General features: G+C 30.8%; 110 protein-coding genes, 3 pseudogenes and 1 riboswitch (1 of these 114 running past the window's edge). Of the genes and pseudogenes, 70 read left to right on the top strand and 43 right to left on the bottom strand.

Annotated elements, in window-relative coordinates:
* The 12 genes from hflX to Q4528_RS06915 all read left to right on the top strand — a co-directional run.
* Positions 1-90, top strand: the 3' portion of a protein-coding gene (gene hflX, locus Q4528_RS06965) for a GTPase HflX (RefSeq protein ID WP_303521051.1). It extends 1,152 nt beyond the left edge of the window; only the last 90 of its 1,242 coding nucleotides appear in the window; its start codon lies beyond the left edge, outside the window; its stop codon occupies positions 88-90.
* Positions 91-104: 14 nt separating this feature from the next.
* Positions 105-1,343 (top strand): methionine gamma-lyase family protein, encoded by a 1,239-nt coding sequence (locus Q4528_RS06960; protein WP_096807802.1) that lies wholly within the window; start codon positions 105-107, stop codon positions 1,341-1,343.
* Between the two features lie 235 nt (positions 1,344-1,578).
* Positions 1,579-1,947, top strand: a complete 369-nt coding sequence (locus Q4528_RS06955) for a MerR family transcriptional regulator (protein WP_026083534.1) — start codon at positions 1,579-1,581, stop codon at positions 1,945-1,947.
* 19 nt (positions 1,948-1,966) lie between these two features.
* Positions 1,967-3,307 (top strand): type I glutamate--ammonia ligase, encoded by a 1,341-nt coding sequence (gene glnA / locus Q4528_RS06950; protein WP_017638327.1) that lies wholly within the window; start codon positions 1,967-1,969, stop codon positions 3,305-3,307.
* A gap of 293 nt (positions 3,308-3,600) precedes the next feature.
* Positions 3,601-3,723, top strand: a complete 123-nt coding sequence (locus tag Q4528_RS06945; protein ID WP_096807801.1) for a hypothetical protein — start codon at positions 3,601-3,603, stop codon at positions 3,721-3,723.
* Positions 3,724-3,797: 74 nt separating this feature from the next.
* Entirely contained in the window at positions 3,798-3,908 is a 111-nt protein-coding gene (locus Q4528_RS16845) for a hypothetical protein (RefSeq protein ID WP_096807800.1), read from the top strand.
* A gap of 429 nt (positions 3,909-4,337) precedes the next feature.
* Entirely contained in the window at positions 4,338-5,654 is a 1,317-nt protein-coding gene (locus Q4528_RS06940; protein ID WP_046466859.1) for a minor capsid protein, read from the top strand.
* Entirely contained in the window at positions 5,654-5,851 is a 198-nt protein-coding gene (locus Q4528_RS06935; protein WP_046466630.1) for a hypothetical protein, read from the top strand. Before Q4528_RS06940 ends, Q4528_RS06935 begins: the two co-directional genes overlap by 1 nt.
* Before the next feature lie 370 nt (positions 5,852-6,221).
* Entirely contained in the window at positions 6,222-6,380 is a 159-nt protein-coding gene (locus Q4528_RS06930) for a hypothetical protein (RefSeq protein WP_155979877.1), read from the top strand.
* Between the two features lie 69 nt (positions 6,381-6,449).
* Entirely contained in the window at positions 6,450-6,698 is a 249-nt protein-coding gene (locus Q4528_RS06925) for a hypothetical protein (protein WP_029055418.1), read from the top strand.
* 54 nt (positions 6,699-6,752) lie between these two features.
* Complete coding sequence (locus Q4528_RS06920) at positions 6,753-7,004, top strand: hypothetical protein (RefSeq protein WP_029055417.1); 252 nt, start codon at positions 6,753-6,755, stop codon at positions 7,002-7,004.
* Positions 7,005-7,180: 176 nt separating this feature from the next.
* The gene (locus Q4528_RS06915) at positions 7,181-7,378 is read left to right on the top strand and encodes a hypothetical protein (RefSeq protein WP_017637898.1); all 198 of its coding nucleotides are present in this window, start codon (positions 7,181-7,183) and stop codon (positions 7,376-7,378) included.
* A 367-nt stretch (positions 7,379-7,745) separates the two neighbouring features.
* Here the strand turns inward: Q4528_RS06915 and Q4528_RS06910 are convergent, their stop codons facing one another.
* A complete protein-coding gene (locus tag Q4528_RS06910) occupies positions 7,746-8,771 on the bottom strand; it encodes a threonine aldolase family protein (RefSeq protein WP_017637899.1) in 1,026 nt (341 codons plus the stop codon).
* 229 nt (positions 8,772-9,000) lie between these two features.
* Here Q4528_RS06910 and Q4528_RS06905 point away from each other — a divergent pair, with 229 nt between their 5' ends.
* Entirely contained in the window at positions 9,001-9,204 is a 204-nt protein-coding gene (locus Q4528_RS06905) for a hypothetical protein (RefSeq protein ID WP_017637900.1), read from the top strand.
* 30 nt (positions 9,205-9,234) lie between these two features.
* Positions 9,235-10,716: a cardiolipin synthase gene (gene cls / locus Q4528_RS06900; RefSeq protein ID WP_046466631.1), complete on the top strand. Its 1,482-nt coding sequence runs from the start codon at positions 9,235-9,237 to the stop codon at positions 10,714-10,716.
* A gap of 77 nt (positions 10,717-10,793) precedes the next feature.
* Here the strand turns inward: cls and Q4528_RS06895 are convergent, their stop codons facing one another.
* Both Q4528_RS06895 and Q4528_RS06890 read right to left on the bottom strand, forming a co-directional pair.
* A complete protein-coding gene (locus Q4528_RS06895; RefSeq protein ID WP_017636441.1) occupies positions 10,794-10,982 on the bottom strand; it encodes a hypothetical protein in 189 nt (62 codons plus the stop codon).
* A 203-nt stretch (positions 10,983-11,185) separates the two neighbouring features.
* Positions 11,186-11,368 carry a hypothetical protein gene (locus tag Q4528_RS06890; RefSeq protein ID WP_046466632.1) on the bottom strand — a complete coding sequence of 61 codons (183 nt, stop codon included), beginning with the start codon at positions 11,366-11,368 and terminating at the stop codon, positions 11,186-11,188.
* A 133-nt stretch (positions 11,369-11,501) separates the two neighbouring features.
* Between Q4528_RS06890 and nucI the strand changes: the two genes are divergently transcribed.
* Complete coding sequence (nucI, locus tag Q4528_RS06885) at positions 11,502-12,032, top strand: thermonuclease NucI (protein WP_017636439.1); 531 nt, start codon at positions 11,502-11,504, stop codon at positions 12,030-12,032.
* 74 nt (positions 12,033-12,106) lie between these two features.
* Here the strand turns inward: nucI and Q4528_RS06880 are convergent, their stop codons facing one another.
* A complete protein-coding gene (locus Q4528_RS06880) occupies positions 12,107-12,967 on the bottom strand; it encodes a hypothetical protein (protein WP_037555472.1) in 861 nt (286 codons plus the stop codon).
* 395 nt (positions 12,968-13,362) lie between these two features.
* On the opposite strand from Q4528_RS06880, the gene Q4528_RS06875 reads away from it, so the two are divergent.
* Positions 13,363-13,956 carry a hypothetical protein gene (locus Q4528_RS06875; protein ID WP_029055411.1) on the top strand — a complete coding sequence of 198 codons (594 nt, stop codon included), beginning with the start codon at positions 13,363-13,365 and terminating at the stop codon, positions 13,954-13,956.
* A 60-nt stretch (positions 13,957-14,016) separates the two neighbouring features.
* Here Q4528_RS06875 and Q4528_RS06870 read toward each other — a convergent pair whose 3' ends face one another.
* Entirely contained in the window at positions 14,017-15,384 is a 1,368-nt protein-coding gene (locus Q4528_RS06870) for an aspartate kinase (protein WP_046466633.1), read from the bottom strand.
* Positions 15,385-15,571: 187 nt separating this feature from the next.
* On the opposite strand from Q4528_RS06870, the gene Q4528_RS06865 reads away from it, so the two are divergent.
* The 4 genes from Q4528_RS06865 to Q4528_RS06850 are packed head-to-tail and all read left to right on the top strand — an operon-like array spanning position 15,572 to position 19,692.
* Positions 15,572-16,852 (top strand): homoserine dehydrogenase, encoded by a 1,281-nt coding sequence (locus Q4528_RS06865; protein ID WP_046466634.1) that lies wholly within the window; start codon positions 15,572-15,574, stop codon positions 16,850-16,852.
* Between the two features lie 5 nt (positions 16,853-16,857).
* The gene (thrC, locus tag Q4528_RS06860; RefSeq protein WP_046466635.1) at positions 16,858-17,919 is read left to right on the top strand and encodes a threonine synthase; all 1,062 of its coding nucleotides are present in this window, start codon (positions 16,858-16,860) and stop codon (positions 17,917-17,919) included.
* 1 nt (position 17,920) lies between these two features.
* Positions 17,921-18,835, top strand: coding sequence for a homoserine kinase (thrB, locus tag Q4528_RS06855; protein ID WP_046466636.1), 915 nt, complete (start codon positions 17,921-17,923; stop codon positions 18,833-18,835).
* Between the two features lie 53 nt (positions 18,836-18,888).
* Entirely contained in the window at positions 18,889-19,692 is an 804-nt protein-coding gene (locus tag Q4528_RS06850) for a Cof-type HAD-IIB family hydrolase (protein ID WP_046466637.1), read from the top strand.
* A gap of 111 nt (positions 19,693-19,803) precedes the next feature.
* Here the strand turns inward: Q4528_RS06850 and Q4528_RS06845 are convergent, their stop codons facing one another.
* Together Q4528_RS06845 and Q4528_RS06840 are read right to left on the bottom strand one after the other, a co-directional pair.
* A complete protein-coding gene (locus Q4528_RS06845) occupies positions 19,804-20,118 on the bottom strand; it encodes a hypothetical protein (protein ID WP_029055406.1) in 315 nt (104 codons plus the stop codon).
* A gap of 197 nt (positions 20,119-20,315) precedes the next feature.
* Complete coding sequence (locus Q4528_RS06840; RefSeq protein ID WP_029055405.1) at positions 20,316-21,767, bottom strand: amino acid permease; 1,452 nt, start codon at positions 21,765-21,767, stop codon at positions 20,316-20,318.
* Between the two features lie 210 nt (positions 21,768-21,977).
* Between Q4528_RS06840 and Q4528_RS06835 the strand changes: the two genes are divergently transcribed.
* The 5 genes from Q4528_RS06835 to Q4528_RS06815 all read left to right on the top strand — a co-directional run bounded on the left by Q4528_RS06835 (position 21,978) and on the right by Q4528_RS06815 (position 26,367).
* Positions 21,978-23,495 carry a catalase gene (locus Q4528_RS06835; protein WP_017637354.1) on the top strand — a complete coding sequence of 506 codons (1,518 nt, stop codon included), beginning with the start codon at positions 21,978-21,980 and terminating at the stop codon, positions 23,493-23,495.
* 78 nt (positions 23,496-23,573) lie between these two features.
* Positions 23,574-23,723, top strand: a complete 150-nt coding sequence (gene rpmG / locus Q4528_RS06830) for a 50S ribosomal protein L33 (RefSeq protein WP_001831295.1) — start codon at positions 23,574-23,576, stop codon at positions 23,721-23,723.
* A 200-nt stretch (positions 23,724-23,923) separates the two neighbouring features.
* The gene (gene rpsN, locus Q4528_RS06825; RefSeq protein WP_303521030.1) at positions 23,924-24,193 is read left to right on the top strand and encodes a 30S ribosomal protein S14; all 270 of its coding nucleotides are present in this window, start codon (positions 23,924-23,926) and stop codon (positions 24,191-24,193) included.
* Positions 24,194-24,350: 157 nt separating this feature from the next.
* A complete protein-coding gene (gene guaC, locus Q4528_RS06820; protein WP_046466638.1) occupies positions 24,351-25,328 on the top strand; it encodes a GMP reductase in 978 nt (325 codons plus the stop codon).
* Between the two features lie 13 nt (positions 25,329-25,341).
* Positions 25,342-26,367, top strand: coding sequence for a CAP domain-containing protein (locus Q4528_RS06815; protein ID WP_096807799.1), 1,026 nt, complete (start codon positions 25,342-25,344; stop codon positions 26,365-26,367).
* 192 nt (positions 26,368-26,559) lie between these two features.
* On the opposite strand, the gene lexA is transcribed toward Q4528_RS06815, so the two are convergent.
* The gene (gene lexA, locus Q4528_RS06810) at positions 26,560-27,183 is read right to left on the bottom strand and encodes a transcriptional repressor LexA (protein ID WP_017637358.1); all 624 of its coding nucleotides are present in this window, start codon (positions 27,181-27,183) and stop codon (positions 26,560-26,562) included.
* Positions 27,184-27,326: 143 nt separating this feature from the next.
* Between lexA and sosA the strand changes: the two genes are divergently transcribed.
* The 7 genes from sosA to sbcC all read left to right on the top strand — a co-directional run bounded on the left by sosA (position 27,327) and on the right by sbcC (position 35,481).
* The gene (sosA, locus tag Q4528_RS06805; protein WP_017637359.1) at positions 27,327-27,560 is read left to right on the top strand and encodes a DNA damage-induced cell division inhibitor SosA; all 234 of its coding nucleotides are present in this window, start codon (positions 27,327-27,329) and stop codon (positions 27,558-27,560) included.
* A 178-nt stretch (positions 27,561-27,738) separates the two neighbouring features.
* Positions 27,739-27,972 (top strand): DUF896 domain-containing protein, encoded by a 234-nt coding sequence (locus Q4528_RS06800; RefSeq protein ID WP_029055401.1) that lies wholly within the window; start codon positions 27,739-27,741, stop codon positions 27,970-27,972.
* 133 nt (positions 27,973-28,105) lie between these two features.
* A complete protein-coding gene (gene tkt, locus Q4528_RS06795; RefSeq protein ID WP_017637361.1) occupies positions 28,106-30,094 on the top strand; it encodes a transketolase in 1,989 nt (662 codons plus the stop codon).
* 213 nt (positions 30,095-30,307) lie between these two features.
* Entirely contained in the window at positions 30,308-30,550 is a 243-nt protein-coding gene (locus tag Q4528_RS06790) for a YneF family protein (RefSeq protein ID WP_029055399.1), read from the top strand.
* A gap of 197 nt (positions 30,551-30,747) precedes the next feature.
* Positions 30,748-31,215 carry a CcdC family protein gene (locus Q4528_RS06785; RefSeq protein ID WP_017637363.1) on the top strand — a complete coding sequence of 156 codons (468 nt, stop codon included), beginning with the start codon at positions 30,748-30,750 and terminating at the stop codon, positions 31,213-31,215.
* Positions 31,216-31,321: 106 nt separating this feature from the next.
* Complete coding sequence (gene sbcD, locus Q4528_RS06780; RefSeq protein WP_046466639.1) at positions 31,322-32,446, top strand: exonuclease subunit SbcD; 1,125 nt, start codon at positions 31,322-31,324, stop codon at positions 32,444-32,446.
* A 59-nt stretch (positions 32,447-32,505) separates the two neighbouring features.
* Positions 32,506-35,481 (top strand): exonuclease subunit SbcC, encoded by a 2,976-nt coding sequence (gene sbcC / locus Q4528_RS06775; RefSeq protein ID WP_439848928.1) that lies wholly within the window; start codon positions 32,506-32,508, stop codon positions 35,479-35,481.
* A gap of 75 nt (positions 35,482-35,556) precedes the next feature.
* Here sbcC and mscL read toward each other — a convergent pair whose 3' ends face one another.
* Positions 35,557-35,913: a large conductance mechanosensitive channel protein MscL gene (gene mscL / locus Q4528_RS06770; protein ID WP_017638422.1), complete on the bottom strand. Its 357-nt coding sequence runs from the start codon at positions 35,911-35,913 to the stop codon at positions 35,557-35,559.
* 208 nt (positions 35,914-36,121) lie between these two features.
* Between mscL and Q4528_RS06765 the strand changes: the two genes are divergently transcribed.
* The 3 genes from Q4528_RS06765 (at position 36,122) to menI (ending at position 41,326) form a co-directional block, all read left to right on the top strand.
* Positions 36,122-37,762, top strand: coding sequence for a BCCT family transporter (locus Q4528_RS06765; RefSeq protein ID WP_029055395.1), 1,641 nt, complete (start codon positions 36,122-36,124; stop codon positions 37,760-37,762).
* A gap of 298 nt (positions 37,763-38,060) precedes the next feature.
* Complete coding sequence (gene acnA, locus Q4528_RS06760) at positions 38,061-40,766, top strand: aconitate hydratase AcnA (RefSeq protein ID WP_029055394.1); 2,706 nt, start codon at positions 38,061-38,063, stop codon at positions 40,764-40,766.
* A gap of 92 nt (positions 40,767-40,858) precedes the next feature.
* Positions 40,859-41,326, top strand: coding sequence for a 1,4-dihydroxy-2-naphthoyl-CoA hydrolase MenI (gene menI, locus Q4528_RS06755; protein ID WP_017638425.1), 468 nt, complete (start codon positions 40,859-40,861; stop codon positions 41,324-41,326).
* A gap of 72 nt (positions 41,327-41,398) precedes the next feature.
* Here the strand turns inward: menI and Q4528_RS06750 are convergent, their stop codons facing one another.
* Together Q4528_RS06750 and plsY are read right to left on the bottom strand one after the other, a co-directional pair.
* The gene (locus Q4528_RS06750; RefSeq protein ID WP_017638426.1) at positions 41,399-41,695 is read right to left on the bottom strand and encodes a HesB/YadR/YfhF family protein; all 297 of its coding nucleotides are present in this window, start codon (positions 41,693-41,695) and stop codon (positions 41,399-41,401) included.
* 283 nt (positions 41,696-41,978) lie between these two features.
* Entirely contained in the window at positions 41,979-42,587 is a 609-nt protein-coding gene (plsY, locus tag Q4528_RS06745) for a glycerol-3-phosphate 1-O-acyltransferase PlsY (protein ID WP_017638427.1), read from the bottom strand.
* A 208-nt stretch (positions 42,588-42,795) separates the two neighbouring features.
* Between plsY and parE the strand changes: the two genes are divergently transcribed.
* The 6 genes from parE to mprF all read left to right on the top strand — a co-directional run bounded on the left by parE (position 42,796) and on the right by mprF (position 54,084).
* Complete coding sequence (parE, locus tag Q4528_RS06740; RefSeq protein ID WP_070451427.1) at positions 42,796-44,790, top strand: DNA topoisomerase IV subunit B; 1,995 nt, start codon at positions 42,796-42,798, stop codon at positions 44,788-44,790.
* Positions 44,787-47,192: a DNA topoisomerase IV subunit A gene (parC, locus tag Q4528_RS06735; protein WP_303521021.1), complete on the top strand. Its 2,406-nt coding sequence runs from the start codon at positions 44,787-44,789 to the stop codon at positions 47,190-47,192. The genes parE and parC overlap by 4 nt, the downstream gene beginning before the upstream one ends.
* Positions 47,193-47,395: 203 nt before the next feature.
* Positions 47,396-48,862, top strand: coding sequence for a glutamine transporter AlsT (gene alsT, locus Q4528_RS06730; protein ID WP_046466641.1), 1,467 nt, complete (start codon positions 47,396-47,398; stop codon positions 48,860-48,862).
* Between the two features lie 205 nt (positions 48,863-49,067).
* On the top strand, positions 49,068-49,916 hold the full coding sequence (gene glcT, locus Q4528_RS06725; RefSeq protein ID WP_017638431.1) for a glucose PTS transporter transcription antiterminator GlcT: 849 nt from the start codon (positions 49,068-49,070) through the stop codon (positions 49,914-49,916).
* Between the two features lie 175 nt (positions 49,917-50,091).
* Positions 50,092-51,300: an AI-2E family transporter gene (locus tag Q4528_RS06720; RefSeq protein WP_303521128.1), complete on the top strand. Its 1,209-nt coding sequence runs from the start codon at positions 50,092-50,094 to the stop codon at positions 51,298-51,300.
* A gap of 261 nt (positions 51,301-51,561) precedes the next feature.
* Entirely contained in the window at positions 51,562-54,084 is a 2,523-nt protein-coding gene (gene mprF, locus Q4528_RS06715; protein ID WP_046466642.1) for a bifunctional lysylphosphatidylglycerol flippase/synthetase MprF, read from the top strand.
* Between the two features lie 83 nt (positions 54,085-54,167).
* On the opposite strand, the gene msrA is transcribed toward mprF, so the two are convergent.
* On the bottom strand, positions 54,168-54,674 hold the full coding sequence (gene msrA / locus Q4528_RS06710) for a peptide-methionine (S)-S-oxide reductase MsrA (RefSeq protein WP_303521015.1): 507 nt from the start codon (positions 54,672-54,674) through the stop codon (positions 54,168-54,170).
* Positions 54,675-54,810: 136 nt separating this feature from the next.
* On the opposite strand from msrA, the gene Q4528_RS06705 reads away from it, so the two are divergent.
* Positions 54,811-55,815 carry an LCP family protein gene (locus Q4528_RS06705; RefSeq protein ID WP_017636419.1) on the top strand — a complete coding sequence of 335 codons (1,005 nt, stop codon included), beginning with the start codon at positions 54,811-54,813 and terminating at the stop codon, positions 55,813-55,815.
* Positions 55,816-55,871: 56 nt separating this feature from the next.
* Here Q4528_RS06705 and thmT read toward each other — a convergent pair whose 3' ends face one another.
* Positions 55,872-56,057 carry a 2-hydroxymuconate tautomerase gene (thmT, locus tag Q4528_RS06700; RefSeq protein WP_017636418.1) on the bottom strand — a complete coding sequence of 62 codons (186 nt, stop codon included), beginning with the start codon at positions 56,055-56,057 and terminating at the stop codon, positions 55,872-55,874.
* A gap of 150 nt (positions 56,058-56,207) precedes the next feature.
* On the opposite strand from thmT, the gene Q4528_RS06695 reads away from it, so the two are divergent.
* Positions 56,208-57,470 carry a Y-family DNA polymerase gene (locus Q4528_RS06695; protein ID WP_017636417.1) on the top strand — a complete coding sequence of 421 codons (1,263 nt, stop codon included), beginning with the start codon at positions 56,208-56,210 and terminating at the stop codon, positions 57,468-57,470.
* A 101-nt stretch (positions 57,471-57,571) separates the two neighbouring features.
* On the opposite strand, the gene Q4528_RS06690 is transcribed toward Q4528_RS06695, so the two are convergent.
* Positions 57,572-58,663 (bottom strand): prephenate dehydrogenase, encoded by a 1,092-nt coding sequence (locus Q4528_RS06690; protein WP_046466643.1) that lies wholly within the window; start codon positions 58,661-58,663, stop codon positions 57,572-57,574.
* A 144-nt stretch (positions 58,664-58,807) separates the two neighbouring features.
* On the opposite strand from Q4528_RS06690, the gene Q4528_RS06685 reads away from it, so the two are divergent.
* The 12 genes from Q4528_RS06685 to Q4528_RS06630 all read left to right on the top strand — a co-directional run bounded on the left by Q4528_RS06685 (position 58,808) and on the right by Q4528_RS06630 (position 72,565).
* Entirely contained in the window at positions 58,808-59,842 is a 1,035-nt protein-coding gene (locus Q4528_RS06685) for a M42 family metallopeptidase (RefSeq protein ID WP_046466644.1), read from the top strand.
* Between the two features lie 589 nt (positions 59,843-60,431).
* Entirely contained in the window at positions 60,432-61,838 is a 1,407-nt protein-coding gene (locus Q4528_RS06680; RefSeq protein WP_046466645.1) for an anthranilate synthase component I, read from the top strand.
* A complete protein-coding gene (locus tag Q4528_RS06675; protein WP_046466646.1) occupies positions 61,835-62,410 on the top strand; it encodes an anthranilate synthase component II in 576 nt (191 codons plus the stop codon). Before Q4528_RS06680 ends, Q4528_RS06675 begins: the two co-directional genes overlap by 4 nt.
* Positions 62,411-63,409, top strand: a complete 999-nt coding sequence (trpD, locus tag Q4528_RS06670; protein ID WP_046466647.1) for an anthranilate phosphoribosyltransferase — start codon at positions 62,411-62,413, stop codon at positions 63,407-63,409.
* The gene (gene trpC / locus Q4528_RS06665; RefSeq protein WP_046466648.1) at positions 63,410-64,213 is read left to right on the top strand and encodes an indole-3-glycerol phosphate synthase TrpC; all 804 of its coding nucleotides are present in this window, start codon (positions 63,410-63,412) and stop codon (positions 64,211-64,213) included.
* The gene (locus tag Q4528_RS06660; protein WP_108000418.1) at positions 64,204-64,824 is read left to right on the top strand and encodes a phosphoribosylanthranilate isomerase; all 621 of its coding nucleotides are present in this window, start codon (positions 64,204-64,206) and stop codon (positions 64,822-64,824) included. The genes trpC and Q4528_RS06660 overlap by 10 nt, the downstream gene beginning before the upstream one ends.
* 3 nt (positions 64,825-64,827) lie before the next feature.
* Positions 64,828-66,042 (top strand): tryptophan synthase subunit beta, encoded by a 1,215-nt coding sequence (trpB, locus tag Q4528_RS06655; protein ID WP_046466650.1) that lies wholly within the window; start codon positions 64,828-64,830, stop codon positions 66,040-66,042.
* Complete coding sequence (gene trpA / locus Q4528_RS06650) at positions 66,035-66,763, top strand: tryptophan synthase subunit alpha (RefSeq protein WP_046466651.1); 729 nt, start codon at positions 66,035-66,037, stop codon at positions 66,761-66,763. Before trpB ends, trpA begins: the two co-directional genes overlap by 8 nt.
* 480 nt (positions 66,764-67,243) lie before the next feature.
* Positions 67,244-68,500, top strand: coding sequence for an aminoacyltransferase (locus tag Q4528_RS06645; RefSeq protein WP_046466652.1), 1,257 nt, complete (start codon positions 67,244-67,246; stop codon positions 68,498-68,500).
* Positions 68,501-68,542: 42 nt separating this feature from the next.
* The gene (locus Q4528_RS06640) at positions 68,543-69,802 is read left to right on the top strand and encodes an aminoacyltransferase (protein ID WP_046466653.1); all 1,260 of its coding nucleotides are present in this window, start codon (positions 68,543-68,545) and stop codon (positions 69,800-69,802) included.
* Between the two features lie 915 nt (positions 69,803-70,717).
* Entirely contained in the window at positions 70,718-71,482 is a 765-nt protein-coding gene (locus Q4528_RS06635; protein ID WP_046466654.1) for an HAD-IIB family hydrolase, read from the top strand.
* Positions 71,483-71,548: 66 nt separating this feature from the next.
* Entirely contained in the window at positions 71,549-72,565 is a 1,017-nt protein-coding gene (locus tag Q4528_RS06630) for a siderophore ABC transporter substrate-binding protein (RefSeq protein ID WP_046466655.1), read from the top strand.
* A gap of 72 nt (positions 72,566-72,637) precedes the next feature.
* Here the strand turns inward: Q4528_RS06630 and Q4528_RS06625 are convergent, their stop codons facing one another.
* The 5 genes from Q4528_RS06625 to Q4528_RS06605 all read right to left on the bottom strand — a co-directional run bounded on the left by Q4528_RS06625 (position 72,638) and on the right by Q4528_RS06605 (position 76,412).
* Positions 72,638-73,333, bottom strand: coding sequence for an ABC transporter ATP-binding protein (locus Q4528_RS06625; protein ID WP_017636985.1), 696 nt, complete (start codon positions 73,331-73,333; stop codon positions 72,638-72,640).
* Entirely contained in the window at positions 73,326-74,099 is a 774-nt protein-coding gene (locus Q4528_RS06620) for an ATP-binding cassette domain-containing protein (RefSeq protein ID WP_017636984.1), read from the bottom strand. The genes Q4528_RS06625 and Q4528_RS06620 overlap by 8 nt, the downstream gene beginning before the upstream one ends.
* Complete coding sequence (gene nikC, locus Q4528_RS06615; protein WP_017636983.1) at positions 74,100-74,915, bottom strand: nickel transporter permease; 816 nt, start codon at positions 74,913-74,915, stop codon at positions 74,100-74,102. It abuts the gene before it with no gap.
* Entirely contained in the window at positions 74,905-75,906 is a 1,002-nt protein-coding gene (gene nikB, locus Q4528_RS06610; RefSeq protein ID WP_017636982.1) for a nickel ABC transporter permease, read from the bottom strand. Before nikB ends, nikC begins: the two co-directional genes overlap by 11 nt.
* 149 nt (positions 75,907-76,055) lie before the next feature.
* A complete protein-coding gene (locus Q4528_RS06605; RefSeq protein WP_029055375.1) occupies positions 76,056-76,412 on the bottom strand; it encodes a hypothetical protein in 357 nt (118 codons plus the stop codon).
* A 195-nt stretch (positions 76,413-76,607) separates the two neighbouring features.
* On the opposite strand from Q4528_RS06605, the pseudogene Q4528_RS06600 reads away from it, so the two are divergent.
* Positions 76,608-77,946 (top strand): annotated as a pseudogene (locus Q4528_RS06600) (M3 family metallopeptidase).
* Positions 77,947-78,035: 89 nt separating this feature from the next.
* On the opposite strand, the gene phoU reads toward Q4528_RS06600, so the two are convergent.
* The 6 genes from phoU to cvfB form a co-directional block, all read right to left on the bottom strand.
* Positions 78,036-78,683: a phosphate signaling complex protein PhoU gene (gene phoU / locus Q4528_RS06595; RefSeq protein WP_017636979.1), complete on the bottom strand. Its 648-nt coding sequence runs from the start codon at positions 78,681-78,683 to the stop codon at positions 78,036-78,038.
* A 3-nt stretch (positions 78,684-78,686) separates the two neighbouring features.
* A complete protein-coding gene (gene pstB / locus Q4528_RS06590; protein WP_017636978.1) occupies positions 78,687-79,562 on the bottom strand; it encodes a phosphate ABC transporter ATP-binding protein PstB in 876 nt (291 codons plus the stop codon).
* An 88-nt stretch (positions 79,563-79,650) separates the two neighbouring features.
* Complete coding sequence (pstA, locus tag Q4528_RS06585) at positions 79,651-80,580, bottom strand: phosphate ABC transporter permease PstA (RefSeq protein WP_017636977.1); 930 nt, start codon at positions 80,578-80,580, stop codon at positions 79,651-79,653.
* 1 nt (position 80,581) lies between these two features.
* Complete coding sequence (gene pstC / locus Q4528_RS06580) at positions 80,582-81,508, bottom strand: phosphate ABC transporter permease subunit PstC (RefSeq protein ID WP_303521005.1); 927 nt, start codon at positions 81,506-81,508, stop codon at positions 80,582-80,584.
* A 176-nt stretch (positions 81,509-81,684) separates the two neighbouring features.
* Positions 81,685-82,650: a PstS family phosphate ABC transporter substrate-binding protein gene (locus tag Q4528_RS06575; protein ID WP_046466658.1), complete on the bottom strand. Its 966-nt coding sequence runs from the start codon at positions 82,648-82,650 to the stop codon at positions 81,685-81,687.
* A 346-nt stretch (positions 82,651-82,996) separates the two neighbouring features.
* Complete coding sequence (cvfB, locus tag Q4528_RS06570; RefSeq protein WP_046466659.1) at positions 82,997-83,905, bottom strand: RNA-binding virulence regulatory protein CvfB; 909 nt, start codon at positions 83,903-83,905, stop codon at positions 82,997-82,999.
* Positions 83,906-84,049: 144 nt separating this feature from the next.
* On the opposite strand from cvfB, the gene Q4528_RS06565 reads away from it, so the two are divergent.
* The 9 genes from Q4528_RS06565 (at position 84,050) to lysA (ending at position 94,544) form a co-directional block, all read left to right on the top strand.
* Complete coding sequence (locus Q4528_RS06565) at positions 84,050-85,651, top strand: ABC-F family ATP-binding cassette domain-containing protein (protein WP_072291811.1); 1,602 nt, start codon at positions 84,050-84,052, stop codon at positions 85,649-85,651.
* Between the two features lie 358 nt (positions 85,652-86,009).
* A riboswitch (Lysine riboswitch) is annotated at positions 86,010-86,186 on the top strand.
* 82 nt (positions 86,187-86,268) lie between these two features.
* The gene (locus Q4528_RS06560) at positions 86,269-87,474 is read left to right on the top strand and encodes an aspartate kinase (RefSeq protein WP_303521127.1); all 1,206 of its coding nucleotides are present in this window, start codon (positions 86,269-86,271) and stop codon (positions 87,472-87,474) included.
* A gap of 57 nt (positions 87,475-87,531) precedes the next feature.
* Positions 87,532-88,521, top strand: coding sequence for an aspartate-semialdehyde dehydrogenase (locus Q4528_RS06555; protein ID WP_303521002.1), 990 nt, complete (start codon positions 87,532-87,534; stop codon positions 88,519-88,521).
* 1 nt (position 88,522) lies between these two features.
* Positions 88,523-89,407: a 4-hydroxy-tetrahydrodipicolinate synthase gene (gene dapA, locus Q4528_RS06550; protein ID WP_096807796.1), complete on the top strand. Its 885-nt coding sequence runs from the start codon at positions 88,523-88,525 to the stop codon at positions 89,405-89,407.
* Positions 89,407-90,129, top strand: a complete 723-nt coding sequence (dapB, locus tag Q4528_RS06545; protein ID WP_046466664.1) for a 4-hydroxy-tetrahydrodipicolinate reductase — start codon at positions 89,407-89,409, stop codon at positions 90,127-90,129. The genes dapA and dapB overlap by 1 nt, the downstream gene beginning before the upstream one ends.
* 21 nt (positions 90,130-90,150) lie before the next feature.
* Positions 90,151-90,870 (top strand): 2,3,4,5-tetrahydropyridine-2,6-dicarboxylate N-acetyltransferase, encoded by a 720-nt coding sequence (gene dapD, locus Q4528_RS06540; protein WP_046466665.1) that lies wholly within the window; start codon positions 90,151-90,153, stop codon positions 90,868-90,870.
* 174 nt (positions 90,871-91,044) lie between these two features.
* Positions 91,045-92,196, top strand: a complete 1,152-nt coding sequence (locus Q4528_RS06535) for an amidohydrolase (protein ID WP_046466862.1) — start codon at positions 91,045-91,047, stop codon at positions 92,194-92,196.
* Between the two features lie 3 nt (positions 92,197-92,199).
* Positions 92,200-93,276, top strand: coding sequence for an alanine racemase (locus Q4528_RS06530; protein WP_046466666.1), 1,077 nt, complete (start codon positions 92,200-92,202; stop codon positions 93,274-93,276).
* A gap of 2 nt (positions 93,277-93,278) precedes the next feature.
* Complete coding sequence (lysA, locus tag Q4528_RS06525; protein WP_303520999.1) at positions 93,279-94,544, top strand: diaminopimelate decarboxylase; 1,266 nt, start codon at positions 93,279-93,281, stop codon at positions 94,542-94,544.
* 68 nt (positions 94,545-94,612) lie between these two features.
* Here the strand turns inward: lysA and Q4528_RS06520 are convergent, their stop codons facing one another.
* The 6 genes from Q4528_RS06520 to msaA all read right to left on the bottom strand — a co-directional run bounded on the left by Q4528_RS06520 (position 94,613) and on the right by msaA (position 98,200).
* Positions 94,613-95,362: a hypothetical protein gene (locus Q4528_RS06520; RefSeq protein WP_052728880.1), complete on the bottom strand. Its 750-nt coding sequence runs from the start codon at positions 95,360-95,362 to the stop codon at positions 94,613-94,615.
* A 15-nt stretch (positions 95,363-95,377) separates the two neighbouring features.
* Positions 95,378-96,232: an ABC transporter ATP-binding protein gene (locus tag Q4528_RS06515; RefSeq protein WP_046466668.1), complete on the bottom strand. Its 855-nt coding sequence runs from the start codon at positions 96,230-96,232 to the stop codon at positions 95,378-95,380.
* Positions 96,226-96,627: an Msa family membrane protein gene (locus Q4528_RS16840; protein ID WP_046466669.1), complete on the bottom strand. Its 402-nt coding sequence runs from the start codon at positions 96,625-96,627 to the stop codon at positions 96,226-96,228. The genes Q4528_RS06515 and Q4528_RS16840 overlap by 7 nt, the downstream gene beginning before the upstream one ends.
* Positions 96,628-96,631: 4 nt before the next feature.
* The gene (locus Q4528_RS16835) at positions 96,632-96,937 is read right to left on the bottom strand and encodes a CPBP family intramembrane glutamic endopeptidase (protein ID WP_186803558.1); all 306 of its coding nucleotides are present in this window, start codon (positions 96,935-96,937) and stop codon (positions 96,632-96,634) included.
* A gap of 567 nt (positions 96,938-97,504) precedes the next feature.
* Complete coding sequence (gene cspA, locus Q4528_RS06510) at positions 97,505-97,705, bottom strand: cold shock protein CspA (protein WP_002433901.1); 201 nt, start codon at positions 97,703-97,705, stop codon at positions 97,505-97,507.
* Positions 97,706-97,891: 186 nt separating this feature from the next.
* Positions 97,892-98,200 (bottom strand): regulatory protein MsaA, encoded by a 309-nt coding sequence (msaA, locus tag Q4528_RS06505; protein ID WP_017636529.1) that lies wholly within the window; start codon positions 98,198-98,200, stop codon positions 97,892-97,894.
* 156 nt (positions 98,201-98,356) lie between these two features.
* On the opposite strand from msaA, the pseudogene Q4528_RS06500 reads away from it, so the two are divergent.
* From Q4528_RS06500 to Q4528_RS06490, 3 genes and pseudogenes are all read left to right on the top strand, one after another.
* Positions 98,357-98,626, top strand: a pseudogene (locus Q4528_RS06500) (acylphosphatase).
* Positions 98,627-98,651: 25 nt separating this feature from the next.
* A complete protein-coding gene (locus tag Q4528_RS06495; protein ID WP_017636527.1) occupies positions 98,652-99,275 on the top strand; it encodes a 5-bromo-4-chloroindolyl phosphate hydrolysis family protein in 624 nt (207 codons plus the stop codon).
* A gap of 23 nt (positions 99,276-99,298) precedes the next feature.
* Positions 99,299-100,432 carry a toxic anion resistance protein gene (locus Q4528_RS06490; protein ID WP_046466864.1) on the top strand — a complete coding sequence of 378 codons (1,134 nt, stop codon included), beginning with the start codon at positions 99,299-99,301 and terminating at the stop codon, positions 100,430-100,432.
* 76 nt (positions 100,433-100,508) lie between these two features.
* Here Q4528_RS06490 and brnQ3 read toward each other — a convergent pair whose 3' ends face one another.
* From brnQ3 to Q4528_RS06465, 5 genes are all read right to left on the bottom strand, one after another.
* Entirely contained in the window at positions 100,509-101,852 is a 1,344-nt protein-coding gene (brnQ3, locus tag Q4528_RS06485; protein WP_046466671.1) for a branched-chain amino acid-like transporter carrier protein BrnQ3, read from the bottom strand.
* A gap of 126 nt (positions 101,853-101,978) precedes the next feature.
* Positions 101,979-103,868: a vWA domain-containing protein gene (locus tag Q4528_RS06480; protein ID WP_046466672.1), complete on the bottom strand. Its 1,890-nt coding sequence runs from the start codon at positions 103,866-103,868 to the stop codon at positions 101,979-101,981.
* Between the two features lie 12 nt (positions 103,869-103,880).
* Complete coding sequence (locus Q4528_RS06475; protein ID WP_029055358.1) at positions 103,881-104,672, bottom strand: ATP-binding protein; 792 nt, start codon at positions 104,670-104,672, stop codon at positions 103,881-103,883.
* A 126-nt stretch (positions 104,673-104,798) separates the two neighbouring features.
* A complete protein-coding gene (locus tag Q4528_RS06470; protein WP_002451189.1) occupies positions 104,799-105,002 on the bottom strand; it encodes a DUF6501 family protein in 204 nt (67 codons plus the stop codon).
* 31 nt (positions 105,003-105,033) lie between these two features.
* Entirely contained in the window at positions 105,034-105,843 is an 810-nt protein-coding gene (locus Q4528_RS06465) for a VOC family protein (RefSeq protein WP_046466673.1), read from the bottom strand.
* A gap of 235 nt (positions 105,844-106,078) precedes the next feature.
* Here Q4528_RS06465 and Q4528_RS06460 point away from each other — a divergent pair, with 235 nt between their 5' ends.
* Positions 106,079-106,249, top strand: a complete 171-nt coding sequence (locus tag Q4528_RS06460; RefSeq protein ID WP_046466674.1) for a hypothetical protein — start codon at positions 106,079-106,081, stop codon at positions 106,247-106,249.
* 99 nt (positions 106,250-106,348) lie between these two features.
* Here Q4528_RS06460 and Q4528_RS06455 read toward each other — a convergent pair whose 3' ends face one another.
* From Q4528_RS06455 to Q4528_RS06440, 4 genes are all read right to left on the bottom strand, one after another.
* Positions 106,349-107,053 carry a hypothetical protein gene (locus Q4528_RS06455; protein WP_046466675.1) on the bottom strand — a complete coding sequence of 235 codons (705 nt, stop codon included), beginning with the start codon at positions 107,051-107,053 and terminating at the stop codon, positions 106,349-106,351.
* Positions 107,053-107,889, bottom strand: coding sequence for an ATP-binding cassette domain-containing protein (locus Q4528_RS06450; RefSeq protein WP_046466676.1), 837 nt, complete (start codon positions 107,887-107,889; stop codon positions 107,053-107,055). Before Q4528_RS06450 ends, Q4528_RS06455 begins: the two co-directional genes overlap by 1 nt.
* A 156-nt stretch (positions 107,890-108,045) precedes the next feature.
* A complete protein-coding gene (gene sucB, locus Q4528_RS06445; protein WP_029055355.1) occupies positions 108,046-109,332 on the bottom strand; it encodes a dihydrolipoyllysine-residue succinyltransferase in 1,287 nt (428 codons plus the stop codon).
* Positions 109,333-109,349: 17 nt separating this feature from the next.
* Positions 109,350-112,154 (bottom strand): 2-oxoglutarate dehydrogenase E1 component, encoded by a 2,805-nt coding sequence (locus Q4528_RS06440; RefSeq protein WP_017638000.1) that lies wholly within the window; start codon positions 112,152-112,154, stop codon positions 109,350-109,352.
* 18 nt (positions 112,155-112,172) lie between these two features.
* Here Q4528_RS06440 and Q4528_RS06435 point away from each other — a divergent pair, with 18 nt between their 5' ends.
* Positions 112,173-112,307 (top strand): hypothetical protein, encoded by a 135-nt coding sequence (locus Q4528_RS06435; protein WP_261764949.1) that lies wholly within the window; start codon positions 112,173-112,175, stop codon positions 112,305-112,307.
* 82 nt (positions 112,308-112,389) lie between these two features.
* Here Q4528_RS06435 and Q4528_RS06430 read toward each other — a convergent pair whose 3' ends face one another.
* From Q4528_RS06430 to Q4528_RS06420, 3 genes and pseudogenes are all read right to left on the bottom strand, one after another.
* Positions 112,390-113,748, bottom strand: a complete 1,359-nt coding sequence (locus Q4528_RS06430) for a HAMP domain-containing sensor histidine kinase (RefSeq protein ID WP_046466677.1) — start codon at positions 113,746-113,748, stop codon at positions 112,390-112,392.
* Positions 113,745-114,404, bottom strand: coding sequence for a response regulator transcription factor (locus tag Q4528_RS06425; RefSeq protein ID WP_017638002.1), 660 nt, complete (start codon positions 114,402-114,404; stop codon positions 113,745-113,747). Before Q4528_RS06425 ends, Q4528_RS06430 begins: the two co-directional genes overlap by 4 nt.
* Positions 114,405-114,793: 389 nt before the next feature.
* Positions 114,794-114,880 (bottom strand): annotated as a pseudogene (locus Q4528_RS06420) (hypothetical protein); the annotation flags it as partial.
* Positions 114,881-115,343: the final 463 nt, after the last annotated feature.

The raw sequence follows: 115,343 nt of genomic DNA, 5'->3' as shown, positions 1-115,343 counted from the left end.
TATTTCTTAAAACAACATACATTAGTAAGTGAATTAGAATTTAATGAAAATGATGCGACATATGAAATTAAAGGATATAAAAAAATATAAAGGAAGTTAGCAAGATGACAGACATGACAAGTCTTATTGAAGACGTTGAAAATACATTATCTCCATATTTTAAAGAAATTGAACGTGTTGCTTTAACTAATCAGGAAAAAGTTTTAGACGCGTTTCATGCGGTGAAAGCGACAGAAAGTGACTTATTAGGTACGACTGGTTATGGGTACGATGATTTTGGTAGGGATCATTTAGAAGAAATATATGCCAAAACATTTAAAGCCGAAGATGCTATCGTACGTCCACAAATTATTTCTGGTACTCATGCAATCACATTAGCATTACAAAGTAATTTAAAATATGGTGATGAATTATTATATATCACTGGAAGTCCTTATGATACGTTACTAGAAGTTATAGGCGTGAACGGAAACGGGATTGAAAGTTTAAAAGAACATGGTGTTACATATAATGAAGTTGCATTAAATGAAGGTAAAATTGATATACCAGAGGTTCTGAAATCTATTAATAAACAAACTAAAGTTGTGGCAATACAACGTTCTAAAGGTTATGATCAACGACCATCTATTCCAGTTGATGAAATAAAAGAAGCAATAGAAGCAATAAAAGAACAATATCCTGATGTCATTATTTTTGTAGATAATTGTTATGGTGAATTTGTTGAAGAACAAGAACCTATCGAAGTAGGCGCTGATTTAATAGCTGGTTCATTAATTAAAAATCCTGGTGGTGGGCTAGCTAAAATTGGAGGCTATATCGCAGGGAAAAAAGATTTAATAGCACGTTGCGGTTATAGACTTACTGCTCCAGGTATTGGTAAAGAAGCAGGTGCCTCTTTAAATTCATTACAAGAAATGTATCAAGGTTTCTTCCTAGCACCACACGTTGTAAGTCAAAGTTTAAAAGGTGCTTTATTTACTAGTCTATTATTAGAAAAATTAAATATGACAACATCACCAAAATATAATGTTAAACGTACTGATTTAATACAAACAGTGACATTTGATACAAAAGAACAGATGATATCATTTTGTCAGAGTATACAACATGCGTCACCAATTAATGCACACTTTAGTCCTGAGCCAAGCTATATGCCAGGATATGAAGATGACGTGATTATGGCAGCAGGTACATTTGTACAAGGGTCTTCAATTGAATTATCTGCTGATGGTCCTATACGAGAACCATATGAAGCTTATGTTCAAGGTGGATTAACATATGAACATGTTAAACTAGCAGTCACACGAGCAGTCAAACAATTAAAAGAACAAGGGCTTGTGTAACATTGAGATAATCTCGGAGTAATTTAAAACTTCGAGATTTTTCTTATTTTATCAGAAAATTTTAAATTTATTTTTCGGAATATAGGGTATTTGGTTAAAAAGAGATACTTTTAGGGTTGGAAAATGCAATAAAATCAGTATTTTGAGAGCATATGTCAGAAAACCTAACATATTTTTGTAATATGAGTTAAACTATGCTAAATTAAGTACAAGTTCAAAAGTGGAGGAGAGGTTATTGATGTCTAATGATTCAATCAGACGAAATATGGCCGTATTCTCCATGAGTGTTGTTAGTCAATTAACGGAATTAAGTCCAAGACAAATTCGTTACTATGAAACACATGAACTAGTTATGCCGGCAAGAACTGAAGGAAATAAGAGATTATTTTCGCTGAATGATTTGGAAAGATTATTAGAAATTAAATCTTTAATTGAAAAAGGATTTAATATTAAAGGTATTAAACAAATTATTCATAATCAACAAAATCACTTAACATCAGACGAACAAGAAACTAGAAAAAGAATGATTGTAGATGCAACTCAAAAACCACATGGCGAAACTTTGCCAATAAATCGAGGAGATTTATCCCGATTTATAAAATAAAATTTGGAGGATTTTAAGTATGCCTAAACGTAGTTTTACAAAAGATGATATTCGTAAGTTTGCTGAAGAAGAGAACGTAAGATATTTAAGATTACAATTCACAGATATATTAGGAACAATTAAAAATGTTGAAGTACCAGTAAGCCAATTAGAGAAAGTATTAGATAACGAAATGATGTTCGATGGATCATCTATCGAAGGTTTCGTACGTATCGAAGAATCTGACATGTACTTACAACCTGACTTAGATACATGGGTAATCTTCCCATGGACAGCTGGTCAAGGTAAAGTTGCACGTTTAATCTGTGACGTATACAAAACAGATGGTACACCATTTGAAGGTGACCCACGTAATAACTTAAAACGTGTATTGAGAGAAATGGAAGATTTAGGTTACACAGATTTCAACTTAGGACCTGAACCAGAATTCTTCTTATTCAAATTAGATGAAAAAGGCGAACCAACATTAGAATTAAATGATGATGGTGGTTACTTCGACTTAGCACCAACAGACTTAGGTGAAAACTGTCGTCGTGATATCGTTCTTGAATTAGAGGACATGGGCTTTGATATCGAAGCAAGTCACCATGAGGTTGCACCTGGACAACATGAAATTGACTTTAAATATGCAGATGCGATAACAGCATGTGATAATATCCAAACATTTAAATTAGTTGTTAAAACAATCGCTCGTAAACATAACTTACATGCGACATTTATGCCAAAACCATTATTCGGTGTAAACGGAAGCGGAATGCACTTTAACGTATCATTATTCAAAGGTAAAGAAAATGCATTCTATGATCCAAATGGCGAAATGGAATTAACAGATACAGCTTACCAATTTACAGCTGGTATTCTTAAAAATGCACGTGGATTCACTGCAGTTTGTAACCCATTAGTAAACTCATACAAACGTTTAGTTCCAGGTTACGAAGCACCATGTTACATTGCATGGAGTGGTAAAAACCGTTCACCATTAGTACGTGTACCATCTTCAAGAGGTTTATCTACTCGTGTTGAAGTACGTTCAGTAGACCCAGCAGCTAACCCATACATGGCATTAGCAGCAATCTTAGAAGCTGGACTAGACGGTATTAAAAACAAATTAGAAGTTCCTAAACCAGTAAACCAAAATATTTACGAAATGAATCGCGAAGAACGTGAAGCTGTAGGTATTGAAGACTTACCTTCAACACTATACACTGCGTTAAAAGCTATGCGTGAAAATCCAACAATCAAAAAAGCTTTAGGTAATCATATCTATAACCAATTCCTTAATTCAAAATCAATTGAATGGGATTACTATAGAACTCAAGTTTCTGAATGGGAACGCGAGCAATATATGAAACAATACTAAAGCGCTAAACAACATTGGGGAATATAGTAATATCAAGGGCTAGAGCATTTTTGCTTTAGCTCTTTTTTGTTTAGGAAGGTGGGATTTTACTTGACCACTTATGTTTAAAAAATGAATTTGGTCAAGTTTTGGTCAAGTAAGTATTAAAAAATATTCTTAATATACTTCTCAAAATTGTCTTTAGCATTTTCATTCATTATTAAATTTTTAATGCTTAAATGGTATATACTAAGATTGTATATGTAAGAAAAAGAGATACCTTATAATGCTATTGTGTTAGGGTGTGAAATGCCTTGACCAAGATAATAATAAAACTCCTAGAATATCCAGTGTGGGTAGCACTGATTATTCCAGGAGTAATAAAAGAGCTTAGACTATGGCATCTCGGTTACTTGGACCGGAAGCCTAAAATATAAGCTTAATGATTATCGGAGCCATAAAGCTCCTCCTTACACAATTATAATATAATATTTTTCAGAGGTTTTCAATTGTGACAATTCAAATTTATTTATCTTTATGTACTTTATGCCTTCCATTATTGCTTTTTGTTGGCAGAAAGATCCATTTTTATTATCTTGATAAAAAGAATGGAAGTAGATAAAATGGTGGATTAAAAAATAATGTAAATACTATTAAATAGTGTAATATCTGGTTATTAAATTCATAAAACTATTGTTATATTAAAATGGTATTTATTTGATTAGGTAAAGTGAAAATACTATTTAATGTGTATATATTTGAAAATGTCAAAAAGAGTTTATAAATATCAAAAAGAATTAGAAAAATTTTAAAAATATATAGAAAGGCGGACGTATAATAACGTTTGTATTTAGGTGGAAATTGTGAAAGTAACTGTAAATGTAAGAAAAACCACAAAAACAGAAAAATTAGATTTCTTAGTTGGATCACTTGTGGTTGTTAGTATCATTCTATTAATTAAATATCTAAACTAAAGATTTAACTAGACGTGTCATCAGATGATGCGTCTTTTTTAATTTCCAAATATTGGCTAGAACGTGCTAAAAACGTCATGGACGCTGAATCTTTAATTGATGCACAAGCAATCATTGAAATTGAACGTATCATTCTATTGATGTATGCCGAAATTACAAAAGAATTATTAGCTTTTTATGCAAAATATGCCAAAGATACTGGACTGAGTATTCAAGAAGTTAAGAAAATGGCTGATTCATTTGATGTACTAGCATTTAGTAACAAAGCGAAACAATTTGTTGAGCGTAAAGATTTCAGTGAAGAGGCGAATCAATCGCTCAAACAATACAACTTAACGATGAAAATCTCTAGAGAAAAACTGTTAAAGCAGCAGCTAGATTTGATTGTGAAAGATTCTAGTTTAAATCTTCAAAATAAAATTGAGGATAAGCTAAGTGACGCAGTTAATAGAGAAGTAAAGAGACAAGCACATATTCTAGGTGAACATGTTCAAATTGATGACACTGAAGTGAAAGCAGTCGTTAATAGTAATTTCAAAGGTGTTAAATGGTCTACTAGATTATGGAATGATATGGAACTTGTTCAAAAGGAAGTTGAGAGGGTAACAAGTCATGTCGTTATTCGAGGTCGACATCCTAATGAATTTGTTTCTGAGTTTAAAAAGCAAACCAATTCTACTTCTTATAACGCCAGTAGATTATTAGTAACCGAATCAGCACGTGTACAAACAGAATCACAAAAGATAGCTTATCTTAAAGATTTAGGTGAAGATGGCGAATATAAATATGTTGCCAAAATAGATAGTAAAACATCTAAATTATGTCATTCACTCAATGGTAAAACATTTAAAGTTAAAGATATGGTTCCAGGTGTGAATGCGCCACCTATGCATCCTTGGTGTAGAAGTACAACAGTGCCACATGTCGGCAGTTGGCGAGACAAGTTCTTTAAAGAACGTGAAGGTAAATATCAAGTAGAGAATAAAGAGTCCGAAAAAGAAAAATTACAAGAAAAAGCTAAAAAAGAAATGCTTGAAATGATTGAAAGTGGTAAAATAAAAATAGAAATAAATCCTGAAAAACAGAATAGACATAACAAAAATCATCAATTGTTTAAAAATAGTAAAAGACAAGCAATAATAAATAATTATTTATTACCAAGTTATACTACTGTATCAATTCAAAAACTTAATGAATTATTAACAGACAAAGTAGGGACAGGTGAAATTTTATTATTAAGAGATAAGTTTAATCAAAAAGAGATAATAGATTTTGAATTTGTAATTGGAAAATCATTTGTAGGAGGTAATTATATAGATACAACTTTTGGAAAAGTACATTATTCTAGAACAGGAACACATGTAGTTCCATATGTTAAAAAGGAGGTTGAATAATGAGAATAGCAAGGGCCTATGGTCATAAAGTTAAAGTAATTTTAAAAGATAATAATAATATAATTGGAAATGTCATTAATTTTGAAAACCCAATCGAAAGTGATACTGGAAATTTCGTAATGGACTTAGATACCTCAATGGGTATATATTCTATAGATGACTCTGAAATTAAGGACATACAAATAATTACAAAATAGCATCCTTTCTACACAAATATATAGAAAGTGGTGCTATTTTTATATATTATTTTAACCTTCCAATGTGAAGGTTATTTTTTATTGTCCAAAACGTGCTGATGACATTTTAGTATCCAATTAACTTTAGAAATTGTAATTGAATACCACAACTAAAAAAATAACTATTGTAGTTATTATATATATTTATAATATAATATTTTTATAAAATTTTCAGTATTCAAAGGTGTTTAAATAGTTTTTACATAACTAGATGGAAATATAATAATGAAAGAATTACGTGAAATTTTGGACAACGAAATTAAGATAGATAAAAAAAGAGAAAGAAAAAGAACAATGATTTTCAAAACAAAATTCAAAATGAGCTGATTATATGAAGAAGCCTATATTAAGGTTAGATGGTGAGATGACAAAAGAAGAACTATTTGATTTTTTAAATATAGATATCGAAGAATATTCGGTCGAAAAGAAACAAGAAAACGAAATGAAAGAATTGACTGATGAAGACTCAATTAAAACTATAGATGAATGAGTAATTTTTAAAATTAATAGTAGGTTAATAGGTAATGTTATTAGTTTTGTTGATCAGAGGTGAAAGTGATTGCTAACTTTAAAAATTAAAGAAATAAATGATAAAAGTGTTACATATAAATATTATCCAAATGATGATGAAAATATTAAACCTGGTGTTATTCAAATGGATATAGATAGTCTTCAAATTCTCAATGCCAAAAAATCTGGTATTGAGAATAATACAATAGATAATTATTTCATACATGCAATTGATAGAATACACACGAATACTAATAAGCGATTATTTCCTGATTCTGAACTTGTAGCATGGGGATAAAACACTTATACAGTGATTTAGCTTATTTTTTAATTATTTAAAGGAGTAAAAATTATGGTAGAATTATACAAAGTCAAAGAAAGTGACAATCAAATTGAATATAAATATTTGCCTGAAAATAAAATAAGCAATGGATATGGCCAAGTAATAGTAAATAAAAATAATAATAGAGTTGATAGTTATACTTTGTCGAAATTAGAAATAGATAATGATATTTTGATATATAGAAATCATGTGTATCATGCTATTAAAAAATTTAATATGAATGGTTATTTTCCAGAAAAATATACTGTTGCTTGGTATTAAAATATATATGTGGGTGATATAAATGGTAATACTACAATTAGATGGTAATATACCTATAGAGGATTTAATAGAAGACTTGCAAGAGGATTTGAAAAAATTAAATGAAGAAAATGAATAGTAACAACAATCAGAATTAAGATATGATTTATATTCTTATAAAAATGTAGGTGAGAATATTGCATATAAGAGATGCTTATGGTCATAATGTAAAGGTAATTTTAACAAATGGAGATGAATTAAAAGGTAGAGTAATTGATTATGAAAACCCATTAGAAACAGACACTGGCAATTATGATATGGATCTTAAGACAGATTTGTGTACATACTCTATTGATGAATCCGATATAAAACAAATTGAAATTATAGAAAAGTAAATTTTATTAGGAAGTGGTTATTATGCATTTTGCACAGTTAGATGGTGAAATAACCAATAAATAGTCGCAAGAATTATTGGAAAAAGAATATAAGAAAGCGATAGAATTAGAAAAACAAAAAATCAAAAGATTAGTAGCATCCTTTCAGCATAGATAAAGAGAAAGTGATGCTATTTATATATTCTTTTAACTTTCCAATGTAAAGGTTATTTTTTATTACCCAAAACATACTGATGACAATAAAATACAAAATAGATATCAACTTTCTCAAACATATATACTTACTAAACTTCCTAACCATTAATTCAAATAAAAAAGCATCACTCCACAATAGAATGATGCCCTCTTTAATACCTATATGTATCTACTATATCAACGCTAACAATTGATCTACATTTTCTTCAGTTGTTGCCCAGCTTGTCGCAAATCTTACAACTCGATGTTGATCATCGTATTTTTCCCAAATTGCGAATTTCACTTTTTGCTCTAGTTCTGAAATTTTCTCATTACTTAATATAAAGAATTGTTGATTTGTAGGTGAATCAAAATATAATTGATAACCTTTTTCTAGGAATCCGGCTTTCATTTTATTTGCCATTTCAATTGCATGACGGCTAATTTTGAAATACAAATCATCATTAAATAACTCAAGAAATTGAATTCCTGTTAATCTTCCTTTAGCTAATAAAGCACCGTGATGCTTAATACGTGTTGTAAATTGTTTTGGTTCATTTTGTTTTGTAAATACTATTGCTTCTCCGCAAAGTGCACCAATTTTTGTACCACCAATATAAAATATATCGCAATACTTAGCTACGTCTTCAATAGTTAAGTCTGATTGATCGCTCATTAATCCATATCCTAATCTTGCGCCATCCATAAATAGAGGGAGATTGTGTTTTTGACATACTTTAGATAAAGATTCTAATTCTGGTTTTGTATATAAAGTACCATACTCGGTTGGATGTGAAATATAGACCATTCCTGGAAATACCATGTGATCACGTTTGAAATCACTATTGAAAGTGTCTAAATAGTCCTCAACACCTTTTGCAGTTATTTTTCCTTCAGACGAAGGTATAGCTAAAACTTTATGCCCACTATATTCGATAGCTCCACCTTCATGTACAGCAACATGTCCTGTGTCCGCTGAAATTACACCTTCATAACTTTCTAGTACTGAATTAATGACAACTTGATTTGTTTGTGTCCCACCGACAAGAAATCGAACAGTTGCTTCAGGACAATTGATTCTATTTTTAATTTGTTGGATTGCTTGTTCTGTAAAATGATCGAATCCATATCCTGCTGCTTGGACTCTATTTGTTTCTACTAAACGATTTAATACTTTTTCATGTGCACCTTCTAAATAATCATTTTCAAAAGATAGCATTTACTTTCCCTCCAATAAATCAGTGAAATACTTTTTCAAATAAGCGATATTTTTCTTATTACTTACATGAATGAATATATTATATCTTATTTTAAATTTATTTCAAATATATTCCGAACAATATAATTTTAATGCGAATCGTATTGACCTGGTTAAACTTCAATATTAATTGAATTATTAATGAAAAAGACTTATCATTTAATCATCAAAGTGAAAAGGGGAATTGAATATGGAACAAATTAAATTTAAAACTTTTATAGAAAGTAGCTTAGATAAATTAGAAAATAGTGTGAATCAATATTTACAATCAGATGAAGGTGCAAGTTATAAGTTATTAAATATTACGATTAAAGAGACTGAAGAACACAGATTTCCAAATATTGAAGAAGATTTTAATGCGGTTGTGACTTTAGTTAAAAATGATAAAAATTAAAAGATAAAATGTTGTTAGGAGATTATGTTTATGGAACTAAGGTTTTCTCATGATTTGGGTATGCTATTTACAATATTATTAGTTATAGGTTTTGTAATTAATATTATTTTAGCGTTTATAATTATATTTTTAGAAAGAAATCGTCGTAGTGCTAGTTCAACTTGGGCATGGCTATTTGTATTATTTGTATTACCATTAATTGGTTTTATTCTATATTTATTCTTCGGACGCACAGTGTCTAAAAGAAAATTAGATAAAAATAATGGTAATGAATTAGATGCATTTAATGAGCTCATAGACAAACAAATCAAAGAATTTGATGAAAAAACTTATGATACCGACAATCAATTAGTAAAGAAACATCATGATTTAGTTCGAATGTTATTAATGAACCAAGATGGTTTTATTACTGAAAATAACCATCTAGATTTATTTACTGATGGACATGAACTTTATGATCAAATGCTTGAAGATATTCGCAATGCGAAAGATTACATACATTTAGAATATTTTGGATTTGAGTTAGATGGTTTAGGTCAACGTATTATCAAAGCCTTGGAAGAAAAACTTAAAGAAGGATTAGAAGTTAAGCTACTATATGATGATGTTGGATCTAAAAAAATAAGTAGAGCTAATTTTAAACATTTCAATGAGCTAGGTGGAGAAGTGGAAGCATTCTTTGCCTCTAAATTACCTATCATTAACTTTAGAATGAATAACCGTAATCACCGTAAAATTGTTGTTATCGATGGCCAAGTTGGTTATATTGGTGGGTTTAATGTAGGTGATGACTATTTAGGTTTAGGTAAATTAGGTTACTGGAGAGATACTCATTTTAGAATTAAAGGGAATGCTGTAGATGGATTGCAAACACGATTTATGATGGATTGGAATTCTCAAGCACATAGACCTCAATTTGAATATAATGATAAGTATTTTCCGAAGAAACAAGTACAAGATGGACATGTACCAATGCAAATTGTGGCAAGTAGTCCAGCGGAAGATTGGCATCAAATTGAATTTGGTTATACTAAAATGATTATGAGTGCTAAGAAATCTATTTATATTCAAACACCTTATTTTATACCAGATAATTCTTATATTAATGCCATCAAAATGGCTGCAGCTACTGGTATCGAAGTACATATGATGATTCCTAGTAAGCCTGACCATCCATTCGTATACTGGGCTACATTTGCTAATGCAGCACAGTTATTAGAAAGTGGAGTACATATCTACACTTACGAAAATGGATTCTTACATTCTAAAGTATGTTTAATTGATGATGAAGTTGTTTCTGTAGGGTCTGCTAATATGGACTATAGAAGTTTCGAACTTAACTTTGAAGTTAATGCATTTGTTTATGATGAAAAAATGGCTAAAAAGATCAAGCATGCATATAAAGAAGACATTAAAAAGTCAAATGAACTTACACTAGAAGGATATAAAAATCGTTCTCTAAAAATTAAGATTAAAGAAGATTTGGCGAAATTAATTTCACCAATATTATAACCTTAGAATCTGTCACATAAAGTGGCAGATTTTTTATTTTACGATATTAATATTATGTTAACTATAATATGAAAGTTTTAAGAGTAAAGGATGGCTTTAGATGATCCATTTTTCTTATCTACGTGTGTAGATAGCAATTTTAATATTTCAATGGCTCTGTAAGTGGGTGTTTCAATACTTAAAGTATGTTCAAAGGTGTGGTTTTGAGCAGTTTTAACGCGATAGGTTACTTGGTGGCTATCAATGATACAATCAATAATTTCCATTTTTCCTCCTTTTAAAGTCTTAAGAATTGGAATTAAGCGGTTTATTAATGTATATATACCACTAAAATTTAAAATTATTCACTAATTCTTTATTTAAATATTAAATTTGTACAGTTAAATAAATTAAAAACAGACAATTGAATTAAACATCAATTGTCTGCTTTAAAATACGTGTGTTATAAGGTTTTTTCATTACTATTAGGTTATCTTTTTCTTTTGTTCATAAAATTAGTTATTAAATAAACAATAAACCCTACAAAGATACCTAAAAAGATTGAAACTACTGCAGATACAATAGTTGGAAATTTAAATGCAACTTGCATCACAATACCTACAAGCACTGCTACAATAACAGCTATAAGTGTAACTCTATTTTCACTAGACATACGGGTTATTCACTCCTAACATACAGTATTATATCACGGTAATCATTAATTAAAAATTCATAATTAATATTGACGCTATGTTTATTTTTCATTATGATTAGTCAGGATAAAAAAGTAAGAATGGGTGACATCAATGAAATCAAAAAAATCTCTATCAACACTCGCGTTGGTAATTATAGCTATCTTTGTATTATTGTTTCAATATATTAATCATTCAGGACCATTTAGTGGTAATCAATCTGAAGTTTCTAGTACGGATTTAAAAGGAAAAGAAAAAGTTCATGTAGAAAGAGTCGTTGACGGAGATACCTTTGTCGCCAAACAAGGTAATAAAAGTATTAAAGTGAGATTAATCGGTGTAGATACACCTGAAACTGTCAAACCTAATACGCCAGTTCAACCTTATGGAAAAGAAGCGTCTAATTATAGTAAGAAAACATTATCTGATAAAGATGTATATCTAGAATATGATAAAGAAAAGAATGATAGATACGGTAGAACCTTAGCATACGTATGGTTAGATAAAGACCATATGTTTAACAAGGAGTTAGTTGATAAAGGATTAGCAAGAGAGAAATACTTTGCACCGAATGGTAAGTATAGAGATATGTTTATTAAAGCTCAAAATGAAGCTAAGAAAAAGAAAGTTAATCTTTGGAGTTAAATAGATAAAATAATAAATAAAAGACCAGTTCAAAATGATTAAATGTTTTGAACTGGTCTTTTGGTATGTCCACTTTAATTGAATTGTTCGGTAATTTGATTCACTTGATCTTCGGTCAATGGATGTTTTGATAAATGAACTGCATCTTTGATTACTTTTTCTAAAGAAGATTTTGTTGATACAGTGTCTACGTATTTATCGCTTTCTCCAGAACCTTCGATAATATTTACTGATCCATCGTTAAAGTAGATGACACCAATACTTTGAATCTTAAAGTTAAATTGTCCTTCAATTTGGTCTTTAAGCGCTTTAGCGTTATTAGCAGCTTGTTGATATGGATCATAATCATAAAATTCAAAAATAACACGGTTATCTTGAAGGGTTTCGATAAATGTATATACGCCTTCACGAGTTGTATTAAATTGTTCATGATATTGTTCACTAATGTAATGACCTACTATTTTGTCTCTATCTAAAGGTTGTTGATCCTTATCGATATGTTTATCTGGAACATCGAAATGATAGAACGTTTTTTGGTTCCAATGTTTAACATCGACATTGATTAAACCAACGTCTGTTACAATAATGAAATCGAAAGATCTCACATATTCAAATAAAGGATGTTTTGTTGCCAAATTACTTGTAGTAATGATGTTATAGAATTTTAGTTGATCATCCTCGATAAATTTGTCCAAAATACCTCTTAAATCACGTTTAGCATTTTTTAAAGCGTGAGGACTAATGTCTTTGTTAGTACTAAGCATTTGATTTTTTAAAGAAAGATTTTCTTCACTTAAAGCTGAATTTTTTGCAACGATTTGATTTTTAGCGTATTCTTCTGTTTCAACTCTACTTTTTAAATACTGTTGATTCAAGAAAAATACAATAATCAAAACAATGATGATAATTATTAGAATTATCGATAATGTTGACATAATTTTCACCCGAATCTCTTTAATTTTTAAATAAAAAATACAAATGAATGATTACGATAAATATATTTAATTTTAAAGTAACGCAAACATAAATATTATCGTAATTACACACTTGATAACACAATATAAATTATAAACTTCCGGTTAATGATGTTCAATCTATAGCAGGTGAAATTAAGAATATTGTATGAACTTTTAATCTAAAACTTCCTATAATTTAATATGATGGGTGTAATATTTTACGACACTCAATTAAAACTGTGGATATAATAAAATTTTATAGCATTAAATATAGATTTTACTAATTGTTCACAAATAACCAATTGAAAAATTTTAAGTATATAGGTATAATCAATCTTATGAAAGCGTTTACTAAGAAGGTGGTGTGCTTATACATGGAAGAACATTTAAACACTAAAACATTAGTTGAAGAATTAATTCAAACTTCATCTCAATCATTCAAATTTCATGGTGTAGTTGCCATGCAATTGTTTTTAAGTGATGATTTTGAACTACCTTCAAAAGTAGATATTTGTGTAGAACGTAAAAAATTAATAGAAATTGTAAAAGCAATTCCTAAGACATTCACAGTTTGTTTATATAATAAAGCAGGGGAATGTTTTAAAAATCGTAACATAGCTTTAAAGGATATTACCCATGTAAATGTATATGATGACCAACAACATATCATGGAAATTTTTGTTTATGATGTTGTAAATGATGAATGGGTATTTAGATTAGATAATAAAATTCGTTTACCAAAGGATAATATATATTTCCACTCATTAAATAATGGTGTGGATTATATTAAACCCGAAATTGTTCTAATGTATGATTTATTAGACAATCAAAATTACCATCAATTTTCAAACTATAAACGAGTGATTGATTCATTAAGTTATTACCAATTCTTTATTCTCAAACTTGTAGTAGGCGAGAAAAGGATAAAAGAGGCAATTATTAATAATAAAAAGATATTAGAATCATAAAAAGCAACTTTCTATTTGGAATCTTATCCATTCCATAATAGAAAGTTGCTTTATTTTTAGCTATTCTTTAATACACACGCCATGGTAACAGAATTCATAAGTTGATCTAACCGCTTTTTCTGCATCTTCCACTTTAATTCCAAACATCATAGATATTTCTGAAGCACCTTGGTTTATCATTTTTAAATTAATATTAGATTCAGCTAGAGCATGTGTAATCTTGCTAGCTGTACCTACAACTCTGTTCATACCCTCTCCAACAATCATAAGGATAGCTAGATCATGGTCGATACTTAATTCATCGACATCACAATGTTTTTGAATATCGTTTAATACCCGACTTTCAATATTTTTAATTTGATTGGAACGCATAACTATACTGATATTATCAATTCCAGAAGGCATATGATCGAATGAAATATTGTAATCTTCAAATACACCTAGAACCTTTCTAGTAAAACCTACTTGTCTATTCATTAAATATTTTTTGATATTGATTACTGTAAAGTCCTTATCACAACTAATACCACTAATGACATTTTTAGAATTAATTTCTCGGTCATGTAATATATATGTCCCTTTATCTTCTGGTCGATTAGTATTTTTTATAACTACAGGAATACGATCTTTATGTAATGGTTGAAGCGCTTCATCATGAAATACACTGAAACCAGCATAAGATAACTCACGCATTTCTCTATAAGTAATTTCTTCAATAATTTCAGGATCTTTGATGATATTTGGGTTAGCTTTATAAATACCAGAAACATCAGTAAAGTTCTCATAAAGTGAGGCTCTAACACCACGTGCAATAATAGCGCCGGTTATGTCTGAACCACCTCTTGGGAAAGTAACTATAAAATTATGTTTTGAAACGCCAAAGAAGCCAGGAATAATTAATTTTTCCTTATAGTCATTTAATTTATAAATCTGTTCATATGAAGAATCCAATATTTGAGCTTGTTTTGGTAAATCTGTTACCCAAATACCTGCTTCTTTAGGTGAAATATACCTTGTTGGGATACCTTGACTATTATTATATGTGGCAATGAGTTGAGCGTTAAAGTCTTCACCACATGACACAATCGCATCGTATAGTCGAGAGGGTTTATCTTTAAGTTCATGAATATAATGTTCAAGAGTATGATCGATTGTATCGAGAATATCACGATCCATATCGAGCTCATCAACGATATCAGCGTATCTTTGAATAATTTCTTGTTTTTTATGTTGATAATCAATGTTATTTATCGCTTTTTCATACAAACGAATTAATAAATCTGTCGTTTTAATATCATCTTTTGATCTTTTACCTGGTGCAGAAACGATAATAATTTTTCTTTCTGGATCTTCATTAACTATCTTTAATACTTTTTTAATTTGTTTGGCGTTGGAAACAGAACTGCCTCCAAATTTAGCTACTTTCATAAATAAAACAACCTTTCTAAAAAATCAGAAAATTTCATTCAGTTTTTGTCTAGAGAATGGTATATAAAATTATATTTCTATTATTGCGAACTTTACAAAAATTAAGAATAATTCTATACTATACCATCATATAGTATTTTTCAACGATACATTTGTTTTTCTCAAATGAACAAGGAGGTACAGCTAAATGAAAGAATTAAATATAGCATTACTTGGTTTAGGTACGGTCGGATCAGGTGTTGTTAAAATTATCGAAGAGAATAGGCAACAAATTAAGGATACACTTAATAAAGATATAGTTATCAAACATATACTTGTTAGGGATAAGTCAAAAAAGCGACCGCTAAATATTAGCCAATATCACTTAACTGACGATGTTAATGAAATTTTAGAAGATGATTCTATTGATATTGTCGTTGAAGTAATGGGTGGTATCGAACCAACAGTTGATTGGCTTCGTACTGCATTGAAAAATAAAAAGCATGTTATTACGGCAAATAAAGATTTATTGGCTGTACATTTAAAATTGTTGGAAGATTTAGCCGAAACTAATGGCGTTGCATTAAAATTCGAAGCAAGTGTAGCAGGTGGAATTCCGATTGTGAATGCAATCAATAATGGATTAAATGCTAATAACATTTCAAAATTTATGGGTATTCTGAATGGAACATCAAATTTCATTCTTTCAAAAATGACTCAAGACCAAACATCATTTGAAGATGCTCTTGAAGAAGCAAAGCGTCTCGGTTTTGCAGAAGCGGATCCTACTGATGACGTTGATGGTATTGATGCCGCTAGAAAAGTTGTTATTACATCTTATTTATCATTTAATCAGGTAATTAAGTTAAATGAGGTTAAATTAAAAGGTATTAGAGAAACAACATTATCTGATATTAATGCAGCTAAATCTTTAGGATATAAAATCAAATTAATTGGTAAAGGTACATATAGTAATGGAAAGGTTAATGCATCAGTCGAACCGACGTTGATCGATGAAAATCATCAACTTGCTGCAGTTGAAAATGAATATAATGCAATATACGTTATCGGTGATGCTGTAGGGGACACAATGTTTTATGGTAAAGGTGCTGGAAGTTTAGCTACAGGTAGCGCAGTTGTTAGTGATTTACTAAATGTAGCATTATTCTTTGAGTCGAATTTACATACACTACCGCCTCATTTTGAATTGAAAACAGAAGAAACTAGAGAAATGATGGATAATGATAAAGCAGTGTTAAAACAAGAAAAACTTAACTTCTATGTTGTTCTTAAAGCACAACACAATTCTGAAGAAAAGTTAGAAAATGAACTCAAAGCACATTTACCGTTCCATAAATCATTGAAAATAACTAAAAGAGACGGAGATACATTTGCAACGGTTATTATAGGGTTAGATCAATCACCAGAACAACTATTAAATGACGCAGGATTTGAAGTAAGTAAAATTTATCCTGTAGAAGGGGTTTAATTTTTATGAAAAGATGGCAAGGATTAGTTAAAGAATTCGATACGTATTTACCGGTAAATGAAAACACACCTCATTTAACATTGAACGAAGGAAACACACCTTTAATTTATTGTGAAAACATGTCTGAAATGTTAGGTATAGAATTATATGTAAAATATGAAGGTGCAAATCCTACTGGTTCTTTTAAAGATAGAGGAATGGTAATGGCTGTAACTAAAGCCAAAGAACAAGGTAAAAAAATCGTGATTTGTGCTTCAACAGGTAATACATCTGCATCTGCAGCGGCTTATGCAGCAAGAGCTGGTTTAAAAGCAATTGTTGTAATTCCAGAAGGTAAAATTGCTTTAGGGAAATTATCTCAAGCCGTTATGTATGGTGCAGAAATTGTTTCTATTGAAGGAAACTTTGATGAAGCCTTAGAAATTGTTAAAGAAATCGCTAAAAATGGAGATATTGAACTAGTTAACTCTGTGAATCCATTCAGAATTGAAGGTCAAAAAACAGGTGCCTTTGAATTAGTAGAACAATTAGACGGTCAAGCACCAGATATTTTATCTATTCCAGTAGGTAATGCAGGAAATATTACAGCTTATTGGAAAGGTTTCAAAGAATATCATGATAAAAAGGGTAGTCAACTTCCACAATTATTTGGTTTCCAAGCTGAAGGTGCATCACCAATTGTTCAGAATAAAGTGATTAAAAATCCAGAAACAGTAGCGACTGCCATTCGTATCGGTAACCCTGCTAGTTGGGATAAAGCTACAAATGCATTACAAGAATCTCAAGGTTTAATTGACAGCGTTACAGATGAAGAGATATTAGAGGCATATCAAATGATGACTTCTAAAGAAGGTGTGTTTAGTGAACCAGCAAGTAATGCATCTATAGCTGGACTTATTAAACTTCACCGTGCAGGACGTTTGCCTAAAGGTAAAAAAGTAGTCGCTGTTCTAACTGGAAATGGATTAAAAGATCCTGATACTGCCATTTCTTTATTAGATAATCCTATTCAACCACTTCCAAACGATAAAGAAAGTATCATTAAATATATTAAAGGGGCTCTTTAAAATGGAAGTAATATTAAAGTTGAAAATTCCCGCTTCAACAGCAAATTTAGGTGTTGGTTTTGACTCAATTGGTATGGCTTTAAATAAGTATCTGTATATGGATATAAAAGAGATTCAAGGTGATCAATGGGAATTTAACTACTTTAATGAAGAATTAGAGACTTTACCTAAAGATAATTCAAATTACATCTATAAAGTTGCACAATTAGTTGCTAAAAAATATCAAGTTGAATTGCCAGCTTTAAATATTGATATGAGAAGTGATATACCTTTAGCAAGAGGTTTAGGTTCTTCAGCTTCAGCATTAGTAGGTGCGCTATATATTGCTAATCATTTTGGTAATATTCAATTATCTCAATATGAATTACTTCAATTAGCGACTGAAATAGAAGGTCATCCTGATAATGTTGCACCTACAATTTATGGAGGTTTAATATCTGGTTATTACAACTCAGAATCAAAAGTAACAGATGTTGCTCGAATAGATGTACCTAAGGTAGATGTTATATTAACGATTCCTCCTTATGAACTTAAAACTGAAGAATCACGTAAGGCATTACCAGATACATTTTCCCATGCTAATGCTGTCAAAAATAGCGCGATAAGTAATACAATGATTTGTGCGTTGATACAACACAAATATGATTTAGCTGGAAAAATGATGGAACAAGATGGTTTTCATGAACCATATAGACAGCATTTAATTCCAGAATTTGAAAAGATTAGAAATATTTCTAAAGCACACCATGCATATGCAACCGTAATTAGTGGAGCTGGACCGACTGTACTAACTTTGAGCCCTAGGGAACATAGTGGTGAAATAGTAAGAACGTTAAAGAATGAAATGTCGCATTGTATTTCAGAATTAGTAACGATAAATGAGGTTGGTGTAATTGAAGAAGTAGTGTACCAATAAGCTCGTTTTGATGTAAAATATAGATAAGTCATTGAAAGGAGATTCGGAATAATATGAGCAAATATAAAGTAGTTGTTATGGATATGGATGACACACTAATGAATAGTGAGAATAAGGTATCTCCAGAAACACAATCTTATCTTATCGACATTCAAGACAAAGGTTACAAAGTTGTATTAGCATCCGGACGACCAACAGAAGGTATGATTCCCGTTGCGAGAACTTTAAAATTAAATGAACATGAAAGTTATATTATTAGTTATAATGGTGGTAAAACAATTAACATGATTTCTGAAAAGGTAGAAGTAAGTAAAACCGTTTCGAAAGAGAACTTCGATGAAATTGTCGATTACTGTAGAGAAAAAGGATTTTTAGTATTAACTTATGACGATGGACATATTATTTATGATGGTGAACATGAATATATGAATATTGAATCTGAACTTACCGGACTACCTATGAAACGTGTTGATGATATTAAATCATATATTACACATGGTGTACCAAAAGTAATGGGTGTTGATTATGTTGGTAATATTACTGAAGCACGTATTGATTTAAATGGTTATTTTAATGAAGAAATTGACGTTACAACTAGTAAACCATTCTTCTTAGAATTTATGGCAAGAGACGTTTCAAAAGGGAACGCAATTACTGCTTTATGTGAAAAATTAAATATATCACTTGAGGAAGTTATCGCATTTGGCGACAGTTTAAATGACCAATCTATGTTAGATGTTGTAGGATATGCTGTTGCAATGGGTAATGCAAGTGACGAGTTAAAAGAAAAAGCGGATGAAGTCACATTAGATAATGATTCGAATGGTATACCACATACTCTAAAAAAACTACTATAATGTAAATAAATAGACTTAGGTATTTTTAAGGATAATTAAATAGCGTTAAATAATGAATGCTATCAACCTAATCCAAGTAAAGATACCTAAGTCTATTTTTGTCTATTGAATTTATTTAGCTGTGTGAGTCCAATCTTTTTTTCCTCTATAGCGCTTAACATGTGCATAAACTTGATCTGCTGCATAGTCAAGGTTAGTATATACAGTTATAGTAAAAGCTGATTGGTTATCTTGAAATTTTTCCTCTAAATATACTTCTTTAAGATGTGTGAATAAGTTACTCATTTGGTCATGATTTAAACTTGGGTATTCTCTTAATGTATTTTTTACTAATTGACCATTCTTTTCCTCTAAAGCTTGTACAACAATTACAAAACGTTCATCATTTTTAATCACATCATCGAACAAATTTGTTTGACCAATCATTTTAACCACCTCTAAGCCTTATTTCTTAATTTTATTATACATGATTACGAGCGCTCAGAAAATAAAGATTAACTAGGAATTAATTGTAATTTATTGATTATTGTATAGAAAATTTAAATAAAAATACCTTCCAATTAAAAACCTATAAATCGGCTTGAATTGAAAGGTATAAAATATTTAAACTATAGATATATTAACTATTCATTTTTAAAGATATGAGAACTTAAATCCATATTTTCAAGTTTTACAAATTTAGTTTTCTTAATGAGTTTATGGACAATGAAAATAATTGCCAAAATAATGAGTGGTGTAAAGTTTCGAATAACACTTACCCAATCTCCTGAAACAATACTTCCAAATGAACTACCAAATAATAAAAATAGTAAAGTTGCTATAACTATAATTGGACCAAATGGATAAAATGGAGCTTTATAAGGTAACAACTCATTAATGTTTTTACCTTGCTTTTTAATTGCACTGCGTACTCTAATTTGTGCCCAGATACTTGATCCCCAAACGACGATGACCATTGAGCCAATAATATTTAATAAATTGAATACCGCATTCGAATTAAAATTAGCATATATAACTACTGCTACAACTAAAATATAAGTAGTTAAAATGGCTCTAATTGGTAATTTCGTTGTTTTATTTAATGTTTTAAAGAATTGAGGTGCTTGTTTATCTACACTTAACGAATAAAGCATTCGACTTGTAGTATAAATACCTGAATTTGCTGCTGATAGTAGTGACGTTAGTATTACAGCATTAATAACTGAAGCTGCAAAGGCGATACCAATTTTATCAAATACAATCGTAAATGGACTTTGTGTTACAGATTGGCTTTCGTTTAATAGCAATGGATCAGTATATGGGATTATAGCGGCAATAACTGCTATAGATAATACATAGAATAATAAAATTCTCCAAAATACTTGCTTAATTGCTTTAGGCATGGATTTACTAGGATCACTAGATTCTCCAGCAGTAACTGCGACCACTTCAGTCCCACCAACAGAAAAGCCAGCAACTAATAAAACACTTAAAATACCAGAAATACCACCAACAAAAGGTGCTTGTCCTTTAGTATAATTTTCAAAGCCATATGTATGGCCGCCTAAAATACCAAAAATCATTAATAATCCCAATATAATAAATACAATAATAGTAACTACTTTGATGAGAGATAACCAAAATTCAGTTTCACCAAAAGCTTTTACTGAAAAGATATTTAAAAGTAAGAGTAGCGTTATAAAAATTAGGCTCCAAGTTAATGGGCTAAAGAAATTGAAAACATCCCAAAATTTTAAAACATTAGAAGCTACAATAACATCTACACTAGTTACGAGTGTCCACATTCCCCAGTATAACCATCCCATGGTAAAACCTAGTGACGGATCAATAAATCTAGATGAATAAGAACTAAAAGAACCAGATACCGGGTAGAAGGTAGCTAATTCTCCAATTGATGACATTAAGAAATAAAGCATAATCCCAATTAATAAGTAGGCTAGTATAGCACCACCAGGTCCTGCTTCAGAAATGACACTACCAGTAGCGACGAATAATCCTGTTCCAATGGCGCCACCGATAGCAATCATGGTTATGTGTCTGGAGGTTAAACCTCTTTTCATATTATTATCTTCCATATACTGTCTCCCATCTATTTTAAATATATCCATCATTTTAAGTCTTTTGAACCTAGTATTCAATACTAATTAGCACTTTAAAGTGAAAAAACAACAAATTTTCTGATAATTCTAAATAAAATGAGTAGTTTTAGTTTCTTTTTTTGAGGGAATACTTTATAATAGATATTAAATTATAATTATTCTAATTTATGTGGAGGGGATATACACATGTCCAAACAAGATGGAAAATTAACAGGTTTATTTGGAGCACCTGTATCAGATAGAGAAAATAGCATGACAGCTGGCCCACGTGGACCATTAATGATGCAAGATATATACTTTTTAGAACAAATGTCTCACTTTGATCGTGAAGTTATTCCAGAAAGACGTATGCATGCAAAAGGATCAGGCGCATTTGGTACTTTTACTGTAACGAATGATATTACTAAATACACAAGTGCTAAAATCTTCTCAGAAGTAGGTAAACAAACTGAAATGTTCGCAAGATTTTCTACAGTTTCAGGAGAAAGAGGCGCAGCAGATGCTGAACGTGATATTCGTGGATTTGCTTTAAAATTCTACACTGAAGAAGGTAACTGGGATCTAGTAGGGAACAATACACCTGTATTCTTCTTTAGAGATCCTAAATTATTTGTAAGTTTAAACAGAGCAGTTAAAAGAGATCCTAGAACAAATATGAGAAGTGCACAAAATAACTGGGACTTTTGGACAGGATTACCTGAATCATTACATCAAGTTACAATTTTAATGTCTGATAGAGGTATTCCAAAAGATTTACGTCATATGCATGGTTTCGGTTCTCATACTTATTCAATGTATAACGATAAAGGCGAACGTGTATGGGTTAAATATCACTTCAGAAGTCAACAAGGTATTGAAAACTTATCTGATGATGAAGCGGCTAACATAATTGCTACAGATCGTGATTCATCTCAACGTGATTTATTTAATGCCATTGAAAATGGAGACTATCCTAAATGGAAAATGTATATCCAAGTGATGACTGAAGAACAAGCTAAAAATCATAAAGATAATCCATTCGATTTAACTAAAGTTTGGTACCACGGCGATTATCCTTTAATCGAAGTTGGAGAATTTGAACTTAACCGTAATCCTAATAACTATTTCCAAGATGTAGAACAAGCTGCATTTGCGCCAACTAACATTGTACCTGGTTTAGACTTCTCGCCAGATAAAATGTTACAAGGACGTTTATTCTCTTATGGAGATGCTCAACGCTATAGATTAGGCGTAAACCATTGGCAAATTCCTGTTAACCAACCTAAAGGTGTAGGCATTGAAAACTTATGTCCATTTAGTCGTGACGGTCAGATGCGTATTTTAGACGATAACCAAGGTGGTGGACCTCACTACTATCCAAATAATCAAGGCGTATATGATTCTCAACCAGAATTCAAAAAGCCTGCTTTCCCTGTAGACGGTGATGGTTATGAATATAATCAAAGACAAGATGATGATAATTACTTCGAACAACCTGGTAAATTATTTAGATTACAATCTGATGAAGCGAAAGAGCGTATCTTTACAAATACAGCGAACGCTATGGATGGTGTAACTGAAGATGTGAAACGTCGTCATATCCGTCATTGTTATAAAGCTGACCCTGATTATGGTAAAGGTGTAGCGAAAGCATTAGGCATTGATATAAATACAGTTGATTTAGAAGGCGAACAAGACGAAACTTACGAAAATTTTAATAAATAAAATTGAAGATTGCGCACAAAACAAATTTATGATAAAATTTTAAATCGTAAGTATTCCTAATTAGAAAGGGTGTTTAACGTGCGCGTAAATATCACATTAGCATGCACAGAGTGTGGCGATCGTAACTATATCACTACAAAAAATAAAAGAAATAATCCTGAGCGTATTGAAATGAAAAAATACTGCCCTAGATTAAATAAATATACGTTACATCGTGAAACTAAATAAATCTTATCTTTCAAATACGACAATTTGAAATGGCTTAAGAGATCTTTTTCATTGGGAAAAGGTCTCTTTTTTTTCTACAAGAAAATGTCATTTTAAAAATAAATATGTTTGCTATAGAACTTTTAGATTTGCAAATTGAGAAAATCGTGCTAATATATAAAGCGTAATTATTACGATTTATAAAAAGAGAGGTAATGGAAATGGCTAAAAAATCTAAGATTGCAAAAGAACAAAAAAGACAAGAACTTGTAGATAAATATTTTGAATTAAGAAAAGAATTGAAAGCTAAAGGTGATTATGAAGCATTAAAAAAATTACCACGTGATTCATCACCAACAAGTTTAACTCGCAGATGTAAAGTGACAGGAAGACCAAGAGGCGTATTACGAAAATTTGAAATGTCACGTATTGCTTTTAGAGAACATGCACATAAAGGTCAAATACCAGGTGTTAAAAAATCTAGTTGGTAAAACTAGTCCTAAAGTCCATTTACAAGAACAATAAAACAATGTACAGTTAATAAGGATAATGAATTTCTGAATAAAACAACTGATAAAACTATGATTATTCGGATTTTAGCTATTTATCCTAATATTATTGTTTTTAAAAAGGGGCTATTTAATTAATATGAAAATATTTGATTATGAAGACATACAACTAATACCAAACAAATGTATTGTTGAAAGTAGATCAGAATGCGATACATCGATAAAATTTGGTCCTCGTACCTTTAAACTTCCAGTAGTACCAGCTAATATGCAAACAGTAATGAATGAAGAATTAGCTCAATGGTTTGCTGAAAATGATTATTTTTATATCATGCACCGTTTTAATGAAGCAGCTAGAATTCCGTTTATCAATAAAATGCAACAAAATAATCTATTTGTATCCATATCAGTTGGCGTAAAGAAATCAGAATTTGACTTTATTGAGCAGTTATCAAATGAAAATTTAACACCCGAGTATATTACTATTGATATCGCTCATGGTCATTCAGATTCGGTAATTAATATGATTAAACACATCAAAACGAACCTACCTAATTCTTTTGTTATAGCAGGAAACGTAGGAACACCTGAAGGCGTAAGAGAATTAGAAAATGCTGGTGCTGATGCTACAAAAGTTGGTATCGGTCCGGGACGTGTATGTATTACAAAAATAAAAACTGGATTTGGTACAGGTGGTTGGCAATTATCTGCACTTAATTTATGTAGTAAAGCAGCTAGAAAACCTATCATAGCAGATGGCGGATTACGTACACACGGTGATATCGCTAAGTCTATTCGATTTGGTGCTTCTATGGTAATGATAGGATCACTATTTGCAGCACATGAAGAATCTCCTGGAGAAACTGTTGAATTAGAAGGTAAGCGATATAAAGAATATTTTGGTAGTGCGTCAGAATTCCAAAAAGGTGAACATAAAAATGTTGAAGGTAAAAAAATGTTTGTTGAACATAAAGGTTCATTAAAAGACACTTTAAAAGAGATGCAACAAGATTTACAAAGTTCTATTTCTTATGCAGGTGGCAAAGATTTGAAATCTCTTCGAACAGTGGATTATGTCATTGTTAGAAATTCAATTTTTAATGGGGATAGAGATTAATATCATACGGTAGGTGGCTAAAATTAAAAGATTTCTAGTATTTTTTATATTCTTCTTGTGTCTCGTTATTTTCTTACCATTAAATGAGTTCAAATTTACAGAGCATTTACAACAAGAAGTTAGAGAGCAAGTTGATCAATGGGCATATGGTAATTCAAATGAAGAAGACTTAAGCTTAGATGTTCCTGACAAACAAGAATTTGCGATTAATAATATTCAAATGAATATGACAAAAAAAGACGTTGAGGATAAATTAGGTAAAGAAAAACGCATAACTTCCAATGAATACGGTACACATTGGTATACGTATTATGATAATGATTATAATCAATTCATAATGATTAGTTATATTAAAAATCGTGTCAATGGCATGTATACGAATCAAAATTTAATATCTTCACAGTCTAAAATTAAATATGCTACACCTAAAAAGGCAGTTCGAGATCGTTTAGGTAAACCTATAGAAGAAATAAGTAAAGGTAACAAACGTTTTGAAGTTAAAAATGACGAGTACGATATTTTCCATAAAAATCACATTTACACAACAGTATTTTACGATAAACATGAAAAAAATGGCGTAACAGCTTTATATCAAGTGAGTGAAGCTATGGAAAATAGATTACAAGAACAATATGGTGCACCTTCCAAATCATTAGAAAAGAGTTTTGAATTACAAAATTTTGACATCGTAAATGCTGAACGTAAACAACATCAATTACCAACTTTAAAATATTCAGCTTCAGTTTCTAATACTGCTAGAAAGCATAGTCAAGATATGGCGGACAATAACTACTTTGATCATACAGATTTAAAAGGGAAATCACCTTTTGATCGTTTGAAAGATGATCATCATGATTTTAGTTCTGCTGGTGAAAATTTAGCGTATGGACAACAAAGTAGTATATTTGCACATGAAGGATTAATGAATTCATTAGGTCATCGAAAAAATATTTTAAATGATAGCTTTTCTACTTTAGGCGTAGGTGTTGATTTTAATGATCGTCGACAACCGTATTGGACAGAAAATTATACTGGTTAATCGTTTAGAGTTAATCATCTTTGGGTAATAATTAGTTGTAAGGAAGTAGATAGAATGTCAACTAAATCAAAACAACAACCTGATATCTTAGATAAAGTAAAAGAAGTTTTAAAAAAGAATCAAAATAAAAAGGATTAGGCAATCGCCTAATCCTTTTATTATTTATAGGGGGGTTATGAGCATAAAATATGATTACATTTCTCTATATAAACCGATAACTTTACCAACTACTATGACATTGTCTAAATAAATTGGATCCATTGTGCTATTTTCAGGTTGCAATCTATAACGATTTTTTTCTTTGTAGAATCGTTTAACTGTAGCCTCATCATCTTCTGTCATAGCAACAATAATATCTCCATTTTCAGCAATTGTTTGACTACGAACAATTACTTTATCTCCATCTAGAATACCTGCTTCAATCATACTATCACCTACAACATTTAATATGAAAATATCACTGTTATGTGTAGATGTTAAATGTTCGGGTAGTGGGAAATACTCTTCAATATTTTCGACTGCTGTAATTGGAATTCCGGCCGTTACTTTACCTATAACAGGAACGTGAATCGTTTCTTCCATATTAATATTGTCGCCTAATTGTTCGCTAACAATTTCAATTGCTCTCGGTTTAGTAGGGTCTCGTCTAATGTAACCTTTTTCTTCTAATCTTGATAAATGACCATGAACAGTCGAACTCGAAGCTAATCCTACAGCCTCTCCGATTTCTCGAACACTCGGTGGATACCCTTTTGATTGAACAATATGTTTAATGTAATCATATATTTCACTTTGTCTTTTCGTTAACTCTCTCATATATAGGCACTCCCTAATTTTATTTGATTATATTATAGCATCTACATAAACAAAAAACAAACGTTTGTTCGTTAAAGTGTTGACATGGAACATCTGTTCTGTTAAATTAATAATACAAACAAACGTTCTAGGAGTGAGATGCAATGTTAACAAAACAAACAAAAACATTTTTAACTTATATATCAGTATTTTTAATATCTTGTCTTATTTTTCTAGTATTTTTCTTAAGCGTTAACCAAAATGAGCATTCAGAACAAACGTACGAAATGACAGACCATGAAATACATCAAAATGTTAATCATAATACTAATCAATCTTTAAATAAACAAGATGATAGCGAACAAAATTCAGGATCAGTGTTCGCATCAATTAACTAATATCATATTTAATAGTTTATGTGAGCGTAACGATTTGGTTACGCTCCTTTTTTTGTTATATTTTACAAAAGGTATATACACAGAATAAATCCATTTTACTTATTGAAATAATATGTAGTAGGTTATTTTCTAACAAATTATCAATTTAAACGATTAACAAACGAAAGTAGGAGCTAAAATGTCTAATAATTTAAATATTGATAGAATTAATGAATTAGCTAAAAAGAAAAAAGAAAAAGGTTTGACCAATGAAGAAGCAAAAGAACAATCTAAATTAAGAAAACAGTATCTTGATTCATTTAGAAAAGGGTTCAAACAACAACTTGAAAGTACTAAGGTCATTGATCCTGAGGGAAATGATGTTACTCCTGAGAAATTAAAACAAATTCAACGACAAAATAAAGAAAAATAGAATGCTAATTACTGAATTTTAAATATAGATTAATATGGAAAATTAAAAATTTTTCAGATTTTTCTTTATGAATTTATATTAAAATAAGTTATAATTGGCATTAAGTATTATTATTAGAAGGGAAGAATATATAATGTTCAATAAAGAAGATCAATTAGCAATCGATACAATTCGTGCATTAAGTATCGATACAATAGAAAAGGCCAATTCAGGTCACCCAGGTTTACCAATGGGAGCAGCACCAATGGCTTACACACTATGGACAAGACACCTAAATTTCAACCCACAATCTAAAGACTATTTCAATAGAGACAGATTTGTATTATCTGCAGGTCATGGTTCTGCTTTATTATATAGTTTATTACACGTTTCTGGTAGTTTAGAAATGGATGAACTAAAACAATTTAGACAATGGGATTCTAAAACTCCAGGTCACCCTGAATTCAGACACACTGATGGTGTAGAAGTGACAACAGGACCTCTTGGTCAAGGATTTGCAATGTCAGTCGGAATGGCTTTAGCTGAAAGTCATTTAGCTGGTAAATTTAACAAAGATAACTATAATGTTGTAGATCATTATACTTATGTTCTAGCTTCTGATGGGGATTTAATGGAAGGTATTTCTCATGAGGCTGCATCATTTGCAGGTCATAATCAATTAGATAAATTAATCGTATTATATGATTCAAATGATATTTCATTAGATGGAGATTTAGATAAAGCATTCTCTGAAAATACTAAATCTCGTTTCGAATCATATGGTTGGAACTACATTTTTGTTAAAGATGGTAATGATTTAGAAGAAATTGATAATGCAATTAATAAAGCTAAATCTCAGCAAGGTCCAACAATCATTGAAGTTAAAACTGTAATTGGTTATGGCGCGCCTAATAAATCAGGTACAAATGGCGTTCATGGTGCTCCTCTAGGCGACGAAGAACGTAAATTAACTTTAGAAGCTTATGGATTAGACCCTGAAAAGAGATTTAATGTACCACAAGAAGTTTACGACATTTTCAATTCAACAATGTTAAAACGTGCTAATGAAAATGAAGAAAATTGGAAAAATAAAGTTGAAGAGTATAGTAAAGCTTATCCTGAATTAGCGGAAGAATTTAAATTAGCTGTAAGTGGTAAATTACCTCAAGATTACAGAGAAGCTTTACCTAAATTTGATGCAGATCATAATGCAGCTTCACGTGCAGATTCTGGTGAAGTTATTCAAGCGTTAAGTAAACATGTACCTTCATTCTTTGGTGGTTCAGCTGACTTAGCTGGTTCAAATAAATCAAATGTTAAAGAAGCTAAAGATTATGATAAAAATAATCGTGACGGTAAAAATATTTGGTTTGGTGTTCGTGAATTTGGAATGGGCGCTGCTGTTAATGGTATGGCTGCACATGGAGGCTTACATCCATATGGTGCAACATTCTTCGTATTCAGTGACTACCTAAAACCAGCTTTACGTTTATCTGCAATTATGGGATTAAATTCAACATTTGTATTTACACATGATTCCATCGCAGTTGGTGAAGATGGTCCAACACACGAACCAATTGAACAATTAGCTGGATTACGTGCAATTCCAAATATGAATGTGATTCGTCCTGCTGATGGTAATGAAACTAGAGTGGCTTGGGAAGTTGCTTTAGAATCAGAAGGCACTCCAACATCATTAGTACTTACACGTCAAAATTTACCTACTTTAGATGTTTCTGAAGAAACTGTCGAAGAAGGTGTACGTAAAGGTGCATATATTGTATATGAATCTAAAGAAACTCCTGAATATCTATTATTAGCAACTGGTTCTGAAGTAAGCTTAGCAGTAGAGGCTGCAAAAGACTTAGATGCTCAAGGTAAAGGTGTTAGAGTTGTTTCTATGCCAAACTGGTTCGCATTCGAACAACAATCTGAAGAATATAAAGAATCTGTTATTCCTTCAAATATTACTAAACGTGTTGCTATTGAAATGGCTTCAACACTTGGTTGGCATAAATATGTTGGAACACAAGGTAAAGTTATTGGTATCGATGGCTTTGGTGCAAGTGCTCCTGGCGATTTAGTAGTTGAAAAATATGGATTTACTAAAGAAAATGTTTTAAACCAAATTCGTGAATTTTAGTTAATCAATAATTTAAACTCAAATAAACTGCTAGTTAAGCTTATGCGAAACTAACAGTTTTTAAATGTTAACTTTAATATTCAAAAGTACATTTAATATATATTGAAAATTTGTTATTATTTTTGATGTGCGTTATTTTAAGATACAAATTTGTCTTGAAATAAATATTTGAATCTAGTAAAATTCATTAGGATAAAGAAAGTGGGTGAAACAATGGCAATTTGGTTAGCAATTATTTTAATTATAATAGCATTAATCGCAGGTTTAGCTGGTGGTTTCTTCTTAGCAAGAAAATATATGATGGATTATTTGAAAAAAAACCCACCTATTAATGAAGAAATGCTACGTATGATGATGATGCAAATGGGTCAAAAACCTTCTCAAAAGAAAATCAATCAAATGATGACTATGATGAACAAAAATATGGACCAAGGCATGAAAGGTCAAAAAAAATAAGATAAATATTAGTGGGGATTAAGTCAATGTTAACGTTGATTTAATCCCTTTTTTTATGGAGAATGAGAAAACAAGTTAATTTATAAAATAGCTAGAATTTATTAATTTAAAAACTATGAAAATGACTTGATTTAATGATATACTAACACGTGATTAAAAAGAGTATTAAAGTTTAGAATATATGAGAAGGTGTAAGCGTGGCATATTTAGTATTTTCTATAGTAGTTGCATTCTTTATGGGTGCAATTGTTATTGTGATTCGAATGAAGGCACAAAAATTCCCAGTTAATGAAAAGAAAATTATATTGCCTCCATTTTTTATGGCAACAGGTGCTCTAATGTATGTAGTACCATATTTTAGATTGACTAGTACCGAGATTTTAGAGTCACTTATTTTAGGTGTACTTTTCTCAACAGTGTTAATTTGGACATCTAGATTTGAAGTTAAAGGTAGCGAAATTTATATGAAACGATCAAAAGCGTTTCCGATTATCTTAATTTCTCTATTAGTTATCCGTACTGTTCTAAAAATCTTTATTAGTAACGAAATCGATCCAGGTGAGATAGCGGGTATGTTTTTCTTATTAGCATTTTGTATGATAGTACCATGGAGATTAGCAATGTATTATCAGTATAAAAAAGTAAAAAAATCAATTGTTCATTAAATATATTATAGCCACTTATCTTTAGAGATGAGTGGTTTTTTACTTGATATATAGATTAAAAAATTATAAAATAGTTACGAACAAACGTTCTATTTGGAGGTAAAAAATGAAAATAATTCATACAGCAGATTGGCATTTAGGGCGAATTTTGAATGGTAAGCAATTGTTAGAGGACCAAAGGTATGTATTAGAACAGTTTATAAAGAAAATGAAAGATGAAGAACCTGATGTCATCGTTATTGCAGGAGATTTATATGATACTACTTATCCAGGTAAAGAAACGATAAAACTATTTGAAGAAACAATTTCACAACTTAATATTGAAATGAAAATACCAGTAGTTATGATAAGTGGAAACCATGATGGAAAAGAACGTTTGAATTACGGGGCAAATTGGTTTGAACATAGTAACTTATATATTAGAACAAAATTAGAAAGTATGATTGAGCCTATAAATATTAAAGGAGTTAATTTTTATACATTACCATTTGCGACAGTAACAGAAGTGCAACACTTTTTTAAAGATGAAACAATTCAAACACATCAACAAGCACTTGATAAATGTATAATGTATATGTCAAAAACGCTAGATAAGAGTAGCATTAATGTTTTAATTGGTCATTTAACTGTCCAAGGTGGCAAAACATCAGATTCTGAAAGACCATTAACTATTGGAACTGTAGAGACAGTGGAAAAAAGATCGTTTGATATATTTGATTTTGTACTATTAGGTCACCTACATCATCCATTTAGTATTAATGAAGATAGAATTAAATACAGTGGTTCACTTTTGCAATATTCATTTTCTGAAGTTGGACAACCTAAAGGTTATCGTGTTGTTAAATTTAATAATAAAGAAAATATAAATGATTATTTCGTTCCAATAGAACCAATGAGAAAGTTAGAAATAGTAGTTGGAGATTACGAAGATGTTATTCAAGAAAAGGTAGATATTACTAATAAAAATAATTACATACATTTTAGATTGAAAAATATGTCTCATATATCAGATCCAATTATCAATTTGAAACAAATTTATCCCAATACACTGGCATTAACTAATGAGACATTTGAATATTATGATGCAATCGACCAAATTGAAATAAAACAGGAAAGTGATATTTCGATTATAAATAAATTTTATGAAAACATAACCAATGAACAACTGAGTGATATTCAAGAAAAGAAAATTAATCAAATTATTAATAATTTGATGAGAAAGGAAGATTAATTAAATTGAAACCTGCTAAGTTAACTTTAACTAATTTTGGACCTTTCTTAAATGAAACAATAGATTTTCATAAAATAGATCAAAATCAATTATTTTTGATAAGTGGTAAGACCGGTTCTGGTAAAACAATGATATTTGATGCCATAGTATATGCGTTATATGGGGAAGCTTCAACTAAAAATAGAAAAGAAAGTGATTTAAGAAGTCATTTTGCTGATGGTAATTCAGCCATGCAAGTTACTTTTGAATTTGAACTAAATAACAAAATCTTTAAAATAGTTCGAACTGGACCTTATATTAAAGAAGGAAATACAACTAAAACACCAGCAAAGCTAAATGTTTTTGAATACAATGATAATGAATTTGATTTACGTGAAAGTATGGTGAGTGCTGGAAATCAATTTATTATTGATTTAATTGGCGTTAACGCTGAACAATTTAGACAATTATTTATATTACCACAAGGTGAATTTAAAAAATTCTTATTATCTAATAGTAAAGAAAAGCAAGGTATATTAAGAACTCTTTTTAATAGTGAAAGATTTGAACAAATTGAAAAAGCTTTGAGTGAAGATGTTAAAAATGAAAAAAAACAAATTGAAGATAGATATAAGAATATTGAAAGATTATGGAATGATATCAACACCTTTGACAGTGAAAGCCTTGAAGAATTAAAAACGATTAATGTTCAGCAAACTGAAAAATTAATAGATGCATTGCCAAAATTCAATGAATTCGGTAAAAAATTGGCTCAAAGTAAATATGAAGATAAAAATATTTTAGAGAACAAGATTTCAAAGATTGAACATAATTTGAATGAAAATAAAGAGCTGGAATCAAATTTAAAAGAATTAGAGAAAAACAAAAATCAATTTAATCAATTAAAAGAACAAGAAGAAAGCATCAATAAACAAAAGGAAAAGCTAAATAAAATCAACGAAATTAAACCTTTATCACAATTGCTTGATAGTAAAAATGAAACAAACAAAAAATTAAAACAAATAGAAAATTCTGTTGAAACATCTAAACAATCAATTAAACAGTTAAATCAAGAACAAGAGGACTATCAATACCAATTAAAAAAATTAACTGAAAGTGAAGAATCAATAAACAAAGAAAAAGCATATTTAGAAAAAACACATACTTTCTATGTTAATTTATCTAAATATGATTCAAGTTATAAAGATAAGGAAAAACTTTCATCTAAATTGGAAAAATTAAAAGAAAAGAAAGAGCAAGTCGAAAAAGAATTCTATCAATTAAAAGATTCTATTGATTCGAAAGACGTTGACTACGATGTAGTTGAACAATTATCTCAAGATATTTTCAAAATAGAAAAAAATATTGAAACAACTGAAAAGCAATTGGAAGAAGTAAAAACCAAAGAAAATCTAAATTCCAGAATTAATGAAATAAAAGATTCTAATGAGAAAACGGACAATGAAATTGAAAAATTAATCAATGCGATAGCTGATATCAATCAAAATGAAATTAATTTAAACAATAAAGAAACGTTAGTAGAACAATTACAGCAAGTTGTTTCAATAGGAGATACTTGCCCAGTTTGTGGTAATGAAATCACTTCTTTAGATCAACATATTGACTTCGAAAGCATTAATGAAAAGCAAAGGTTATTAAAGTCGTTACAAGAAGAATTAAATGAGCATAAAATAAACAAAGCTAAATTTGAAAATTCAATTAATCACCTTACTGAACAATTAAAAAATATTAATGTAGATGAAAAATCAATTCTCAATATAGATAAACTTAATACTCAACTTAGAGTAAAACAGGAAGAAAAAGTAAGACATCAAAAAGAAAATGACCGTATCTTATCAACAAATAAAAAAATTGAACAAAAAAAACAAGAAATATATGAAATAGAAAATGAAATAAAAGATACAAATGCAAAAATTGAACAATGTGAAATTAGAATTAATGATTTTGAAACGACATCTCAATTTACTAACATTAAAGAGTTTAAATTGTACTATGAACAATTAAAAAATAATGTTACTGAATATGAACAACTAACCGAGAAGTATAAACATGCCATGAGTGATATTTCTCAAAAACTAAGTATTGAAGAAAACAATGTTAAGCATCATACCACTTCATTAAATGAAAGCCAAGATGAACTTAAACGAACTCAAAAAGAAATTGAAAATGAAATGAATAGATTAAGTTTATCTTCAATAGAACAAATCCAAAGCATTATAGAAATCGTTAATGAAAAGGAATCAATCGAGAAAGAAATTAATGATTTTAATAAACAATTGCATATGTATGAAGTAGAAATAAATAGGCTAACGAAGCTAGTTTCAGATAGAAATTTGGAAGATATCGATAAAATACAAGAAAATCTATCAAAGACAAAAGAACAATTGAATCAATTAAATAATGAGATAGCAACGCTAGAGTATCAAATCAAATTAAATGAACAAAAAGGAAATGAAGTTGAATCTAATATAAATTACTTGAATAAAGAGTTAAAAGAACAACAAGATATCTTTAATCTGTCTGAAATTTTGTCAGGTAAAAATAGTCAAAAGTTAACCTTAGAAAATTACGTTCTTGTATATTATTTAGAAAAAATAATCGCTCAAGCTAATATTCGTCTTGCAACTATGAGCGGTCAAAGATATCAGTTACAAAGAAGAGCAGCTTTATCACAAGGGTTTAGTGGTCTTGAAATTGACGTATTTGATTTTTACTCAAATAAATCTAGACATATAAGTTCGTTATCAGGAGGGGAAACGTTCCAAGCGTCATTAGCTTTAGCATTAGGTTTAAGTGAGATTGTACAACAAGAATCTGGAGGAATTTCATTACAATCTATGTTTATTGATGAAGGATTCGGTACTTTAGATCAAGAAACACTTGAAACAGCACTAGATACATTAGTTAATTTGAAATCTACAGGTAGAATGGTGGGAATCATATCTCATGTAAGTGAATTGAAACAACGAATACCACTCATTTTAGAAGTGACATCTAATCAATACCAAAGCACAACACAATTTAAATGGAATTAATAATCATAAAGTTATAAAAAAACGATTTATCAACTTCTATAAATTAGGTTGATAAATCGTTTTAATTAATAATTATTAATTTTTTTCTCGTAATAAATCTCTGATTTCTGTTAAAAGAACAGTGTTTGCTTCTAATTCTTCTTCTGGTTCTTCTTTTCTCATTAATGTATTTGCGATTTTCACAAAGATAAATAATGCAAAAGCTATGATTATAAAATCAATTATTGATTGTATGAATAAACCATATTTAATTCCCCAGAAAGCCCAGTCCTCTGCGAAATTGACAGAACCAAATATTTTACCAATTAATGGCATAATAATGTATTGGACTAATGCAGTGATTATTTTATTAAATGCAGCGCCCATAACTACGGCTACAGCTAAATCTAATACATTGCCTTTTAATGCAAACTCTTTAAACTCTTTAAGCATATAAAAAAATCCTTTCATAACAATATATTCGTCATTATACATCATATAATTAATTTAGAAAATAGTAATTTTAATCAAATTTGATTCTAATATGGAGCTTTGTTATCCTATAGTAGTGTTTTAGTAAAGTTAATTGTTTTAAGATAAAAAAATAATAATTTAATTTTACTAGTTTGAAAATTTAATAATAAGAAGGGAGTAATTAATTATGAATTCTTCTTCTGAAGAAAAAAATGGTAAGAAGATTTCTCCGGTGTTTATCTACAGTGCCATTGTCGCAGCAATTGTTGTGTTAATTGGTGCCATTTTCCCATCTCAATTTGACACGGTTACTAATGAAGTCAAAATGTGGATTACTGATAAACTAGGTTGGTATTACCTAATATTAACTACAGTTATTGTTTTCTTCTGTATTTTCCTAATCTTTAGCCCTATAGGGAAACTTAAGTTAGGTAAACCAAATGATAAACCAGAATTTAATACAATTTCTTGGTTTGCAATGTTATTCAGTGCAGGAATGGGTATTGGTTTAGTTTTCTATGGTGCAGCTGAACCTATGTCACACTTTGCTTCACCACCTGATGCTGATCCAAAGACTACTGAAGCATATACAGAAGCGTTACGTTCTACATTCTTCCATTGGGGATTCCACGCATGGGCAGTATATGGTGTAGTAGCATTAGCACTTGCATATTCTCAATTCCGTAAAGGTGAACCTGGTTTACTTTCAAGAACGCTAAGACCACTTTTAGGAGATAAAGTAGAAGGACCTATTGGAACATTTATTGATGTTTTATCTGTATTTGCTACTTTAGTAGGTGTAGCTGTATCACTAGGTATGGGTGCATTACAAATTAATGGTGGTTTAAGTTACTTATTCGGAATTCCAAATACAACTTGGGTTCAAGCAATTATTATCGTTGTTGTAACGATATTATTTATCGCTAGTGCTTGGTCAGGTTTAAGTAAAGGTATTCAGTATTTAAGTAATTTAAATATTGGTTTAGGTGCCATATTAATGATTATTACATTAATCATTGGACCAACTGTATTAATCCTTAATATGATGACAAGTTCAACAGGTAGCTTGTTAAATACATTCTTATTCAATAGCTTTGACACTGCAGCATTAAATGGTCAAAAACGTGAATGGATGTCAACATGGACATTATACTATTGGGGCTGGTGGTTAAGTTGGAGCCCATTCGTTGGTGTATTTATTGCCAGAGTTTCAAAAGGACGCTCAATCAGAGAATTTATTTCAGGTGTACTATTAGTACCAGCAATTGTAAGTTTCATCTGGTTTAGTGTATTCGGTGTTCTTGGTATTGAAACAGGTAAAAAACATCCAAAATTATTTGATATGACTCCAGAAACACAATTATTTGGTGTATTCCACCACGTTCCGTTAGGTATAGTGTTATCATTCATAGCACTTATTTTAATTGCTTCATTCTTTATCACATCAGCTGACTCTGCAACATTCGTTTTAGGTATGCAGACAACATTTGGTTCATTAAATCCAAACAGTGCAGTTAAAGTAACTTGGGGAATTGCTCAAGCACTTATTGCATTCGTTCTATTATTAGCTGGTGGCGGAGATGGAACAAAAGCACTCAACGCGATTCAGAGTGCCGCCATTATTAGTGCGTTCCCATTCTCCTTTGTCGTCATACTGATGATGATAAGCTTTTACAAAGATGCCAACAAAGAACGTAAATTCTTAGGCTTAACATTAACGCCTAATAAACACAGATTAGAAGAGTACGTTAAATATCAACAAGAAGATTATGAATCTGATATTTTAGAAAAACGTGAATCAAGAAGAAACCGTGAAAGAGAAGAATAATTCAATAATTAATTCTTTTAGAAATGAGTGAAGATACTACCGGCTCTATATAGGGCTGGTAGTATTTTTTTATCTATAAAAAATGAAAACTAATACTTGCGATTGATAACCATTCTCAATTAATAAAATTTACTTATTGCACTAACGTCTTATGATAAGTTTTGCTTATGCTACCTGATTAAAAATGCGAAATGAAAATCGACGTCTTTCTACTCTTATATAGTTGTTTTCGAAAACATATAATAATACAATTTAAATAAGGCATATAAAATATAAAGATTTTCAAGGGGGATATCAAATGGCTTCTAATTTTAAAGAAACAGCAAAGAAACAATTTGATTTAAATGGCCAATCATACACATACTATGATTTGAAATCATTAGAAGAACAAGGTTTAACTAAAATTTCTAAATTACCTTATTCAATTCGTGTATTATTAGAATCTGTATTACGTCAGGAAGATGATTTTGTAATCACTGACGATCACATTAAAAAGTTAGCAGAATTCGGTAAAAAAGATAATGAAGGTGAAGTACCTTTCAAACCATCTCGTGTTATTTTACAAGACTTCACTGGTGTACCAGCAGTAGTTGACTTAGCGTCTTTACGTAAAGCAATGAATGATGTTGGTGGAGATATTAACAAAATCAACCCAGAAGTACCAGTAGATTTAGTTATTGACCACTCTGTACAAGTAGATAGCTACGCTAACCCAGACGCATTAGAACGTAATATGAAATTAGAATTCGAAAGAAACTATGAACGTTATCAATTCTTAAACTGGGCAACTAAAGCATTTGACAATTATAATGCTGTACCACCTGCAACTGGTATCGTTCACCAAGTAAACTTAGAATATTTAGCAAATGTTGTTCATGTCCGTGACGTTGAAGGTGAACAAACTGCTTTCCCTGATACATTAGTTGGTACTGACTCTCATACAACAATGATTAACGGTATTGGTGTATTAGGTTGGGGTGTCGGCGGTATTGAAGCCGAAGCAGGTATGTTAGGACAACCTTCTTACTTCCCAATTCCAGAAGTAATTGGTGTTAGATTAAGTAATGAATTACCTCAAGGTTCTACTGCAACTGACTTAGCTTTACGTGTAACTGAAGAGTTGCGTAAACGCGGTGTAGTAGGTAAATTCGTAGAGTTCTTCGGTCCTGGTGTAACAAACTTACCATTAGCTGACCGTGCTACAATCGCTAACATGGCGCCAGAATACGGTGCAACATGTGGTTTCTTCCCAGTTGACGAAGAATCACTTAAATATATGAAATTAACTGGCCGTAAAGCTGATCATATTGAACTTGTTAAAGAATATTTACAACAAAATAATATGTTCTTCCAAGTTGAAAATGAAGACCCAGAATATACTGAAGTAATTGACTTAGACTTATCTACAGTACAAGCTTCATTATCTGGTCCAAAACGTCCACAAGATTTAATTTTCTTAAGTGACATGAAAACTGAATTTGAAAAATCAGTTACAGCACCAGCTGGCAACCAAGGTCATGGTCTAGATGAAAGTGAATTTGATAAACAAGCTAATATCAGTTTCAACGATGGTAGAACAGCTACTATGAAAACTGGTGATATAGCAATTGCAGCTATCACTTCATGTACAAACACTTCAAACCCTTACGTTATGTTAGGTGCAGGTCTTGTAGCTAAAAAAGCTATCGAAAAAGGCTTAAAAGTACCTGAATATGTTAAAACATCATTAGCTCCAGGTTCTAAAGTTGTTACAGGTTATTTAAGAGATTCTGGATTACAAGAATATCTTGATGATTTAGGTTTCAACTTAGTTGGTTATGGTTGTACAACATGTATCGGTAACTCTGGTCCATTATTACCAGAAATCGAAAAAGCTGTTGCTGACGAAGATTTATTAGTAACATCTGTACTTTCAGGTAACCGTAACTTTGAAGGTCGTATCCATCCATTAGTTAAAGCTAACTACTTAGCTTCACCACAATTGGTTGTTGCTTATGCTTTAGCTGGAACTGTAGATATTGACTTAGAAAATGAAGCTATTGGTAAAGGTAAAGATGGCGAAGATGTTTACCTTAAAGATATCTGGCCAAGTATTAAAGAAGTTGCTGACACAGTTGATAGTGTAGTAACACCAGAATTATTCTTAGAAGAATATGCAAATGTTTATGAAAATAATGAAATGTGGAATGAAATCGATGTAACAGATGCACCACTATATGATTTCGATCCAAATTCAACATATATTCAAAATCCATCATTCTTCCAAGGATTATCTAAAGAACCAGGAACAATTGAACCATTAAAAGACTTACGTATTATGGGTAAATTTGGAGATTCAGTAACAACTGACCATATTTCTCCAGCAGGTGCAATCGGTAAAGACACACCAGCAGGTAAGTATTTAATTGACCACAATGTTCCAATTAGAGAATTCAACTCATACGGTTCTAGACGTGGTAACCACGAAGTAATGGTACGTGGTACATTCGCTAATATCCGTATTAAAAACCAATTAGCTCCAGGTACTGAAGGTGGCTTTACAACTTATTGGCCTACAGACGAAGTTATGCCTATTTATGATGCTGCTATGAAATATAAAGAAAATGGCACTGGCTTAGCTGTATTAGCTGGTAACGACTATGGTATGGGATCTTCACGTGACTGGGCTGCTAAAGGTACAAACTTATTAGGAGTTAAAACAGTTATCGCTCAAAGTTATGAACGTATTCACCGTTCAAACTTAGTTATGATGGGTGTACTTCCATTACAATTTAAACAAGGTGAATCAGCTGATTCTCTTGGTTTAGAAGGTAAAGAAGAAATTTCAGTAGATATCGATGAAAATGTAAAACCTCATGATTTAGTTACAGTTCATGCTAAAAAAGAAAACGGAGAAGTTGTTGATTTCGAAGCAATGGTTCGTTTTGATTCATTAGTTGAATTAGACTACTATCGTCATGGTGGTATCTTACAAATGGTATTAAGAAATAAATTAGCTCAATAATAAAAATCAACTGTGCTAACGTTTAGGTTAGCACAGTTTTTTTATGCTAAAATACATATGTAATGTATAAGTTAAGGAAGGATTGGAATTCAATGATTTATAGTTTGACTGAAATTGAACCAAGATATCAAGAAACAGATAAAATGGGTGTGATTTATCACGGTAATTACGCAACATGGTTTGAAGTTGCCCGTACAGATTATATTGGGAAATTAGGATTTAATTATGCTGATATGGAAAAGCAAGGAATCATTTCTCCAGTTACCGACTTAAATATTAAATATAAAAAATCTATTTTTTATCCTGAAAAAGTAACGATTAAGACATGGGTAGAAAAGTACTCAAGGTTACGTTCAATATATCGTTATGAATTATTTAACGAACAAGGTGAACTAGCTACAACAGGTTACACTGAATTGATTTGTATGAAAGCTGATACATTTAAACCTATTAGATTGGATCGTTATTTTGCTGATTGGCACGAAGTATATAGTAAAGTTGAAGCTTTAAATAAAGAAGGTATAGATGAAGAAGTAACAAATGGTATCGATCATTTGTAATTAAATTAGCATCAGAAAATGAAAATAGCCTAACATTGCTCACTTTAGTGGCATTGTTAGGCTGTTTTTAAATTACTTTTTACTGTAAGAAATTTCATCTTCATGATCAACTGCATCTACTACAATATGATCATCTTCAAAATACCATAAATCTTTCTCAGCGATGACTAAAGTGAGTCCGTCAAATTCTTCTTCATATGCCACTTCTACATCGGCTTTATTTTCAACATTAAATGCAGGGCTAAACCCTTGTTTTAATTGGAATTCTCCACCATAACGTACAAAAAAGTGTAATACTTTGTCATCTTGAGGTAAGTCAAACTCATCTTTAAACCACTGAACTGCTGGTTGGGTAAGCTCGATTTTCATAAATAGTTCCTCCATATTAATTATCCATATTTTTTAGGGGTTAAATTGTGAATTTTATTGATAGTAGAATTATAGCATAGCTTAATATCCTAATATAATTATTTTAACTTAATGAGTTATAAGCCACTATCAAAGACTAAAGGTATATCAAACTATATAAAACTCACCAATAACATCATCATAAATCAAAACATTTAACAAAATAAAAAGCACTCAGTGTGATATAAATTTCATATATCATACTAAATGCTTTGTATTAATTATTAAGTTTTAGATTTTTTATTTACATCCACGTTATCTTAGGTTCTTCACCTTTAAAGATTCTAACAATATTTGTTTTATGACGTATGATTAATATAATGGCAACGATTGCGCCTACTGCTAGTAATATATAGTCCTGAATAATGAGCGAACCAATAACACAACAAATAGCTGCTATGATGCTTGATAAGGACACATATTTAAATAATTTTAATACAGCGAAGAAAATAACTGCTAAAATTAATAAAAGAATAGGATTAACGCCTAAAACTACCCCAGCACTTGTTGCAACAGCTTTACCACCTTTGAATCCTAAATAAATTGGATATACATGACCCACAATAGCAAATAATCCTACGATCAGGCCATGGGTAAAGAATGTACTTATAGGTCCATCTGCATGTACAGGTAACCATATAGGGAAGAAAACAGTTATGAATCCTTTAAAGATATCTAAGAATGTAACTACAAAACCTGCTGGTCTTCCTAATACTCTGAAACTGTTTGTTGCTCCAGTGTTGCCACTACCAAATTGTCTTATATCCTTTTTAAAGAATAACTTTCCAATAACTAAACCACTTGGAAAAGCTCCTATAAGATAACTTAGTATTAACATGACGACAATCATCATAAAATACACATCCTTTAATAACTTAGCACTATTTTACCATATCCATCTCATATTAGAACAATAAAAATTACATTTTGAATATGAATAATCAGTAAAATAAACTGTTTTATCAAGATGACACTTGCAATTTATTCTGATTTATATAAGAATAACTATTGTATAGTTTTAAAAACGAACGTACGTTTGTAGGAGGGCGAAATCATTGGCAATGAATAAACAAAATCATTATTCAGATGATTCTATTCAAGTTTTAGAAGGTCTTGAAGCAGTTAGAAAAAGACCGGGGATGTATATAGGATCAACTGATAAACGTGGATTGCATCATCTAGTATATGAAGTTGTCGATAACTCCGTCGATGAAGTATTAAATGGTTATGGGGATGAAATAACAGTTATCCTTAACCAAGATGATAGTATTTCTATAGAAGATAACGGTCGTGGAATGCCTACTGGTATCCATGCATCAGGAAAACCAACTGTGCAAGTTATTTTTACGATTTTACATGCTGGAGGTAAGTTCGGCCAAGGTGGCTATAAAACATCTGGTGGATTACATGGTGTTGGTGCCTCAGTAGTAAATGCACTTAGTGAATGGTTAGAAGTTGAGATTCATAGAGACGGAAATATTTATAAACAAAGATTTAAAGATGGCGGTGTGCCAGCAACAGGTTTACTAAAAGAAGGGAAGACAAAGAAAACAGGTACTAAGGTTACATTTAAACCAGATCCTGAAATTTTCAAAGCAACAACATCATTTAATTTTGATGTTCTAAGTGAGCGATTACAAGAATCTGCTTTTCTATTAAAGAACTTAAAGATTAAATTAATCGATTTACGTCGTGGTAAAGAAAGAGAAGAATTTTACCACTATGAAGAAGGGATTAAAGAATTTGTAAGTTATGTCAATGAAGGTAAAGAAGTACTTCATGATGTTACGACTTTTACAGGAACATCTAACGGTATAGAAGTAGATGTTGCATTTCAATATAATGACCAATATTCAGAAAGTATATTAAGTTTTGTAAATAATGTACGTACTAAAGATGGTGGTACACATGAAGTTGGTTTTAAAACAGCGATGACACGTGTGTTCAATGATTACGCTAGACGCATTAATGAATTAAAAGAAAAAGATAAAAACTTAGACGGTAATGACATACGTGAAGGATTAACAGCTATAGTATCTGTAAGAATTCCTGAAGAGTTACTACAGTTTGAAGGTCAAACTAAATCTAAATTAGGAACGTCAGAAGCTAGAAGTGCTGTAGATTCAGTTGTATCCGAGAAATTACCATTTTACCTTGAAGAAAAAGGTCAATTATCTAAGTCACTTGTTAAAAAAGCAATTAAAGCACAACAGGCTAGAGAAGCAGCTCGTAAAGCACGAGAAGATGCACGTTCTGGTAAAAAGAATAAACGAAAAGATACACTTTTATCTGGTAAATTAACACCTGCTCAAAGTAAAAACACAGAAAAAAATGAACTTTATCTTGTTGAGGGTGATTCAGCAGGTGGTTCAGCTAAACTTGGACGTGATCGTAAGTTCCAAGCGATTCTGCCATTACGAGGTAAAGTTATTAATACTGAAAAGGCTCGTTTAGAAGACATTTTCAAAAACGAAGAAATTAATACGATTATTCATACTATAGGTGCAGGTGTCGGTAATGAATTTAAAATTGAAGACAGTAATTATAGTCGAATTATTATTATGACCGATGCTGATACAGATGGTGCACATATTCAAGTACTGTTACTAACTTTCTTCTTTAAATATATGAAACCATTAGTACAAGCAGGTCGAGTATTTATCGCATTACCACCACTTTACAAATTAGAAAAAGGTAAAGGTAAATCTAAAAAAGTGGAATATGCTTGGACAGATGATGAATTAGATAAATTACAAAAGCAACTTGGTAAAGGTTTCACATTACAAAGATATAAAGGTTTAGGTGAAATGAATCCTGAACAATTATGGGAAACAACTATGAATCCTGATACTCGTACTTTAATACGTGTTCAAGTTGAAGATGAAGTGCGTTCTTCAAAACGTGTTACAACGTTAATGGGTGATAAAGTAGCACCACGTAGAGAATGGATTGAAAGTCATGTTGAGTTTGGTATGCAGGAAGATTCAAGCATTTTAGATAATACAGAAGTTCAGATATTAGAAAGTGAAAACTATGAGGAGGATGAAACGATTTGAGTGAGATAATTCAAGATCTATCACTTGAAGATGTAATTGGAGACCGTTTTGGAAGATATAGTAAATATATTATCCAGGAACGTGCTTTGCCTGATGTTCGAGACGGACTAAAACCAGTACAGCGTCGTATTTTATATGCGATGTATTCAAGTGGTAATACATTCGATAAAAATTTCCGTAAAAGTGCCAAAACTGTCGGGGATGTCATCGGACAGTATCATCCTCATGGTGATTCTTCAGTATATGATGCCATGGTTCGTTTAAGCCAAGATTGGAAATTAAGACATGTTTTAATAGAAATGCATGGTAATAACGGTAGTATCGATAATGACCCTCCTGCAGCAATGCGTTATACAGAAGCAAAATTAAGTCAATTATCTGAAGAACTATTAAGAGATATTAATAAAGAAACAGTTTCTTTTATACCAAACTATGATGATACAACACTTGAACCTATGGTATTACCTGCAAGATTTCCTAATTTATTAATTAACGGTTCTACAGGTATTTCAGCAGGTTATGCTACTGATATTCCACCACATAATTTAGGTGAAGTGATTCAAGCAACATTAAAATATATTGATAATCCTGATATTACAGTGAGTCAATTGATGAAATACATGAAGGGTCCAGACTTCCCAACTGGTGGTATTATTCAAGGTATTGATGGTATTAAAAAAGCATACGAAACTGGTAAAGGTAAAGTTGTTGTACGTTCCAAAGTAGATGAAGAAACATTACGTAATGGACGTAAAGAACTTATCGTGACTGAAATACCATATGAGGTGAATAAAAGTAATCTCGTTAAACGTATTGATGAATTACGTGCTGATAAAAAAGTTGATGGTATTGTTGAAGTTAGAGATGAGACTGATAGAACTGGTTTACGTATTGCAATAGAACTTAAAAAAGACGTGAATAGTGAAGCAATTAAAAATTTCCTATTCAAAAATTCAGACCTTCAAATATCTTATAACTTTAATATGGTTGCAATCAGTGATGGTAGACCTAAATTAATGGGTATTAAACAAATCATTGATAGTTATATTAACCATCAAATAGAAGTCGTGGCTAACAGAACTAAGTTTGATTTAGAACATGCTGAAAAACGTATGCATATCGTTGAAGGTTTAATGAAAGCTTTATCTATTTTAGATGAAGTGATTGCCTTAATTCGTAATTCTAAAAATAAAAAAGATGCTAAAGATAATTTAGTTGCTGAATATGACTTTACTGAAGCTCAGGCAGAAGCCATCGTTATGTTACAACTTTATCGTTTAACTAACACAGATATCGTTGCTTTAGAACAAGAGCACGATGAGTTATCTAATTTAATTAAAGATTTACGTCATATTTTAGATGATCACGATGCATTATTGAACGTTATCAAAAATGAATTAACAGAAATTAGAAAGAATTTTAAAACGGATCGTTTATCAACAATTGAAGCGGAAATTTCTGAAATTAAAATTGATAAAGAAGTGATGGTGCCTAGTGAAGATGTAGTATTAAGTTTAACTAGACATGGTTATATTAAACGTACATCTACACGTAGCTTTAATGCTAGCGGCGTTTCTGAAGTCGGTTTGAAAGATGGCGATAGTTTATTAAAATACCTTGATGTAAATACACAAGATACAGCACTTGTATTTACGAATAAAGGTAGATACTTGTTTATTCCAGTTCATAAACTAGCTGATATCCGATGGAAAGAATTAGGTCAACACGTATCTCAAATTGTTTCTATTGATGAAGATGAACAAGTTATTGACGTATTTAATGAAAAAGACTTCAAAGAACAACAAGCATTCTATATTATGGCTACTCGTAACGGTATGATTAAGAAAAGTACTGTTCCGTTGTTTAAAACAACACGATATAATAAACCATTAATTGCCATGAAAGTAAAAGATCAAGATGAGGTAATTAATGTATTACGTGTTGAAGAAGATCAACTCATTACTGTTATTACACATAAAGGAATGTCATTAACTTACTCTACAAATGAATTATCTGATACAGGCTTACGTGCGGCTGGTGTGAAATCTATTAACTTAAAAGATGAAGACTACGTTATTATGACGCAAACAATCACTAATAAAGAATCTATCCTTATGGCTACACAACGTGGTGCTGTTAAACATATTGGATTTAAAGTATTACAAGAAGCGAAACGAGCGCAACGAGGTATTACCTTACTTAAAGAATTGAAAAAAGCACCACATCGTATCGTGGCAGCAGATGTTGTTCGTTCTGACAATACAACATTTACTTTATATTCAGCTAAAGACCAAGAAACTAATGATATCGCTTCAGTTCATAAATCAGAACAATATACTAATGGTTCATTTATAGTAGATGTAGATGATTTCGGAGAAGTTGAAGGAATGTACTTACAATAAAAGTATATGCAACACATGCATAAGATGATAAAATAAAATATAATAATCACAATTAAATCATTCAAGAGGTTTATATTCTCAATTGAACTGTCTATTTTAGTATTTGTTATTTGATACATTGCTTAATTAGACTTTCATATGCCAATATGAATCTCTTGATATTTTTAAGATATGAATTTTATTTATAGATGAGAGGGATTTATTTGAAAGATTTTGATAGTTTAATTCCTGGTTGGTTTAAAGATTTTGTACAAGTAGGTAACGACTTAATTTGGTCTCAGTATCTAATTGGATTGTTACTTACAGCAGGATTCTTTTTCACTATCAGTTCTAAGTTTGTACAACTACGAATGTTACCAGAAATGTTTAGAGCGTTGGTCGAGAAACCAGAAACATTAGAAAGTGGTAAAAAAGGTATTTCACCGTTCCAAGCATTTGCGATTAGTGCAGGTTCAAGAGTAGGTACTGGAAATATTGCCGGTGTTGCTACAGCAATTGTACTTGGTGGTCCTGGTGCGGTATTTTGGATGTGGATTATTGCATTTATAGGTGCGGCAAGTGCTTTTATGGAAGCTACTTTGGCTCAGGTTTATAAAGTTCATGATAAAGATGGTGGTTTCCGTGGTGGACCAGCTTATTACATAACTAAAGGTTTAAACCAAAAATGGCTTGGTATTGTGTTTGCGATATTAATTACAGTTACCTTCGCATTTGTATTTAATACAGTGCAATCTAATACGATTGCGGAATCATTAAATACTCAATATCATATTAGTCCAGTGATTACAGGAATAGTATTAGCAGTTGTAACAGCCATTATTATTTTTGGTGGGGTTAGAAGTATTGCTACTTTATCATCATTAATTGTTCCAATTATGGCTATCATATATATTTGTATGGTTTTAGTTATCTTGTTATTAAACTTAGACCAAATTGTTCCAATGATTGGTACAATTATTAAAAGTGCTTTTGGTTTTGAACAAGTAACTGGTGGTGCAGTTGGTGCTGCTATTTTACAAGGGATTAAACGTGGTTTATTCTCAAACGAAGCAGGTATGGGTTCAGCACCTAACGCAGCTGCAACAGCAGCAGTCCCTCATCCAGTAAAACAAGGTTTAATTCAATCATTAGGTGTTTTCTTTGATACAATGCTAGTATGTACAGCTACAGCAATAATGATTTTATTATATTCAGGTTTAAAATTTGGAGAAAACGCTCCTCAAGGTGTTGCAGTTACTCAATCAGCTTTAAATGAACATTTAGGTTCAGCTGGTGGTATTTTCTTAACAGTGGCAATAACATTATTCGCATTTTCTTCAGTTGTAGGTAACTACTATTATGGACAATCTAACATTGAGTATTTATCTAATAACAAAACAATTATTTTCATCTTTAGATGTTTAGTAGTTGTGCTTGTATTTATTGGTGCGGTTGCTAAAACTGAAACAGTTTGGAGTACAGCCGATTTATTCATGGGCTTAATGGCCATAGTGAATATTGTCTCCATTATTGGACTTTCCAATATTGCATTTGCAGTAATGAAAGATTACCAAGTACAACGTAAAGCAGGTAAAAAGCCTGTATTCAAACCAGAGAATCTTGAAATTAATTTATTTGGTATTGAATCTTGGGGAATTAATGCAAACAAATCAAATAAAGATTTAAAATAAATGATTAGCTTGAGTGTCGTAAGGATACTCAAGCTTTTTAATTTGAAATTTATAATTATATCTATTATTTATTATAAAGAGGTAGAAAATTGTTTAATATACTAAAAATTAATTTTACTCATGAAAGTATTTAATAAGTTATTTTCTTTTCATTTATATCATTAAGCCTTATAATTTTAATAATAGAGTAAGAAAGGTGATAATGATGGGGAAGTATAAAATTAGTAAAATTCTCAATAATAACGTTATCATATGCACGAATAAAAACCAGGAAGTTGTTTTAATTGGAAAAGGTATAGGTTTTAATAAAAAGCAAGGCTATACGTTAGATGAATCAGCTTCCATTGAAAAAGTTTATAAACTTGATCTAGATAAGCATAAAGAACACTATAAGACATTAGTTGAGATGGCTGATGACCATGTTCTACAAGCAGTGATTGAAGCTGTTAATTTAATTACAAATACGACTCTAGATGTTAATGATGAAAATCTAGTTGTTGCGCTAACAGATCATATTATTTTTGCGTATAAACGTTTAAAACAAAATCAAATAATTAGCAACCCTTTTGCCATGGAAACAAAATACTTATATCGAGATGCTTATCAAATAGCTGAAAAAGTAATTGATAGACTAAATGAACAGTTAGATGTTGATTTTCCAGAAGATGAAATTGGTTTTATCGCATTACATATTGCTTCGAACTCTGAAGAATTATCTATGAGAGAAATGGCGTTAATTAATCAATTAATCAATAAAAGTATCACTATTATTGAAACGGATTTACAACATCAAGTTGATCAATCCTCAATACAATATCAACGTTTTATTAGACATGTACAATTTCTCATTCGTCGTTTAAGAAATAATGAAACATTACATGCTCAAAATGATTTTGTTGATATGGTTAAAAATCAATATCCTAGTTGCTATTCTACAGCTTTTAAAATATTAAAAATGATTCAGATGGAATTTGATATTACTGTTAATGATGTTGAAATCATTTATTTAACATTACATATCCATCATTTTGAAGCCCAAATGAAGTTGGATTAAAAGTACTTATGCGCTCTCATAAGTACTTTTAATTTTTATATAGACTAGTTTTTAATATTCCTTAGTTTTGTAAAATTATGTTATGATTAGTGTTAGAAATTTTTAGTAACTCATTTTTATGATTTTTATAAAGCGAGGTAACATGAAAGTATGGTGATGTCGAATGTCGAATGAAATGAAATCTTCCGAAAAGAAGACATCTAGAAAGTTTAAAACGATTTTCAGTATGTCTGAAACAAGATTCATGAAATTTTTAGGCGGCAATGATTTAATTTATGCTTTGTTAGCACTTGTGCTTTTAGGGATAGTTATATTTATCTTTGATAAAGTATCATACGTGTTTCAACCATTTATTATAGTATTCAATACTATTGCTGCACCAATTATAGTTTCATTGATTATATTTTATTTATTTAACCCTCTTGTTAATTTGATGGAACGTTATCGAATTCCAAGATTAGTAGGGGTTTTGATTATTTATGTTGCGATTGTAGGCATAATCGTGTTGATTGTTAATTTATTAATTCCTCTAATTAGTTCACAATTAGGAAGTTTCATTAATAACTCTCCTCAATATTTTAAAAAGTTAACTAATACAATTAATAAAGTAACAAGTAATTCAATTTTTGCTGGTTATTATGATCAAATTAATGATCAATTGAACTCATTAACTAAAAAGATACCATCTATGCTTTCAGATTATTTTGATGGCTTTGGTTCAAAATTAGCATCATTCGTTGAAGCAGTAGCTAATGTTGGAGTAGTCATTGTGACTACACCATTTGTTTTATTCTTTATGTTAAAAGATGGTCATAAGTTCAAAGATTTCACTACTAATATTATGCCACCTAAATTTAGAAAAGATTTTCATGATTTACTTGAAAAAATGAGTGTTCAAGTAGGTTCTTACATACAAGGACAAATCATTGTGTCATTCTGTATAGGTGTTTTACTATTTATTGGTTATTCTATTATTGGATTGAAATATAGTTTAATATTAGCTTGTATAGCTGCTGTAACAAGTGTGGTACCTTATTTAGGACCTACAATAGCGATTTCACCAGCTATCATTATTGCTTTAATTACGTCTCCAATAATGTTACTCAAATTAGCGATTGTATGGACTTTAGTTCAATTCTTTGAAGGACACTTCATTTCTCCAAATATCATGGGTAAAACATTACAAATTCACCCGCTAACAATTATCTTTATCTTACTAAGTGCAGGTAATTTGTTAGGTATAGTCGGGGTTATATTAGGTATTCCTGGTTATGCAGTGTTGAAAGTTTTAGTTTCTCATATATTCTTATTATTCAAGCGTAGATATAATAGATATTATGGAGAAGATGCAGGAAATTATAAGTTAAATAAAGAACAAGAATAATCTATCTTTGTACAAGGATATCTTTAGAAATTATTTCAAGTAGCTTTTATGCCATCAATTTGTGGCATATGGATACTTAATTTCTAAGATATCCTTTTTTGTTTTTAAAGAAGTACAATCCTTTTATCTACAAAAGATTTGCACCTTACATTGAGTATGACAATAATGTTATGCATAATTGACTTTATTTATATTCTATTTATCTTATTCTTATGATATATTTTTCTAGATAGAAGAATTAAATAGAATTGAAGTGAAAAAATGACCCAGGAAAATAAAAGTAAATTATTATCTATATTAAAATTTGTGTTTGCTGCTGCACTATTTACGTTTGTAGTTTTCACGTTATATCGAGAATTATCTTCCATTAATTTCAAAAATACTTTAATGCAATTTGGTAAAATCAATCGTTTATGGATTGTATTATTGTTTATTAGCGGGGGAGCGTCTTTATTAATTTTATCTTTATATGATGTCATTCTTGTTAAATCACTTAAGTTAAAAATTCCTTTAATAAAAGTATTAAGAGTGAGTTATATTATTAATGCTTTAAATGCCATTGTAGGCTTTGGTGGGTTTATTGGAGCAGGTTTAAGAGCATTTATTTATAAAAATTATACCCAAGATAATAAGAAACTCGTTCACTATATATCTATCATACTCATTTCGATGTTAACAGGTTTGAGCTTGTTATCGATTTTAGTTGTTCTTCATGTGTTTAACGCATCTGATATGTTAGATAAAATATCATGGGTACGTTGGGTTTTATATATTGTTGCTTTATTTTTACCAGTATTTATTATTTATACGATTGTGAAACCTGCGGATACAAATAACCGATATATGGGCGTATATTGTACGTTAGTTTCTTGTGTTGAATGGTTAGCTGCTGCAGTTGTTTTATATTTTTCTGCATTAATTGTAGGTATTGATATTTCCTTTATGAATTTTATTGGTATTTTCATTATTGCAGCATTGTCTGGATTAGTTAGTTTTATTCCAGGAGGCTTTGGTGCATTTGATTTAGTAGTACTACTCGGTCTTAAATCACTTGGTATAAATGAGGAAAACATTTTATTAGCTTTATTACTATATCGTTTTGCTTATTATTTCGTACCTGTAGCCATTGCATTAGTATTATCTACATTTGAATTTGGTAATACAGCTAGAAAATATATCGAAGAATCTAAATATTTTGTTCCTGCAAAAGATGTTACGTCATTTTTAATGTCATATCAAAAGGATATTTTATCTAAAATTCCATCTTTTTCATTAGCGATTTTAGTATTTTTAACAAGTGTTATTTTCTTTATTAATAATTTAACAATCATATATGACGGATTATATGACGATAATCATTTGGCTTACTATTTAACATTATCTATTCATACAAGTGCTTGTTTATTATTAATGTTAAATGTAAAAGGAATATTTAAGCAAAGTCGACGTGCAATTATTTTTGCGATTATTTCGATTTTATTAATTTTTGCAGCAACAGTTTATACGTATGCGTCATTCATACTTTTAACATGGCTTTTGGTTATGTTAGTACTCTTGTTTATTGCTTATCGTCAATCAAAAGTGCTTAAGAGACCATTAAGATTAAAAAATGCCTTCTTATTTATATTAATAAGTATCATCGTACTTTATATTAATCATGTTATTATCTCTAGCACGTTATATGCACTCGATGTTTATAATATTGAAGTAGATACGACAGTGCTTAGATATTATTTCTGGATAACGATAGCTCTAATTACTATTATTGTTGCACTTATTGCATGGCTATTTGATTATCGATTTATTAAATCAAGTCAAAATAAAAATTTAGCTGTTTGTGAACAAATTATTCAACAATATGGTGGTAATTATTTAACGCATCTTATTTATAGTGGAGATAAAAATTATTTTATTCATGAAAACGAATCAGCCTTTTTGATGTATCGATATAAATCTAATGCTTTAGTAGTATTAGGTGATCCAGTTGGGGATACTGCATCGTTCGAATCTTTATTAGAAGCATTTTATGAATACGCTGAATATTATGGCTATGATATTATTTTTTATCAAGTAAGTGATAGATTCATGCCACTTTATCATAATTTTGGTAATCAATTCTTTAAACTTGGTGAAGAAGCGATTATTGATTTAACTACATTTACTACTTCTGGTAAAAAGCGTCGTGGTTTTAGAGCAACTTTAAATAAATTTGAAGATTTAAATATCAAATTTGAAATAATTGAGCCGCCATTTTCACAAGATATGTTCGAAACATTAAAAAATGTGAGTGATCAATGGTTAGAAGGTAGAAGTGAAATGCATTTTTCAGTAGGTCAATTTAGTGAAGATTATTTATCTAAAGCGCCGATTGGTATTATGCGAAATGAAGAAGGAAAAATTATAGCGTTCTGTACTCTAATGCCAACATATTTTAATGATGCTATTTCGGTTGATTTAATTCGTTGGTTGCCGGAATTAGATTTACCATTAATGGATGGATTGTATTTACACATGCTATCGTGGAGTAAAGAAAAAGGATATCAATCATTTAACTTAGGTATGGCGACGCTATCTAATGTAGGACAACTACATTATTCATATCTTAGAGAACGATTAGCAGGAAGAGTATTTGAACATTTTAATGGACTATATCGTTTCCAAGGTTTAAGACGTTATAAAGAAAAGTATGGTCCACAATGGGAGCCAAGATTTTTAGTTTATAGAAAAGATGCCTCGTTATGGCAATCTATGATTAAAGTAATGAGAGTTATACGTCACAAATAATATAATAAAAGCGATTGATGAAAATAAATGATTTCATCAATCGCTATTTTTGTATGTTTATACAACTTTCTCTGAATTAACAGTTAGTCTTTTTTATAATTTTTACGATCTTGTTCTTCTTTAGCATATCTTTCAGGTTGTTTCTTATAAAAATCTTGATGATATGCTTCTGCTTCATAAAACGTCGTTGCAGGTAAAATTTTAGTAGCAATCGCTTTATCAGCGTTGATTGTATTTTGCATTGACTTGATATAGTCTTCGGCTAGTTTCTTTTGATGTTCATTGGAATAGAAAATCGCCGTTTGATATTGAGAACCTCTATCTTGAAATTGTCCTTCATCATCTAAAGGATCAATTACAGAAAAAAAGATTTCTAATAATTTATTGTATGAGAATAATGCGACATCATATTCTACTTTTACAGTTTCATAGTGTCCAGTAGTGCCACTTTTAACCTGCTCGTATGTAGGATTAGCAATGTCTCCACCCATATATCCTGATGTAACTTTTTCTATTCCATCAAATGTATCAAAAGGTTTCGTCATACACCAAAAGCACCCACCCGCAAAATATGCAGTATTTATATTCATTTATGACACCCTTTCATTGGACCTTAGTACCATTTATTAAAAAAACCCTTGCTTTTTGAATACTTTTTCTATAACGTTAATACATATTAATTATAGATGATAGTATTATAATTTTAAAGGTATAAGGTAGGTAAATATGAGAGACGAGAAGGATAACAGAGAAGAAACTGAGTATAAACGACAAGCAGGTACATCAACTACACCTTCTAGGCGACGAAAGAAAAAAAGAGTGCGCAAATTACCTTTTATTATTTTATTAATTTTAATTATCTTCATCATTATTATTGCTTATATTGTTCATGGATATAATAGTGGTGTGAAGTATGCTGAAAAGCATGCTAAAGACATTAAAGTACATCAATTTAACGGTCCAGTGAAAAACGACGGTAAAATTTCTGTATTGGTTTTAGGCGCAGATAAAGCTCAGGGTGGTAAATCACGTACAGACTCCATTATGGTTGTACAATATGATTACATTCATAAAAAAATGAAAATGATGTCAGTCATGCGTGATATATATGCAGACATACCTGGATATGATAAATATAAAATTAATGCTGCTTATTCTCTTGGTGGTCCAGAATTACTAAGAAAAACATTAAATAAAAATTTAGGAATTAATCCTGAATATTACGCAGTGGTTGATTTTACTGGTTTTGAAAAAATGATAGATGAATTAGAACCTAATGGTGTTCCTATAGATGTAGAAAAAGATATGTCTGAAAATATTGGAGTATCATTGAAAAAAGGTCATCATCGTTTAAATGGTAAAGAGTTACTTGGTTACGCAAGATTTCGTCATGATGCAGAAGGCGATTTCGGACGTGTACGTCGTCAGCAACAGGTGATGCAAACACTTAAATCTGAATTAGTGAATTTTGGTACAGTTGCTAAGCTACCTAAAGTAGCTGGTATTCTTCGAGGATATGTGAATACAGATATGCCTGATTCAGCTATGTTCCAAACTGGAATAAGCTTTGGTATTCGAGGAGACAAAAATGTTGATTCATTAACTGTTCCTATTAAAAATTCTTATCAAGATATTACTACTAATAACGATGGTAGTGCATTGCAAATTGATAAAGCAAAAAACAAAAAAGCAATTCAAGACTTTTTTGATGACAAAAATGATAAAAAATAATACGAATAAAGCCACGCACAAGTTGTTAAGTGCGTGGCTTTATTTTATTTATCAACTTATTGATCTGATTTTCTAACTCCTGCAACACCATAATGATTTTTCTTCATTTCTTCAATGACTACATGGATAGCCTCTCTATTAGCACCTGTTGTTCTTTCTACCGCTGATGTTACTTCTGTAACTAAGTCTTTAAGTTGTTCATCTGAACGACCTTCTAATAATTTAACGTTTACGATTGGCATATGTCATTCCTCCAATGATATTTATTACACTCTTAGTATAGCATGAATAGTTAATAAAAAAACATTTTCCTTTTAGAACATTTGTTCGTTATATACTTGAATAAGAACATTTGTTCGTATATAATGAAAATGTATTAGGGAGGGGTAATGATGTATGACTATCATTTATTAGAAGATAGAGATGTACTATGTATTGATCAAAAGAGCTTTTTCGCAAGTGTGTCATGTATAGAAAAGGGATTGGATCCCTTAACAACAAAATTAGCAGTAGTTGCTGATACTAAAAGACAAGGCTCAGTCGTATTAGCTGCGACACCTAAACTTAAAGAATTAGGTGTTAAAACGGGATCAAGGTTATTTGAAATACCACATCGCAACGATATATATATTATTAATCCAAGTATGCGAAAGTATCTTAATGTTTCAGTAACTATATCTAAGATTGCTTTACGTTATGTGCCACCAGAAGATTTACATCAGTATAGTATTGACGAATTTTTTATGGATGTGACTGATAGTTATCATAGATTTAATTCAACTGTTGAAGCATTTTGCGAAAGGTTACAGAAAGAAATTCATGAAGAAACAGGTATTAGATGTACTATTGGTATAGGTTCCAATATGTTACTAAGTAAGGTAGCAATGGATATTGAAGCCAAGCATACAAAAAACGGTATTGCTGAATGGCGTTATCAGCATGTACCTGAAAAGTTATGGCCAATTCAACCATTAAGAGAATTTTGGGGAATAAATAGAAAGACAGAAGCTAAATTAAATAAAAGAGGAATTTTTACTATAGGTGATTTAGCTCAATATCCGTATCAATATTTAAAAAGGGATTTTGGGATATTAGGTGTGGATATGCATCTTCATGCTAATGGTATTGATCAAAGTAAAATGAGAGAAAAATATAAAGTCAATAATCCATCAATATGTAAAAGTCAGATATTGATGAGAGATTATGAATTTGAAGAAGCCAAAGTTGTTATGCAAGAGTTAATTGAGGATGTAGCAAGTAGGGTTCGAGCAAGAAAACAATTGGCACGTACCATACACTTCTCATTTGGTTATAGTGATGAAGGTGGCGTACATAAGCAATATACCTTGGAAGAAGGAACTAATTTAGAAAAAGATATTTTCAAAGTAGTTAACTATTTTGCGAACAAATTGTGTGATAAACAAGCATTATACCGGACATTAAGTGTGTCACTAACTCAATTTATAAATGAAAATGAAAGACAAATGAACTTGTTTATTGACGAATATGAACGGAAACGAGACGAAAAATTAGCAAAAACGATTGACCATTTACATTTGAAATATGGAAAAGGTATTGTTTCCAAGGCAACATCGTATACAGAAGCTGGTACGAAACATGGACGACTAGGACTTATGGCAGGTCATAAAATGTAATAAAACGCTAATAGAAATATTATTTTTAAAACGTAATAAGCATATTTTAACCTGAGACGTATTAATTAAAGTCTCAGGTTAAAATCATTGAATCATGAATATTACTCAATATAAGTATCAAATTGACTTAGTGCTTGAATACCACTTTCCCGATCTTCAGGAGTTTTAAAACTAATTTGTAAGGCACCATAAATATCTTCACGGACTTCTAAAATTTTAAGGTTGCTTATAGAAATATTATGTAAACCTAGAATGTGAGTAACTTTGCTAATCATACCCGGTTTATCCGGAATATCAACAAATAGATCATACGCAATAGATAGTGCACCTCGTTGTTTAGCGGGTAGTTGATCTCTGTAATCTTTAGCATTAGCAAAAAATTGATAAATATCTTCAGATTTTGAAGATGAAATCATTGTCATAACAGAACTAATTTGATTTTGTAAATCTTCTAAAATATCTAGAATGAAAGTTTTATTATTTAATGTGATATCTTTCCACATCTCTGCATTACTACTAGCAATTCGAGTTATGTCACGGAAGCCTCCTGCAGCTAATTGTTGTACTAAATGATGTTTTTCTACGTGGTCGGCACTTAAGTGAACTAGACTGGACGCGACTATATGTGGGACGTGACTAACAATACCAGTAACAAAGTCATGCTCATTAGCGTCAGTGAATATAAATTTAGCTAACGTTGATTTTAATAATTCTTGGATTTTCTCAGCAGCTTTTTTATTTGCCTTTTGATTAAAGACAAGTAAATAATAGGCATTTTCGAAAAGATGTTTTTTTGCATTTAATACGCCAGATTTATGACTACCAGCCATTGGATGACCACCAACTAGATGGATATCATGTTCTAACAACTCATTTTCAAAAGATTGAATTGTTGATTTAGTACTACCAGTATCTGTAACAATTAAATGGGGTTTAGTATTTAATTTAGTTAAATGTTTAAGATAGTAGACAGTTTGTTCAACAGGGGTAGCATAAATGATCATATCAGCATTTTCAACAGCTTGGGTATAATGAATAGCTTTGTTATCGATAATACCAATTGATAGTGCTTTATCTAACTGTGATTCGTCTGCATCGAAAGCTGTAATAGTAATGTCTTGATGATAATATTTTAAATTACTTGCTAAACTCCCACCAATCAAACCAAGTCCTACGAATAATATGTTTTTCATGAATGACCACCTATTTCGAAATTTTCAGAATACTAATATTGTAAAAGACGAGAGCAACGGAATCAATAGAAATATATATTAGAATATATTAGTTAAATAGTCTAAACTGAAACTAAACATATTATGCAGGAAAGGGTAAATAAGATGAATAATATTTTACAAACTATAAAGACATTAACAGAAATTAATAGTCCATCAGGTAATGCTGAAAAAGCAATAAATTTTGTAAAGGATATAGCAGAAGATTTAGGTTATCAAACCGAACTCACTAACAAAGGTGCTTTGATTATAACAGTAGATGGAGACAATCAAAGTCAACAGCGATGTATTACAGCTCATGTTGATACATTAGGTGCAATGGTTAAAGAAATAAAAGAGAATGGAAGATTAGCTATAGATTTAATTGGAGGATTTCATTTTAATGCTATAGAAGGCGAATATTGTGAAATCCAAACAGAATCTGGTGATGTCTATACAGGAACGATATGTTTACACGAAACGAGTGTACACGTATATAAAGATAATCATGAAATACCGAGAGATTTAGAACATATGGAAATAAGAATAGATGAAAAGACAAATTCAGTTCAAGAAACTAAAGATTTAGGTATTGAAGTAGGGGACTTTGTTAGCTTTGATCCTAGAACACAAATTACAACATCTGGTTTCATTAAGTCACGCCATCTTGATGATAAAGCAAGTGTAGCAATGATTATTGAGTTATTGAAAAAAATTAAGCAAGATAATATTAATTTACCTCATACTACACAGTTTTATATTTCTAATAATGAAGAAATTGGCTATGGTGCAAATGCGTCACTTTCAAATAACATTGTGGATTTTATTGCGTTAGATATGGGCGCTTTAGGTGATGGACAATCATCTGATGAATATACAGTTTCAATATGTGCAAAAGATAGCTCTGGCCCATACCATAAAGGATTGAGATCTCAATTAGTACAATTATGCAAATTAAATGCCATACCATATAAAGTAGATATTTATCCTTATTATACTTCTGATGCTACAACAGCACTGAAAGCAGGAGCTGATATTCGCCATGGGTTATTTGGAGCTGGAATAGAATCTTCACATGCATTAGAAAGAACACATATTGAATCTATTGAAGCAACACAAAATCTTTTGTATGCGTATTGTATGTCACAAATTTCAAAATAAATTTTGATTTTACGTTGACAAATATTCAAGTGGAATGTATTATACTAAATAATTAGAATTGTTAAACAATTCGGAAGATAAAGTAGCGAATATGATTTGTAGCAAATAGAAAGCTAATGGTTAATGTAAATTAGCACAGCATATTCAGTGAATTGGGCTTTCGAATATAAAATTAAATAGTATAAAAGTGAGCAATAATAATTTGTTAACTAAGGTGGCACCACGGTAACGCGTCCTTATTGATTTTACGCGTTTCGTGGTGCTTTTTTCATTGATGCAAAATGTAGTAGTTTGTAGCAAGGTAGTATCAGAAAGTTAGTGTGTGATGAGAACTAACACCTCTATAAATGAAATTGGGTTTTGCAAATAAAGACAAATAATTAAATAAAGAAAATGAGTGAACGTTTAATATTCTGAATGTTGAGAATATTGCGTTAATTAAGGTGGTACCACGCGTCAGCGTCCTTTTATAGGAGGCTGATTTTTATTTGCATAAAAATCATTCTTCATAAATAAGGAATCTAATAAAACAAACTAAAAAATAAACATGAATAAGAAAGCAATATTAATCAAAAAGGAGTATTCAAAAGTGGAAATATATTATGAAAAGCTACAAGCCAATATAACACCAGAAACTTTAGCTCAACTCAAAAACCGAAAAATCATTTTAGAAAGTTCGAGTCAGAATAAACTTAAGGGAAGGTATTCCATTGTTGTATTTGATAGTTATGGACAAATCACGCTAGATAACAATCAAGTTCATATTAGTACTCAACACAAAAACGAATCTATAACAGAGAAACCATATCAATATTTAAAACAATTTGTTAATCAGTACTATGAAGATATAGAAGATAAAAGTTTACAAGAATTACCTTTTATCTCAGGTTTTATTGGAACATGCAGTTTTGATTTAGTAAGACATGAATTTCCTATATTACAAAACATAAATTTAGATGATCATCCACAACATGATGTTAATTTTCACATGATAGAAGACGTTTATATATTTGATCATTACAAAGAAGAATTATATGTCATTAGTACAAATCTATTCTCTCAAGTAGCTCGAGAAAAATTAATTACACGTGTAAAGGAAAGAATCAATCAACTCAAAACGATTCAAGTATATCAACCAAGTATTCAATTTAAACCTAAGGACAAACAAATAGAAACCAACATAAGTGAACAACATTTCATGGAAATTGTCAGTGATTTTAAAAAGAAAATAACTGAAGGGGACATGTTTCAAGTGGTACCTTCAAGGATTTATCGCTATAAACATCATTTTGAAAATCAACGTCAATCATTATCATTTCAGTTATATCAAAATTTAAAAAGACAAAATCCAAGTCCATACATGTATTACATCAATATGAGTGAACCAATTATTGTAGGTAGTTCGCCTGAAAGTTTTGTCAAAGTACATGACGGTTTAGTTGAAACCAACCCAATTGCTGGAACTATTAAAAGAGGACGCACACTAGAAGAAGATGAAGCTAATGCACGTCAGCTCATTAATGACGAAAAAGAACGCAGCGAACATAGTATGTTAGTAGACTTAGGTAGAAATGATATTCACAGGATATGCCGAAATGGAACGTCTCATATTAAGAAATTGATGGAAATAGAGAAATATGAACACGTAATGCATATAGTAAGCGAAGTCACAGGGCAAATTAAAAAAGATATTTCACCAATGTCTGTGATAGCAAGTTTATTACCAACCGGAACAGTTTATGGTGCACCAAAACTAAGAGCAATACAAAGAATTTATGAAGTTATGCCCACCAAACGTGGTGTATACAGCGGTGGCATTGGTTATATCAATTGTAATCATAACTTAGACTTTGCACTTGCAATACGAACAATGATGATTGATGACACATATATCAATGTAGAAGCAGGTTGTGGCGTTGTTTATGATTCTGTACCACAGAAGGAATTAGAAGAAACTAAATTAAAAGCTAAAAGTTTATTGGAGGTGTCACCATGATATTAATTATCGATAATTATGACTCATTTACTTATAACCTAGTTGATATCGTAATGCAGCATATGCCAAAAGAAGATGATGTCACTGTACTATATCCAGATGATGAAAAGGTAATGAATCAAGACGTAGATGGTGTCATTATTTCACCTGGACCAGGGCACCCATTGGATAATCAATTATTAATTAACATTATTGAATGTTATAAAGATAAACCCATACTTGGCGTTTGTTTAGGAGCGCAAGCACTCACGTGTTTTTACGATGGAAAAGTAATACAAGGTGAAACTGTGATGCATGGAAAAGTAGATGAAATAAAGCAAAATGGCAACTCCATACTATATAGAGACTTACCTCTAAACTTTAATGTCATGCGATACCACTCATTAGTTAGTGACGCAAAACATTTTCCTAAGTCACTAATTATAACTGGAACAACAAATGATTGTATCCAGTCATTTGAACACGAAAATCAATTGCATTTTGGAATTCAATATCATCCAGAATCTTTTGCAACAGAACACGGAGAAGATATTATTAAAAACTTTATTAATTTAGCAGTAAAGGGTGATTAGATGGAAATTTTACAACAACTAGAAAAGCAACAACACTTAAACGAAGAAGATATGAAATCATTTATAAATTTAATGATTAATCCAGAAGTTGAAAATCAAGTTAAATATAAGGCTTTAAAAACATATACTGATAAAGAAATGCAGCAAACTGAGTTAACATTTTTAACTAAAAGTTTAATTAAAACAATGTATAAAGAACAACCTTACTATGAAGGCGCAATGTGTGTATGTGGTACGGGAGGGGACAAGTCAGGAAGTTTTAATATTTCGACAACCGCTTCATTTATAGTTGCTAGTGCAGGAGCTTTAATTGTGAAGCACGGAAACAAGAGTATCACTTCTAATTCTGGAAGCACAGATTTACTCAATCAATTAAATATAAATACTACAAAAGTTAACGATGTGATTAACACATTACAACAATATAACTTAGCATTTGTCAGCGCTACAGAATCCTATCCAATTATGAAATATATTCAACCCATTAGAAAAATGATGTCAAAGCCAACTATTTTCAATCTAGTGGGGCCGTTAATTAATCCTTTTAAATTAACATACCAAGTAATGGGGATTTATGATCCTAATCAATTAGGTAATGTCGCTCAAACAGTAAAAGATCTGGGGCGTAAGAAAGCAATTGTGCTTCATGGCGCAGGAGGCATGGATGAAGCAAGTTTATCAGGGGACAATTTAATTTATGAAGTAAATGCTGGTAAAGATATAGAAACATATACGATTAATGCTAAAGACTTCGGATTACGCAATGTGTCTAATGATACTTTAAAAGGCGGCACACCTGAGGAAAATAAAGCAATTACAGTAAATATATTGAATGGACAAGATCACACAAGTAAAAGAGATGTTGTTGTGTTGAATGCAGGTATAGCTTTATATGTTGCAGAAAAAGTTAATGATATCCAGACAGGTATCAATCTTGCTCAATACTTAATAGATAGTGGCTTAGCTATGAAACAATATTTAAGAATGGTGGGGAATTAAATGACAATATTAGATGAAATTGTAAGTTATAAAAAGAAATTATTATCGTCTCATTATTATCAAGAAAAATTAATATCACTCAAATCATACAACAATGAACACACGCCACACCTAAAGAAAAAAACATTAAAAGAAAGTTTAGCCAATGATGAACAACTTTCTATCATTGCAGAAATAAAATCTAAAAGTCCTTCTGTAAATCAATTACCAGAACGAGATTTATCACAGCAAATTAAAGATTATGAAACGTATGGGGCTAATGCAATATCAATACTTACTGATGAACAATATTTTGGAGGAAGCTTTGAAAGGTTACAAGAGTTAGCACCACAAACAACATTACCCATTTTATGTAAGGATTTTATCATAGATGAAATTCAAATAGATGTAGCAAAAACTGCAGGAGCATCGATTATTTTACTTATTGTTAATATTTTATCTGATGAACAGCTTCAACGATTATACCAATATGCGACACAACTTAATTTAGAAGTGTTAGTAGAAGTTCATGACAAAGATGAACTTAATAGAGCATATCAAATACAGCCAGAAATAATAGGAATTAATAATAGAGACTTAAAGCAATTTGTAACTGATGTTAATCATACAAATGACATTTTAGCAGATAGGGAAGATGGATTTTATTATATTTCTGAGAGTGGCATTCATAATAAGTCTGATGTTGAACAAATTATAAACTCAGGTATCGATGGATTACTTATTGGAGAAGCTTTAATGAAATGTGATGATTTAAGTCAATTTCTACCAACACTTAAGTTAAACAAGGTGAAATCATGTATTTAAAATTTTGTGGATTCAGATATGAAGATGATGTGAAAAAGGCAATTGAGAGTGATATCGATGCGATAGGATTTATCCATTTTTCCAAAAGTCGACGTCATCTAGACATTAATCAAATTCAGCATTTGTCAGCGCTTGTTCCTAAGACTATACAACGTGTAGTTGTTGTAGTGAATCCAGATAAGAATCAAATCCAACAACTAGTTACGCTTACTAATATTGATACAATCCAATTTCATGGTAACGAAAATATTGAACTTATCAAATGGGTTAAACACCAATATCCAAATATTAAAATTTTTAAAGCGTTACCCGCTACTCAAGACCTCAATAGTCAACTTGATTTATATAAACCGTATGTTGATTTATTTATTATAGATACACCATCTATTGAATATGGTGGTACAGGTCAAACTTTTGATTGGAATTTAATAAAACATATTGAAGATACACCATTTTTAATAGCAGGTGGTCTCAATGATGAACATATTAAGACGATTCAACATATGCCTTTAAAACATTTAGGTTATGATATCGCCTCTGGTATTGAAACAAATGAACGAAAAGATAAACGCAAAATGAAAACAATCTTTAATATAGTGAAAGGGGAATGAGTTATGATTAAACAAATACAAACGGAAGCAGATGAATTAGGGTTCTTTGGAGAATATGGTGGACAATATGTACCGGAGACATTAATGCCAGCAATCATAGAACTAAAACAAGCATACCAAAAAGCTAAAAATGATCAAACATTTCAAGATGAACTTCAATATTATTTAAAAGAATATGTAGGGAGAGAAACACCATTAACTAATGCCAAAGCATATACAGAGCAGTTAGGTGGAGCAAAAATTTATTTAAAAAGAGAAGACCTTAACCACACTGGTGCGCATAAAATTAATAATGCACTTGGACAAGCGTTATTAGCAAAACGTATGGGAAAACGTAAACTAGTAGCTGAAACAGGTGCTGGACAACATGGCGTGGCTAGCGCAACAGTTGCCGCATTATTCGATATGGAACTTATTGTTTTTATGGGAAAAGAAGATATTCAAAGACAACAATTGAATGTATTTAGAATGGAATTGTTAGGCGCTAAAGTTGTTTCGGTTGAAGAAGGTCAAGGCACTTTATCAGATGCAGTAAACAAGGCATTGCAATATTGGGTTAGTCATGTTGAAGATACACATTATCTTTTAGGGTCTGCATTAGGGCCAGATCCATTTCCAACAATAGTTAGAGATTTACAAAGCGTAATAGGAAAAGAAATAAAATCTCAAATATTGAACAAAGAGCATCGATTACCGAATGCAATCGTTGCTTGTATTGGTGGTGGCTCTAACGCTATCGGCACATTTTATCCATTTATTCAAGATGATGTGAAGCTATATGGTGTTGAAGCAGCAGGTAAAGGTAAAAATACTGATAAACATGCACTTGCAATTGGTAAGGGAAATCCTGGAGTTTTACATGGTGCCAAAATGTATTTAATTCAAGATAAGCATGGACAAGTGCAATTAGCACATTCCATTTCAGCTGGTTTAGATTATCCAGGTATTGGTCCTGAGCATTCTTATTATAACGACATTGGACGTGTAACTTATACCGAAGCTAGTGATGAACAGGCTATGGAAGCTTTAATACGTTTCACTAAAGCTGAAGGAATTATTCCAGCCATTGAAAGTGCGCATGCATTAAGTTATGTAGAAAGACTAGCTCCAACTATGAATAAAGATGACATCATTGTTGTAACACTTTCTGGTCGTGGTGATAAAGATATGAATACGATACGTCAATACACACAACAAAGAGGTGACACAAATGAGTAAACTATTTATTCCATATATAATGGGCAATTCTAAAATGATAGAACATATGAAAGTGTTGAGTCAGTGTGGCGCAGATATTATTGAAGTTGGTGTACCATTTTCAGATCCAGTGGCAGATGGACCGACAATAATGGAAGCTGGTGGAAAAGCTATAGAAGAAGGTATTACAATTGAATACATTTTCGATCAACTAGAATTACATCAATTAGAAATTAAAAGTCAGTATGTGTTAATGACTTACTATAATATTATTTGTAATTATGGTGAAAAAGCATTTTTTGAAGCTTGTCAACGAGCAGGTGTTTATGGAGTGATTATACCTGATTTACCATTTGAACTTGCTCAAAAATTAAAACAACAAACACATGAAAGTAATGTGAAAATAATTCCATTAATTGCTATGACAACGACTGAAGAACGAATGAAATTAATAGCTGAAAAAGCTGAAGGTTTTATTTACACTGTTACAATGAATGCAACTACTGGAAAAAATGGTGAGTTCCATCCAGAGTTAAAATCCAAACTTAATTTAATTAAACGAACTGCTCAGGTTCCGGTCGTAGCTGGTTTTGGAATTAGAAATGTGCAACACGTTAAAGATATTTCACAAATTGCAGATGGAGTAGTCATAGGTAGTGAAATAGTAAGACGCTTCGATAATGATTCGACTGAAGAAAATATTAAATATTTCAACTCGATACGACATGCACTAAATCAATAATTTAAATATATGGATTTTAATTCATAGCATGATAAATCAGAAAAATGTAAATATAAAGGATATATGTAATTTAATACACGTATTATGATAGAACTTAATCAAATTGCATAAATTTTACAATGTTTTAAGGGAAGTCATTGGCAATAGGTTTGTAAATGCATTAAAATAATAGATGATAATACATTAATAGTATGGGTTTATATATTTAACTCATACTATTATTTATTACATTTAGTCAAAATAAGTTGAAAAAGGTTATGAAAGGCATTCTTAATATTATTAAAACAATTAATTTTTAAGGTGTACCAGTAATAACTTATATGGACACCATAAATAGCAATATTTATATTGCACATATTTAAGTATTATTAGATATTATATACATAGAAAGTAACATCATTTGAACATAGTATAATTTGAACTTAAATCGAATTCTTAACAGAGATAAAAATAGAGATAAAAACAATAGGAGTTATGATAATGAAGTTTACAAACTTAACAGCGAAGGAATTTGGCGATTTTACAGACCAAATGCCTTACACCCATTTCACACAAATGATAGGTAACTATGAATTGAAACTTGCTGAAGGTACAGAGTCACATTTAGTTGGTATTAAGAATAATGACAATGAAGTCATTGCAGCATGTTTACTAACAGCAGTACCAGTGTTGAAATTCTTCAAGTATTTCTATACTAATAGAGGTCCAGTCATTGATTATGATAATAAAGAATTAGTTCATTACTTTTTTAATGAATTAACTAAATATGTTAAAAAACATAACTGTCTTTATTTAAGAGTAGATCCGTATGTACCGTATCAATATTTAAATCATGATGGGGAAGTCCTTGGAAATGCCGGCCATGATTGGATATTTGATAAAATGATATCACTAGGGTTTAAACATGAAGGTTTTCATAAAGGCTTTCATCCAGTATTACAAGTTAGATATCATTCAGTATTAGACTTAAAAGACAAGACTGCTAAAGATGTTTTAGACGGAATGGATAATTTACGTAAACGTAATACTAAAAAGGTACAAAAAAATGGTGTGAAAGTTAAATTCTTATCCGAAGAAGAATTACCAATATTTAGATCATTTATGGAAGATACATCAGAAACTAAAGAATTCCAAGATAGAGACGATAATTATTATTATGATCGTTTTAAACATTTCAAAGATCGAGTTTTAGTGCCATTAGCATATATTAATTTTGATGAATATATTGAAGAGTTAAATAATGAAAAAGAAACACTAAACAAAGATTTAAATAAAGCCATCAAAGATATTGAAAAGCGCCCAGATAATAAAAAATCACATAATAAAAAGGCTAACTTAGAGCAACAAATAGCTGCTAATCAACAGAAATTAGATGAAGCAGAACGACTTCAAGCAGAACATGGTAATGAATTACCAATTTCTGCAGGTTACTTCTTTATTAATCCTTTCGAAGTTGTTTACTATGCAGGCGGTACGTCAAACAAATATCGACACTTCGCAGGTAGTTATGCTGTACAATGGACAATGATTAATTATGCACTAGAACATGGCATCAACCGTTATAATTTCTATGGAATCAGTGGGGACTTCACAGAAGATGCAGAAGATGCTGGTGTAATTAAATTTAAAAAAGGCTATAATGCTGATGTCATTGAATATGTAGGAGATTTTCTTAAACCAATAAATAAACCTATGTACACTGTTTATACTACATTAAAGAAATTACTTAAAAAATAAACATAAATAATAAATTTTTATTAGGAAGGGAATTATCTAAATATGAAATTTACAGAGTTGACAGTTAAAGAATTTGAGAACTTTGTACAAAATCCATCTTTAAAAAGTCATTATTTTCAAGTAAAAGAAAATATTGCTACTCGTGAAACAGATGGTTTTCAGGTTGTATTATTAGGTATAAAAGATGAAAGTAATAAGGTCATTGCAGCAAGTCTATTTTCTAAAATTCCAACAATGGGTAGTTACGTTTATTATTCAAACCGCGGCCCTGTTATGGATTATTCTGACTTAGGACTAGTTGACTTTTATTTGAGAGAGTTAGAAAAATACTTACAACAACATCAATGTTTATATGTCAAAATGGATCCATATTGGATTTATCAAATTTATGATAAAGATATTAAACCTCTAGATAATCATGAAAAAAATGATGCACTCGTTAATTTATTTAAATCACATGGCTATGAGCATCATGGATTTACAACAACATATGATAATTTCAGTCAAGTAAGATGGATGGGTGTATTAAATTTAGAAGGAAAAACACCAGCATCATTGAAAAAAGAATTTGATAGTCAACGTAAAAGAAATATTAATAAAGCGATAAACTACGGAGTTAAAGTAAGATTTTTAAGTAGGGACGAATTTGATATCTTCTTAGAACTTTATCGTGAAACTGAAGAAAGAACTGGTTTTGCTTCTAAAACGGATCAATACTTTTATAATTTTATAGACCATTATGGAGATAAAGTATTAGTTCCTTTAGCATATATTGATTTAGATGAATATATTGAATCATTACAGCATTCACTAAATGATAAAGAAAGTCGCCGCGATCAAATGATGGCTAACGAAAATAAAAGTGATAAGCAACTTAAGAAAATTAGTGAGTTAGACAAACAAATTGAGCATGACAAAAAAGAAATGCTTCAAGCGAGTGAAATTCGTCAAACTGATGGTTCAATATTGAATCTTGCTTCAGGTGTATACTTTGCTAATGCTTATGAAGTTAACTATTTCTCAGGTGGTTCATCAGAAAAATTCAATCAATACATGGGTCCATACATGATGCATTGGTTCATGATTAATTATTGCTTCGATAATGGCTATGATCGTTACAATTTTTATGGCTTATCTGGTGATTTTACTGAAAATAGTGAGGACTACGGTGTTTATCGCTTTAAACGAGGCTTTAATGTTCAAATTGAAGAGTTAATAGGAGATTTTTATAAGCCAATTAACAAAGTGAAATATTGGTTATTCACTACATTAGATCGTATTCGTAGAAAAGTAAAAAAGTAAGTTAAATAGAATAATTCATTGTATTTAAGAGGTTGGGACCAGTGTCTCAATCTCTTTTTTTATTTATCTACTTTATTCAAAAGTTAAAATCTACAAATAAATATTATAAAAATTCTAATTTTTATAATCATATTGCACCCTACTAAAATAATCATAGCATAATAGAATCGCTTAACAACAATAGTTATAGCGAAATTTTTAATAAATTATTTATAAGTGGAATATATCTAAAATTAGCAAAAATAAAACAAACTACGTACAGGAATGTTTAAATCTATTATTTAATTTACAAATATGTATAAATAGATTTGTGTTAATAATCGTGTACCGAAGTTTAGAGTTATATGATTTTATATGTTAAATTTCATTAATAATATATGTGTAAAAAGAATTCATATAGATGATTAATTGTTAATATCAATAGATATGTCAGTCATGCGATATGACATAACCTGAAGTTGTAGCATTTATTGGTATCTCACATAATAGTCTTAGTTTCTGTGAGATTATAACAGTTAGCATTTAATAGAAATTATTTGATGGTCTGTATCAAAGTAATAATTTATCTTATATTGAGATTAACAAGCTAATGGATATTATTAACTATAGACTTATAAAAATCAATACAGGATAAATTAAGGTTTAATAGTTATAAGTCATACAAAAACAAAACTACTTAAAAATATAACGAATTGTAAAATATAAAATACGGTAGTGAAATTTAGAATTTAAGAATAATCCAAGGAGACTAAGTTGTTTTTTAATTTTAGTTTACATAATATATATTATAGGAAGTTATAGATATTCGATACAGGGGACCCTATTTTCAGTTTATTACAAATGAATTTCGTTTTTTAACGCTAACTTACACTATGCTATAATAAGTTCATCATTTTAGTTTAGGAGTTTTGTTTTATGAATTTTGTTTTTGATATTGATGGTACGATTTCATTTGATGGTCTACATGTAGATCAACGTATTATCGATCGTATATTTAAACTACATGCTAACGGTCATCAAGTTATATTTGCATCAGCACGTCCAATTAGAGATTTATTACCAGTAATTCCAGAATTTGAAGATTTTACACTTATTGGTGGCAATGGCTCAATTATTTCTCAAAATGGTCGTATTGAAGTTATTAAATCAATCCCACTCGATGATTTGCAATTAATTAAAGATATTGTAAATGCATACCAACTAAAATACATATTTGATGATAAATACAACTATTCAACGAACTTAGATACTACAAATGAATTATTTCAACGAATTGACCCTAATAATACTGCAAAGGCTTTAGATATGAATGACATTTCTCAACCAATTAAAGCCATTATATTAGAAATTCGTAAAGATGATTTTGAAGAAATTGCTACGTTTTTAGCTGAAAAATCTAAATCAGTTGAACTTATACATCATCTTAATGAACGATATATTGATATTACAGCTCAAGGTATTGATAAACATACTACTATCCAAAAACTCATTGGTAATACCACTGAATATATAGCTTTTGGTAACGATCATAACGATATTCAAATGCTAGAACATGCTACACAAGGCTACTTTGTCACAAATGAACATATGGACCATACAACATTCATCAATAATACTAATATTACATTAATTGAAAATACTAATGAAGCCGTATGTGAAGTAATAGATAAATGGTTGTAAAATAAGTAAAATTTCTATTGATAATGATTCTCATTTTCAATTATAATATTGATAAGGAGGATTATTATGAAAAATACATGTAAATTATTATTTATTTTAATGATAGGATTAATTTTAGTAGCTTGTAGTCAAGGTTCTCATAAATCAAAGGAACAAAATAAAGACACAGTTACTATAAAGAATACATATGAATTTAAAGATAAAAACAATACCCACTCTAAAGGAGATAAGAAAACTGAGACAGTCAAGGTACCTAAAAATGCTAAAAATGTCGCAGTTATGGACTACGGTGCTTTAGATATTATGCAACAAATGGGTCTTCAAAGTCATATTAAAGCAATTGCGAAAGGTCAAGGTAATAGCTTTTTGCCCCACTCTTTATCTGAATTCAAAGATAAAAAATACATTAATTTAGGAAACCCTGGGCGACCTAATTATGATAATTTAGCTAAAGCAAAACCAGACTTAATACTTGCTTCTTTCAGACAAGCACATACGAAAACGGTTGATGAAATGAAGAAGGCAGCACCTAATGCTAAAATTTTATTTGTAAGCCCCGATAACGATAACTATATTTCTTCAATTGAAAATACGACAAATCAACTTGGTAAAATATTTGATAAAAAGCAAAAAGCCAAATCTTTAAATAAACAATTGAAAGATAAAGTTAAAGAAACACAACGTGTAATTACTAAAGACAAAGTATTATTATTGTTGGTTGATGATAAAGGTATGAAAGCATTTGCTAATACTGGTCGTTTTGGTGGCTTTTTAAATAAAGATCTAGGTATTCAACATGCTGATGACAATATGAAAGCAAATTCAGCGGGAAATCAAGTGAGTTATGAATACTTAAATAAAATTAATCCTGATAAAATATTCGTAATTAACCGTACTAAAGATGGTAATGACAAAACTATACCTAAAGAATTAAATAATAAAGTCATTAAAAATGTTAAAGCAATTGAAAATGATGAAGTATATCAATTTGAATCAAATGCATGGTACTTTGGTGAAGGTGGACATCAACTTACAATTGATCAACTTGACCATATACAAGATGCCTTTAAAAATAAAAAGTAACATTCAATAAAACAATAAAAAAGTGAGTGAGGTTGGCAATGTAATGCCTTCCCCACTCACTTTTTAACTTATTTATTCAAATGCTTGAACAAGTTGTTTAGTATAAGGATGTCGGTCCTCATTAAATAACAATCCAGTTTCAAAATCATCAACAATTTCGCCATTTTGTAATACAATCATACGTTGACACATCCGCTGAATGACAGACAAATCGTGTGAAATCATAATTAAAGTTTGTATATGTTTTTGATAATTTTCTTTTAAAATATCTAACATGTGTTGTTCTGCGATAACATCTAAATTGGATGTAATTTCATCGCAAATTAATATTTGTGGTTTTGCGAGTAACGTACGCATCAAGTTAAAACGTTGTAGCTGACCACCACTTAATTCATTTGGATATTTTGTTAGTAAAGATAACGGTAAATTAAATGATTGTGTTGTATCGTTGATGATTTTATCAATATCATTATCATTATACTTTTTATAGTAGATCAAAGGTTCAGACAATGACTGTTGGATAGTCATATTAGGATTAAAACTTTCTGAAGCATGTTGAAATACAGGTAGTATGTCTTGAGTATCTGACTTAATAAATCCCTCTGATGGGCTGTGTTCATTCATTAATAATGAGGCAAGTGTACTCTTCCCTGACCCACTTTCCCCAACAATACCAACGATTTCATTATCTTGTATTGTTAAATTAATATGTTTCAACACAGGTAGATTTTTATGGTAATTGAAAGAAACATTGTCTAATTTAATCATGTTCATCCCTCTTTAAATGACTTCTAGAATGTAATAATTGTTGAGAATAAGGATTGATATGGTGACTTTGAAAATAGTTAAGGTCGCCATAATCTATGATTTGTCCAAATTTCATAACATTAATATAATCTGCATATTTTAAAACATGACTCATGTTATGAGTAACAATTAAAAGGGTTTGATGATGATCTTTAACAATATGTTGTAATAAATCCATAATTTGTTGTCCATTTACAACGTCCAAAGATGCAACCGGTTCATCAGCAATAATGAGTTTCGGGTCAAGCATAAGTACGCTAGCGATATATACACGTTCTAACTGCCCTCCTGATAATTGAAAGCTATAACGTTGTAATATAAATTCACCTTCTAAGTTCACCCATCCTAATGCTTTATTTACTTTAGAAATAGCCTCTTGTTTTGTTACATCGTAATGGGTGCGATAAATAGCAACAAGTTGTTTGCCTAGTTTAGAGTGGTCATTGAAACTTTGTGTATAATTTTGAGAAATATACCCGATATCTTTACCTAATTGGTATTGAATAGTGCCATGAGAGTGATCATTAAAATGAAAATGATCACAATTAACTCGAAAATGCGACGGTAGTTGATTTAATATAAAACGCATCAATAGCGTTTTTCCTGCCCCACTTTCACCAATGATGGCATTTACTTGTTTATCATATATAGTAAAATCGACATTTGTTATTAGTTGGTTTCTATGTTCGTCTTCAATTGAGAGATTTTTAATGTCTATAGTATTCAATTATCGATTTCCCCTTTCTAATAAACGATCACGTAAAGCATCACCGGTTAAATTAAATATTAAGATTGTAATAGCAATAGTCGTTGCAGGTGCAATCATCATAATAGGATGAGAAGTTATAAAATCACGTCCTGCTTGCAACATCGCGCCCCATTCTGGTGAAGGTGGTTGAGCACCAAGACCTAAAAATGATAACGAACTAATATATAAAATAATTTTCCCAAAGTCTACAATGACTAATACTAATATTGATGGTAATACTTTAGGCAATAAATGTTTAAAAAGAATCTTCGATGTAGGTACTTTGAAAAGTTGTGCCATACGTATATAAGATTGATGCATCTCGCTGTTAACTATTCCTCTTGTGACTCTTGTATAATTCATCCATTTTATAACTGTAATAGCTATAACTAAATTCCAAATACTTGGATGAAAGAAACTTGCTAAAGCAATCATAATAACAAATTCTGGAATACTTAATCCGATATCGATTGCACGCATAATAATATTGTCTGTCCAACCTTTTTTATAACCTGCTAATAAACCAAGTGGAACGCCAATAATGACTGTAATGATAAGTGTTAATACTGTTACCAACAAAGTTGAACGTGCACCAACAACTAAACGTGTAAATAAATCTCTTCCGTAATCATCAGTTCCTAAAAAGTGTTTTCCACTCATTGGCTCAAATGTTTGAGATAAATTAACTTTTATAGCAGTTTCATCATTTACAAAAAATTGCATCAGAATAATGATTAAAATATAAATGAAAAATACATAAAATATCCAGTTTTTCTTGTTGAATTTAATTTTCATGAGGTGTCGCCTCCTTTTGTTCATATCCTTGAGACGATTTCTTTGTATTACGGTGTGAAGCCAAACGTTGTTTTGGGTCTAACATTACACTTAATAAATCAGCTAAGGTATTAATAATAATGACTAAAGTGCCGATAAATAAAACAACGCCTTGGATAACGGGATAATCTCTAGAACGTATACTATCGACTAAAAAAGCACCTAAACCAGGTATTTCAAATAGATTTTCAATAACCACCGTACCTCCGACTAAACTACCTACTGATAACCCAATCAATGGAATGGTTGGTAAAAGTGCAGGTTTTAATAAATCATGAAATAGAATATAGTGTTCAGACATACCTCGTAATCGAGAAACTTGTACGATCGGACTTTGATATAAATCTAACAAATTAGATCTAATTAATCTAATGAGGTATGCGCACATACCAATACTCATTGTTAAAATTGGAAGTATATATGAAACAAATTGACCATCACTAGCTGGTGGTAAGATGTTTAATTTCAAATCAAATATATATAATAAAAGTATACCTATAAAAAATGCAGGTAAACTGACCAATAATGAAGTACCTATTCTTATTATTTTATCAATTGGGCGATGATAATGGATTGCTGCTAAGATACCTAATGGTAATGAAATAATAATAGAAACAACAAGTGTACCTAAAGTTATAATTAAAGTTGGGGGTGCATAGTTAGTGATTTCTTGAGTAACTGGCTCATTTGTTTGATAACTAACACCTAAATCCAAATGTAAAATTTGATTGATCCAATGCCACCATTGAATAAATATGGAATCATTTAGTCCAAGTTTGTCCTCTGTTGCTTTAATTTGTGTATTTGAAACTTGTGCAGTATCTAAATGTAAAATCTTATCAACTGGATTACCCGGTGATAATTTCATCAATAAAAAAGTAATCGTTGATAAAACTAACAGCACAACAATCATTTGTATGCACTTTGCAGTGATTATTTTAAAAATATTCATTGATATCTCTCCATAAAAATGATGATATTAAATTAATAACGCCAAAGTTTATAGACGCTAATATTTATATTGTAAAAATGTTTAGTTACATCAAAATTAAAAACCCAACTCTGTTAGTTATATTCAGAATCGGGTTATGAAAATTATATTTAACGACGACGATATTTATCGAAATCATCATTATAGTCATGTTCAAATTGTTCATATCTACGCATATCTTTTTCGAGTCGTTTTTTCTTTCTTTCACGTCTCCAATTACGAGTGAAATACCATAATAAGAAACTAATAATTAAACTGATTATTGCCATAAAAGCAGCAAATCCTAATAACGGTTGATATGTAATATCTTGAAAGTTAGGGATTAAGAATGCCAACACACCTAAAACCACAAATGAAATTACTGCCGCAATAAACCATCTATGTAATACTAAAGTGCAAAACACTGTTAGTATGATGACCGCTAATATAGTAATCCATAGGAAATTGGGCATATCAAAAATTGTCATATACGAATTCTCCTTATTTAAAATAACACTATTTTTATTATACTATTTTCTAACTAACAACTAAACCTACTATAGTAGTATATCTCATTAATAACACTTTTAATTAAAGTTTGATTTTCCTATCTGAATCAACTGCGTAAGAAAAATAACTAATGTATAATATGACGTATATTAACAAACAGGGAGTGAAACATATTGTCTCAAGGCTTACCTAATAGAAAAGATGTATCAAGTTCAGAAACCTGGGATTTAAAAGACTTATTCCAAAATGATGATGCCTTTTACGAAACGTTAGAAGAAATAATGGCTTCAACTATAGATTTTAATAAACGATTTGCTGGTCAACTAACAAACTATCAAATTGCTGAAAAAGCATTACATGAGTATGAGACTCTATTAATACAATTAGATCGTCTAGGAAACTATTCAGAATTACGTCTAAGTGTAGATACTAGTGATGAAACAGCACAACAATTAAATGCGAAATTAAATACTTCATATGGTAAAATCGCAAGTCAGCTATCATTTTTAGAATCGGAAATATTAGATTTAGATGATGATGAATTACAACACTTACTAGCTGAAACACAATATCCACACTATATTCAGCAACTCATTCAGCGTAAACCATATCAACTAGATCCTAAAGTAGAACAAACTTTAGCTAGTTTATCCCCTACTATTAATCAACCTTATGATTTATATGGTACGACAAAAATGCTAGATATCGCATTTGAATCGTTTGAACATGAATTGGATAGATTTTGCTCAAAATAAAGGCAAAGATACTGGCGCATTTTGTGCTAGTCCATATTTTACACATTCATATGTCTTTATTTCTTGGACGGGTAAAATGGCTGAAACATTTGTATTAGCACATGAATTAGGTCACGCTGGACATTTTACATTAGCACAAACACATCAAAATTTCTTGGAATCTGAAGCATCTATGTATTTTGTAGAGGCCCCGTCTACTATGAATGAAATGTTGATGGCCAATTATTTATTTAACCATAGTGATGACCCTCGTTTTAAACGTTGGGTGATTGGCTCAATTTTATCACGTACTTATTATCATAATATGGTGACACACTTACTTGAAGCGGCATATCAACGGGAAGTTTATAAAAAAGTAGATAATGGAGAATCTTTAACTGCTCCAGTACTTAATGATATTATGTTAAACGTTTACCAAACATTTTTCGGTGACGCAGTTGAAATGACTGATGGTGCCGAGTTAACTTGGATGAGACAACCACACTATTATATGGGATTATATTCATATACTTATTCTGCAGGTTTAACAATCGGTACGGTTGTTTCTCAAAAAATTAAAAATGAAGGTCAACCAGCAGTCGATGCTTGGTTAAATACGTTAAAATCAGGTGGCAGTTTATCTCCTGTTGAATTAGCTAATCAAGCAGGTGTAGATATTACAACTGAAGCGCCATTAAAAGATACTATTCGATATATTTCTGAATTAGTAGATGAAGCAATTGCATTAACTGATAAGATTGAAGGTCAATCAAAATAATTATAATAATAGCCCCTCAAATGAAATAATCATCATTCATTTGAGGGGCTATTACATGTTTATTTGTTAATTTGGATTATATAGGTAGATTAATGTGATGTTTCATAACGGTTACCAGTTAAGAAGTAATATACACTTTCAGCAATATTACTAATATGGTCCCCTACACGTTCTAAGTTTCTAGCGGCTAAATGAGCTTGTCCAGCAACGAAAGGATCATTATCAATTAAGTAAGTAGTATTAACGATATTGATATATAAGTCATCAATATCTTGATCGCGTTCGATAATTTCTTTAATCAAAGTAATATCTTCATTTTTAACGGCTGTATTTAAATCTTCAAGCATTAACATAGCAAGTTTACCCATTGTTTTTAATCTAGTTAATACATAATGGTCAGTTATTTTGACTCGAAGTCTAATATGAGCGATATTAGCTGCATTGTCTCCCATTCGCTCTAAATCTGTAGAAATTTTTAATGCTGACATCATCATTCTCAAATCTGTAGCTATTGGTTGCTGTTTTGTAATCAACATAATCACTTTTTCATTAATTTCATGATCTAGATGATTGATTTCTTTATCTTTTTGAATAGTTTCTCTGGCAAATGTTCTCTTCTCTTCACTTAACGACACTAAGGCATTCTCAATATTAAAATAAACACGAAGACCTAGTCGGCGTAAATCTTTGATTAAGCCTTCTAGTTGATCTTCGTATTTTTGTCTAATAACTGCCATCTATTATCCGAATCGTCCTGAAATATAATCTTCAGTTTGCTTATCAGCAGGATTTGAGAAAATTTTGTCAGTGTCGTCATATTCATTAATATAACCATTTAAGAAGAAAGCAGTTTTATCAGAAACACGCGCCGCTTGTTGCATGTTATGTGTAACCATAATAATTGAATAATTTTCTTTTAATTCTTGAACTAATTCTTCTATTTTTAAAGTAGAGATTGGGTCTAATGCTGATGTAGGTTCGTCCATTAAAATAACATCAGGTTCAATCGCTAAACATCTAGCTATACAAACACGTTGTTGTTGTCCACCAGATAAACCATACGCATTCATGTGTAATCTGTCTTTTAATTCATCCCAAATAGCAGCACCACGTAGTGATTTTTCAACAATTTCATCTAATACTTTTTTGTTTTTGATACCATGTGTTTTTGGACCGTAAGTAATATTGTCGTAAATAGATTTTGGAAATGGATTTGGTTGTTGGAATACCATACCTACATTAGTTCTTAATTTCTCTTTTGAATATTTAGCATCAAATATGTTTTGATCGCGGTATAAAATTTTACCAGCTGTTTTTACAGAAGGTACAAGTTCTACCATACGGTTTAATGCTTTAATATAAGTTGATTTACCACAACCTGATGGTCCAATAATAGCAGTGACGTTATTTTCAAGAATATCTAAATTGATATTTTGAAGTGCATGGTTATCGCCATACCATAAATCTAAATTTTGAGTAGAATATACTACTTTTCTTTCGCTATCTGAAATTGAATCTTTTTTATCATCTGTAGTTACAATTGTAGAAACGCTTTGCCCTGAATTGCTTTTAAGTTCATTTAATTTCTTGTTTTCTTCGACTTGTTTGTTAGCCATAGTATAAAACTCCTTCTAAATAATTAAGTTGAAATAAGTCTACTTAATAATCAATATCGCTTTCCCAATATTAAGATTTCGTTTGTTTTTAAAATTTCTTACTAAATTTGTTACGGAAGTATATTGCTAAACCGTTCATTAATAATAAGATAACTAATAATACGATAATGCCTGCTGACGCAACATTTTGGAATTCTTCTTGAGGCATTTTAGCCCAGTTATAAATTTGTATTGGCAATGCTTGGAATTGATCCATGATGCCGCTTGGTAAACGTAATAGAATTGTTGGAATACCAATCAAAATTAAAGGCGCTGTTTCGCCTAATGCACGAGATAAAGCTAAGATAAATCCAGTTAAAATACCTGGTAATGCAGCCGGTAAAACGACTTTGTAAATCGTTTGCCATTTATTTGCACCTAAACCATATGACGCTTCTCGTACTGAATTGGGTACCGCGCGAATAGCTTCTTGTGATGCTACGATAATGACAGGTAAGATTAATAAAGACATTGTTAATGCACCAGCTAAAATAGATTTGCCAAGAGATAATGACTCGATTCCCATACCACGTACGAATAATGTAAGTCCTAATAAACCGAATACTACTGAAGGTACCCCGGCTAAGTTAGAAATACAAACTTTCACAAAGTCTGTAAATGGATTTTTACGAGCATATTCTTCAAGATAAATTGCTGTACCGACACCTAAAATAATTGAAATTGGAATGATAGTAATCATTAACCATAATGTTCCCACTAAAGCACCTTTAACACCGGCCATAGATGGTGTAGATGAAGAAAAGTTAGTGAAGAATGAAGGTGTTAAATGACCAGCACCTTTGATTAATGTATCTATTAATAATGCTGCTAATACGATTAATCCTATTAATGTACAAGCTAAGAATATACCTTTAAATACTTTATTCTTCGTCATACGACTAGAAATATTTTTTTCGACTTTATTTTGATCGACTAATGTTTTGTTATGATTTGCTACGTTAGTAGTTGTTGTAGACATTTTAATACTCCTCTCTGAAACGTTTAGAAATCCATTGTGATAGTAAGTTCATAGCTAATGTGAAAATAAATAGCGTGAATCCTACCGCATAGATACTGTAGTAAACGTCTGATCCGAAAGTAGCATCTCCTGTAGCAACTTGAACAATATAACCAGTCATTGTTTGGATTGACCCAGTTAGGTTTAATGAAGCTGTAGGTGTACTACCAGCTGCTAGAGATACGATCATTGTTTCTCCAATTGCTCTTGAAATAGCTAAGACAATTGATGCTAAAATACCTGAAGCTGCTGCAGGTAAAACAACTTTTATTGCAACTTCTAATTTTGTAGCACCTAACCCTAATGCACCTTCACGAATTTTGTTTGGAACTGATGCCATTGCATCTTCACTCATACTTGTAATAAGTGGGATAATCATTACCCCTACTACTAATCCAGGACTAATTGAGTTAAAACTACCTAAGTCAGGAAATATAGATCTTAAAATCGGTGTAACAAATGTTAATGCGAAGAAACCGAACACGATAGTTGGTATACCTGCTAACACCTCAAGTACTGGTTTAATAATGCGTCTAGCTCTATCTGAAGCATATTCACTTAAATAAATAGCTGAGCCTAATCCAATTGGAACTGCGAATAAAGCTGCAATAATTGTGATTTTAAGTGTTCCAATGATTAATGCCCAAATACCATATGAAGGTTTAGCTGAGAACGGGTTCCAATCTGTAGAAAATAAAAATTCTGTGATTGATACACGTGTAAAGAAAGTGATTGTTTCAGTTAGTAATGTAAATAAAATCCCTAAAGTTACTAAAATTGAAATTGCTGAAATGATAGCTAAAATGATTGGCACTATTTTATCGCTCATGCCACCCTTTTTGGCATTGTTTTTAGCAATCATTTCTCTAATGTTTGTATTTGAAACCATATGAAAACCTCTCTTCTTTAATCTCCCAATTATAAAAAAAGAGTGGGAATATTTCAGGTTGATAAGAGTAAAGACTCATGATATTTATGTGCTAACCTGAAAAGAAAATCATACAAAGTGGCTGAATTAATCCACTTTGTATTGATTTTCGTTGTATTCCCAAACTCTATTGTTAATTATTTATCTTCTTTTTTATCAGAGTCTTTGCTGTTTTTCTTAATGTAATCTTTTAATTCTTTAAGTTGATCTTTGTAATCTTTCTTAGGAAGTGCTACATAACCAGCATCTTCTGCAGATTTACCTTCATCTTTAAGAGTGAATTTCATGAATTCTTGGAAAGCTTTGTTATCTTTTAATGATTTCTCTTTAGCATAGATGAATAATGGTCTACTTAAAGCATAAGAGTTATCTTGGATTGTTTTCTTAGTTGGTTTAGTATCTTTGCCCTTATCATCTTTGACTTTAACTTCTTTTAATTTGTCTTTATTTTGTTGATAGAAGTTATAACCAAAGTAACCAATACCTTGTTCGTTCTTTTGAACTGATTGTACGATGACGTTAGTATCAGCATTTTTCTCAGCTTTGATATCGCCTTTATCCATTACTTCTTCAGTAAAGAAGTCGAATGTACCATGTGATTGGTCAGGAGAGAACGCTTTGATTTTTTTATCAGGCCATTTAGAGTTAACGTCTTTCCAAGTTTTAGCTTTTCCAGAATAGATCTCTTTAAGTTGGTCTTTAGATAATGATTTTACGAAGTCATTATCTTTGTTTACTGTTACTGTTACACCATCTTGAGCAATTTTATATTCTTTGTATTTAATACCTTTGTCTTCTAATTTTTTCTTTTCTTCATCTTTAATAGGTCTTGAAGCATTTGAGAAATCTGTTTCTCCAGAAATGAATTTCTCGAATCCGCCACCTGTTCCTGAAGTACCTGATGATACTGTAGCGTCTGGATAATCTTTAGCGAATTTTTCGTTTAATTTTTCAATGATAGGACCGACTGTTGAAGATCCGTCACCTTTTACTTCACCACTTACATCTTTACCTTCGCCTGAACCGCCGTTACCGCCGCCACATGCGCCTAAAAGTACTGAAGCTCCTAATACAGTCGTACCGACTAATTGCCACTTTTTCATTGAAACATCCTCCTAATATAAATAACCCAAATGTTATATGTATTTCTTACAGTTCTAATATTAACGAATCATTGTTAATTAAAAACTATGTTAATGTAAATGTTTTGTTAAGTTTAGATTTAGTTATGTTAAGTTATTAGAAATTCTTATATATATCAGCTTTTTAGACTTTAATCGTATTGAGATTATTCAAAGATTTAGGAGAAATTCAGTAGAAGAGGAAATATTAAAGTAAGTATTGTTAACATAAAAATAGCGTTGATTGAAATATGAGTTTCAATCAACGCAATACAATGTTGTTATTAAATTAAGTTTACCTTTTTAATAGAAGAAACAAGATTTTGTATTATTTATCTTGTTTGTTTTCAGTACGAGACCAACCTTTTTTAGTTAAACTAATTTTACCTGTTTCAATATTGATGATTTTTTGTTTATATAAATGTCCGATAGCACGTTTAAATGAACCTTTACTCATGTTAAACACTTCTTTAATGGCTTCTGGACTTGATTTATCCCAAAATGGTAATTCACCGTCGTATTCAACTAATAAATCAAAAATGACTTGTCCATCATCGTCTAGTCGTTCATGTGCTAATGGCAAGAATGAACCATTTAGCTCACCTTGTTCATTATGGCCAATGATACGTACTTTAACTAACTCACCTAGTCTAGGTTCAGCTTTACGTTCTGATTCATGTACGAAGACTTTGTAGCCTTCCGTACTTAATAAGAAACTACCTACACGTAAGACACGATAAGGTCTAGCTTCTAACATTTCATTTTGCTTACTATCATCATGAACTGGCGTGTACATATTATCTACAATACCTTCACTTGCTAAACGAGCAAACATTTGATTTTCTCTATCGATTCTTAGAGTAACAAGTAGTTTGTCACCAGCTTCTGGCCAAAGTGTTTTAACTTTTGGTAAATCTTCCCATGGTATCAATACTTCTCTTGGTAAACCTACATCAACACGTGCACCATCACGGTCTACTTTTAATACTTTTGCAAAATCATATTTATCTTTAGTGATATCAGGCATATTTTGTGTTGCAAATAATTCTCCTGATCTATTTGGATAGATAAAGAAACTATATTCTTCACCTACTTGTAATTCATCTTCTTCATTTACTTCTGATTGATTCAGTTTAACTTGTTCTCCGTTTGGTCCTTTTAACATATAAGTCGAACCTTGTAAGCCGGTAACTTCAAAAAATTCAATTGAACCTACGATATCTTTTTCTAGTGCCATTATATTCTCCTTCGAGTCATTTATTCTTTTATAGTATAACATGAGCGGAGTAATCTATCATTACAAGTTGTAGGTGGTCGAAAGTATCTTAATAATATGATATAATTCTTCCGTTAGAATAACGATATAAAAAGGAGCAAATGCATGTTACAAGTAACTGATGTAAGTTTACGTTTTGGCGATCGTAAACTATTTGAAGATGTAAATATTAAATTTACTGATGGTAATTGCTATGGATTAATTGGAGCGAATGGTGCAGGTAAATCTACTTTCTTAAAAATATTATCTGGTGAGTTAGATTCACAAACTGGTCATGTATCACTAGGTAAAGATGAAAGATTAGCAATTTTAAAACAGGACCACTTTGCATATGAAGACGAACGTGTACTTGATGTAGTTATTAAAGGTCACGAACGTTTATATGAAGTAATGAAAGAAAAAGATGAAATTTATATGAAACCAGATTTCAGTGATGAAGATGGAATTCGTGCTGCTGAACTTGAAGGCGAATTTGCTGAGATGAATGGTTGGAACGCAGAAGCAGATGCTGCAAACTTACTATCTGGTTTAGGTATTGACGCATCTTTACAAGACAAAAAGATGTCTGAACTTGAAAATAATCAAAAAGTAAAAGTATTATTAGCGCAAAGTTTATTTGGCGATCCAGATGTACTATTACTAGATGAGCCTACCAATGGTTTAGATATTCCAGCTATTAGTTGGTTAGAAGATTTCTTAATTAATTTTGAAAATACAGTCATCGTAGTATCACATGACCGTCACTTCTTAAATAATGTATGTACACATATTGCAGATTTAGACTTTGGTAAAATTAAAGTTTATGTTGGTAACTATGATTTCTGGTATCAATCAAGTCAATTAGCTCAAAAAATGGTACAAGAACAAAATAAGAAAAAAGAAGAAAAAATTAAAGAACTTCAAGATTTCGTGGCACGTTTCTCTGCAAATGCTTCTAAATCTAAACAAGCAACAAGTCGTAAAAAACAATTAGAAAAAATCGAATTAGATGATATTCAACCATCATCTAGACGTTATCCATATGTGAAATTCACTCCAGAAAGAGAAATTGGTAATGACTTGTTAAGTGTCCAAAATCTTTCTAAAACAATTGACGGTGAAAAAGTATTAGATAATATTTCATTTACGATGAACCCTAACGATAAAGCTATTTTAATTGGAGATAGTGAAATTGCTAAAACTACCCTACTTAAAATTTTAGCTGGTGAAATGGAACCAGACGAAGGTTCATATAAATGGGGCGTTACAACTTCATTAAGTTACTTCCCTAAAGATAACTCTGAATACTTTGATGGTGTAAACATGAATCTTGTTGATTGGTTACGTCAATATGCACCAGAAGATGAACAGACTGAAACGTTCTTACGTGGTTTCTTAGGACGTATGTTGTTTAGTGGTGAAGAAGTTAAGAAAAAAGCAAGCGTGTTATCAGGTGGAGAGAAAGTACGTTGTATGTTAAGTAAAATGATGCTTTCAAGTGCGAATGTATTATTATTAGATGAACCAACTAACCATTTAGACTTAGAAAGTATTACTGCAGTCAATGATGGATTAAAATCATTTAAAGGTTCACTTATTTTTACGTCATATGACTTTGAATTCATTAACACTATTGCTAACCGTGTAATTGATTTAAATCCACAAGGTTCTGTTTCAAAAGAAATTCCTTATGAAGAGTACTTACAAGAAATTGGAGTATTACAATAATTAAAGTATATTGATTACCCTTAAGTGAATGTTGATGTCACTTAAGGGTTTTTTATGGGATTTTAGTCCCCTATTTTATTAAGATTTTTAACAAACGATTGCATAAAAACTATTGATCTTTGAAAGAAGTTAAAAAGGAATACACTCGTTCTTCTAACGATTGCACAAGCGATACTAAGCATTAAAATGCTATAAGGTTTTAAGGAATACAAAAGTTTTAATCAAACTTTTGCATAAAAGCCACTAATCTTTGCTAAAAGAAAGTGGCTTTAAAATTTTCTGTTTATTTGAAAAAATCACAATTATTGGTTTACAGTCACATGTCAGATATGTATAATAAAAACATATCAATTGAATAAGATTTTGATGAGGCGCATTAAACATGAGTAAATATTAGATTACTGTCTGCTAACAGCTAATATTGAAAGGGGGCAATGCCGAAACGAATGATAATAGCAGATATCATTTGTTGGACTTTTTGGTTAAGAGCTAAGAGTTTGTCATTATTTGATAATAATGGAGTGCATCACTTGTACATAAATGTAGAACAAGTCGCATTCCAGACTTGTTCTTTTTTTATTGAATAGGTGGGCCTCCCTACTAACTGAGGAGGACAAATTTTGAATAGAAGTGTTTTGAAATTTGGCGGATCTTCCGTCAGCGATTTTACAAAGATTAAAAATATAGCCAACATGTTAAAAGATCGAGTTGAACAAGATGAACAACTGATTGTTGTAGTGAGTGCTATGGGTAAAACTACAGATCAATTGATGGAAAATGTATCATCCTTAACGTCAACTCCAAAAGAGCAAGAACTTGCCCTACTTTTAACAACTGGAGAGCAACAAACAGTTTCGTATTTGTCTATGGTGCTAAACGATATTGGTGTTAGTGCTAAAGCCATGACTGGATACCAAGCTGGAATTAAAACAATTGGACATCACTTAAAAAGTAAAATTGCTGAAATTAACCCATCAACCTTCACTGATGCATTTGAGCAACATGATGTACTTGTGATTGCTGGTTTTCAAGGAATTAATGAGAACCATGAATTAACTACATTAGGTCGAGGTGGCTCTGATACTACAGCAGTGGCATTAGCAGCTAGCAATAACATACCTTGCGAAATCTATACAGATGTAGATGGTGTATATGCCACAGATCCTCGAATTTTAAGTCATGCTAAACGTTTAGAGTATGTATCTTATGAAGAGATGATGGAAATGAGTGCAGTTGGTGCTGGCGTGCTTGAGACGCGCAGTGTTGAATTGGCTAAAAATTACAATATTCCACTATATTTAGGAAGAACTTTATCAAATGTGAAAGGAACATGGATTATGTCTAGAAGTGATTTATTAGAGAAAAAAGCAGTAACTGGGGTCGCATTAGATAAACACATGATGCATGTTACAATCACATATCCCCTACCAGATAATCGTTTATTAACACAATTATTCACTGAATTAGAAGAAGGCTCAGTTAACGTGGATATGATTTCCCAAATCGTTAACCATGAAGGATTACAATTATCATTTAGTATTAAAGACTCAGATGTACATCAAATCTCACAAATTTTAGAACAGTTAGCAGTTAATTTTGAAGCTCTTGATTATAAAATTAACGAAGCTTATGTCAAAATTTCTTTAATTGGTTCTGGTATGAGAGATATGTCAGGTGTTGCATCTAAAGCATTTATAACTTTAATTAATGCTAAAATCCCCTTCTACCAAACAACCACATCAGAAATTAGTATTTCTTATGTCATTGATGCTGAAAATGGTGAAAAAGCTGTCGAAGAACTATACGGTGCTTTTGATATATAATTGATTTAACTTAATTTTTCACAATATTAATAATATTGAAAACGGAGTGACTTACACATGACAAAATTAGCAGTAGTTGGCGCAACAGGATTAGTAGGAACAAAAATGTTAGAAACATTAGATAGAAAAGCAATTCCCTTTGACGAATTAGTGTTATTTTCTTCAGCACGTTCTGCTGGTCAAAATATAGATTTTCAAGGACAAACATATACAGTACAAGAATTAACTGAAGAAGCAGCAAGTGAACATTTTGACTATGTATTAATGAGTGCAGGTGGTGGTACAAGTGAACATTTCGCCCCACTGTTTGAACAAGCTGGTGCTATAGTGATTGATAATTCTAGTCAATGGCGTATGGCAGAAGATGTAGATTTAATAGTTCCAGAAGTTAATGAACCTAAGTTCACTAGAGGAATCATTGCAAATCCAAACTGTTCTACAATTCAATCAGTTGTACCTTTAAAAGTATTACAAGAAGCATTTGGTTTAAAACGTGTTGCTTATACAACATATCAAGCGGTTTCAGGATCTGGTATTAAGGGTAAGAGAGATTTATCTGAGGGCGCAAATGGTAAAGAACCTGAAGCTTATCCTCACCCTATTTATAACAATGTGTTACCACACATTGATGTATTTTTAGAAAATGGTTATACAAAAGAAGAGCAAAAAATGATTGATGAAACACGTAAGATTTTAAATGATAAAGATTTAAAAGTAACTGCTACATGTGTTCGTGTACCTGTTCAAGATAGTCATAGCGTGGAAATGGATGTCACATTCGATCAAGATACAACTGTAGAAGAAATTCAAGCTCTATTTGACAAAGATGATCGAGTAGTTCTTGTAGATAATCCAGCTAATAATGAATATCCACTTGCAATACATTCTACTGGTAAAGACGAAGTGTTTGTAGGTCGTATTCGTAGAGACGATTCTTTAGACAATACATTCCATGTATGGTGTACATCAGATAATTTATTGAAAGGTGCAGCATTAAACGCAGTTCAAGTTTTAGAACAAGTTTTAAAATTGAAAGGAGTTCTTTAATATGACACACATGTTTAAAGGCGTAGGTGTAGCATTAACTACACCATTCGTAAATAACGAGGTAGATTATGATGCTTTAAGAAGTCACGTTTCATTTTTACTAGAAAATAATGCTCAAGCAATCATTGTAAATGGTACAACAGCAGAAAGCCCTACTTTAAATGACGATGAAAAAGAGCATGTATTAGAAACTGTAGTAAATTTAGTAGATAAACAAGTACCTGTAATTGCAGGTACTGGCACAAATAATACTGAAAAATCAATTCAAGCATCTGTTCGAGCTAGACAATTAGGCGCTGATGCAGTCATGTTAATTACACCTTATTATAATAAAACGAATCAACGCGGTTTAGTACAACATTTTGAAACAATTGCAAATGCGGTTGAATTACCAGTTGTATTATATAATGTGCCTTCTCGTACAAATATGACGATTGAACCAGAGACAGTTGAAACGTTAAGTAAAAATCAATATATTGTTGCACTTAAAGATGCTACAAATGATTTTGATTACTTTGAAGAAGTTAAAAAACGAGTTAATCAAGATGAATTTGCAATTTATAGTGGTAACGATGATAATGTAGTTGATTTCTATGAACGTGGTGGTAATGGCGTTATATCAGTAATTGCTAATGTTATTCCAAAAGAATTCCAACATTTATATGACGCTAAACAAAACGGGGACGATATCACTAAAGCGTTCGAACCAATTGGACAATTGTTAGATGCTCTATCTGTAGACGTAAATCCTATACCAATCAAAGCATTAACTGCTCATGAAGGCTTTGGAAGCTATGAACTACGCTTACCTCTTCTACCATTAGAAGAAAATGATCGTAAAAAATTAGTACAAGCTTATGAAACATTTAAAGCAGGTGAAAAATAATGAAAATTCTTTTAATTGGTTATGGGGCTATGAACCAACGAGTTGCTAGATTAGCTGAAGAAAAAGGCCATGAAATTGTAGGCGTTATCGAAGATTCACCGAAAGATTCAACACCTTATCAACAATACGAACACATTGCTGACGCAAAAGATGCCGATGTTGCGATAGATTTTTCTAATCCTAATTTACTATTCCCATTATTAGAAGAATCGTTCAAATTACCATTAGTTATCGCAACTACTGGTGAAAAAGAAAAATTAGTTGAAAAACTAGAAGACCTAGGTAAAAATATGCCAGTATTTTTCAGTGCGAATATGAGTTATGGTATTCATGCACTGACTAAAATTTTAGAAGCGGCTGTTCCCCTATTACAAGACTTTGATATTGAACTTACTGAAGCGCATCATAACAAAAAAGTTGATGCCCCTAGCGGTACGTTAGTTAAACTATATGATGTCATTGAAGGGTTACGTGAAAAAACAACGCCAGTATATGATCGTCATGATAAATCAGAAAAACGAACACCTGATGAAATAGGTATTCATGCAGTTCGTGGTGGTACGATTGTAGGAGAACATGATGTATTATTCGCTGGTACTGATGAAACAATTACTATTTCACATAAAGCACAATCTAAAGATATCTTTGCCAATGGTGCAATTGGCGCAGCTGAACAATTAATTCATAAAGACAAAGGTTTTTATACTTTCGATAATTTATAATTTAACTGAAGGAGCGAAATTATGGTACAACATTTATCAGCCCAAGAAATTATTCAATATATTAGTGATGCAAAAAAATCAACACCATTAAAAGTTTATGTTAACGGTAATTTTGACAATGTAACTTTCCCTGAATCATTTAAAGTATTTGGTTCAGATAATTCTAAAGTGATTTTTGTAGAAGCAGACGAATGGAAACCATTCCATGAAAAATATCAAAATCAATTTAAAGATGTTGAGATAGAAATGGATCGTCGTAATTCTGCGATTCCTTTAAAAGACTTAACAAATACAAATGCTAGAATTGAACCGGGTGCATTTATTCGTGAACAAGCGATTATTGAAGATGGTGCTGTCGTAATGATGGGCGCTACTATCAATATCGGTGCGGTTGTTGGCGAAGGTACAATGGTAGATATGAATGCAACTTTAGGTGGCCGTGCTACTACAGGTAAAAATGTACATGTAGGTGCAGGTTCAGTATTAGCTGGTGTCATTGAACCGCCTAGTGCATCACCGGTTGTCATCGAAGATAATGTTTTAATCGGTGCCAATGCAGTTATTTTAGAAGGTGTGCGTGTTGGTGAAGGTGCAATTGTTGCAGCTGGCGCTATTGTGACACAAGATGTTCCTGCAGGTGCAGTTGTTGCAGGTACACCTGCTAAAGTCATTAAACAAACTTCAGAAGTTGAAGATTCTAAACGTGAAATTGTGTCTGCGTTAAGAAAATTAAACGATTAATAAATCGTAAATGAATGTAAGTTGAAACGAAGATGTGGTTGAGCAGTTTAAGTTTAAAGGAGTAAATGATTAACTTCTTGAGAACAGATAGCTCCCCTCCTCTTTGTTTCGACTTTTTAATATCATTAAATTTAATGTTATGATAAGGGGATTTTGGAGAAAGGAATGATTTTGATGAATGAATTAGAATTTGTAACTACACATAGAAGACATTTACATCAACATCCTGAATTGAGTTTACATGAATACGAAACGACTGAGTATATCACTCAATTTTTAAATGAACTCGGAGTACCATTTGAACGACCACTAGAAACAGGTGCTATCGCCTATTTAGAAGGTAATAGTAATCATACGATTGCTTATAGAGCAGATATTGACGCTTTACCGATTTTTGAAGAAAATGATGTAGACTATCGAAGTCAAAATGATAATGTGATGCATGCTTGTGGACACGATGGACATACAACTGCCCTGATGTTGTTTGTACAACGTTGTAAAGCAATGGCTGATCAAGGTACCCTTCCTCATAATGTTGTGTTTATTTTCCAACCTGCTGAAGAAACAGGTGGCGGTGCACATCGTCTTATTAATGCCAAAGCCTTTGATCAATATCCTATTGAAGCAGTATTTGGTATCCATGTAAATCCATTCTCAGATGAAGGCACAGTAGTAATCAGAGATGAAGAAATTACTGCTAGTGCGACTGAATATCGCTTTTATTTAAAAGGTTTATCTAGCCATGTTGCAGATAAAGAACAAGGCTATTCTTGTGGTGAAGCATTACATCACGTGTTAACGCAAGTTGGTCAAATTCAACAATATCATTTAAATGGTTTAAAACGTAATATCGTACATATGGGACATTTTGAAGCTGGTGAAGCGATTAATACAGTACCAAGTCATGGTTATCTAGAAGGTACTATTCGTACATACGATGTTGATGATTTAACTATTGTTAAAAATCAAATGCAAAAAATAGCTGACAGTGTGAAACTACTATTTAATGTGGATTGTGAAGTGAAATTTGAAGAAGGATACCCTGCCACAATTAATAATCCTAAATTACGCAAACCTGTAGAGCAAGCGCTTAAAGATGCTCACTTAGAAGTCATTGAAAAACCAACGCCATTTTTATTTGGCGAAGACTTTAGTTTCTATGGTCAATTATTAGCACCAGCTTATTTTGTGTTTGTAGGTACACGAAATAAAGATAAAGGCTATGTAACAGGATTACATACATCTCATTTAAATTTTGATGAAAAAGTATTAATTGATGTAGCCAACTATTATGAACATTTATTACTAAATTACAAAGAGGTGTAACCATTGACAGCGATTTGGTCAGTCGATTCAGACGCTTTTTTAGAAAATGCAAAGAAAGTTAAAAATCAACAACCTATGATGGCTGTTGTTAAGAATAATGCTTATCACTATGGTTTGGAATTTGCCGTAAAACAATTTTTAAAAGCAGGAATTGATACATTCAGTACGACTTCGTTAAAAGAAGCTGTAAGAGTACGTGAATTAGCGCCTAATGCTACAGTATTTCTTATGAATGCAGTGTATGATTTTGATACTGTTCGTGAAAATGAAATTCATATGACGTTACCTTCTTTAAAATATTATTATGAACATAAGAATGACTTGCATGGTATTCATGTGCATTTAGAATTTGAAAATTTGTTACATCGTTCTGGTTTTAAAACATTAGACGAAATACAAGAAGTATTACAAGATCACCAACAAAATTCAAATCAAGATAAAATGATTATTTCTGGTTTATGGACTCATTTTGGTTATGCAGATGAATTCGGTGTACCTGAATATGACCATGAACGTGCAGCATGGCTAGAAGTATTGAACACTTTATTAGATGAAGGTCATCATTTTGATTTAATCCATGCTCAAAACAGTGCAAGTTATTATCGTGAAGGTCAAGTCGTTCTTCCCCATCATACACATGCAAGAGTTGGTATCGCATTATATGGTTCACGCCCATATAGTAGTTTAGATGAAGAAGTGATTCAACAATCACTAACAGTGAAAGCCAATGTTATACAAGTGCGTGATGTTCAGCAAGGCGATTATTGTGGTTATAGTTGGGCATTTGAAACTCAAAATGATAATACGAAACTTGCAGTAGTAGATGTTGGTTATGGTGATGGTATTTTAAGAACGAGAGCACAACATGAAGCACTTATTAATGGAAAACGCTACCCTATTCGTGCATTAATGATGAGTCATATGTTTGTGGAAGTTGACGATAACGTACATGCACAAGACCAAGTTGTATTATATAATGAAGATATGCGCATAGACGAATACACATTTAAGGGTGTGGGAGCAAATTCAGAACAACTTAGCGCAATGAATCATGATTCTCTTATAAAGGAGTATAGATAAATATGACAGTAGAATATAACGAGTACGGCGAATTAACATTAGGAGGTACAAGTCTTAAAACAGTGGCTCAAAGTTTTGGTACCCCTACCATTGTTTATGATGAAGATCAAATTCGTAATCAAATGCGTCGTTATCATCAAGCATTTCAACAAAGCGGGTTAAAATATAATATTTCATATGCTTCGAAAGCATTTACATGTATACAAATGGTTAAATTGGTTCAAGAAGAAGATTTACATTTAGATGTAGTGTCTGAAGGAGAATTATATACAGCACTTGAAGCAGGTTTTGACCCAAGTCGAATCCACTTCCATGGTAACAACAAAACGAAACATGAAATTAGATATGCTTTAGAAAATAACATTGGTTATTTTGTCATAGATTCTTTAGAAGAAATTGATTTAATTGATCGTTATGCTAATGATACTGTACAAGTAGTATTAAGAGTCAATCCTGGTGTAGAAGCACATACACATGAATTTATCCAAACAGGTCAAGAAGATAGTAAATTTGGCCTTTCGATCCGTTATGGATTAGCTAATGAAGCGGTAGATAAAATTAAACAAACTAAACACCTTCATTTAAAAGGTATTCACTTCCATATTGGTTCACAAATCGAAGGTACTGAAGCAATGATTGAAACAGCTAAAATTGTGTTGAATTGGTTAAATGACAACAATATTGATATTGAATTGCTTAACCTCGGTGGCGGATTTGGAATTAAATATGTTGAAGGCGATGTTAGCTTCCCTATTGAAACTGGTATTGCTGAAATTACAGATGCCATTAAAGAAGAAGTTAACAAGTTAAATATGGATACACCTGAAATAGGCATCGAACCAGGACGTTCAATTGTTGGTGAAGCTGGTATAACACTATATGAAGTAGGAACAACAAAAGTTATTCCTGGAGTCAATAAATATGTATCTATTGATGGTGGTATGAGTGATCATATTAGAACATCGTTATATGATGCCGAGTATCAAGCGTTACTCGTTAATCGTCATGAAGAAGCGGATGATACTATGACAATTGCAGGTAAATTGTGCGAATCGGGAGATATTATTATTAAAAATGCTAAGCTTCCAAGTTCAGTACAACGTGGAGATTACTTAGCGATATTATCAACTGGTGCTTATCACTATTCTATGGCTTCAAATTATAACCAAATGCAAAAGCCATCAGTATTCTTTATTAAAGATGGCAAAGCACGTGAAGTCATTAAACGTCAATCATTAAGACAATTGATTATTAATGATACAAAATAGTTAAAAAATAAGGTTCAATATAAGACAACCAATTAATGATTGTCTTGTATTGAACCTTTAATTTTGTATTAATACTGTAATTTTTTAAATAATGTACGAGCGATGACGTAAAAAATAATAATGTAGAGCAATGTTAGCCCTATCATCATACCTAACTGAAAATTAAAATCTTGAACATGTTCTAGTTTTATAAAAGATACTGGTAGAACTTTAAATTTAGGTAGCATTTCTACGATTTTAGTTAATATGTATCCAATTACCATAATCATAATTGTATAAGCTGAATTAAATTTAATTGATGATAAAATTCCTAAAAATAACAAAATAATAATCGTACTGAAAATACCTACTAATGATAATATAAAGCTTTTATTCACTAATGTATCATTTAAGAATAATGAGTGTGAAGAATAGTCGTGTTTATTAACAAAGAATAGATATACGATAATGCTAGAAATGATTAATATTATTCGTGAGATAATAACTAATAATAAAATAGATAAAAATTTATAGTTAAATATCTTATCCCTATTTTGATCTTTAAATAAGATTAAGCGGCCTGATTTAATATCATCATTAAAATTTTGACCAATCATCATACCTATTAATACAATGGGTAATAAAAATTTAAGTTCTGTATCAGAAATAGCAATCAGTAATTCTGCAAACGAGACACTATTTTTTTCAGTTGATGATAATGAAACAAAATCACTATGTGTTAGTTCTGCTATAAAAATAAGTAATGGATATAAACTGATTAATAATAAGACCCAAAATGACTTTAACTTTACTGTAAATTTAAAAATTTCGTTTAACATTGTTTAATCCCCTAACTATTTAAATAATGATATATAATCTGCTTCAATATTTTTGATGTTGAGTAAAGTATTATCATTACCTATGTAATTTTGAATTAATTTCAGATTATCTTCTTGGTCAATAATTTCTATAGTATTGCCATCTATATGCTTAATAAAATCAAATTGTTGTTTGATTGATTGCATATCTTTTATTGGATTTGTATATGTAAGTAATTGTCGATTTTCAAATTGTGTAGATTTTAATTCTTTGATTTCACCATTGTTAAGGAACAAATAACGATTACATATTTGTTTTAATTCATTAATCTGATGACTAGAAATTAAAAATATAGATTGATATTTTGCAGCATATTGTTGTAAAAGTTGAATTAATTGATCAATACCTACTGGATCTAAACCAACAAATGGTTCATCTAGAACTGCTATTTTAGGTTCTGTAATTAAGCACATTGCTAAACATAGTCTTTGCTTCATACCAAATGAATAGTCTTTAACCTTCTTTTTATTGTCTTCTAAAGCAACAAAAGTTAAAATATCGCTTATTTTATCGAGATATTGATTTTGATTATTTACCTTTAAATAAAATTCTAAATTTTGACGCGCGCTATAATTAGGAAAATATACTTGATTAATCATAAAACCAAAGTCAGTAAGTATATTTTCATTTATATGTATATCTTGGTTATTGTATGAAATAGTCCCTTCAGAAGGTCGTTGCATTTTAGCAATTAATTTCATTAGAGTGGTTTTACCCGCACCATTTTTACCAATTAAACCAATAATATCGCCATTATTCATATCAAAATTAATATTATTTAAGATAGTTGTAGAACCATAAGTTTTTTTAATATTCTGTAATTTTAGCATTTAAAACCCCTCCTTTTTTTGATAAGTATTAATAAAAATAAAACGGAAGTCATAAATAAAAATATAAAAATTAATTGAGGTATAGCTATCATATTCTCATCAATAGAAATTTCAAATTGATCATTCGTTTTTTTAGAATTTAAAATATAAGAATCATAATTAGGTAAATTCATTATATAAAGACTGTATAAGATATAACATAATAAATTAAACAGACTATTTGTAATCATAAATTGATAGTGTTTGTTACAGTAAAAAATAAAAACACCCGTAATAATAGTAGGAATTAAAAGCGTTAATATTGATGCAAGGTAAACATTAATATTGAATTGAAAATAACACATTATCCCGTAAAATATTGAAATTAAAATAAAAGTAGAAAAATAATATTTCATTAATTCACCCCAAATAAGTTAATAGTAAATTATAAATCCAATGTGTAATTATACTAAAACTTAAATTTATATTATAACGAATAAAATATAATATTATACTGCTTGGAAACCTATTAATCAAATTAATTAAAAAAGGTTCATTTAGATGTAATAAAAAAGCAAATAAAATTGAACCAATTATCGATATAAGTACTATATTAAATTCCTTACTAAGTATTTTGTATATTATATGTCTAAATAAATATTCCTCTCCAATAGCTACACATAGGAAATAAAATGTTATTAAATAGTCTTTAGTAATAAATGACATAAAAATAAAACATAAAAATATTAACAGACATTTGTTCACATTAATAGATAAACCTTCAACACTATTTAACTTAAAAAGTTTAATAAAAAGAATTGGTATTATTATAAAACTTATTATAAATGATAGTAGTGTACATAGTTGAAGTACAAATTCATTTTTTATTAATATAGAAAAAATGCCTATGGAAATACTTAATGAAGCAGAGGAAAATATTACTAATAAAATAGAGAATAAGATGATTTTTATCTTATTCTCTAAAGTAGGTGTATTAATTACCATTTAACACGTCTGCCTCTATAGTCAATATGAAAGCGTCCAATTGATACATGTAATAATTTGAATAAACTTTCCATTTTAATCCCTCCCTTTAATTGTTATAATTATTGTATAATATTTATATAAAATTGTCTACATTATTATTCTTTAATATACTTCTATTCCTCAAATAAAAAACGGTTAGTGACCCTATGATCACTAACCGCTAATTTTATATAAAAACTCCAATAAAAAACACCTTACATCTTGGTAAGGTGTTAGTTAATAAAGTCAATTTTTACAATCTATTTATTATAGTTTTACAACGTTCGCAGCTTGTGGTCCGCGGTCGCCTTCAACTACTTCAAATTCAACTGATTGACCTTCTTCTAATGATTTGTAACCATCTTGGTTAATTGCTGAGAAATGTACGAATACGTCGTTTTCTCCTTCAACTTCGATGAAGCCGAATCCTTTTTCAGCGTTAAACCATTTAACTGTACCTTGTTTCATAATCTGAAACCTCCAAGACTAAAATTCATTCAATATGCGTTATTCGCATATTACAAAAAATACATGGTCTAATTAGTCATAACGATAATAGCAAATACTTTTTGCAATATGGAATAAAACTATTGCTTAATTAATATTATAGTTTAAAAATAGCAAAATTGCAATACAATTATAGGAAATTATCATTTAAACTATTTTTGGAAGATTATAATATACTTCATTATTTTTTAAAACAATAAAACTATAAAATATTTGTAAATCTTCATCACAATCTTCGCAGAAATTTAAATCACAATTATTGTAAAATGCGTACATATTATATTTTCCCATTACACAGTTATCATAATAGGCTTGGCAAGCTTTAATTAAATCTTGATATTCTTCTAACATCTCATCATATGATGAAAACTCAGATTGCTTTACGATTTTTTCTGGCCAATCTTCAAATAACCACCAACCCTCGTAGTCAGCTCTAATTTTTGCAACTGTCCACATATGTATCCCCTTCTTTGTATAATTCTATATGCTAATTTTAACTTGTTGTATAACAAAATCAAGTTTGAAGACTCATACTTTTGGCCGATACGTAGTGTAGTTATTATTAGTTTTTTTAACGTTTTATCCTTATAATGATATTAAGAGGTGATTATGGTGGAACGCAAACATATACAAGTATTCGGCACAGTTCAAGGTGTCGGTTTTAGATTTTATACACAGAAAATAGCAAATCAACATGATATTAAAGGAACAGTACAAAATGTTGATGATTATGTAGATATATATGCACAAGGAGATACAGAAAGTTTAGATCAATTTATTAATAGTGTTGTTTAAGGTGCTTCTCCTGCCTCAAATGTAACCAATTATGATATTGAAACACTTGATGTTGATGAATCATTGAAAGATTTTAAAACGATTTAAACTAATTTAAAAAGGAAGATGGCAGTTGAGATATAATATTTCAAGAATATTTGGAATGATGGTAGGTATTCCTGTAGCGATTATTGCTTGGATGATTAGTATCTTTGGATTAGATCTGTCATTTATCATAGATGCTGTTATTGGTTTGGGTGGGTTTATAGTGTCATACTTCCCTACCCAACGGCTAACATCACGGAAGTATTTAAATGAAATAGGTTTAACTAGAAGAGAATATAGATATGTTAGAGGTCAATTGAATCAAGCGCAGGCTAAAATTCGAATGATTTTAAAATCATTTATTAATATTCGATCTATTAAAGACTTCAGACAAGTAAATGATATCTATAGAATATCTCGCTCTATTTATATGAGTGTGAAACAACGTCCAGGTATGTTTTTTAAAGTAGAAGGATTTTTCTATTCGCATATAGATAATGCTTTGAATTTAGTGGATTCGTATACTAGATTAACGAAAATGCCTAAGAAATCACATGAAGAAAAGCAAAAGTTAGAACAAACGCGTATTACTCTTGATGAGGTTAAACGCACATTAGTAGCAGACTTAAAACAATTAAATGAAGAAGATTATGAACGATTAGATGTTGAAATGGAATTAAACAAATTAGAGCAACAACGTAGACAAAAATAATATAGAAAGGAGCATTAATGGCTATGTCAAATGAACTAGAACGTGAGGCCTCACATCCTCTTGATCAGTATATTAATAATCAAACTGGGCAATCAAATACTGTTGTTGAAGATTTTGAACATCAATTTACTGAGAAAGACCAACAAAAAATCAATCAAATTAGCGAGCAAATTAAACCGCTAGATCATGATGGCTTATTATCATTTGGTACTAATTTACAACAAAATATGTCTCAATTCTCTCATCAAATGTTAGATGATGTTCAATCTAAAGACATGGGACCTGTCGGTGACTCATTAAATCAATTGATGAGTAAGTTAAAATCAGTTAATCCAAATGATTTAGACCCAAGCAAACAATCTAAATTAAAACGTATCTTTAGAAGAACACAAGCCTCAATTAATGAAATATTTTCCAAAATGCAATCTGTTAGTTCTCAAATTGATCGCATAACAATTCAATTGGAAAAGCATAAAGGTAATTTAACAAAAGATATCGATTTACTAGACGGGTTATATGACCAAAACAAACAATACTTTGATGAAGTAACGTTATATATTGTAGCTGCTCAACGTAAAAAACAAGAGATACGACAAACAACGATTCCCAATTTACAACATAAAGCAGAACAATCAGGTAATCAAATGGATATACAAGCAGTTGCAGATATGGAACAATTTGTGGATAGATTAGAAAAAAGAATTTATGATTTACAACTTTCAAGACAAATTGCAATACAAACTGCCCCACAAATCCGTATGATTCAAAATGTTAATCAGGCCTTAGCTGAAAAAATTCAAAGTTCGATTTTAACAAGTATTCCACTTTGGAAAAATCAAATGGCTATTGCCCTAACGCTCATGCGACAAAGAAATGCAGTATCTGCACAACGCGCAGTCACAGATACTACTAACGATCTACTAACTCAAAATGCAGCGATGTTAAAACAAAATGCTATTGAAACAGCCACAGAAAATGAACGTGGTGTTGTCGATATTGAAACATTAAAACAAACTCAAAGTGATATTATTGATACAATCGAGCAAACATTGCAAATTCAGCATGATGGTCGACAAAAACGACAAGCTGCCGAAAAAGAACTATCAGGCTTAGAAAATGATTTAAAACAACATCTATTATCAATGAGAAAAGAATAGCACAAAGCATGATAAATAAAGAAGCCAGTAAAATGAGTCATTTTAAAACTCATTTTACTGGCTATTTTTCTATGATTTATTCTTTTTGATAGACGATAGGTTGTTGTTTAATAAATGCACCGATAATATATGCAATAATTGTTGTAATAACAGCAATTGGGAACCATTCTAATGAATAATCTTTTAACCAAAGATAATCCATAAAGTTAAGTTTTAACCACCCTTGTGTGTGAATTACACTTAAAATCGATACGATTGCAACTACTATAACAGTAATTTGTTGTGTAATTGGCTTTGTTGGAATAAATCTAGCTAATAATATTAATAAAACTACTGTAATCGCTACAGGATAGATGACACTAAGAACGGGTTGTGACATCGTAATCACTGCATTTAAACCTTGATTAGCAATAATAAAGCTAACAATTGTAAAGAACACAACATATGTTTTATAAGATATTTTAGGAATAATTCGATGGAAATATTCACTAACAGCTACAATTAATCCACATGCCGTTGTTAAGCAAGCTAATGCCACAATAATACCTAATAAATACTTACCAAATGTTCCGAAACCAGTTGATGCCATAGTAGTTAATAAAAATGTACCTACATTTTGGTCTTTTGCAGCTAAAGATTTTAATTTTGCGTCTGAGACATCGATATGGTTTCCGATAAAACCAAGTGATATGTAAATAAAAACTAATGCTACAGCTGCTATTAATCCGGCAATTAATGTTTGTTTAAAAATTTTATCAGCGTGGTTCACACCAGTAGCCTTTATCGCATTAACTACAATCATAGAAAATGCAATTGCAGCAATAGCATCCATTGTTAAGTAACCTTGAGTAAAGCCTTGTGAAAAACTACCGATATTATTGTTAAACAGTTCTGTTTTACCGTGACTTGAAGAATGACTACTAAAATCAATAAACCCTTTAATAATCATAGCTAATATAGTAATTAATAATAAAGGTGTTAATAATGAACCTATACGATCAACCATTTTATTAGGATTGATACATAAATATAATACGATAATGAAATATATTAACGTAAAAATAAATAATGTTAGATTACCATGTGAATGTGCAATTGGAGTTATTGTCATCTCAAATGATGTTGATGCCGTACGAGGTATGGCAAACAAAGGTCCAATTGTAAGATAAATAACAATTAAAAAAATAATTGAAAATATAGGCGAAATTTTATTAAATGCGCCAATATAACCTTGTTTATCAAGTGCACCAACCACGACCCCAAGTAAAGGCAATCCTATCCCGGTTAATGCAAAAGCGAGAATCGCAGGCCAGAAAAAGTGTCCACTATCTAATCCTAAATTCGTTGGGAAGATTAAATTACCTGCACCAAAGAACATAGCAAATAGCATGAACCCTACAATCCATGTATTCTTATTCATAATGCTGCTCCTTTATAATTAAATATGCAACATTAAATATTCTAGCATAAATATAATTTGTAAGTCTATATAATTTCAGAAAATTTAAACACTTACTTCATTTAAATTTCATAATTAGACAAATTTTTAAAAAGATTTAAGTAAGAGTTTTTTCAATAATGGAGATAATAAGCTAGGAAGATGTTCTACACCTTCAACAAATATAGAATATTGACCATAGATATTATGAATTGTCTGTTCTATATCTTCTGTTATAGGCTCTTGACTTAAAAACACGTTAAAGACTTCAATACCGTATTTTCTTGCATTTTCCACTGCTTCATAAGTATCTATAATACCATCTTGACTATAATTATATGCAGAAGGTTCCCCATCTGAAAAGACAATTAAAAATCGTTGGTTATGACTGCGTCGAATCAGTCTATCGCTAGCAACGCGAATAGCTACACCATCACGATTATCATCTTGTGGTTCTAGTGCCATAATACGAGGACCATCTTTTTTCATTGTAGAATAGTCATAATGAATGATTTCATCAATGATATTTGGTTGCTTAGAATCATCAGAGTCGAAAGCATCCTCATTAAATGCAAGTATCTCATGTTTAACATTTAATTCTCGTAATGTTTCATGGAAAAGTACAACGCCTTTTATCGTTTCATCCATTTTGTCATGCATGCTTGCAGAAGCATCAATTAATAAAGTGAACGTTGCATCAAACGATTGACTTAAGTCCTGTTTTTTATAAAATAATTTGTATTGATCATCTATAAACCAATTAATTAAGTCTTTTTGTAGTCGACCTTTAGTTAAATTATGACGTTCATCTTGATGTTCTCTTTCGATTGTCTTTTTAATAATTTTAATTAAATCTTTAATTTCAAATTGAACATCATGTTTAACGTCTTCATATAATTGAAGATATTCAGGTAAAATATCAGGGACTTTCCACTCAATTTCGACATTTTGATTGATACCTTCTAATGCGAATGCACTATTTTGTCCAATAAACCCGCCTTCTTCACGGTCTAATGTATTTTGTGACCCTTTCCCTTTTTTGGTCATCATGTCTGTCATATCATCAGACGAGTCGCCTTCTCTAGCAGTATCATTATCTGCCATAACATCACTATTTTCACCTTCATGAAGTTCCATTTCTAAATAAGCGCCACCTTCAGATTGACTGTCTGCAGATTTAGTTTCAGCTTCTGCCGTAACTGCATCAGTATCTTCTTGTGTTTGATCATGACCATCAGTATTTGCTGCATCTGTACGTTTCAAATCTTCGAATGTTTCAGCTTGAATATCTTCGTATAAATTTTTAGGAATATAATAATATTCGTTTAACATATCTTCTTTCAATAAATCGTCAACTTGATATAAGATTCGTTCTGCCAAATACATATTGTCTTCTGAAGATTGGTTCTGGAAAAAATTAGGTAAATATTGATACATATTTACTAATACATCATCGAATTTAGGATGAATTGATGGAACATCATAGAAATTTTGCTTTATAAAAGCGTGTTCTAAATATAAAAATAATAAGTCTGTATATAGTGTTTTTGTTTTGTATACATTAATTTGTGATTCAGTAAATGTGAGTCTAGTTTTCAAGCGTAAATCAATATATTTTGCTGTGCTTGGTCGCATAGTTTTGATTTCATTAAAAACTCGCATATCTTCCAATAATTTGAATAATTGTTGGAAAAATTTAGGATGATTAAATTCATCGTTATGAAGTACTTCATTAGTAATATCTACATCCATCATATAATATCCATAAGCAGCTAACATAACATCCGTTTTTAGACCTGCTTCTTCAACGGGTTTTGAGCGATGAGACCAAAACCAACTAGTAATTAATGTATTGTTAAATGGATTATAAAAAGGGAATTTTTGAATTTTGACTTGCGTTTGTTCATTTTTTAAAAGTAAACGTGCTAAGTCTTGCAACATCATAACCTGTTTAGCATCTAATTGTTCATCGTTAAATTTTATGAAACGGTCGCTCATAATTATTCCTCTCTAAAAGTTAAGTTCTATTGCGTTAATAATTGCTTGTTGTTCTCTTTCATCTTCAAGTTTATCGATGATTGTACGTTTGATGGCACGTTCAATTGGCATTACTGTAATTAAATCACTTAAGTCAATGAGTGCACGAATACTAGCTGCTTCTTCAGAAATTTGACCTTGTTTTGACATTGTGCGTAAATCTTCATTGAATTTAATAATTTGTTTGATGATGGCATCATCTTGTAAACGACTTTGCTCCTTAATAACGTTGCTTAGAATATCTCCATCAATATAATCCACTTGGATAACTACGAAACGGTTCTTAAGTGCTTCGTTCATTGGTAATGTACCGACATAGCCTTCATTAATTGCTGCAATAACGTTGAATCCTGGTTTAGCTTGAATCACTTCACCTGTGAATGGATTCGTAATACGACGACGATAGTCTAACACACCATTAAGAATTGGTAATGTTTCGGGTTTAGCCATGTTAATTTCATCAATGTATAGAATATGGCCTTCTTTCATTGCTTTGATTACCGGACCATCTATAAATACGATTTCTTGATGACCTTGTTCGTTAGTTTTAATTGTTTTAAATCCTAATAAACTTTCAGCATCTAAATCAACTGAACAGTTAACTTGATACATTGGTGTATCTACAACTTCACTTAATGTTTCGGCAAGTTTAGTTTTACCAGAACCTGTAGGCCCTTTTAATAATATATTTTTATTTAAATCAAATAGTGCTTTCGCATCGTTAAATACGGAAATATCTGAGTTTTTATATTGTGATTGTGCCATTATTTGCATGCTCCTTTTTAATATGAAAAAGACTAAGACATGTGGGTTGTACTTTCCAATTGTCTTAGTCTTGTTGACTATTGTTTTATCTACTTTTAGTAAAGTTAATTTTAAAATATTATGAAATTAAACTTCTTTAAAGTAAGTTTTATAATAGCCACCAACTAAACCAGAATTATCGATGATTTGATAATATTCTTCTGTTTCATTTATTACATCGTACTGTTTACCAACAGTTAACATATCAGATACAGTGAATTTTTTAGCATCTGTATTTGTAACCTCAACTTTTTTAATAGGTGTGCGTTCTTTCCATGTTTCATGTAACATTTATTGTTCCCTACCTTTATGAATATTTAAGTTATTTATCTAGTGTGTATATAAATGAAATACCACTATTTTCAGTGATTCTTAATGATTCGGAATCATCTTGTTGTAATGTCTGATATGGAATGCCAATATCTTCTAAAGTTTGTTTCGCAATTTCAAAATCAGATTTACTATTTGTTGAAAATTCAACCTGTTCTATCATTTCATTTTCTTGATTAGTAATTTCGTTCTCTGCTTCATACAAATGAAGCTCGCCTCCAAGTCCACCTTCACCTATTTTAAATACTTGAATGGCTTGAGTAGCTTCTTCAGAAGGAAGATATTCAGCAAATATATGTAAACCAAATACTTTATTAAGAATTGAAGCTGTAATAGATAATTCATTCACTTTAAGAATAACAGGTCCTAAACCTTGAATTTGATGTAATGGATTTACAGTACTTTCAAATGATGGCATACCTAAAGGGACACCTGTATTATGTTCGTTAGAATAGATATCAAACAATTGTTGGTTATGATCCTCAAAGTTAAAATGCATATTACCATTGAGTTCAGTAATTGAGCTAAAAGATATTTGATGTTGATTTAATATATCTTGATATTCATCCAAACCAGAATCTGACGGTGTTCTTAATCCTACACTATCTATATGTGAATTTTGATAGTCATTGTTTGGAACTTCAACAAAATGTATACGTGTTCCTGGATTTAAATCAGCATCGCCAAATCTTAATGCGTTGTCGCCTTTCTCAGATGAATTTAAACCTAATATATTTTCGAATAATTCTTTCGTTTTAGATAAGTCACTTGTACCTAACGTGACGCTTCTAATTCCGCTCATCTACTGACACCCCTAATCATTTATCTTTACTCTATTATTATAACGTATTTTAACCATGATTTATATGATGAACTCTATTAGAAAATAACTTGAAACGTATATAAAATTCAAAATATTCACCAAGTGTAAAGTTGTTTGTAATTAATTTTTCATATTTGAACAAAAATTCATTTTGGTATTATCGAGAAAGTATATTAAAATGTAAATATAGAGATTAGTGAAGGAGGCATATCATATGTCCAGTATGTGGATTATATTTGCAATTACTGTATTAATTGCTGTTTATTCAGGTATACAAGTTTTTACAAATTTACAAAATAAACAAAAACCAAGTTTTAAATATTTCCTAATTGCTTTTGTTGTGTTTCTTATTTTAGCAATTATTGAAATCTTCATGCTTTATTAAAATATAATGATAAAACGTCCTAATCTTTGAATGATGTTAATAGCGACATAGTAAGCTATGCTTTTAACAGTTAAATTCAAACAGTATTAGGACGTTCTTTTATAGATACTCGGTTTTAGAGAAAATATAATAAAGTAAGGTAGAGCTTAAAATAATATATATCACAAACCATATATTTAATAATAAAAAATCAGTTGATAAAATTTCAGTTAAGGATAGTTGATAATATTGTATAACATCACCAATTGGTGGGATTATCCATAAAATGAATTTTGATATTGGATAATGTTGAATTACTGTTTGTCTTAATATTGATAATAAAACAATCAATATTAAAAGTAACCAACTATATCTTTTTGATAATATGTTTTGAGTATTAATAACGGCTCCAATGATCATTCCTATAATTATGACAAGTATATGTAGATAAAGACCTAAAAATAATTTGGATATTGTTAGATGTTCAGAAAAACTGTGCAATATTATTGGATATATTATAGAAAATAAAATCAGTGGAATCATAATAATAAAACTGAATATCAATTTGTTAGTTAGATACTTTAATTTAGATTGATTTTGAATAAATAGTAATTGTCTTTCAGTATTTGACTCTAATTTAAAATTATTAATAGTTAACCAAGCGGCAACTGGTAACAATATGATAGTGGCTGAAGCGTATGCTGAAAGTACAGGTTGCCCACTATATACATATAACAGAATAATCCAAACGATAAATAATGCATAAGGAGGAATATAGGTATAAGATCGTATCAATTTCTTAAATTGATAATTGAACATTGTCATTAAATGTCACTCTCCTCTTTTACCTTTTTAATTGGAAAGCCAGCTTTGATTAATTCCAAAAGTATTGCATTCATTTGTTTATCTTCAATTTTAATATTGAAAATATCATCTTTATCATTTTCTAGTGTTGTTAATTTGAATTGTTGAGCGATTTCACTATAGAATTGCTTGAATTTTAATTCATCACTTGCTTGAACAGTTATAATTTTATAATGATATTGTTTGTCACTAAGCTTTGTTAATTGATTGGTCTCGATATTGTAAATATGAGTGATAATATTGTTATGAATATGCGCTTCGTGTGAAGTTAAAATAATTGTTGCAGTATGTTTTAATTTATTCAATATATGAATTAAATAGTTTAGAGAACTATCATCTAGTCCATTAAAAGGCTCATCTAAAATGTATACATCTGCTTCCGCTAATAAACATTGTAATATATTAACCTTTTGTTGAGTTCCCTTTGAACAATCTTTAATTTTTTGATTTAAAAATGGAGTTAATTGAAATTTATCTAATGCAGTATTAAGAAATGAGTCATTTTTGTTTAAGTTATATGTATGAATCAGATATTTAATATATTCAGCTATCGTTAAATTAAGATAAGGAGGAAATGCATCTGGAACATAACTCACAGTACCATTAACATTAATTGATCCAGTTGAAGGTTTTAAAAGTTGGGCAATCATTTTCAAAGTAATACTTTTGCCTGTTCCATTATGTCCTTGTATAAGCGTAATCGTATGTTGAGGGATAGACATAGATATCCCCTTTATTATTTCTTTATGATTTATCGTTTTATATATTTTATCCGCAACAATAGCATCTGTATTCATCATTTTCACCTTATCATTCATTACTTAATTTCATTATTAAAATCATATTATCATTCAACATTTAAAAGTGATATACAACTATAGTATTAATTATAAAAAAACAACGGAGAAACGAATCCCCGTTGTTTTTATTTTATTCAATTTACGAATATAAAATTAAGATTCTAATAATAAATCTTCAGGATTTTCAATTAATTCTTTAATTGTTTTTAGGAATCCTACTGCTTCTTTACCATCGATGATTCTGTGGTCATAACTTAAAGCAATGTACATCATTGGACGATTTTCAATTGTATCTTTATCGATTGCAATTGGACGTGTAATGATTGAGTGCATACCTAAAATTGCAGCTTGGCTACCATTAATAATTGGTGTACTCATCATTGAACCGAAGATACCACCATTAGTAATAGTAAATGAACCGTTAACCATATCGTCTAAGCCTAATTTTTTGTCGCGTGCTTTAACAGCTAAGTTTGCGATTTCTTCTTCGATTTCAGCGAAGTTTTTCTTATCACAATCTCTTACGAATGGTACTAGTAATCCATCTTCAGTAGAAACGGCAATACCAATATCATAGTATTGTTTAGTAATCATGTCTTCGCCATCAATTTCAGCGTTAACTTCAGGATATTTTTTAAGTGCAGCTACTGCAGCTTTAGTGAAGAATGACATGAAACCTAATTTAGTACCATCGTGATCTTTAATGAATTGTTCTTTCTTACGTTTACGTAAATCCATAACGTTAGTCATATCAACTTCATTGAAAGTTGTTAACATTGCTGTGTTATTAGATACTTCTAATAATTTTTTAGCAGCTGTTTTCTTTCTACGTGACATTTTTTCACGAATAACTGGTTTAGATGGTTTGTCGCTTGATTTTTTAGCTTCATTACCAGAAGGTTTGTTATCACTTTGTGATGATTGTTGTTGGTTTTGATTGTTATTAATATCTTCTTTTCTTACAACGTCGTTTGATTTTCCAGCCACTTCGTTTAAGTCAACGCCATTTGCACGTGCATGACGACGCGCTGAAGGTGTTGCTTTAACAAATTGGTTATTAGATGAATCATCTTGTGATTGATCAGATGATTGATTATTATCATTTGATTGTTGAGTTGTTTCTTTAGCTTGTTGATCGTCTTTATTAGTTTCATCATTATTTTGTGGAGTTTGATTGTCTGATGAACCACTTGAAGCATTACCACTTCCTTCACCAACAACTGCGATAGCTTGACCTACTTCAACTGTGTCGCCTTCGTTAGCAAGTTGTTCTGATAATACACCTGCTTCTTCTGATACAACTTCTACGTTAACTTTATCTGTTTCTAATTCAAGAATAGCTTCACCTTTATCTACGCTATCTCCAACATTTTTTAACCATTCTGCAATGGTACCTTCTGTAATTGATTCTGCTAATTCTGGAACTTTAACCTCTGGCATTTTATTTTTCCCCCTATTTATTTAGTAATGCTACTTTCAATAATATTATTTTGAACAAGTTTGTGGATTTCACCGTCACCTTCAGCTGGTGCTGCCCTTTGGATTCTTCCATGATAACTTAAATTATATTTATCGCCAACAAGTGATTTAAGGTATGGATAAACGAATAACCATGCACCTTGGTTTTTAGGTTCTTCTTGTACCCAAGACACTGTCTCAAGGTTTGGTAATTCATCGAAAATAGCTTTAATTTCATCTTCTGGGAATGGATATAATCTTTCGACAGCTACAAGTAATACAGACTCATCTGGATTTTTAGCTAAATATTCTTTTAAGTCTATAAATACTTTACCTGACGCTAAAATAACTTTTTTCACTTTATTTGCATCATATTCTTCAGCAAGAACTGGTTGGAAACCACCAGATGTAAACTCATTAATTGGTTTAGCCACTGTTTTATTACGTAATAAACTTTTAGGTGACATTACAATCAATGGTCTCATTTCTTCAGAATCTAAACTTGCTGCTTGTGCACGTAATAAATGGAAGTAGTTACTTGCACTAGATAAATTAACTACAGTACTGTTATTTTCAGCTGCAAGTTGTAAAAATCTTTCAAGACGTGCTGATGAATGTTCTGGACCTTGTCCTTCATAAGAATGTGGTAAGAACAATGTTAAACCTGAACGTTCGCCCCATTTTGCACGTGCGCTTGATAAGAAGTTATCAAACATCATTTGAGCCATGTTTGAGAAGTCCCCGTATTGTGCTTCCCAAATATTAAAGCTACCTTTATTTTCAACATTATAACCATATTCGAAACCTACAACTGCTGCTTCTGATAATGGTGAATTATGAATGTCGAATGTCGCTTTTTGGTCAGGTACATGATGTAACGGAGTATATGTGTCCCCATTTTCTTCATCGTGTAGTACCGCATGACGGTGACTGAATGTACCTCTTTCACTATCTTGACCAGTTAATCGAATTGACGTTCCATCTTGTAAAATTGTAGCAAAAGCAAGTTGTTCAGCTTGAGCCCAATCAACTAAGCCATCTTCTTTTTCAAATGGTTCTCTACGTTTTTCAAGAACTTTATTTAGTTTTTTCAGAACGTTGAAACCTTCAGGATAAGTTAACATTGCATCATTGATTTCTTTTAAGTGATCGAATGAGAATTCTTTATCATCACTTTGCAATGGTTGTTGTAATGCCTCAGGTTTTTCCATATCTGGATTATCCATTTTATCTGATTTGTCGATTTTGTCATGCGCTGCACGCATTTCTTTTTGAACGTTATCAATGATTTGATTCATTTCGTCTTCACTGATAATGCCTTCTTCGACTAATTTCTTACCATAAACAAGTTCTACAGAATCATGCTTGCGGATATTGTGATATGGTAATGGATTTGTGATAGATGGTTCATCCATTTCATTATGTCCATAACGTCTGTAACCAACTAAATCAATTACGACATCTTTGTGGAATTCTTTACGGAATTCCATTGCAATATCAATCGCTTCGATTGTTGCTTCTACGTCATCAGCATTAACATGTAAAATTGGCACGTCATAGCCTTTTGCAACGTCAGTAGAATATGTTGTTGAGCGACCATCTGTTGGTTCAGTAGTGAAACCAATTCTATTATTTGTAACGATGTGCAATGAACCACCTGTAGAATAACCTTCAAGATCTCCTAAGTTCATTGTTTCAAAGTTAATACCTTGACCTGGATATGCAGCATCACCATGAATAATAATTGGCATCGCTCTATGGAAGTCAGTTTGTGGTGCACCGGCTTGTTGAGTATTATCTTGGGCAGCACGCGTACGACCTTCAACAACGGGTGCTACAATTTCCAAATGACTTGGATTATTTGCTAGAGCAATTCGTTGTTCAATACCGTATGAGTCAGTTGTTTTAATACCGCCTAAGTGATATTTAACATCGCCTGTCCAACCAGCTGTTAGTTCTAAACTACCGTCTTCTGGTAAGAACTTCATTGGATCAGTATGCATGAATTCTGAAATCATCATTTCATAAGGTTTTTCTAAAACGTGAGTCAATACATTTAATCGACCACGGTGTGCCATACCAATTTGAATATTAGTAATACCTTCTTCACCAGCACGAGTGATTGTTTGTTGTAACATTGGAACTAACGTATCAACACCTTCGATTGAAAAACGTTTAGCACCTACAAAGTTTTTGTGTAGATATTTTTCGAATCCTTCTACATGAGCTAATTTGTTAAATAATTCTGTTTTTTGTTGATTATTTAATGTAGCTTTGTAAGGTGTTTCGATACGGCGTTTTAACCATACACGCTCTTTATTATTATTAATATGCGTGTATTCAAACGCAATTGGTCCTTTGTATCTTTTTTCCATACGAACAATGGCTTCATAAGCATTATCGTAAATATCAGTAAAATGTTCTGATACGATTCCAGCTGAAATGTTTTCCAAAGTGGCTTGGTCTAAATCGAAATCTTCTATTTCTAATTTAGGAATATGTTTACGCTCTGGAGGATTGACTGGATAAATATCTGCTTTTAAATGTCCGTATTGTCTAATATTATCGATTAATCTCATGACACGTTTAATTGTGCTGTCACCAGATTGTGAACCACCGCCATTTGCGGCTGGTTTAGCCTCGATATGAGCTTCCCCTGTTTGAATTGTACTAAATAGGACTTGTAAATCTTCGGGTACTGATGAAGGATCTTGTAGATAATCATCATATAAATCTAGCATTAACCCTAGATTTGCGCCGAAGTTTACAGGTGCCTCTGTAACTTCTCTCTTGTCCTTTGTCATATTACACCCTCCACAAAAATGTTGAAACGCTTACAACACAATAATAGCATTATTTCAAATTTTGTTAAAGTGGATTTACCTATTATTGTAAAAAAACAGAACCAAGATAATTTTGGTTCTGAATTAATTGAAATATATGAATTGATTGGGTGAACGGTTGCTTAATATACATTTTGAATTTACATAGTTAAATATAAGAATCAATGATATAAAGTCAACGTTTAATGATTTGTTTTTAGAAGATAATTCTAAAGGTTGTAAATTGATTGACTTCACTTTCGACTTGAATGAATCCACCATTTAATTGAACAATTTTATCAGCAATTGATAAGCCTAAGCCATTACCACCTTGACTACGTGCACGTGATTTATCAACACGGTAGAAACGGTCGAATATAAATTCTAAATCTTGTTTAGGAATACCAAGACCATGGTCAGTGATTTCAATACTCGTTTGTTTATTTTTTAATTGAGTGCGTATTTGGATATATTTATTTTCATTATCATATTTCATCGCATTATCAATAAAAATTAAAATGAGTTGCTCAAATTGATGTCGATTCATTTGAAGTTTAATCGGCTTCTCATCTAAATCGATATCGAAAGTATAATCAGGATGTAATTGTTTTAAAGATTTAACTCTAGATAATATTTCAGAATTAATATCTACAAGTTCTTCTTGAGATTGTCCGCTATTTACATTATCTTTTGTTAATAAAAGTAATTCTTCTACAAGTTTAGTAATACGATTCATTTCTTCAAGTGAAATATTAAGAGATTCTTCTAATACTGCAGGATCTTTTTTCCCCCATCTTTGAATCAAGTTTAAATGACCTTGGATAATTTGTAGTGGCGTTCTAAGTTCATGAGACGCATCTTCCACAAATTGACGTTGCTGATTAAAAGATTCTTCAATATGAAACATCATTTCATTAAATGTGCATATTAGATTATCTGTTTCTTCGTAATTGGTAGTTAGTTCTAGTTTGTTTTGGAAGCCATCACGTCGAATTTGATTCATCTTATTAGACATTGTGACAATTGGTTTTGTAATTTGAGATGAGAAAATGTAACTCACCATAGCTGTGACAAATGTCGCAATTAAACCAAATGCTATTGCAACAATATATAAAGATTGAACAAGATGTTCATAACTTTCTAATGAATGAACCAATATACTATAACCATCGAACTTTTTGGAATGAATGCGTTCGGTGATGACTAAGTAGTCAACGCCTTTATAATTAACGACTTTTACACGTTCTGGATGTGATAGTCCTACATTTGAAGGTATTGTAGGTAAATTTTCACTAGTTGTTTGAAGTAATTTTTTACCTTTATCATCAAATATAGACACTTCTTGAAAATTCTCTAGTGACGCGTTTAAGTCTAGTGCAGATATATCTTCTGGTGGCTTAGAGTGTAATAAATTGATAATGTCATTGGAACTTTTCTCTGCTTTATCTAATTCACTATTATGTAGTGCTTCTTTCAGAAAAAAGATGATGATTAAACAAAATAGAACAATTGTGACAAACGTAATTAAAGTTGTAATTAACATCCATTTGTATTTGAGTTTTCGTTGTTTCATCATCGTATCACGTACCCAACACCGCGAACGGTTTCAATCACTTTATCTTTACCAAAAGGTTTGAGTTTATTTCTTAAATACCTGATATAAACATCTACTACATTGGTTTCAACTTCAGAATTATAACCCCAAACATGATCTAATATTTGTTCACGTTGTAATACGTGATTTCTATTTTCTGCCAGGATATAAAATAAATCATATTCAGTTTTAGTTAAGTCGAGTTGTGTACCATCAACTGTTACTTCGAATGCTTCTTTATCTAAAACAATACCATTAATATTAATAGTATCCTTTTGAGGTTGGCGTCGCAGAATTGCTCTAATACGAGCAAGTAATTCTTCAATATCAAATGGTTTAACAATATAATCATCGGCGCCATAATCCAGTCCAGCGACTTTATCATAAGTATCACTTTTAGCTGTAATAATAATTATAGGTATGGTTTGTTCTTGACGAATTTGTCTACATATCTCAAGTCCATTAATGTTTGGTAACATCAAATCTAAGATAATAAGATCATATGTTTTATTTAGTGCTTTTTCGAGACCAGTGGCACCATCATTTTCAATATCAACTTGATAATTTTCATGTGTTAATTCAAGTTCGATAAACCGAGCTAAATTTTGTTCATCTTCTACTAGTAAAATATTTGTCATTTTTGCACCTCTTAATATGACTATATATGTTTGAAATAAATATTTTGTATATTATAAATATGTATCATAAATTAATAAATATGTAAAAGTTAATGTGATTATTTTTGTTTATGTCAAAGTGGCCTCATTTCAATGTCTTTTGTTATTAAGTAAAATATAAAAGTATTGTTTATACATCCTACTTTAAAACGTAATAATCTTAGGTAAATTGAAAGAGTTCAACGCATTATTATGTATTGTCATAACGAGTTATGTTGTTAACTAAATTTTATCATACTTTCAATGGTGTTATTATCAGTATTGAGAACTATTTTTGTAGGGATATTTAAGCAAAAATGCTTTGGTTGAGGATTTCTTAATCCTTTTAATAATAAATCATAAAATTTTCAGGATTCTAATTGACAACGATTCTCAGTCGTGTATAATAATAATTGAAAATGATTATCAATACCAAAAAGAACTTTCCCCCCACATATATTTCGTTCTTATGTATTGGTCATTTTCATAATCCCCTTTTATATGCCCGTAAAAGACTAACGTTGGAGACGACGTTCAAATAAAGTAGTAAACCTTTAGACACTTGAGGTTTACTACTTTTTTTTACTCCCTCTTACGAATTGATTCGTTAGAGGGAGTTATGCATGAGGAAACTCATGCGAACTGAGAAAACTTACGAATTTATTCGTTAGAGGGAGTTATGCATGAGGAAAGCTCATGCGAACCTAGAAACCTTACGAATTGATTCGTTAGAGGGAGTTATGCATGAGAAAAGCCCATGCGAACCGAAGACCCTACGAATTTATTCGTTAGAGGGAGTTATGCATGAGTAAGGCTCATGCGAACTGAGAAACCTTACGAATTGATTCGTTAGAGGGAGTTATGCATGAGGAAAGCTCATGCGAACCTAGAAACCTTACGAATTGATTCGTTAGAGGGAGT

Origin of the sequence: Staphylococcus pasteuri (genome assembly GCF_030547725.1) — a bacterium.
GTDB classification, from domain to species: domain Bacteria; phylum Bacillota; class Bacilli; order Staphylococcales; family Staphylococcaceae; genus Staphylococcus; species Staphylococcus pasteuri.
This window is presented reverse-complemented; position numbering and strand designations above follow the sequence as displayed.

What these genes read in the sequence shown, in the direction of transcription:
- Q4528_RS06960 (WP_096807802.1), top strand. Translation starts at nt 105, where the DNA reads ATGACAGACATGACAAGTCTTATTGAAGACGTTGAAAATACATTATCT.
- glnA (WP_017638327.1), top strand. Translation starts at nt 1,967, where the DNA reads ATGCCTAAACGTAGTTTTACAAAAGATGATATTCGTAAGTTTGCTGAA.
- Q4528_RS06940 (WP_046466859.1), top strand. Translation starts at nt 4,338, where the DNA reads ATGGACGCTGAATCTTTAATTGATGCACAAGCAATCATTGAAATTGAA.
- Q4528_RS06935 (WP_046466630.1), top strand. Translation starts at nt 5,654, where the DNA reads ATGAGAATAGCAAGGGCCTATGGTCATAAAGTTAAAGTAATTTTAAAA.
- Q4528_RS06930 (WP_155979877.1), top strand. Translation starts at nt 6,222, where the DNA reads ATGAAGAAGCCTATATTAAGGTTAGATGGTGAGATGACAAAAGAAGAA.
- Q4528_RS06920 (WP_029055417.1), top strand. Translation starts at nt 6,753, where the DNA reads ATGGTAGAATTATACAAAGTCAAAGAAAGTGACAATCAAATTGAATAT.
- Q4528_RS06910 (WP_017637899.1), bottom strand. Translation starts at nt 8,771, where the DNA reads ATGCTATCTTTTGAAAATGATTATTTAGAAGGTGCACATGAAAAAGTA.
- Q4528_RS06905 (WP_017637900.1), top strand. Translation starts at nt 9,001, where the DNA reads ATGGAACAAATTAAATTTAAAACTTTTATAGAAAGTAGCTTAGATAAA.
- cls (WP_046466631.1), top strand. Translation starts at nt 9,235, where the DNA reads ATGGAACTAAGGTTTTCTCATGATTTGGGTATGCTATTTACAATATTA.
- Q4528_RS06895 (WP_017636441.1), bottom strand. Translation starts at nt 10,982, where the DNA reads ATGGAAATTATTGATTGTATCATTGATAGCCACCAAGTAACCTATCGC.
- Q4528_RS06890 (WP_046466632.1), bottom strand. Translation starts at nt 11,368, where the DNA reads ATGTCTAGTGAAAATAGAGTTACACTTATAGCTGTTATTGTAGCAGTG.
- nucI (WP_017636439.1), top strand. Translation starts at nt 11,502, where the DNA reads ATGAAATCAAAAAAATCTCTATCAACACTCGCGTTGGTAATTATAGCT.
- Q4528_RS06880 (WP_037555472.1), bottom strand. Translation starts at nt 12,967, where the DNA reads ATGTCAACATTATCGATAATTCTAATAATTATCATCATTGTTTTGATT.
- Q4528_RS06875 (WP_029055411.1), top strand. Translation starts at nt 13,363, where the DNA reads ATGGAAGAACATTTAAACACTAAAACATTAGTTGAAGAATTAATTCAA.
- Q4528_RS06870 (WP_046466633.1), bottom strand. Translation starts at nt 15,384, where the DNA reads ATGAAAGTAGCTAAATTTGGAGGCAGTTCTGTTTCCAACGCCAAACAA.
- Q4528_RS06865 (WP_046466634.1), top strand. Translation starts at nt 15,572, where the DNA reads ATGAAAGAATTAAATATAGCATTACTTGGTTTAGGTACGGTCGGATCA.
- thrC (WP_046466635.1), top strand. Translation starts at nt 16,858, where the DNA reads ATGAAAAGATGGCAAGGATTAGTTAAAGAATTCGATACGTATTTACCG.
- thrB (WP_046466636.1), top strand. Translation starts at nt 17,921, where the DNA reads ATGGAAGTAATATTAAAGTTGAAAATTCCCGCTTCAACAGCAAATTTA.
- Q4528_RS06850 (WP_046466637.1), top strand. Translation starts at nt 18,889, where the DNA reads ATGAGCAAATATAAAGTAGTTGTTATGGATATGGATGACACACTAATG.
- Q4528_RS06845 (WP_029055406.1), bottom strand. Translation starts at nt 20,118, where the DNA reads ATGATTGGTCAAACAAATTTGTTCGATGATGTGATTAAAAATGATGAA.
- Q4528_RS06840 (WP_029055405.1), bottom strand. Translation starts at nt 21,767, where the DNA reads ATGGAAGATAATAATATGAAAAGAGGTTTAACCTCCAGACACATAACC.
- Q4528_RS06835 (WP_017637354.1), top strand. Translation starts at nt 21,978, where the DNA reads ATGTCCAAACAAGATGGAAAATTAACAGGTTTATTTGGAGCACCTGTA.
- rpsN (WP_303521030.1), top strand. Translation starts at nt 23,924, where the DNA reads ATGGCTAAAAAATCTAAGATTGCAAAAGAACAAAAAAGACAAGAACTT.
- guaC (WP_046466638.1), top strand. Translation starts at nt 24,351, where the DNA reads ATGAAAATATTTGATTATGAAGACATACAACTAATACCAAACAAATGT.
- lexA (WP_017637358.1), bottom strand. Translation starts at nt 27,183, where the DNA reads ATGAGAGAGTTAACGAAAAGACAAAGTGAAATATATGATTACATTAAA.
- sosA (WP_017637359.1), top strand. Translation starts at nt 27,327, where the DNA reads ATGTTAACAAAACAAACAAAAACATTTTTAACTTATATATCAGTATTT.
- Q4528_RS06800 (WP_029055401.1), top strand. Translation starts at nt 27,739, where the DNA reads ATGTCTAATAATTTAAATATTGATAGAATTAATGAATTAGCTAAAAAG.
- tkt (WP_017637361.1), top strand. Translation starts at nt 28,106, where the DNA reads ATGTTCAATAAAGAAGATCAATTAGCAATCGATACAATTCGTGCATTA.
- Q4528_RS06790 (WP_029055399.1), top strand. Translation starts at nt 30,308, where the DNA reads ATGGCAATTTGGTTAGCAATTATTTTAATTATAATAGCATTAATCGCA.
- sbcD (WP_046466639.1), top strand. Translation starts at nt 31,322, where the DNA reads ATGAAAATAATTCATACAGCAGATTGGCATTTAGGGCGAATTTTGAAT.
- mscL (WP_017638422.1), bottom strand. Translation starts at nt 35,913, where the DNA reads ATGCTTAAAGAGTTTAAAGAGTTTGCATTAAAAGGCAATGTATTAGAT.
- Q4528_RS06765 (WP_029055395.1), top strand. Translation starts at nt 36,122, where the DNA reads ATGAATTCTTCTTCTGAAGAAAAAAATGGTAAGAAGATTTCTCCGGTG.
- acnA (WP_029055394.1), top strand. Translation starts at nt 38,061, where the DNA reads ATGGCTTCTAATTTTAAAGAAACAGCAAAGAAACAATTTGATTTAAAT.
- menI (WP_017638425.1), top strand. Translation starts at nt 40,859, where the DNA reads ATGATTTATAGTTTGACTGAAATTGAACCAAGATATCAAGAAACAGAT.
- Q4528_RS06750 (WP_017638426.1), bottom strand. Translation starts at nt 41,695, where the DNA reads ATGAAAATCGAGCTTACCCAACCAGCAGTTCAGTGGTTTAAAGATGAG.
- plsY (WP_017638427.1), bottom strand. Translation starts at nt 42,587, where the DNA reads ATGATGATTGTCGTCATGTTAATACTAAGTTATCTTATAGGAGCTTTT.
- parE (WP_070451427.1), top strand. Translation starts at nt 42,796, where the DNA reads ATGAATAAACAAAATCATTATTCAGATGATTCTATTCAAGTTTTAGAA.
- glcT (WP_017638431.1), top strand. Translation starts at nt 49,068, where the DNA reads ATGGGGAAGTATAAAATTAGTAAAATTCTCAATAATAACGTTATCATA.
- Q4528_RS06720 (WP_303521128.1), top strand. Translation starts at nt 50,092, where the DNA reads ATGAAATCTTCCGAAAAGAAGACATCTAGAAAGTTTAAAACGATTTTC.
- mprF (WP_046466642.1), top strand. Translation starts at nt 51,562, where the DNA reads ATGACCCAGGAAAATAAAAGTAAATTATTATCTATATTAAAATTTGTG.
- msrA (WP_303521015.1), bottom strand. Translation starts at nt 54,674, where the DNA reads ATGAATATAAATACTGCATATTTTGCGGGTGGGTGCTTTTGGTGTATG.
- Q4528_RS06705 (WP_017636419.1), top strand. Translation starts at nt 54,811, where the DNA reads ATGAGAGACGAGAAGGATAACAGAGAAGAAACTGAGTATAAACGACAA.
- thmT (WP_017636418.1), bottom strand. Translation starts at nt 56,057, where the DNA reads ATGCCAATCGTAAACGTTAAATTATTAGAAGGTCGTTCAGATGAACAA.
- Q4528_RS06695 (WP_017636417.1), top strand. Translation starts at nt 56,208, where the DNA reads ATGTATGACTATCATTTATTAGAAGATAGAGATGTACTATGTATTGAT.
- Q4528_RS06690 (WP_046466643.1), bottom strand. Translation starts at nt 58,663, where the DNA reads ATGAAAAACATATTATTCGTAGGACTTGGTTTGATTGGTGGGAGTTTA.
- Q4528_RS06685 (WP_046466644.1), top strand. Translation starts at nt 58,808, where the DNA reads ATGAATAATATTTTACAAACTATAAAGACATTAACAGAAATTAATAGT.
- Q4528_RS06675 (WP_046466646.1), top strand. Translation starts at nt 61,835, where the DNA reads ATGATATTAATTATCGATAATTATGACTCATTTACTTATAACCTAGTT.
- trpD (WP_046466647.1), top strand. Translation starts at nt 62,411, where the DNA reads ATGGAAATTTTACAACAACTAGAAAAGCAACAACACTTAAACGAAGAA.
- trpC (WP_046466648.1), top strand. Translation starts at nt 63,410, where the DNA reads ATGACAATATTAGATGAAATTGTAAGTTATAAAAAGAAATTATTATCG.
- Q4528_RS06660 (WP_108000418.1), top strand. Translation starts at nt 64,204, where the DNA reads ATGTATTTAAAATTTTGTGGATTCAGATATGAAGATGATGTGAAAAAG.
- trpB (WP_046466650.1), top strand. Translation starts at nt 64,828, where the DNA reads ATGATTAAACAAATACAAACGGAAGCAGATGAATTAGGGTTCTTTGGA.
- trpA (WP_046466651.1), top strand. Translation starts at nt 66,035, where the DNA reads ATGAGTAAACTATTTATTCCATATATAATGGGCAATTCTAAAATGATA.
- Q4528_RS06645 (WP_046466652.1), top strand. Translation starts at nt 67,244, where the DNA reads ATGAAGTTTACAAACTTAACAGCGAAGGAATTTGGCGATTTTACAGAC.
- Q4528_RS06640 (WP_046466653.1), top strand. Translation starts at nt 68,543, where the DNA reads ATGAAATTTACAGAGTTGACAGTTAAAGAATTTGAGAACTTTGTACAA.
- Q4528_RS06635 (WP_046466654.1), top strand. Translation starts at nt 70,718, where the DNA reads ATGAATTTTGTTTTTGATATTGATGGTACGATTTCATTTGATGGTCTA.
- Q4528_RS06630 (WP_046466655.1), top strand. Translation starts at nt 71,549, where the DNA reads ATGAAAAATACATGTAAATTATTATTTATTTTAATGATAGGATTAATT.
- Q4528_RS06625 (WP_017636985.1), bottom strand. Translation starts at nt 73,333, where the DNA reads ATGATTAAATTAGACAATGTTTCTTTCAATTACCATAAAAATCTACCT.
- nikC (WP_017636983.1), bottom strand. Translation starts at nt 74,915, where the DNA reads ATGAAAATTAAATTCAACAAGAAAAACTGGATATTTTATGTATTTTTC.
- nikB (WP_017636982.1), bottom strand. Translation starts at nt 75,906, where the DNA reads ATGAATATTTTTAAAATAATCACTGCAAAGTGCATACAAATGATTGTT.
- Q4528_RS06605 (WP_029055375.1), bottom strand. Translation starts at nt 76,412, where the DNA reads ATGACAATTTTTGATATGCCCAATTTCCTATGGATTACTATATTAGCG.
- phoU (WP_017636979.1), bottom strand. Translation starts at nt 78,683, where the DNA reads ATGGCAGTTATTAGACAAAAATACGAAGATCAACTAGAAGGCTTAATC.
- pstB (WP_017636978.1), bottom strand. Translation starts at nt 79,562, where the DNA reads ATGGCTAACAAACAAGTCGAAGAAAACAAGAAATTAAATGAACTTAAA.
- pstA (WP_017636977.1), bottom strand. Translation starts at nt 80,580, where the DNA reads ATGTCTACAACAACTACTAACGTAGCAAATCATAACAAAACATTAGTC.
- pstC (WP_303521005.1), bottom strand. Translation starts at nt 81,508, where the DNA reads ATGGTTTCAAATACAAACATTAGAGAAATGATTGCTAAAAACAATGCC.
- Q4528_RS06575 (WP_046466658.1), bottom strand. Translation starts at nt 82,650, where the DNA reads ATGAAAAAGTGGCAATTAGTCGGTACGACTGTATTAGGAGCTTCAGTA.
- cvfB (WP_046466659.1), bottom strand. Translation starts at nt 83,905, where the DNA reads ATGGCACTAGAAAAAGATATCGTAGGTTCAATTGAATTTTTTGAAGTT.
- Q4528_RS06565 (WP_072291811.1), top strand. Translation starts at nt 84,050, where the DNA reads ATGTTACAAGTAACTGATGTAAGTTTACGTTTTGGCGATCGTAAACTA.
- Q4528_RS06555 (WP_303521002.1), top strand. Translation starts at nt 87,532, where the DNA reads ATGACAAAATTAGCAGTAGTTGGCGCAACAGGATTAGTAGGAACAAAA.
- dapA (WP_096807796.1), top strand. Translation starts at nt 88,523, where the DNA reads ATGACACACATGTTTAAAGGCGTAGGTGTAGCATTAACTACACCATTC.
- dapB (WP_046466664.1), top strand. Translation starts at nt 89,407, where the DNA reads ATGAAAATTCTTTTAATTGGTTATGGGGCTATGAACCAACGAGTTGCT.
- dapD (WP_046466665.1), top strand. Translation starts at nt 90,151, where the DNA reads ATGGTACAACATTTATCAGCCCAAGAAATTATTCAATATATTAGTGAT.
- Q4528_RS06535 (WP_046466862.1), top strand. Translation starts at nt 91,045, where the DNA reads ATGAATGAATTAGAATTTGTAACTACACATAGAAGACATTTACATCAA.
- lysA (WP_303520999.1), top strand. Translation starts at nt 93,279, where the DNA reads ATGACAGTAGAATATAACGAGTACGGCGAATTAACATTAGGAGGTACA.
- Q4528_RS06520 (WP_052728880.1), bottom strand. Translation starts at nt 95,362, where the DNA reads ATGTTAAACGAAATTTTTAAATTTACAGTAAAGTTAAAGTCATTTTGG.
- Q4528_RS06515 (WP_046466668.1), bottom strand. Translation starts at nt 96,232, where the DNA reads ATGCTAAAATTACAGAATATTAAAAAAACTTATGGTTCTACAACTATC.
- Q4528_RS16840 (WP_046466669.1), bottom strand. Translation starts at nt 96,627, where the DNA reads ATGAAATATTATTTTTCTACTTTTATTTTAATTTCAATATTTTACGGG.
- Q4528_RS16835 (WP_186803558.1), bottom strand. Translation starts at nt 96,937, where the DNA reads ATGTCATTTATTACTAAAGACTATTTAATAACATTTTATTTCCTATGT.
- cspA (WP_002433901.1), bottom strand. Translation starts at nt 97,705, where the DNA reads ATGAAACAAGGTACAGTTAAATGGTTTAACGCTGAAAAAGGATTCGGC.
- msaA (WP_017636529.1), bottom strand. Translation starts at nt 98,200, where the DNA reads ATGTGGACAGTTGCAAAAATTAGAGCTGACTACGAGGGTTGGTGGTTA.
- Q4528_RS06490 (WP_046466864.1), top strand. Translation starts at nt 99,299, where the DNA reads ATGTCAAATGAACTAGAACGTGAGGCCTCACATCCTCTTGATCAGTAT.
- brnQ3 (WP_046466671.1), bottom strand. Translation starts at nt 101,852, where the DNA reads ATGAATAAGAATACATGGATTGTAGGGTTCATGCTATTTGCTATGTTC.
- Q4528_RS06480 (WP_046466672.1), bottom strand. Translation starts at nt 103,868, where the DNA reads ATGAGCGACCGTTTCATAAAATTTAACGATGAACAATTAGATGCTAAA.
- Q4528_RS06475 (WP_029055358.1), bottom strand. Translation starts at nt 104,672, where the DNA reads ATGGCACAATCACAATATAAAAACTCAGATATTTCCGTATTTAACGAT.
- Q4528_RS06470 (WP_002451189.1), bottom strand. Translation starts at nt 105,002, where the DNA reads ATGTTACATGAAACATGGAAAGAACGCACACCTATTAAAAAAGTTGAG.
- Q4528_RS06465 (WP_046466673.1), bottom strand. Translation starts at nt 105,843, where the DNA reads ATGAGCGGAATTAGAAGCGTCACGTTAGGTACAAGTGACTTATCTAAA.
- Q4528_RS06460 (WP_046466674.1), top strand. Translation starts at nt 106,079, where the DNA reads ATGTCCAGTATGTGGATTATATTTGCAATTACTGTATTAATTGCTGTT.
- Q4528_RS06455 (WP_046466675.1), bottom strand. Translation starts at nt 107,053, where the DNA reads ATGACAATGTTCAATTATCAATTTAAGAAATTGATACGATCTTATACC.
- Q4528_RS06450 (WP_046466676.1), bottom strand. Translation starts at nt 107,889, where the DNA reads ATGAATACAGATGCTATTGTTGCGGATAAAATATATAAAACGATAAAT.
- sucB (WP_029055355.1), bottom strand. Translation starts at nt 109,332, where the DNA reads ATGCCAGAGGTTAAAGTTCCAGAATTAGCAGAATCAATTACAGAAGGT.
- Q4528_RS06440 (WP_017638000.1), bottom strand. Translation starts at nt 112,154, where the DNA reads ATGACAAAGGACAAGAGAGAAGTTACAGAGGCACCTGTAAACTTCGGC.
- Q4528_RS06435 (WP_261764949.1), top strand. Translation starts at nt 112,173, where the DNA reads ATGTTGAAACGCTTACAACACAATAATAGCATTATTTCAAATTTTGTT.
- Q4528_RS06430 (WP_046466677.1), bottom strand. Translation starts at nt 113,748, where the DNA reads ATGATGAAACAACGAAAACTCAAATACAAATGGATGTTAATTACAACT.
- Q4528_RS06425 (WP_017638002.1), bottom strand. Translation starts at nt 114,404, where the DNA reads ATGACAAATATTTTACTAGTAGAAGATGAACAAAATTTAGCTCGGTTT.